Source organism: Phenylobacterium sp. Root1290, assembly GCF_001425305.1.
Lineage (GTDB): Bacteria > Pseudomonadota > Alphaproteobacteria > Caulobacterales > Caulobacteraceae > Phenylobacterium.
Map to the genome: position 1 here is coordinate 559,542 of NZ_LMEE01000001.1, position 111,325 is coordinate 670,866.

Annotated in this window: 110 protein-coding genes (2 of these 110 only partly in view); 40 read left to right on the forward strand and 70 right to left on the reverse strand. The window is 68.8% G+C overall.

From position 1 onward, the window contains the following. Positions 1-648, forward strand: the final stretch of a protein-coding gene (locus ASC79_RS02705; protein WP_235528726.1) for a TonB-dependent receptor. Its footprint begins 1,596 nt before the window's first position; 648 of the gene's 2,244 nt are visible here — the last part of the coding sequence; its start codon lies beyond the left edge, outside the window; it ends in the stop codon at positions 646-648. 111 nt (positions 649-759) lie between these two features. After that, positions 760-1,458 carry a TetR/AcrR family transcriptional regulator gene (locus tag ASC79_RS02710; protein WP_056019296.1) on the forward strand — a complete coding sequence of 233 codons (699 nt, stop codon included), beginning with the start codon at positions 760-762 and terminating at the stop codon, positions 1,456-1,458. On the opposite strand, the gene ASC79_RS02715 is transcribed toward ASC79_RS02710, so the two are convergent. The 3 genes from ASC79_RS02715 to ASC79_RS02725 are packed head-to-tail and all read right to left on the reverse strand — an operon-like array spanning position 1,394 to position 4,172. After that, positions 1,394-2,578 carry an MFS transporter gene (locus tag ASC79_RS02715; protein WP_056019298.1) on the reverse strand — a complete coding sequence of 395 codons (1,185 nt, stop codon included), beginning with the start codon at positions 2,576-2,578 and terminating at the stop codon, positions 1,394-1,396. The genes ASC79_RS02710 and ASC79_RS02715 overlap by 65 nt on opposite strands. Further along, entirely contained in the window at positions 2,575-3,228 is a 654-nt protein-coding gene (locus ASC79_RS02720) for a class II aldolase/adducin family protein (RefSeq protein ID WP_056019301.1), read from the reverse strand. The genes ASC79_RS02715 and ASC79_RS02720 overlap by 4 nt, the downstream gene beginning before the upstream one ends. Further along, positions 3,228-4,172: a carbohydrate kinase family protein gene (locus ASC79_RS02725; RefSeq protein WP_056019303.1), complete on the reverse strand. Its 945-nt coding sequence runs from the start codon at positions 4,170-4,172 to the stop codon at positions 3,228-3,230. Before ASC79_RS02725 ends, ASC79_RS02720 begins: the two co-directional genes overlap by 1 nt. A gap of 74 nt (positions 4,173-4,246) precedes the next feature. Here ASC79_RS02725 and ASC79_RS02730 point away from each other — a divergent pair, with 74 nt between their 5' ends. Continuing rightward, positions 4,247-5,527, forward strand: a complete 1,281-nt coding sequence (locus ASC79_RS02730) for an aminotransferase class III-fold pyridoxal phosphate-dependent enzyme (RefSeq protein ID WP_056019307.1) — start codon at positions 4,247-4,249, stop codon at positions 5,525-5,527. 96 nt (positions 5,528-5,623) lie between these two features. After that, on the forward strand, positions 5,624-6,280 hold the full coding sequence (locus ASC79_RS02735; RefSeq protein ID WP_162244250.1) for an AAA family ATPase: 657 nt from the start codon (positions 5,624-5,626) through the stop codon (positions 6,278-6,280). Here ASC79_RS02735 and ASC79_RS02740 read toward each other — a convergent pair. Together ASC79_RS02740 and ASC79_RS02745 are read right to left on the reverse strand one after the other, a co-directional pair. Next, positions 6,277-6,657: a hypothetical protein gene (locus tag ASC79_RS02740; protein ID WP_156378308.1), complete on the reverse strand. Its 381-nt coding sequence runs from the start codon at positions 6,655-6,657 to the stop codon at positions 6,277-6,279. The two genes, ASC79_RS02735 and ASC79_RS02740, sit on opposite strands and share 4 nt — an antisense overlap. 46 nt (positions 6,658-6,703) lie before the next feature. Continuing rightward, on the reverse strand, positions 6,704-8,803 hold the full coding sequence (locus tag ASC79_RS02745) for a TonB-dependent siderophore receptor (protein ID WP_056019315.1): 2,100 nt from the start codon (positions 8,801-8,803) through the stop codon (positions 6,704-6,706). A 125-nt stretch (positions 8,804-8,928) separates the two neighbouring features. Between ASC79_RS02745 and ASC79_RS02750 the strand changes: the two genes are divergently transcribed. The 4 genes from ASC79_RS02750 to ASC79_RS02765 all read left to right on the forward strand — a co-directional run bounded on the left by ASC79_RS02750 (position 8,929) and on the right by ASC79_RS02765 (position 16,958). Beyond that, entirely contained in the window at positions 8,929-9,576 is a 648-nt protein-coding gene (locus ASC79_RS02750; RefSeq protein WP_056019318.1) for a DUF4198 domain-containing protein, read from the forward strand. A 67-nt stretch (positions 9,577-9,643) separates the two neighbouring features. Beyond that, positions 9,644-10,807 (forward strand): efflux RND transporter periplasmic adaptor subunit, encoded by a 1,164-nt coding sequence (locus ASC79_RS02755; RefSeq protein WP_200937068.1) that lies wholly within the window; start codon positions 9,644-9,646, stop codon positions 10,805-10,807. After that, on the forward strand, positions 10,804-13,872 hold the full coding sequence (locus ASC79_RS02760) for an efflux RND transporter permease subunit (protein WP_056019321.1): 3,069 nt from the start codon (positions 10,804-10,806) through the stop codon (positions 13,870-13,872). The genes ASC79_RS02755 and ASC79_RS02760 overlap by 4 nt, the downstream gene beginning before the upstream one ends. After that, on the forward strand, positions 13,869-16,958 hold the full coding sequence (locus ASC79_RS02765; protein ID WP_156378309.1) for an efflux RND transporter permease subunit: 3,090 nt from the start codon (positions 13,869-13,871) through the stop codon (positions 16,956-16,958). The genes ASC79_RS02760 and ASC79_RS02765 overlap by 4 nt, the downstream gene beginning before the upstream one ends. 5 nt (positions 16,959-16,963) lie before the next feature. Here the strand turns inward: ASC79_RS02765 and ASC79_RS02770 are convergent, their stop codons facing one another. After that, the gene (locus ASC79_RS02770) at positions 16,964-17,830 is read right to left on the reverse strand and encodes a bile acid:sodium symporter family protein (RefSeq protein WP_056019323.1); all 867 of its coding nucleotides are present in this window, start codon (positions 17,828-17,830) and stop codon (positions 16,964-16,966) included. Between the two features lie 188 nt (positions 17,831-18,018). Here ASC79_RS02770 and ASC79_RS02775 point away from each other — a divergent pair, with 188 nt between their 5' ends. Beyond that, the gene (locus ASC79_RS02775) at positions 18,019-18,948 is read left to right on the forward strand and encodes a formylglycine-generating enzyme family protein (RefSeq protein ID WP_200937069.1); all 930 of its coding nucleotides are present in this window, start codon (positions 18,019-18,021) and stop codon (positions 18,946-18,948) included. Here ASC79_RS02775 and ASC79_RS02780 read toward each other — a convergent pair. The 14 genes from ASC79_RS02780 to ASC79_RS02845 form a co-directional block, all read right to left on the reverse strand. Beyond that, positions 18,945-19,619 carry an alpha/beta family hydrolase gene (locus ASC79_RS02780; RefSeq protein WP_056019326.1) on the reverse strand — a complete coding sequence of 225 codons (675 nt, stop codon included), beginning with the start codon at positions 19,617-19,619 and terminating at the stop codon, positions 18,945-18,947. The two genes, ASC79_RS02775 and ASC79_RS02780, sit on opposite strands and share 4 nt — an antisense overlap. Further along, the gene (gene corA, locus ASC79_RS02785) at positions 19,610-20,578 is read right to left on the reverse strand and encodes a magnesium/cobalt transporter CorA (protein WP_056019329.1); all 969 of its coding nucleotides are present in this window, start codon (positions 20,576-20,578) and stop codon (positions 19,610-19,612) included. The genes ASC79_RS02780 and corA overlap by 10 nt, the downstream gene beginning before the upstream one ends. 68 nt (positions 20,579-20,646) lie before the next feature. Then, complete coding sequence (gene cobA, locus ASC79_RS02790; RefSeq protein WP_056019331.1) at positions 20,647-21,414, reverse strand: uroporphyrinogen-III C-methyltransferase; 768 nt, start codon at positions 21,412-21,414, stop codon at positions 20,647-20,649. Further along, positions 21,404-24,064 carry a nitrate reductase gene (locus ASC79_RS02795; RefSeq protein WP_056019334.1) on the reverse strand — a complete coding sequence of 887 codons (2,661 nt, stop codon included), beginning with the start codon at positions 24,062-24,064 and terminating at the stop codon, positions 21,404-21,406. Before ASC79_RS02795 ends, cobA begins: the two co-directional genes overlap by 11 nt. A gap of 4 nt (positions 24,065-24,068) precedes the next feature. Next, positions 24,069-24,407 (reverse strand): nitrite reductase small subunit NirD, encoded by a 339-nt coding sequence (gene nirD, locus ASC79_RS02800; protein WP_056019336.1) that lies wholly within the window; start codon positions 24,405-24,407, stop codon positions 24,069-24,071. After that, entirely contained in the window at positions 24,404-26,860 is a 2,457-nt protein-coding gene (nirB, locus tag ASC79_RS02805) for a nitrite reductase large subunit NirB (RefSeq protein ID WP_056019341.1), read from the reverse strand. Before nirB ends, nirD begins: the two co-directional genes overlap by 4 nt. Positions 26,861-26,886: 26 nt before the next feature. Next, positions 26,887-28,104 carry a NarK/NasA family nitrate transporter gene (locus ASC79_RS02810; protein WP_056019344.1) on the reverse strand — a complete coding sequence of 406 codons (1,218 nt, stop codon included), beginning with the start codon at positions 28,102-28,104 and terminating at the stop codon, positions 26,887-26,889. 222 nt (positions 28,105-28,326) lie between these two features. Continuing rightward, complete coding sequence (locus ASC79_RS02815) at positions 28,327-29,313, reverse strand: CmpA/NrtA family ABC transporter substrate-binding protein (RefSeq protein WP_056019347.1); 987 nt, start codon at positions 29,311-29,313, stop codon at positions 28,327-28,329. Next, complete coding sequence (locus ASC79_RS02820) at positions 29,310-29,888, reverse strand: ANTAR domain-containing response regulator (RefSeq protein WP_056019350.1); 579 nt, start codon at positions 29,886-29,888, stop codon at positions 29,310-29,312. Before ASC79_RS02820 ends, ASC79_RS02815 begins: the two co-directional genes overlap by 4 nt. An 87-nt stretch (positions 29,889-29,975) precedes the next feature. Then, entirely contained in the window at positions 29,976-30,551 is a 576-nt protein-coding gene (locus ASC79_RS02825; protein WP_056019353.1) for a molybdenum cofactor guanylyltransferase, read from the reverse strand. Positions 30,552-30,561: 10 nt separating this feature from the next. After that, positions 30,562-30,882, reverse strand: a complete 321-nt coding sequence (locus ASC79_RS02830; RefSeq protein ID WP_056019356.1) for a peptidase inhibitor I78 — start codon at positions 30,880-30,882, stop codon at positions 30,562-30,564. Next, positions 30,879-31,337 carry a DNA polymerase III subunit chi gene (locus ASC79_RS02835; protein WP_056019360.1) on the reverse strand — a complete coding sequence of 153 codons (459 nt, stop codon included), beginning with the start codon at positions 31,335-31,337 and terminating at the stop codon, positions 30,879-30,881. Before ASC79_RS02835 ends, ASC79_RS02830 begins: the two co-directional genes overlap by 4 nt. Next, positions 31,334-32,038, reverse strand: coding sequence for an alpha/beta hydrolase (locus ASC79_RS02840; RefSeq protein WP_056019363.1), 705 nt, complete (start codon positions 32,036-32,038; stop codon positions 31,334-31,336). Before ASC79_RS02840 ends, ASC79_RS02835 begins: the two co-directional genes overlap by 4 nt. Positions 32,039-32,177: 139 nt before the next feature. Next, complete coding sequence (locus tag ASC79_RS02845) at positions 32,178-33,653, reverse strand: leucyl aminopeptidase (RefSeq protein WP_056019366.1); 1,476 nt, start codon at positions 33,651-33,653, stop codon at positions 32,178-32,180. Between the two features lie 153 nt (positions 33,654-33,806). Here ASC79_RS02845 and lptF point away from each other — a divergent pair, with 153 nt between their 5' ends. The 8 genes from lptF to greA all read left to right on the forward strand — a co-directional run bounded on the left by lptF (position 33,807) and on the right by greA (position 43,862). Further along, positions 33,807-34,952: an LPS export ABC transporter permease LptF gene (lptF, locus tag ASC79_RS02850; protein WP_056019370.1), complete on the forward strand. Its 1,146-nt coding sequence runs from the start codon at positions 33,807-33,809 to the stop codon at positions 34,950-34,952. Beyond that, the gene (locus ASC79_RS02855) at positions 34,949-36,052 is read left to right on the forward strand and encodes an LptF/LptG family permease (RefSeq protein ID WP_056019373.1); all 1,104 of its coding nucleotides are present in this window, start codon (positions 34,949-34,951) and stop codon (positions 36,050-36,052) included. Before lptF ends, ASC79_RS02855 begins: the two co-directional genes overlap by 4 nt. A 55-nt stretch (positions 36,053-36,107) precedes the next feature. Next, a complete protein-coding gene (locus ASC79_RS02860) occupies positions 36,108-38,417 on the forward strand; it encodes an LPS-assembly protein LptD (protein WP_056019376.1) in 2,310 nt (769 codons plus the stop codon). A gap of 58 nt (positions 38,418-38,475) precedes the next feature. After that, positions 38,476-39,840, forward strand: a complete 1,365-nt coding sequence (locus tag ASC79_RS02865) for a peptidylprolyl isomerase (protein WP_056019379.1) — start codon at positions 38,476-38,478, stop codon at positions 39,838-39,840. Beyond that, positions 39,840-40,850 (forward strand): 4-hydroxythreonine-4-phosphate dehydrogenase PdxA, encoded by a 1,011-nt coding sequence (gene pdxA, locus ASC79_RS02870; RefSeq protein ID WP_056020951.1) that lies wholly within the window; start codon positions 39,840-39,842, stop codon positions 40,848-40,850. Before ASC79_RS02865 ends, pdxA begins: the two co-directional genes overlap by 1 nt. Before the next feature lie 82 nt (positions 40,851-40,932). Then, complete coding sequence (locus ASC79_RS02875) at positions 40,933-42,756, forward strand: DUF885 family protein (protein WP_056019382.1); 1,824 nt, start codon at positions 40,933-40,935, stop codon at positions 42,754-42,756. Continuing rightward, entirely contained in the window at positions 42,756-43,370 is a 615-nt protein-coding gene (locus tag ASC79_RS02880) for a class I SAM-dependent methyltransferase (RefSeq protein WP_056019385.1), read from the forward strand. The genes ASC79_RS02875 and ASC79_RS02880 overlap by 1 nt, the downstream gene beginning before the upstream one ends. A 12-nt stretch (positions 43,371-43,382) precedes the next feature. Beyond that, positions 43,383-43,862, forward strand: a complete 480-nt coding sequence (greA, locus tag ASC79_RS02885) for a transcription elongation factor GreA (protein ID WP_056019388.1) — start codon at positions 43,383-43,385, stop codon at positions 43,860-43,862. On the opposite strand, the gene mtnN is transcribed toward greA, so the two are convergent. From mtnN to ASC79_RS02900, 3 genes are read right to left on the reverse strand one after another with little or no spacing between them, the layout of a single operon-like run. After that, positions 43,846-44,574 (reverse strand): 5'-methylthioadenosine/S-adenosylhomocysteine nucleosidase, encoded by a 729-nt coding sequence (gene mtnN, locus ASC79_RS02890; RefSeq protein ID WP_056826574.1) that lies wholly within the window; start codon positions 44,572-44,574, stop codon positions 43,846-43,848. The genes greA and mtnN overlap by 17 nt on opposite strands. Positions 44,575-44,594: 20 nt before the next feature. Continuing rightward, the gene (locus ASC79_RS02895; protein WP_056019394.1) at positions 44,595-44,867 is read right to left on the reverse strand and encodes an EscU/YscU/HrcU family type III secretion system export apparatus switch protein; all 273 of its coding nucleotides are present in this window, start codon (positions 44,865-44,867) and stop codon (positions 44,595-44,597) included. After that, positions 44,864-45,901 (reverse strand): flagellar hook-length control protein FliK, encoded by a 1,038-nt coding sequence (locus ASC79_RS02900; protein ID WP_056019396.1) that lies wholly within the window; start codon positions 45,899-45,901, stop codon positions 44,864-44,866. Before ASC79_RS02900 ends, ASC79_RS02895 begins: the two co-directional genes overlap by 4 nt. Before the next feature lie 108 nt (positions 45,902-46,009). On the opposite strand from ASC79_RS02900, the gene ASC79_RS02905 reads away from it, so the two are divergent. After that, positions 46,010-46,810: a hypothetical protein gene (locus ASC79_RS02905; RefSeq protein ID WP_056019398.1), complete on the forward strand. Its 801-nt coding sequence runs from the start codon at positions 46,010-46,012 to the stop codon at positions 46,808-46,810. A gap of 49 nt (positions 46,811-46,859) precedes the next feature. Next, positions 46,860-47,684, forward strand: coding sequence for a 16S rRNA (adenine(1518)-N(6)/adenine(1519)-N(6))-dimethyltransferase RsmA (rsmA, locus tag ASC79_RS02910; RefSeq protein WP_056019401.1), 825 nt, complete (start codon positions 46,860-46,862; stop codon positions 47,682-47,684). Here rsmA and ASC79_RS02915 read toward each other — a convergent pair. Continuing rightward, entirely contained in the window at positions 47,681-48,466 is a 786-nt protein-coding gene (locus tag ASC79_RS02915; protein WP_056019404.1) for an SDR family oxidoreductase, read from the reverse strand. The genes rsmA and ASC79_RS02915 overlap by 4 nt on opposite strands. A gap of 18 nt (positions 48,467-48,484) precedes the next feature. Continuing rightward, complete coding sequence (locus tag ASC79_RS02920) at positions 48,485-49,405, reverse strand: hypothetical protein (protein WP_056019407.1); 921 nt, start codon at positions 49,403-49,405, stop codon at positions 48,485-48,487. 180 nt (positions 49,406-49,585) lie between these two features. Between ASC79_RS02920 and ASC79_RS21735 the strand changes: the two genes are divergently transcribed. After that, positions 49,586-50,179, forward strand: coding sequence for an HNH endonuclease (locus ASC79_RS21735; RefSeq protein WP_369817290.1), 594 nt, complete (start codon positions 49,586-49,588; stop codon positions 50,177-50,179). Here the strand turns inward: ASC79_RS21735 and ASC79_RS02925 are convergent. The 6 genes from ASC79_RS02925 to ASC79_RS02950 all read right to left on the reverse strand — a co-directional run bounded on the left by ASC79_RS02925 (position 50,098) and on the right by ASC79_RS02950 (position 53,597). Continuing rightward, on the reverse strand, positions 50,098-50,919 hold the full coding sequence (locus tag ASC79_RS02925; RefSeq protein ID WP_056019409.1) for an alpha/beta fold hydrolase: 822 nt from the start codon (positions 50,917-50,919) through the stop codon (positions 50,098-50,100). The two genes, ASC79_RS21735 and ASC79_RS02925, sit on opposite strands and share 82 nt — an antisense overlap. Before the next feature lie 264 nt (positions 50,920-51,183). After that, on the reverse strand, positions 51,184-51,678 hold the full coding sequence (locus ASC79_RS02930; protein WP_156378310.1) for a hypothetical protein: 495 nt from the start codon (positions 51,676-51,678) through the stop codon (positions 51,184-51,186). A 60-nt stretch (positions 51,679-51,738) separates the two neighbouring features. Continuing rightward, a complete protein-coding gene (locus ASC79_RS02935; RefSeq protein ID WP_056019415.1) occupies positions 51,739-52,506 on the reverse strand; it encodes a sulfite exporter TauE/SafE family protein in 768 nt (255 codons plus the stop codon). Between the two features lie 7 nt (positions 52,507-52,513). After that, a complete protein-coding gene (locus ASC79_RS02940; protein ID WP_056019418.1) occupies positions 52,514-52,696 on the reverse strand; it encodes a DUF3606 domain-containing protein in 183 nt (60 codons plus the stop codon). A 53-nt stretch (positions 52,697-52,749) separates the two neighbouring features. Beyond that, positions 52,750-53,115, reverse strand: a complete 366-nt coding sequence (locus ASC79_RS02945; protein ID WP_056019420.1) for a YbaN family protein — start codon at positions 53,113-53,115, stop codon at positions 52,750-52,752. A gap of 44 nt (positions 53,116-53,159) precedes the next feature. Then, on the reverse strand, positions 53,160-53,597 hold the full coding sequence (locus ASC79_RS02950) for an SRPBCC domain-containing protein (protein WP_056019423.1): 438 nt from the start codon (positions 53,595-53,597) through the stop codon (positions 53,160-53,162). Between the two features lie 47 nt (positions 53,598-53,644). Between ASC79_RS02950 and pncB the strand changes: the two genes are divergently transcribed. Continuing rightward, positions 53,645-54,949 carry a nicotinate phosphoribosyltransferase gene (pncB, locus tag ASC79_RS02955; RefSeq protein WP_056019426.1) on the forward strand — a complete coding sequence of 435 codons (1,305 nt, stop codon included), beginning with the start codon at positions 53,645-53,647 and terminating at the stop codon, positions 54,947-54,949. A gap of 325 nt (positions 54,950-55,274) precedes the next feature. Then, a complete protein-coding gene (locus tag ASC79_RS02960; RefSeq protein WP_056019434.1) occupies positions 55,275-55,613 on the forward strand; it encodes a hypothetical protein in 339 nt (112 codons plus the stop codon). Between the two features lie 108 nt (positions 55,614-55,721). Here the strand turns inward: ASC79_RS02960 and ASC79_RS02965 are convergent, their stop codons facing one another. From ASC79_RS02965 to fabD, 10 genes are all read right to left on the reverse strand, one after another. Further along, positions 55,722-56,432, reverse strand: a complete 711-nt coding sequence (locus tag ASC79_RS02965) for a hypothetical protein (protein WP_156378311.1) — start codon at positions 56,430-56,432, stop codon at positions 55,722-55,724. Between the two features lie 103 nt (positions 56,433-56,535). Next, positions 56,536-56,811: a hypothetical protein gene (locus ASC79_RS02970; RefSeq protein ID WP_056019440.1), complete on the reverse strand. Its 276-nt coding sequence runs from the start codon at positions 56,809-56,811 to the stop codon at positions 56,536-56,538. A 203-nt stretch (positions 56,812-57,014) separates the two neighbouring features. Continuing rightward, positions 57,015-57,671 (reverse strand): guanylate kinase, encoded by a 657-nt coding sequence (gene gmk, locus ASC79_RS02975; RefSeq protein WP_056019443.1) that lies wholly within the window; start codon positions 57,669-57,671, stop codon positions 57,015-57,017. 40 nt (positions 57,672-57,711) lie between these two features. Further along, positions 57,712-58,593, reverse strand: a complete 882-nt coding sequence (locus ASC79_RS02980; protein ID WP_056019445.1) for a YicC/YloC family endoribonuclease — start codon at positions 58,591-58,593, stop codon at positions 57,712-57,714. Positions 58,594-58,752: 159 nt separating this feature from the next. Next, on the reverse strand, positions 58,753-59,835 hold the full coding sequence (locus ASC79_RS20660; protein ID WP_082531908.1) for a DUF2853 family protein: 1,083 nt from the start codon (positions 59,833-59,835) through the stop codon (positions 58,753-58,755). A 230-nt stretch (positions 59,836-60,065) separates the two neighbouring features. Next, positions 60,066-61,178 (reverse strand): endolytic transglycosylase MltG, encoded by a 1,113-nt coding sequence (gene mltG, locus ASC79_RS02990; protein ID WP_056019448.1) that lies wholly within the window; start codon positions 61,176-61,178, stop codon positions 60,066-60,068. Next, positions 61,175-62,458 carry a beta-ketoacyl-ACP synthase II gene (gene fabF, locus ASC79_RS02995; RefSeq protein ID WP_056019450.1) on the reverse strand — a complete coding sequence of 428 codons (1,284 nt, stop codon included), beginning with the start codon at positions 62,456-62,458 and terminating at the stop codon, positions 61,175-61,177. Before fabF ends, mltG begins: the two co-directional genes overlap by 4 nt. 83 nt (positions 62,459-62,541) lie before the next feature. Then, positions 62,542-62,781, reverse strand: a complete 240-nt coding sequence (locus ASC79_RS03000; RefSeq protein WP_056019455.1) for an acyl carrier protein — start codon at positions 62,779-62,781, stop codon at positions 62,542-62,544. A 140-nt stretch (positions 62,782-62,921) separates the two neighbouring features. Next, positions 62,922-63,662 (reverse strand): 3-oxoacyl-[acyl-carrier-protein] reductase, encoded by a 741-nt coding sequence (fabG, locus tag ASC79_RS03005; RefSeq protein ID WP_056019458.1) that lies wholly within the window; start codon positions 63,660-63,662, stop codon positions 62,922-62,924. A 1-nt stretch (position 63,663) separates the two neighbouring features. Beyond that, on the reverse strand, positions 63,664-64,608 hold the full coding sequence (gene fabD / locus ASC79_RS03010; RefSeq protein WP_056019461.1) for an ACP S-malonyltransferase: 945 nt from the start codon (positions 64,606-64,608) through the stop codon (positions 63,664-63,666). 93 nt (positions 64,609-64,701) lie between these two features. On the opposite strand from fabD, the gene ASC79_RS03015 reads away from it, so the two are divergent. Beyond that, positions 64,702-65,778, forward strand: a complete 1,077-nt coding sequence (locus ASC79_RS03015; protein ID WP_056019464.1) for a zinc-binding dehydrogenase — start codon at positions 64,702-64,704, stop codon at positions 65,776-65,778. On the opposite strand, the gene ASC79_RS03020 is transcribed toward ASC79_RS03015, so the two are convergent. From ASC79_RS03020 to ASC79_RS03035, 4 genes are read right to left on the reverse strand one after another with little or no spacing between them, the layout of a single operon-like run. Then, positions 65,775-66,848 (reverse strand): lipocalin-like domain-containing protein, encoded by a 1,074-nt coding sequence (locus tag ASC79_RS03020; protein WP_056019467.1) that lies wholly within the window; start codon positions 66,846-66,848, stop codon positions 65,775-65,777. The two genes, ASC79_RS03015 and ASC79_RS03020, sit on opposite strands and share 4 nt — an antisense overlap. Next, entirely contained in the window at positions 66,848-69,412 is a 2,565-nt protein-coding gene (locus ASC79_RS03025) for an FtsX-like permease family protein (RefSeq protein WP_200937070.1), read from the reverse strand. The genes ASC79_RS03020 and ASC79_RS03025 overlap by 1 nt, the downstream gene beginning before the upstream one ends. Beyond that, the gene (locus ASC79_RS03030) at positions 69,393-70,070 is read right to left on the reverse strand and encodes an ABC transporter ATP-binding protein (protein ID WP_200937071.1); all 678 of its coding nucleotides are present in this window, start codon (positions 70,068-70,070) and stop codon (positions 69,393-69,395) included. The genes ASC79_RS03025 and ASC79_RS03030 overlap by 20 nt, the downstream gene beginning before the upstream one ends. 36 nt (positions 70,071-70,106) lie before the next feature. Beyond that, the gene (locus ASC79_RS03035) at positions 70,107-70,781 is read right to left on the reverse strand and encodes an acyl-CoA thioesterase domain-containing protein (protein ID WP_235528728.1); all 675 of its coding nucleotides are present in this window, start codon (positions 70,779-70,781) and stop codon (positions 70,107-70,109) included. A 348-nt stretch (positions 70,782-71,129) separates the two neighbouring features. Here ASC79_RS03035 and ASC79_RS03040 point away from each other — a divergent pair, with 348 nt between their 5' ends. Continuing rightward, entirely contained in the window at positions 71,130-73,193 is a 2,064-nt protein-coding gene (locus tag ASC79_RS03040; protein ID WP_235528730.1) for a prolyl oligopeptidase family protein, read from the forward strand. Here the strand turns inward: ASC79_RS03040 and ASC79_RS03045 are convergent. Continuing rightward, on the reverse strand, positions 73,171-73,638 hold the full coding sequence (locus ASC79_RS03045) for a helix-turn-helix domain-containing protein (RefSeq protein ID WP_056019479.1): 468 nt from the start codon (positions 73,636-73,638) through the stop codon (positions 73,171-73,173). The two genes, ASC79_RS03040 and ASC79_RS03045, sit on opposite strands and share 23 nt — an antisense overlap. An 80-nt stretch (positions 73,639-73,718) precedes the next feature. Between ASC79_RS03045 and ASC79_RS03050 the strand changes: the two genes are divergently transcribed. From ASC79_RS03050 to ASC79_RS03060, 3 genes are read left to right on the forward strand one after another with little or no spacing between them, the layout of a single operon-like run. Beyond that, the gene (locus ASC79_RS03050; RefSeq protein ID WP_056019482.1) at positions 73,719-74,444 is read left to right on the forward strand and encodes an SDR family NAD(P)-dependent oxidoreductase; all 726 of its coding nucleotides are present in this window, start codon (positions 73,719-73,721) and stop codon (positions 74,442-74,444) included. Between the two features lie 10 nt (positions 74,445-74,454). Then, positions 74,455-75,057: a 2-hydroxychromene-2-carboxylate isomerase gene (locus ASC79_RS03055; protein WP_056019484.1), complete on the forward strand. Its 603-nt coding sequence runs from the start codon at positions 74,455-74,457 to the stop codon at positions 75,055-75,057. Between the two features lie 54 nt (positions 75,058-75,111). Beyond that, positions 75,112-76,248, forward strand: a complete 1,137-nt coding sequence (locus ASC79_RS03060; RefSeq protein WP_056019487.1) for a DUF3667 domain-containing protein — start codon at positions 75,112-75,114, stop codon at positions 76,246-76,248. Here ASC79_RS03060 and ASC79_RS03065 read toward each other — a convergent pair. The 7 genes from ASC79_RS03065 to cpaB all read right to left on the reverse strand — a co-directional run bounded on the left by ASC79_RS03065 (position 76,245) and on the right by cpaB (position 83,975). Continuing rightward, positions 76,245-77,216, reverse strand: coding sequence for a phosphoribosylaminoimidazolesuccinocarboxamide synthase (locus ASC79_RS03065; RefSeq protein ID WP_056019492.1), 972 nt, complete (start codon positions 77,214-77,216; stop codon positions 76,245-76,247). The genes ASC79_RS03060 and ASC79_RS03065 overlap by 4 nt on opposite strands. Positions 77,217-77,287: 71 nt before the next feature. Next, positions 77,288-78,202: a type II secretion system F family protein gene (locus tag ASC79_RS03070; protein WP_056020957.1), complete on the reverse strand. Its 915-nt coding sequence runs from the start codon at positions 78,200-78,202 to the stop codon at positions 77,288-77,290. A gap of 37 nt (positions 78,203-78,239) precedes the next feature. Continuing rightward, entirely contained in the window at positions 78,240-79,202 is a 963-nt protein-coding gene (locus ASC79_RS03075) for a type II secretion system F family protein (protein ID WP_056019496.1), read from the reverse strand. Beyond that, complete coding sequence (locus tag ASC79_RS03080; protein WP_056019499.1) at positions 79,202-80,569, reverse strand: CpaF family protein; 1,368 nt, start codon at positions 80,567-80,569, stop codon at positions 79,202-79,204. The genes ASC79_RS03075 and ASC79_RS03080 overlap by 1 nt, the downstream gene beginning before the upstream one ends. Next, entirely contained in the window at positions 80,569-81,753 is a 1,185-nt protein-coding gene (locus ASC79_RS03085) for a hypothetical protein (RefSeq protein WP_056019502.1), read from the reverse strand. The genes ASC79_RS03080 and ASC79_RS03085 overlap by 1 nt, the downstream gene beginning before the upstream one ends. 24 nt (positions 81,754-81,777) lie before the next feature. Continuing rightward, complete coding sequence (locus ASC79_RS03090) at positions 81,778-83,109, reverse strand: type II and III secretion system protein family protein (RefSeq protein ID WP_056826577.1); 1,332 nt, start codon at positions 83,107-83,109, stop codon at positions 81,778-81,780. A gap of 5 nt (positions 83,110-83,114) precedes the next feature. Beyond that, positions 83,115-83,975, reverse strand: coding sequence for a Flp pilus assembly protein CpaB (gene cpaB, locus ASC79_RS03095; protein ID WP_082531910.1), 861 nt, complete (start codon positions 83,973-83,975; stop codon positions 83,115-83,117). 199 nt (positions 83,976-84,174) lie between these two features. Here cpaB and ASC79_RS03100 point away from each other — a divergent pair, with 199 nt between their 5' ends. From ASC79_RS03100 to ASC79_RS03120, 5 genes are all read left to right on the forward strand, one after another. After that, entirely contained in the window at positions 84,175-84,720 is a 546-nt protein-coding gene (locus tag ASC79_RS03100) for a peroxiredoxin (protein ID WP_056019512.1), read from the forward strand. A 226-nt stretch (positions 84,721-84,946) separates the two neighbouring features. Next, positions 84,947-85,309: a 30S ribosomal protein S6 gene (rpsF, locus tag ASC79_RS03105; protein ID WP_056019515.1), complete on the forward strand. Its 363-nt coding sequence runs from the start codon at positions 84,947-84,949 to the stop codon at positions 85,307-85,309. A 17-nt stretch (positions 85,310-85,326) separates the two neighbouring features. Beyond that, positions 85,327-85,599, forward strand: coding sequence for a 30S ribosomal protein S18 (rpsR, locus tag ASC79_RS03110; RefSeq protein ID WP_056019518.1), 273 nt, complete (start codon positions 85,327-85,329; stop codon positions 85,597-85,599). Positions 85,600-85,612: 13 nt separating this feature from the next. Next, positions 85,613-86,197, forward strand: coding sequence for a 50S ribosomal protein L9 (rplI, locus tag ASC79_RS03115; RefSeq protein WP_056019521.1), 585 nt, complete (start codon positions 85,613-85,615; stop codon positions 86,195-86,197). 156 nt (positions 86,198-86,353) lie between these two features. After that, complete coding sequence (locus ASC79_RS03120; RefSeq protein ID WP_056019524.1) at positions 86,354-87,139, forward strand: hypothetical protein; 786 nt, start codon at positions 86,354-86,356, stop codon at positions 87,137-87,139. A gap of 6 nt (positions 87,140-87,145) precedes the next feature. On the opposite strand, the gene ASC79_RS03125 is transcribed toward ASC79_RS03120, so the two are convergent. From ASC79_RS03125 to ASC79_RS03150, 6 genes are read right to left on the reverse strand one after another with little or no spacing between them, the layout of a single operon-like run. Further along, positions 87,146-88,006, reverse strand: coding sequence for an RDD family protein (locus tag ASC79_RS03125; protein WP_056019527.1), 861 nt, complete (start codon positions 88,004-88,006; stop codon positions 87,146-87,148). Further along, complete coding sequence (locus ASC79_RS03130; protein ID WP_056019530.1) at positions 88,003-89,007, reverse strand: stage II sporulation protein M; 1,005 nt, start codon at positions 89,005-89,007, stop codon at positions 88,003-88,005. The genes ASC79_RS03125 and ASC79_RS03130 overlap by 4 nt, the downstream gene beginning before the upstream one ends. Next, positions 89,004-90,314, reverse strand: a complete 1,311-nt coding sequence (locus ASC79_RS03135) for a DUF58 domain-containing protein (protein ID WP_056019534.1) — start codon at positions 90,312-90,314, stop codon at positions 89,004-89,006. The genes ASC79_RS03130 and ASC79_RS03135 overlap by 4 nt, the downstream gene beginning before the upstream one ends. Next, the gene (locus tag ASC79_RS03140; RefSeq protein WP_056019537.1) at positions 90,311-91,267 is read right to left on the reverse strand and encodes a MoxR family ATPase; all 957 of its coding nucleotides are present in this window, start codon (positions 91,265-91,267) and stop codon (positions 90,311-90,313) included. Before ASC79_RS03140 ends, ASC79_RS03135 begins: the two co-directional genes overlap by 4 nt. Continuing rightward, a complete protein-coding gene (locus ASC79_RS03145; RefSeq protein WP_156378313.1) occupies positions 91,254-92,471 on the reverse strand; it encodes a DUF4350 domain-containing protein in 1,218 nt (405 codons plus the stop codon). The genes ASC79_RS03140 and ASC79_RS03145 overlap by 14 nt, the downstream gene beginning before the upstream one ends. After that, the gene (locus ASC79_RS03150) at positions 92,468-93,100 is read right to left on the reverse strand and encodes a DUF4129 domain-containing protein (protein WP_056019543.1); all 633 of its coding nucleotides are present in this window, start codon (positions 93,098-93,100) and stop codon (positions 92,468-92,470) included. Before ASC79_RS03150 ends, ASC79_RS03145 begins: the two co-directional genes overlap by 4 nt. Before the next feature lie 263 nt (positions 93,101-93,363). Here ASC79_RS03150 and ASC79_RS03155 point away from each other — a divergent pair, with 263 nt between their 5' ends. Both ASC79_RS03155 and alr read left to right on the forward strand, forming a co-directional pair. Next, positions 93,364-94,854: a replicative DNA helicase gene (locus tag ASC79_RS03155; RefSeq protein WP_056019546.1), complete on the forward strand. Its 1,491-nt coding sequence runs from the start codon at positions 93,364-93,366 to the stop codon at positions 94,852-94,854. A gap of 41 nt (positions 94,855-94,895) precedes the next feature. After that, the gene (gene alr, locus ASC79_RS03160) at positions 94,896-95,984 is read left to right on the forward strand and encodes an alanine racemase (protein ID WP_056019548.1); all 1,089 of its coding nucleotides are present in this window, start codon (positions 94,896-94,898) and stop codon (positions 95,982-95,984) included. Here alr and ASC79_RS03165 read toward each other — a convergent pair. Next, positions 95,981-97,150 carry a Yip1 family protein gene (locus ASC79_RS03165; RefSeq protein WP_056019552.1) on the reverse strand — a complete coding sequence of 390 codons (1,170 nt, stop codon included), beginning with the start codon at positions 97,148-97,150 and terminating at the stop codon, positions 95,981-95,983. The genes alr and ASC79_RS03165 overlap by 4 nt on opposite strands. A gap of 147 nt (positions 97,151-97,297) precedes the next feature. Here ASC79_RS03165 and radA point away from each other — a divergent pair, with 147 nt between their 5' ends. From radA to ASC79_RS03190, 5 genes are read left to right on the forward strand one after another with little or no spacing between them, the layout of a single operon-like run. Beyond that, positions 97,298-98,662: a DNA repair protein RadA gene (gene radA / locus ASC79_RS03170; protein WP_056019555.1), complete on the forward strand. Its 1,365-nt coding sequence runs from the start codon at positions 97,298-97,300 to the stop codon at positions 98,660-98,662. Between the two features lie 5 nt (positions 98,663-98,667). Continuing rightward, the gene (locus tag ASC79_RS03175) at positions 98,668-99,291 is read left to right on the forward strand and encodes a CvpA family protein (protein ID WP_056019558.1); all 624 of its coding nucleotides are present in this window, start codon (positions 98,668-98,670) and stop codon (positions 99,289-99,291) included. Further along, complete coding sequence (purF, locus tag ASC79_RS03180; RefSeq protein ID WP_056019561.1) at positions 99,288-100,781, forward strand: amidophosphoribosyltransferase; 1,494 nt, start codon at positions 99,288-99,290, stop codon at positions 100,779-100,781. Before ASC79_RS03175 ends, purF begins: the two co-directional genes overlap by 4 nt. 40 nt (positions 100,782-100,821) lie before the next feature. Next, the gene (locus tag ASC79_RS03185; protein ID WP_056019564.1) at positions 100,822-101,844 is read left to right on the forward strand and encodes a bile acid:sodium symporter family protein; all 1,023 of its coding nucleotides are present in this window, start codon (positions 100,822-100,824) and stop codon (positions 101,842-101,844) included. Beyond that, entirely contained in the window at positions 101,837-102,586 is a 750-nt protein-coding gene (locus ASC79_RS03190) for an SDR family NAD(P)-dependent oxidoreductase (protein ID WP_056019566.1), read from the forward strand. Before ASC79_RS03185 ends, ASC79_RS03190 begins: the two co-directional genes overlap by 8 nt. On the opposite strand, the gene der is transcribed toward ASC79_RS03190, so the two are convergent. The 5 genes from der to ASC79_RS03215 form a co-directional block, all read right to left on the reverse strand. Next, complete coding sequence (gene der, locus ASC79_RS03195) at positions 102,534-104,177, reverse strand: ribosome biogenesis GTPase Der (RefSeq protein ID WP_056019568.1); 1,644 nt, start codon at positions 104,175-104,177, stop codon at positions 102,534-102,536. The genes ASC79_RS03190 and der overlap by 53 nt on opposite strands. A 16-nt stretch (positions 104,178-104,193) precedes the next feature. Then, complete coding sequence (locus tag ASC79_RS03200; RefSeq protein WP_056019570.1) at positions 104,194-105,585, reverse strand: PQQ-like beta-propeller repeat protein; 1,392 nt, start codon at positions 105,583-105,585, stop codon at positions 104,194-104,196. After that, the gene (locus tag ASC79_RS03205) at positions 105,582-106,358 is read right to left on the reverse strand and encodes a tetratricopeptide repeat protein (protein WP_056019573.1); all 777 of its coding nucleotides are present in this window, start codon (positions 106,356-106,358) and stop codon (positions 105,582-105,584) included. Before ASC79_RS03205 ends, ASC79_RS03200 begins: the two co-directional genes overlap by 4 nt. Before the next feature lie 112 nt (positions 106,359-106,470). Further along, the gene (locus tag ASC79_RS03210) at positions 106,471-107,157 is read right to left on the reverse strand and encodes a TetR/AcrR family transcriptional regulator (RefSeq protein ID WP_056019576.1); all 687 of its coding nucleotides are present in this window, start codon (positions 107,155-107,157) and stop codon (positions 106,471-106,473) included. Then, positions 107,154-108,416 carry a dicarboxylate/amino acid:cation symporter gene (locus ASC79_RS03215; RefSeq protein ID WP_056019579.1) on the reverse strand — a complete coding sequence of 421 codons (1,263 nt, stop codon included), beginning with the start codon at positions 108,414-108,416 and terminating at the stop codon, positions 107,154-107,156. Before ASC79_RS03215 ends, ASC79_RS03210 begins: the two co-directional genes overlap by 4 nt. A 202-nt stretch (positions 108,417-108,618) precedes the next feature. Here ASC79_RS03215 and ASC79_RS03220 point away from each other — a divergent pair, with 202 nt between their 5' ends. Beyond that, a complete protein-coding gene (locus tag ASC79_RS03220) occupies positions 108,619-108,879 on the forward strand; it encodes a helix-turn-helix domain-containing protein (protein ID WP_056019582.1) in 261 nt (86 codons plus the stop codon). Here ASC79_RS03220 and panB read toward each other — a convergent pair. From panB to ASC79_RS03245, 5 genes are all read right to left on the reverse strand, one after another. Continuing rightward, positions 108,876-109,703 carry a 3-methyl-2-oxobutanoate hydroxymethyltransferase gene (gene panB, locus ASC79_RS03225; RefSeq protein ID WP_056019585.1) on the reverse strand — a complete coding sequence of 276 codons (828 nt, stop codon included), beginning with the start codon at positions 109,701-109,703 and terminating at the stop codon, positions 108,876-108,878. The genes ASC79_RS03220 and panB overlap by 4 nt on opposite strands. Positions 109,704-109,705: 2 nt before the next feature. Then, complete coding sequence (locus ASC79_RS03230; protein ID WP_056019589.1) at positions 109,706-110,086, reverse strand: hypothetical protein; 381 nt, start codon at positions 110,084-110,086, stop codon at positions 109,706-109,708. Beyond that, positions 110,079-110,663, reverse strand: a complete 585-nt coding sequence (locus ASC79_RS03235) for an RNA polymerase sigma factor (protein ID WP_056019592.1) — start codon at positions 110,661-110,663, stop codon at positions 110,079-110,081. Before ASC79_RS03235 ends, ASC79_RS03230 begins: the two co-directional genes overlap by 8 nt. Positions 110,664-110,690: 27 nt before the next feature. Continuing rightward, positions 110,691-111,059 carry a DUF6249 domain-containing protein gene (locus ASC79_RS03240; RefSeq protein WP_056019596.1) on the reverse strand — a complete coding sequence of 123 codons (369 nt, stop codon included), beginning with the start codon at positions 111,057-111,059 and terminating at the stop codon, positions 110,691-110,693. Between the two features lie 141 nt (positions 111,060-111,200). Continuing rightward, a protein-coding gene (locus ASC79_RS03245; RefSeq protein WP_056019599.1) for an ArsC family reductase crosses the window boundary here: on the reverse strand, positions 111,201-111,325 show its final stretch. It continues 223 nt past the right edge of the window; 125 of the gene's 348 nt are visible here — the last part of the coding sequence; its start codon lies beyond the right edge, outside the window; it ends in the stop codon at positions 111,201-111,203.

Here is a 111,325-nt window from a genome sequence, read left to right on the forward strand (position 1 = left end):
TACGACAACGAGACGCTCGACGCCTACGAAGTCGGCGTGAAGTCCGAGTTGTTCGACCGCCGCGTGCGCCTGAACATGTCGGCCTTCTATTACGACTACCAGAACCAGCAGGTCTTCGCCCAAGCCGTGCGCAACGGCCTGACCGTGCTGGTGCTCGACAACGCCGCCAGCTCCAAGGTCTACGGGGCCGAAGCCGACCTGACCGCGCGTCCGACCGAGAACCTCTCGATCACCGCCGGCCTGTCGCTGCTGAACGCCAAGTACGGCGAGTACGAGTCGGACGGTGACGACTTCACCGACAATCGCCTGCCCCAGTCGCCGAAAGTCACCTTCAACGCCGCGGTCAACTACACCTTCCCGCTGGCCTCTGGCGCCTCGATCGTGGCCAACGCTGACGCGGCCTACTCTTCGAAGATCTACTTCGACAACTCCAACGCCGACCGCCTGTCGCAGGACGGCGTCTGGATCGCCGGCGCTCAGGCCAGCTGGCGCTCGCCCGACACCTCGATCGAAGCCGGCGTCTTCGCGCGCAACGTCTTCAACGAGGACTACTTCGTGTCGATCTCCAACATCGACAGCCTGGGCCAGGATCTGTTGACCTACAACCGCCCCCGCAGCCTCGGGGTCTTCCTGCGCTACCACTACTAGGACCTGCGAGCCCTGGCGCCCCGCGCGCCAGGGCTTCGCCGCCGTTTCGCCTCGCAACCTAGCCCTGCTATAGAACTCGCTATCGTCGATCCGGCGAGATCTTGGAACCCAATGGCGAAACGCGCATCAGCTTCTGCCGCCACTGGCGCGGCCCCCTCGCTCGACGCCAAGTCCCTGCCCTCGCGGCCGCGTGGCAAGAACACCTATGAGGTGGTGCTGGCGACCGCCGGCGAAGTGCTGGCCGAGGTCGGCTTCGAGCGGCTGACGACCAACCTGGTCTGCGAGCGCGCGGGTCTGACCCCGCCGGCGCTCTACCGCTACTTCCCGAACAAGTACGCCCTGATCTCCGAACTGGCCCGCCGGCTCATGGAAGCCCAGGACGAGGCCGTGTTCCAGTGGCTCGACGAGGGCGGCGCGGGAGACGGCTCCCTCAACGAAGCGGTCGCCCAGAACCTGCGCTTGCAGAAGCGGCTGATCGAAATCACCCGCGGCCAGCCGGGCGGCCTGTGGCTGCTGCGCGCGATCCGCGCCGTGCCGGCCTTCCAGGAAGTGCGTACGACCTCGCGCAACACCGTGCTCGAGCGGATGTTCGAGTACCTGCGCCGCGCCTATCCGAACGTCAGCGACGATCATCTGCGCACGGCCATGCGGCTCACCGAGCAGATGACCTACGCCGCCGTCGAGATGATCATCGAAGACCCTAGCCTCGACGACGACAAGGTCGCCGAGGAGGTCAGCTGGATGGTCAGCCTATACTACCACCAGCTGCCGACGCGCGGCTCCGGCCCGACGCCGTCAGCAGCGCGATAGCGACCAGGGCCAGCACCAGGAACACCGCCGACAGACCGATGGCGCGGGTCACGTCGCCGTCACCCAGCACCAGCGAGGCGATCAGCGGCCCAAAGCTGCTGCCCAGCAGCTGGGCCGTGCCCAATTGCATGGCAGCGCGGCGGGTCGGGTCGAGCTGGATCAGCAGCAGGGTCTGGAACGGCAGGGCGAACAGCCACAGGAAGCCGAACACCGCCACCGCGCCCATGAACAGCGCGGCGTGCGGCGCGCCCGACAAGACGGCCAGGATGCCGCCGTTCAACGCGCCGACAACCATCAGCACCAGGCCAGGCCTGCGCCAGCGCCGAGCGGCCAGGGTGGCCGTCGCGCCGCCCGCCACCTGCATGCCAAGCGCCACGGCGACCGCGAACCCGGCCTGCTTCGACGACATCCCCGAGAGCTCCGCCAGCGGCTCGAGATAGACCCACAGCGCCACGATGAAGGCCATGAACAGGAAGCAGGCCGCCAGGCCCAGCAGCGGGCGCAGGCCGATGCCGCCCCCGCCCTTCTCGGCCTTGGGCAGCGGCGTGTAGCGGTTGGCGCCCGCCAGCGCGGCCAGCGCTGTCAGCAGCGAGATCACCCCCAGCGCCTCCAGAGCGCCGTTGATCCCCAGCCAGGGCACGACCGTCGCCGGCAGCACCGCGGCCAGCAGCAGTTGCGCCAGGGTCTGCACGGTCACGAACACGCCCGACAGCCGCTCGGGCCGCTCGGCGCGGGTGATCGTGCTGATCGCGGCCCACAGCATCAGCCCGGCGAACACGCCCGACAGGGCGCGCATGGCGATCACCTCGCCCCCGGTCGCGAAGCAGGTGCCGAACATCGTCCCGGCGTGCGCCAGGCAGGCCAGAGCCAGTTTCAGCCGTACCCGATCGGGCTTCAGGAACGCCGCGGCCAGACCGCAGGTCAGGCCCAGCGCCAGCAGTTCGACCGTCGCGGCCAGGCCGATCTGCGCGGCCGTCAGCCGCCCCTCCGACTCCAGCCCGCCCAGGATCACCGGCTGCAGGCCGGCGATCAGCAGGGCGACGACGCCGATGGTCAGCGCGATCGTGGTGTCCCGCCGGCTGGCGGCGGGCGCGCCCGCCACGCTGAGAGCGGCGGTCACGACTTCTGGCCGTAGGATTTGAAGCGCTGGAGGATGGTCGCCATCTCGTCGGCGTCCAACAGCTTGGGGCCGCCGATGGCCAGGGTTCCCCAATAGACGGCCGACTGCTCCTCCACCTCCTCGGCGATGGCCAGGGCTGCGTCGAGGTTGCGGGCCACCACGATTTGACCGTGGTTGGCCATCAGCGCCGCGGCGCGCCCGTCCAGGGCCTCGACCACGGACTGCGCCAACTCGGTCGATCCGAAGGTCGCATAGGGCGCCACCGGCACGCTCGCCCCGCCGCCGACCGCGACCATGTAGTGCATCGGCGGGATCTCCAGCCCAGCGCAGGCCAGGATCGTGGCGTGCCGCGAGTGGCAATGGACGACGGCGTTGGCGTCGGGCCGCCTATCCAGCAGCCCCCAGTGCATCTGCCATTCGCTGGACGGCTTCAGGCTGCCCTCCGGCGTCGAGCCGTCGGGGGCCACATAGACCATCTGCTCCGCGCTCAGGAGCGAAGGGACCACGCCGCTCGGCGTCACCAGCATGCCCTCGCCGAAGCGAGCCGAGACGTTGCCGGAGGTGCCGCGGTTGAGCCCGCGGGCGTCCATCGCCCGCATCACATAGGCCATGCGCTCGCGCAGCTGACCTTCGTCCATCTTCTGAGCCATCAGGCGCTCTCCGCCGTGCGCGCCGCGTTCATCGCCGCCTCGGTCGCTTCGAAACTCTCAAGCTTGCCCAGGGTCGCCAGGCCTTGCGCCACCTGCGCCGCTGTCGCCGTCGCGAACCGGCAGGCCTCCAGCGGCTCCCAGCCGCGGTTCAGCGCGGCGATGAAGCCTGCGCAGTACGAATCCCCGCAGCTCGTGGTGTCTATCGGCGTGATCCTGTGGGCCGGCAGCGTAAACCTGCCGCTCGGCAGCACGATGTAAGACCCCTGTCCGCCGTTCTTGATGATGCAGGCCTTGGCGCCCAGCGCCAGGAAGGCGTCCGCCGCGGCGTCCAGATCCTCGGTTCCGGTCAGGGCCAGCGCCTCGGCCGCGCTCGGCATGAAGTAGTCGACATAGGGCAACAGCCGCTCCAGCTCCTTCAGCGCCGAGGGCTGCGGCGAGATCAGGTCGCAGGTGATCGTCGCCCCGGCTTCGTGCGCCACGCGCAGCAACTCGGCGCCCGCACCCCGGTCCAGCTTCGGACCGCCGACGCCGGCGTAGTGCAGGAAGCGGGTCTCGCGCGCGGCGGCCAGGATGTCATCGTTGACGGAGGCGAACATGCCCGCGCCCAGAGCGTGGAAGTTCGGCCGGCGGCCTTGCGAATCCACGGCCAGCACGGTCGTCGAGGTCGACGCCCCGGCCATGGTCTCCAGCAGGGAGGTGTCGACCCCGGCCTCGTCCAGCGCCATCCGCACGAAGCGTCCGACCAAGTCGCTCCCGACCGCCGAGGCCAGCTTTACAGGCACGCCCAGTGTGGCCGCGACCATCGCCGCGCCTGCCGCGGTCCCGGCCGGGGCGCAGGCGATGCCCTCGACGAGCGTGGTCCCCTCCCCGCTGGGCAGGCTGTCGATCGGCCGCGCGACGACGTCCAGCGTGGTCAATCCAATGGTCAGCAGTCCGGACTTCATCGGTTCTCTCCCCTACGCCTTGATTAGTAAGCCCGGCTCGCTAGGATAGTCAAAACTATCTTAGAGGGGCCGACATGGTTTGGACGAACAGCAAGGACAGCGCGCTGCGTGAACGGGCGCAGGCGGTCATCCCGAACGGCATGTATGGCCACCAGTCGGTCATGCTCCTCCCCGACGACTATCCGCAGTTCTTCGACCGCGCCCAGGGCGCCCATCTCTGGGACGTGGACGGCAACCGCTACCTGGATTTCCTGTGCGGCTATGGTCCCAACCTCTTCGGCTACGCCCATGCGGGGATCGACCAGGCCTACTTCGACCGCGCCAAGCTCGGCGACACCATGACCGGTCCCGGCGAAGCCATGGTGCTGCTGGCCGAGGCGATGACCGCCCAGGTCAGTCACGCAGACTGGGCGATGTTCTGCAAGAACGGCACTGACGCCACGACCATGGCGATGATGATCGCCCGCAACCACACCAAGAAGAACACCATCGTCCTGGCCAAGGGCGCCTATCACGGCGCCGCCCCCTGGTGCACGCCGGTCAAGAACGGCGTCGCCCCCTCCGATCGCGCCAACCAAGTGTTCTACGAGTACAACGACGTCGAGAGCCTTGAGGCCGCCGTTCGCGAAGCCGGCTCGGACCTGGCCGCGATCTTCGCCTCGCCGATCAAGCACGACACCTTCGTCGACCAGGAACTGCCCAATCCCGAATACGCCCGCCGCGCGCGCGAGCTTTGCGACGAACATGGCGCTCTGCTCATCGTCGACGACGTCCGCGCCGGCTTCCGCCTGGCCCGCGACTGCAGCTGGGCGCTGGTGGACGTGAAGCCCGACCTTTCGACCTGGGGCAAGGCGATCGCCAACGGCCATCCGATCTCGGCCCTGCTGGGCGCCGACGTCTGCCGATTCGCCGCGGCGACGATCTACGCCACCGGCTCCTACTGGTTCTCGGCCGCACCGATGGCCGCAGCCCTCGCCACCCTGAAGCTGATCGCGCAGACCGATTACCTGGAGCACACCGTCGCCCTGGGCGAGCGCCTGCGCAGCGGCCTGGACGAATCGGCCGCCCGCCACGGCTTCGCCCTGCGCCAGACCGGCCCGGCCCAGCTGCCGCTCATCATGTTCGACGACGACCCGACCTCGGCCAAGGGCTACCTCTGGAACAACGCCCTGCTGAAGCGCGGCGTATACTTCCACCCCTGGCACAACATGTTCATCTGCGCGGCGATGACCCAGGCCGATATCGACGAGACGCTCAACGCCGCCGACGACGCCTTCAAGGTGGTCAAGCAGGCCGGCCCGCTGGAGCCGGTCGCCAAGCTGGCCTTCCTGCACCAGATGGTCGACGGCCACTAGCCTGGCGCACGCGGAGTCGCCTTTGCGGCGGCTCCGCCCTGCACCTGCCCAATTTCAGGGCCAGAACCACATCCGGACGGGACGGAGCGTGGCGACTTGAAGACATTGGCGGTCATCGCCCTGAAGGGGGGCTCGGGCAAGACCACGGTGGCGACCCACTTCGCCCTGGGCGCCCATCTGCGCGGCGTCGACACCTTGCTGGTCGACATAGATCCCCAGCATTCCGCCGCCGACATCCTCAGCGCCCGAGAGGCGCCGGGCCCCGCCTATGTCACCTCCACTGGCCGCAATGTGCTCGCCGCCCAGTTCGGCGCGCTGTCCCAGCGCAAGGATCTGATGATCATCGACACCCCGGCCGGGGCGGTCGAGGCGGTGAGCGAGGCTGTGGTCCTCGCCGACCTCGCGGTCCTAATCGTCCGCCCGACGCTGATCGATCTTTCCGGTCTCGCCCGCTCGCTGATGCTGGTCCGCCGCCTGGGCAAACCGTCGGTCGTGGTGGTCAACCAGGCCCCGCCCGCCCGTGAGACTGTCGAAGCTCCGCTCGTGAAGCGGGCGCTCAAGGGCCTGGACTACATGCAGGCCGCCGTCGCCCCGGTGATCGTTCGTTCGCGCTCGGTCTATCAGACGGCGCTCGAACGCGGCCGCTCCGCCGAGGAGATGAGCGACCGGGCCGCCGCCGCTGAGATCGCCGCTCTTTGGGACTTCGTCGACGCCACCTTGGCCGCGCCCACGCAGGACGCAGCCACCGGCTAGTGGCCGCCCTCGACCCAGGGCACGCCTGCGGCCGTGAACGCCTCCGCCAGGGCCGCCTCCAGCTCCAGCGCCTCCCAGGGTCGCATCGGATTCAGATGCTCCACCAGATCGGGCAGCAGCCGCACCCCGAACCGCCGGGCCGGTCCGCTGGCCTTGTAGCCGGCCTTATGCTGGTCGAAGCGCAGGTCCGGGTCGCGTGAGGTCTGGCCGACATAGACGCCCCACGGCTCGGATCGCCGCGGATCGTGCAACAGGATCACATAGACCGACTGCTTGGCGCCCGACGCGCGGAACGTCGTCGCCCGCAGGCTGAGCGCCGCGCGCCGCGCCTTGCCCATCCAGGCCGGTTGGGATTGCTGTCGCAACATCACCGGCAAGGTAGAGGCTCGCCCCGTGCTCCGCCACCGGAGCGAGCCCTCCGTTCTAGAAGCGGCGGCGTACACTCAGGCGCCAGTTGCGCGGTTCGCCGGGGGTGATCCGGTCAAGGCAGCAGGCGTCGGGGAAGTAGCGCTCGTCGGTGATGTTGTTGATGTTCAGCTGCGCCTTCCATTCCCCGAACGGATAGGACAGGCCGAAGTCCAGCAGCGTGTACGACGGCAACGTGTAGAGCACGCTTTCGTAGAAGTGCTTGTCGCTGTTGTAGAGCAGCCCCAGGCTGATCCCCAGCTGGTCGAACAGCCCGCCCTGCACTGTGTATTTGCCCCAGAGGTTCAGGGCGTGCTCAGGGAAGTTGGCCAGCGGCAGCCCGACGGGCAGGTTGTTGTCTTGGGTCACCTCGGCCTTGGTGTAGGCATAGGCCGCCGTCACCTCGAGCGCCACGTTCGGCCGCCACGATCCCTCGACCTCTACGCCGCGGCTTCGCTGCTCGCCGGTCACCACGAAGAAGAACGGATTGGCCGGGTCCTCGGTGGCGACGTTCTGTCGGGTCAGCTGGTAGATGGAGGCCATGCCTGCCAGCGTGCCGTCCTCGGTCTGCACCTTGACGCCGCCTTCGATGTTCTCGCCCGTCTCGGGCGGCAGCAGTGAGCCGTCGACCGCCGTCTGCCAGCTGGGCGTTGGGGTGAACGATTTCGAGTAGGCGAAGTAGAGCGACGCTCCCGGCGTGAACCCCCAGGTCAGACCGGCATGCGGGCTGAACTTGCTGTCTTCCTGATCGCCGGACTTGGCGGTGTCCCAACGCCCGCCGAAGGTCAGGGCCACGCCGTTACCCAGAGTGACGTGGTCGTGCAGGTAGAAGCCGAGCTGGCTGGTCTTGCCCGATCCCGAATAGGGGCTCGTGGGATCGCTGACGAACGGCGCGTCAAAATCGGGGTTCAGGATGTCGAGCGGGTTGTCGGCCGGATTGAAATTGCTCAGACCGCCGCTGTGCTCCTCGCGGGTGCGGCGGTAGTCGATCCCGGCCAGCACCTTGTGCCCGATAGAGCCGGTGGCGAAGTCCCAGGTCAGTCGGCTGTCGGCCCCGAAGTCCTTGTCGTGCTGCGAGAAGTCGCCGTACAGGTAACGCCCCAGGATGTGGCCCTGCTGCACGCCGTTCACGACGTTGTCGTCGAGGAAGCCGGCGACGAACATCCAGCGGTCCCAATAGGTCTCGCGATCCTCGTAGCGGACGGTCTGTTCGAACCGCAGGCTGTCGCTGAAACGGTGCTCGAAGACGTAGCCGATCTGCTTGGCGTTGGTGTTGTTGACGACCTCTTCGTCGCCGCGATTGTTGATCGAGAACGACAGGGGCAATTCGCCGAAGGCGGCGGGAAGAATGGTCCCCCAGGCGCTCACGGGCGACCATGGGCTGTCGTAATCACGCTGATAGCGGCCCAGCAGCGTCAGGCGGGTGTCTTCGCCAATCCTCCAGGTCACCGCCGGGGCGATGTAGATCCGCTGGGAGTGGGCGTAGTCCACGAAGTCGTCGCTGTCTCGATACACGAGGTTGAGCCGCCCCAGCAGCGCGCCGTCGCCCAGCAGCGGGCTGTTCGCGTCGATGGTCGTCTCCAGCAGGCCGTACGATCCCGTCGCGACCCCGACCTCCAGGAAGCGGTCGGCCTGCGGCCGCTTGCTAACCAGGTTGATCACGCCGCCCAGCGGCGAGGCGCCGAATAGGGCCGAGGCCGGCCCCTTGATCACCTCGACCTGATTGAGGCCGGCCATCTCGTTGACCGCGCCGGCGACGCTGGCCGTCGTCAGGCCGTCCAGGAAAATGCTGCCATAGGCCGCGTCATAGCCGCGGATCTGATAGGAGTCGTAATATCCGTAGGTGCTGGATCGGCTGACGCCCGCCACGTTGCGCAGCGCGTCGGCCAGACGTGTCACCCCCTGCTCCTGCATGCGTTCGGCGGTAATCACCGACACCGCCTGTGGAACCTCCAGCAACGGCGTGTCCGATTTGATGGCCAGAGGCTCGCCGATCCGGGCCCCCGTGACCACGACGCCTTCGACATCGCTCGCCGTGCTCGCTTCGTCGGACCACGCCGGGCCGGCAGCTGCAATCAATGCGGCTCCAGCCGCCCCCGCAAACCAGAACTGCTTCACAACGCTTTTCCCCACGCGCTATTGCGATTAATTCGCAGTCGCTATAGGGCGCACCACTGAGTTTTGCAATTGACTTGCAAGAGCGAGTTGCTGACCGTGACTGAACGTCGACAGGAAGGACCCCCATGCTGAAGATCACCACCCTCGCGCTGAGCAGCGCCCTGCTGCTGGGCAGCGCCGCGCACGCCCACGAGGTTTGGCTGGAACGCGACGGCGCGGGTCCGGCCCGCGTCTACCTTGGCGAACCCGCCGAGCCGGCGCCGCCCAATGGCGATCCGGAGTTCCCGAAGCTGAAGGCGCCGGTCGTCTTCACGACCGATAGCGCCGCGCCCGCCGCGCTGACCCGCAAGGCCGACCATATCGAAGCGGCGATCAAGACCCCGGGCGACGTCCGCGCTCAGGACAGCAACGTCTTCGACCCCTGGACGGGCGAAGGCGACAAGCTGGAAGGGGCGGCCTACTACGCCCGCGCCGGCCGCACCGAGACCGCCACCAAGCTGGATCTCGAAATCGCCCCTGTCGCTGCGGGCAGCGACACCTTCGTGGTCGTCTGGAAGGGCCAGCCGCTCGCCGACGCCTCAGTCAACATCGTCAACCCGGACCGTTGGCAGAAGTCCTTCAAGACCGATGCTTCCGGCAAGGTCGCCGTGCCGACGACCTTGAGCGGCCGCTACCTGCTCGCAGTCAGCCATCCCGTCGAGGGCGAGGCCACCGTGGCCGGCAAGGCCGTCACCAAGGTCTACCACACCTCGACCCTGACCTTTGTGAAGTAACCCGCCGTCCCCGGGGTCCCGCATGGGACGCCGGGGACGGTCCGAAATGCTAGTATTGGAGTACCGTGTGCCTGAACTACGGGGGCGTGGCCTGATCATCGCGGCGGTCGCCGCGACGTGCGTCGCAGCCGGCGGTGGGTATTTCGCCTGGAAGACCCTCGGGGCGTCCGCCGAAGCTGAGTCAGGACCGCAACCGGTTCCTGTCCGCGTCGCCGAGGCCGCCGTACGTCCGCTGGCGATCCATGTGAAGGCCCTCGGCTCCGTCGCCCCGCTGAACACCGTCAACGTCCGCAGCCAGGTGGCCGGCGAACTGACCCATGTGAGCTTCGCCGAAGGCCAGATGGTCCAGCGTGGCCAACTTCTCGCGCGCATCGACCCGCGTCCCTTCGAAGCCCAGGTCGCCGAGGCGCATGGCCAGAGCCGCCAGAACGAAGCCCAGCTGCGTTACGCCCAGCAGCAGCTGCAGATCTATCGCGGCCTCGCCGACAAGCAGATCGTCGCCCAGACGAGGCTCGATCAGCAGCTGGCCCTGGTGGAACAGCACGGCGGCGCCGTCGCCGCCGACCGCGGCCGCTTGGCCAACGCCCGTATTCAGCTCGACCGCACCCGGATCACCGCCCCCATCGCCGGCCGCATCGGGCTGCGCCGCGCCGATCCGGGCAACATCCTCTCGGACGGCGCCGACGAGATCATCGCCGTCATCACCCAGACCCGGCCAATATCGGTGCTGTTCTCCGCCCCGGAAGCCCGGTTGCCTGAGATCCGCAACGCGCTGGCCAAGGGCGGCGGCCTGGAGGTCAGCCTCTGGGACCGCGCCGAGCGCGCCGAGCTCGCCCGCGGCAAGCTCTCGACCCTGGACAACCAGATCGACCCGCAAACCGGCGCCGTGCGCCTGCGCGCCACCTTCGCCAATGATGACGAGAGCCTGTTCCCGAACCAGTTCGTGAACGTCCGGCTGACGGTCGGGAGGCTCGACAACGCCGTCACCGCCCCTGATGCGGCCATTCAGCAAGGCTCTACCGGCCCCTATGCCTGGGTCGTCGACAAGACCGGAGCCGCGCGCCTGCGCAAGCTGACGACCGGTCCCTCCAGCGAGGGCGTCACCGCCGTCCATTCCGGCCTGGCCGCCGGCGACCGCGTGGTGATCGAGGGCCTCGACCGTCTGAGCGAGGGCCGCAAGGTCCAGATCATCGCCCAGCCCGACGCGCAGGCCGTCCCCGCCAAGTCATGAACCCCTCGCGGATCTTTATCCTGCGGCCGGTCGCCACCGGTCTGCTGATGGCTGCGCTGCTGCTGGCCGGGCTGATCGCTTATCGCCTGCTGCCAGTCGCCGCCCTGCCCCAGGCCGACTATCCGGTCATCCAGGTGTTCACTTTCCAGCCGGGCGCCAGCGCCAAGGTCACCGCCGACACCATCACCGCCCCGCTGGAGCGGCGCCTCGGCCAGATCCCCGGACTGGAGCAGATTTCCTCGTCCAGTTCGGGCGGGGCCTCGATGATCACCCTGCAGTTCTCGCTCGAGCTGCCGATGAGCATCGCCGAGCAGGAGGTGCAGGCCGCCATCGCCTCGGCCTCGGGCCTGCTGCCCGACGGCCTGCCGACGCCGCCGATCTATCGCAAGGTCAATCCCGCCGACGCGCCGATCCTGACGCTCGCCGTGACCTCCCAGGCCACGCCCCTGCACCAGGTCCACGACATGGTGGACACGCGCATCGCCCAGAAACTGTCTCAGGTCTCCGGGGTCGGCCACATCGCCCTGGCCGGCGGCCAGCGCCCAGCCGTGCGCATCCAGGCCAATCCCCGCGCGCTCGCGGCCCACGGCCTCACCTTCGACGACATCCGCACCGCCGTCGCCGCCGGCAGCGTCAACCAGCCCAAGGGCGGCTTCGACGGCCCGCACCGCTCGGTGATGATGGACGCCAACGACCAGCTGCGGTCGATCGAGGACTACCGCGCCCTGATCCTGGCCTGGCGCGAAGGCGCGCCGATCCGGCTCGATCAGGTCGCCGAGGTGGTGGACGGGGTTGAGGACCGCCGCCTGGCCGCCTGGTCCGGTCCCGCGCCCGCCGTCCTCGTCAACATCCAGCGCCAGCCCGGCGCCAACGTCATCGGCGTGGTCGACCGCGTTCGCGATCTGCTGCCCGAGCTGACCGCCACCCTGCCCGCCGACGTCAAGGTCGAGGTCCTCAGCGACCGCACCCGCGCCATCCGCTCATCGATCACCCACGTGCAGATCGAGCTGCTGTTCGCCGTCGGCCTCGTGGTCGCCGTGACCTTCCTGTTCCTGCGCAGCGCCCGGGCCACGATCATCCCAGCCGTGGTCGTGCCGCTGTCGCTGATCGGCACGTTCGGGGCCATGCACCTGCTTGGCTACAGCGTGAACAACCTCACCTTGATGGCTCTGACCATCGCAGCCGGCTTCGTGGTCGACGACGCCATCGTCATGCTCGAGAACATCGCTCGCTATCTGGAGAAGGGCGAAGCGCCGCTGCAGGCCGCGCTGAAGGGCGCCAAGGAGATCGGCTTCACCCTGGTCTCCCTGACCATCTCCCTGATCGCCGTGCTGATCCCGCTGCTGTTCATGGGCGAGGTTGTCGGCCGGCTGTTCCGCGAGTTCGCCGTCACCCTGGCGGTGGCGATCCTGATCTCGCTGGTCGTCTCCCTGACGCTGACGCCGGCCATGTGCGCGCGGATGCTGCGTCCGCACGGCGCTCAGGCCCCCGGCATCCTCGACGGCGTCATCGCCGGCTATGGCCGCGCCCTCGACTGGGTGCTGGAACGCCGGACGCTGTTCCTGGGCGTGACCGCAGCCACCATCGCCCTGACAGCCGCACTCTACGCCGTCGCGCCGAAGGGCTTCTTCCCGGTCCAGGACGGCGGCGCGATCCAGGTCGTCACCCGCGCCGCGCCTGACGTGTCGTTCCAGAAGATGGCGCGCCAGCAGCAGGCCGCGGTCCAGGCCATCCTCGAAGATCCCGCCGTCGAAAGCGTCTCCTCGTTCATCGGCGTCGACGGCCAGAACGCCACGCCCAACGCCGGCCGCATGCAGATCAACCTGCATCCGCACGGCCGGCGCCCGCCGGTCGCCCAGGTGATCGCGGACCTCGAACGACGCACCGCCGGCCTGCCTGGCCTGCGCCTCTATATGCAGCCGACCCAGGAACTGAACGTCGACGACCAGGTCGCCCGCAGCCAGTACCGCTTCAGCCTCTCCAGCCCTGACGGCGCACGTCTCGCCGACTGGACCGGCCGCCTGGTCGAGGCGCTGTCCGCCGCGCCGCAGCTGCGCAACGTCTCCAGCGACCTGGAGCCCGGAGGCCTCGGCGCGCGCATCGTCATCGACCGCCAGGCCGCCGCCCGTCTCGGCGTGACCGCCGCCGACGTCGACTCCGCGCTCTACAGCGCCTTCGGCCAGCGCCAGATCGCCACCCTGTTCACCCAGGCCAACCAGTACCGCGTGGTGCTGGAGGTCGCGCCCGACCAGCAGTTCGGCCCGCAGACCCTGGAGCATGTTCACCTGAAAGCGGCCGGCGGCGGCCTCGTGCCGCTATCCAGCTTCGCCAGCGTCGAGCTCGAGCCGACCGCGCTCTCCCACGCGCGCCTTGGCCAGTTCCCGGCCACGACCGTCGCCTTCGACCTCGCGCCCGGCGTAGCGCTTGGGGAGGCCGCCTCCGCCATCGACGCGGCAGCAAAGGAGATCGGCCTGCCGGCCTCGGTGGAGCTGAAATTCCAGGGCGCGGCGCGGGCCTTCGACGCTTCGCTCTCCGGAACGCTGTGGCTGATCATCGCTGCGGTGGTGGTGATGTATATCGTCCTGGGCGTGCTCTACGAGAGCCTGATCCACCCGGTCACCATCCTCTCGACCCTGCCGTCCGCGGCCATCGGCGCGCTCCTGGCCCTGCTGCTGGCGGGCCGCCCGCTCGACCTGATCGCGGTGATCGGGATCATCCTGCTGATCGGGCTGGTCAAGAAGAACGGCATCATGATGGTCGACTTCGCGCTCGCCGCCGAGCGGGAGGAAGGCCTCACCCCGCGCGAGGCGATCCATCGCGCCGCCCTCCAGCGGTTCCGGCCGATCCTGATGACCACCCTGGCGGCCCTCGTCGGGGCGCTGCCGCTGATGTTCGCCACCGGCCCAGGCGCCGAGCTGCGCCAGCCTCTGGGCCTGGTCATGGTCGGAGGTCTGGCGGTCAGCCAGGTGCTGACCCTGTTCACGACGCCGGTCATCTACCTCGCCTTCGACTCGCTCGCGCGCCGCCGTCGCCGAGCGCCGATCCTGGCCGCCGAGACGCCGTGAAGCGTCCGTTCAACCCGGCCGAGACGTTCCTGCGGCGTCCGGTGGCCGCGCTGCTGCTGGCCCTGGCGCTGGTGCTCGCGGGCGCCGGCGCCTACCAGGTCCTGCCGACCGCGCCCCTGCCCGAAGTCGACGTGCCGGTCATCGTCGTCGAGGCGAGTCTGCCCGGCGCCAATCCGCGCACCATGGCCGCCGCCGTCGCCACGCCGCTGGAACGGGCGATGGGCTCGATCGCCGGGATCACCGCCCTCGACTCCACCAGCGGCCAGGGCTCGACCTCGATCGAGCTGACCTTCGAGCTCGACCGCGACATCAACGACGCCGCCCGCGAGGTCCAGGCCGCGATCAACGCCTCGCGCCCGATGCTTCCCGCCGGCATGCCGAGCGAACCGACCTATCGCAAGGTGAACCCTTCCCAGGCGCCGATTATGGTGCTGGCCCTGGCCTCGCCGAACCTGCCGCCCGGCGAACTCTACGACGCGGCCGCCACCATCCTGGCGCAGAAGCTCTCCCAGGCCCCCGGCGTCGGCGAGGTCAGCGTCGGCGGCGCCGCCCTGCCCGCCGTGCGCGTGCAGATGAACCCCCACGCCCTCAACAGCTACGGCCTGGCGCTGGACGAGGTGCGCAAGGCGATTGACGCCGCCAATCCGTCCGGTCCGGTCGGCAGCGTCGAGAACGGCGACCGGTTCTGGACCATCGTCTCCAGCGGCCAGCTGCGGACCCCGGCCGACTATGCCGGCCTGGTGGTCGCTTGGCGCAACGACGCCCCGATCCGCCTGGGCGACGTCGCCCAGATCGTGGACGCCACCGAAAACCGCTACAGCCTGGGCTTCCACAACGACAAGCCGGCGGTTCTGGTCACCATCCGCCGCCAGCCGGGGGCGAACATCCTGGCGACGACCCAGGCGATCCACGACTCGCTGCCGGGCCTGCGCGAGCTGATGCCCGCGGACTCAAGCCTGACCGTTGTGCTGGACCGCAGCCCGGGCGTGCGCGCCACCTTGGCCGAGGCCCAGAAGACGCTGCTGATCTCCATCGTCCTCGTTGTGGCGGTGACGGCGCTCTTCCTAGGCCGCCTGCGCGCGGCCCTTGTGCCCAGCCTTGCCGTACCGGTGACGCTGATCGGCGCCTTCGCGGCCATGGCGCTGATGGGCTTCTCGCTGAACAATCTGTCGGTCACGGCGCTCATCATCGCGGCGGGGCTGGTGGTCGACGACGCCATCGTCGTGCTCGAGAACATCACCCGCCACATGGACCAGGGTCTGTCGCCGCTGCGCGCGGCCAGGCGCGGCGCCGCAGAGGTCGGGTTCACCCTGATCGCCATGAACATCGCCCTGGTGGTCGTGTTCGTCGCCATCCTGTTCATGGGCGGCGTCGTCGAGAAGCTGTTCCGCGAGTTCTCGCTGACCCTGGCGGCCACTGTCGTCCTCTCGCTGATCGTCTCCCTCACCCTGACCCCGACGCTCTGCGCGCGCCTGGCGTCGAGCGCCAAGGACCGTCCGCCCGCGGGCCCCCACCGCGCGCTCGAAGCCCTGCGCGACGCCTATGGCCGCTCCCTCGACCGGACGCTGCGCCATCCGCTCGCCGCCGTCGGCGTGCTGGCGCTGGCGACCACCCTGACGGTCGCGCTCTACATCTGGATTCCCAAGGGCATGCTGCCCGAACAGGACACCGGCCAGGTCAGCGGCTTTGCGCGCGGCGACGACGGCATCTCGTTCGCCGTGATGCAGCCGAAGATCGAAGCCTATCGCCGCCTGCTGCTGGCCGAGCCGGCGGTGGCCGACGTCGTCGGCTCGGCCGGCGGCGACAACGGCATCAACAACTCCTCGCTGATGATCCGCCTCAAGCCGGTCTCCGAGCGCGGCGAAACTTCGCAGCAGGTAATCGACCGCCTTCGCGCGGCGACGCCGAAGATTCCCGGCGGCGCCCTCTGGCTCAACCTCGACCAGGACATCGAGTTGGAGGCGCCCAGCCAGACCGGCGAGTTCGAAGTCGTCCTGCGCGCCGACGACCTTCACCAGCTCAACCAATGGACTCCGAAGATCTCCCGCGCCCTCGCCGCAGTCCCTGAACTGACCGACGTCGAGGAGGTCAGCGAAACCGGCAACCTGCAGGTCAATCTCGACATCGACCGCGACGCCGCCGCACGTCTCGGCGTCGACGTCGAAACCGTCACCTCGGTGCTCAACAACGCCTTCAGCCAGCGCCAGGTCGCCACCCTCTACGACGCCCTCAACCAGTATCGCGTCATCCTGGAGCTGGAGCCCGACCAGACGCGCGGTCCCGAGGCGCTGGAGATGGTCCACGTCATCGCCGCCGACGGCCGCAAGGTCCCGCTGTCGGCCTTCACGACCTGGAACTACAGCGTCAACTCCGACTGGGTCTGGCGCGAGCAGCTGTTCGCCGCCCGCTCGCTCGGCTTCTCCCTCGCCCCTGACGTCACCCCCCGACAGGCTGAGCGGGCCATTAGGCAGGCCATGGCCGCGGCCTTCGTCCCCAACGACATCCAGGTCCGCATCGGCGGCGGCATGGATCTGACCAACAAGACCCTGGCCAACCAGCCTCTGCTGATCGGCGGGGTCATCATCGCCGTCTACATCGTGCTGGGCGTGCTTTACGAGAGCCTGCGCCACCCGCTGACCATCCTCTCGACCCTGCCGCCGGCCGGGCTCGGGGCGCTGTTGGCCCTGGCCGCGACCGGCAAGCCGCTGACCCTGCTGGCCTTGCTCGGCCTCTTCCTGCTGGTCGGCATGGTGATGAAGAACGCCATCCTGATGGTCGACTTCGCCTTGCGGGAACAGCGCCGCAACGGCCTGGCCCCAGCCCAGGCCATCGGCGCCGCGGCCCGGACCCGCCTGCGCCCGATCCTGATGACAAATTGCGCCGCGATCCTCGGCGCCCTGCCGCTCGCGCTCGGCGCCGGCGAGGGCTCGGAGATGCGCACCCCGCTGGGCGTCACCATCATCGGCGGCCTGCTGATCAGCCAGCTGCTGACGCTCTACATCGTCCCGGCGGTCTATGTTTGCCTGGAGGGTCGCGGCCTGCGTCGCGCCGCCATCCCGGCGGAGGCCGCGGTCGCCCTGCCCTGATCTCCCTACACGCTCAGCGCCACGGTCCCGCCCGAGCGCTTACGCCACATCATGTAAGGCAGCCCCAGCAGGGCCGAGAGGATCAGGTAGAGCAGCACCACGGCGACGACCGCCTTTTCACCCGGGAAGTTCAGCGCCGCGAGCGACATCGCGATACCCGGATGGCGGGACGACGAGGCCAGCGCCAACACCGTCCGGTCGTCAGGATCGGGGCCGCCCAACAATTGTCCCACGACCAGGCCGATGACGATGAAGACGGCCAGGGCGGCCAGTGTGCCGCCGCCGATCTGGGCGATGACTGGCCGCCAGGTCTGAAAGAGGATCGGGACCGCCGCCGTCAGCAGCAAAAGGCTGCCGACCCGCGCGAACGCCGGTTGAATCCAGGCCGCAAACCGGGGCGCCAGTCGCGCAAGCACCGCGCCGGCGGCCAGCGGCGCCAGGATCATCGTGCCGACGACTCCAGCGAGGTGGCTGATCCCGGCCTGCAAGGGCATGTGATAGCTGCTGCTCAAGAAGTGCATCGCCAGGGGTATCCAGACCAGCGCGAAAATCGACGCCGCCACCAGCAGCCCGATGGAATACGAAGCGTCGCCCCCGGCCTTCGCCTGCTTGCCGGGCAGCAGCGGTGGGATCGGCGCCAGCGCCAGGGCCACCAGCACGATCTCGACAGGTCGCGGAAGGTCGAAGAGCCTTGTGATGGCGACCGCCGCCGCCAGCATCACCACGAACATCGACAAGAACGACAGCGCCAGTTTGCCAGGGGTCTGCGCCAACGAAATCACATCGTGCAGCCTGGCCGTCAGCCCCAGGGCGAACACCATGGTGATGATGCTGGCCTTGAGCACGAGCGGCACGAGTTCGGCGAGCGACATCTTATGGCCTAGCCTCTTGTGGCCGTCTCACGGCGATGATTGGCGGACAGCCAACCACCCCCGACCGATCAAGACCATTGGCGCGAACCCTGACGATCCTAGGAGTTTCTCCTGATGAGCAGGCCTGGGCTTTCGCCACGACCTCGCATACTCAGAAGGCGCCGCCAGCCGAGGGAGATCGCCGCGCCATGACCGACGCCACCAATCTCCGCGGCATGCGCCGTCTCGACGGCGGCGCGTTCGTCATGGGCTCCGACGTCTTCTATCCGGAGGAGCGTCCGGCTCGACCGGTCAGCGTCGATCCGTTCTGGATCGACCAGGCGCCGGTGACCAACCGCCAGTTCGCCGCCTTCATCCGCGCCACGGGTCATCGGACCCTGGCCGAGATCGCCCCCGATCCGAAGGACTATCCCGGCATGCCGCCGGACATGGCCCGCGCAGGGTCCCTGGTCTTCCGCCCGACGGCCGAACCTGTCTGGCTCGGCGATCACAATCAGTGGTGGGAGTTCAAGTTCGGAGCCTTCTGGCGCCGGCCGCTGGGCCGGCCCGGCCCGATGGCGCTCGACGATCACCCCGTCGTTCACGTCGCCTACGAGGACGCCCAGGCCTACGCCGACTGGGCCGGCAAATCCCTGCCCACAGAGGCCGAATGGGAGTTCGCCGCCCGTGGCGGGTCGGCGACCGAGTTCGCCTGGGGCGATGAACTGGCCCCCGGCGGCGCCATGCTCGCCAACTACTTCCAGGGCGAATTCCCCTGGCGCAATCTCCAGCTCGACGGCTGGGAGCGCACGTCTCCGGTCGGCAGCTTCCCGCCCAACGGCTTTGGCCTCTCCGACATGATCGGCAATGTCTGGGAGTGGACAAGCGACTGGTACGCGGACGCCGGCGCCCTCGCCAGTCCCTGCTGCGCGCCGTCCAACCCCAAGGGCGGGGTCCTGGAACAGAGCTACGACCCGGCCACGCCGCAGGTCAGTATCCCCCGCAAGGTGATCAAAGGCGGCTCGCACCTCTGCGCCGAATCCTACTGCCAGCGCTATCGCCCGGCCGCTCGCCACCCGCAGGCCATCGACTCCTCGACCAGCCACATCGGCTTCCGCTGCGTCGTCCGCGCCGCCTAGTTGGACGCCACCCAGGCCGCGCAAGCGTCCAGGATTTCGGCCATCACCTCGGGATCCTTGCGCCCGCTCTTGGCCGGCGCGTGGAACGAGTGATCCGCGAATTGCGCCAAGGTCAGGCTGGCTCGCGGACCAAGACCCGTCACGGTCTCTTGCAGCAGGTCCAACCGGGCGAACTCGTCGTTCGTCCCCTGCAGAAACAGCATCGGGACCTTCACGTCCGCCAGGTGCGCGCCCCGTTCGACACCTAGCTTGCCGGGCGGATGCAGGGGGAAGGCGAAGAAAACCAGGCCGCGAACGCCCGGCAGCGCCCGCTCGGCCTGGGCCTGCGACGTCATCCGTCCGCCGAACGAGCGGCCGCCGGCGAACAGCGGCAGGTCCGGCGCCAGGTCGGCCGCCTTGGCGACCGCCGCCCGCACCGTCTCGTGCGCCAGCGCCGGCGAGTCCGGCCGCTTCGAGCCGCGCTCCATATAGAGGAAGTTGTAGCGCAGGGTCGCGATCCCCCGCTCCCCCAGGCCCTCGGCGGTGGCGGTCATCGCCTTGTGCGCCATGCCGGCTCCCGCCCCATGCGCCAGCACAAGCACGGCCTTCGCGCCGGTCGGCCGGTTCCAGAGCCCCGAGACAGCGCGCTCGGCGTCCAGTGGGATGACGACAGGTTCCACGGCTACAACCATTTCGACCGCTTGAAGCGAACATAGAGGACCATGCAGATGGCCACGATGGCGACCACGACGATCAGATAGCCGTAACGCCACTTCAGTTCCGGCATGACTTCGAAGTTCATGCCGTAGATGCCGGCGATGGCCGTCGGCACCGCCAGGATCGCCGCCCAGGCCGCCAGCCGCCGGGTGATTGCGCCTTGCCGCTGCTGTTCCATGAGGCTGCTGGCCTCGAAAACCGACGAGAGCACATCCCGTAGGGACTCCACCAGCGAAGCCACCCGCCGCACATGGTCGGAGACATCGCGGAAGTACGGCCGCACATCCAGGTCGACGCAGGGCAGCTCATGATGCTCCAGCCGGCTCGCGACCTCCTCCATCGGGCCCAGCACCCGCTTGAACCGCATCAGCTCGCGGCGCAGTCCGAAGATCCGCAGCACTTCCGCGCGGCTGAGGAACGCATCGAGCGCGTAGCGCTCCATCGCCAGGACCTCTTCCTCGATCGCATCGACGATGGGGAAATAGCCGTCGACGATGAAGTCGAGCACCGCATGCAGGATGTAGTCGACGCCATGCCTCAACTGGGCTGGGGTCGCCTCTAGGTGCTCGCGCAGTTCAAGGTGCGCCCGCGCCGAGCCGTGGCGGACCGTGATGATGTGGCTTTGGCCGACGAAGATGTCGGTCTCGCCGTAGCCGATCTTCTCGCCCTCCAGGTGCGCGGTCCGCGCCACCACGAAAAGCTGATCGCCATAGACATCGACCTTCGGCAGCTGGTCGGACTTCAGTGCATCCTCGACGGCCAGCGGGTGCAGGTCGAAGCGCCGCCTCAGGATATCGAGCTCGTCCTCGGTCGGCTCGAACAGGCCGATCCAGGCGAATTGTCCCGGCTCGAATTGCAGGCTGTCGGGATCGTGCAGGTCGATCGCTCGCACCCGCCGGCCCTCGCCATAGACATAGGCGGCAATGACGCTCATCGGGGCTCACCACGGACAACGGGAATCGGCCACAGTCTGCGCCTCCTCCGCCGCCCAGGCCAAGCCGGCTAGCTTGCGAGCTCCGTCAGCATCTCTGGCCGCTTCGTCGCGGCCTGCGCCGCGACCTCTCCGACGACGATCAACACCGGACCGTCGAGATCGCTCGGCGCCATCTCAGCCAGGCTTGCGAGCACGCCCGTGAACAGCCGCGCGTTGGGCCGCCCCGCGTTCTCCACCGCCAGGACCGGCGTCGTCGCTGGGCGACCCGCCGCCAGCAGCCGGTCGCGGATCGCACCGGCCGCCGCGCCGCCCATATAGATCGCCAAGGTCGCCTCGGGATCGGCCGCCGCCCGCCAGTCCTCGGCCAGGCTTCCCTGGTCCAGCCGCGCCGTCGTCAGCACCACGCGCCGGGCCTGACCCCGGTGGGTCAGCGGAAAGCCGAACTGCGCCGCCGCCGCCGCGGCCGCCGTGACGCCGGGAATGACTTGCGCCTCGATCCCGGCCGCCTGCAGTGCGGCCATCTCCTCGCCGACCCGACCGAACACCGACGGATCGCCACCTTTCAGCCGGACCACGTCCAGCCCCCGCCGCGCCAGCCGCACCATCAGCCGGTTGATCGTCGTCTGCGCCATGCTTGTCCGCCCGGCCCGCTTGCCGGTCTGGATCTTCAGGCAATTGGCCGGCGCCAGATCCAGGATCTCCTGAGGGATCAGCGCGTCGTAGAGCAGCGCCTGCGCCTGCTCGACCGCGCGCGCCGCGCGGACCGTCAGCAGATCGGCGGCGCCGGGACCGGCTCCGACGAGCAGAACGCGGCCAAGTCGGGGGTCATGCGGCATGGCGCACCTCCTTGCTTTGGGTCTGGGCGATGATGCGAGCGATCTCGGGTCGGCAGGACCCGCACGACGAGCCGGCCCCCGTCACGTCGCTGACGGCGTCGACCGTGCCGGCGCCGGCCTCGATCGCAGCGCCGATCTTGTCGGCCCGCACGCCGCGGCAGGCGCAGACCAGCGGCGCGCTCTCGACCGCGCGGCCGGGCGCCCGGCCGATCAATAGCGCGGCGCGGTCCAGGGCGGTCAACGCATCGCGGGCGAACAACTCGGCCAGCCAGTCGCGGGGCGGCAGGGCGCCGCTCGTGGCGGTGAACAGCACACGCTCCAGGGCTTCGCCGGCCAGATAGGCCTCGCGCAGGCTTCCCGCGGAAACATCTTCGAAACGCAGCGGCTCTCCGGAGGCGCCCTTGCTCAAGGCACGCCGCAGGGTTTCGCGTTCGGTCTCGTCGCCACGCCCGGCGAACTCGTGCAACTGACAGCCGTGCTGCGGGATGCGCCGCCACACCAGATCCAGCCCGGCGGGGACGGACCAGCTCTCGCGCGCGATGAAGAAACCGCGCCAGGTCTCACGATAGGCCCGCACCCGCGCCGGCGTGTGCTTGAACTCGGGCTGGCCCGACTGTGGGTCGACCGCTGCGGCCACTAGCGGGTTGGCCCGGCCGCTCGGCGCGAAGGCCTGCGTCCAGTGCATCGGCATGAAGATCGCGCCCGGCCGCTGGCGATCGGTGACCTTGGCCAGTGCGACAGCCTCGCCCTGCGCGGTCTGCACCCGCGCCAACGCGCCGTCGACCACGCCCAGATGCTCGGCGTCGGCCGGATGCATCTCGACATAGGGCTCGGGGGTATGGCGGCAAAGATCGGGAGCCAGCCCCGTCCGCGTCAAGGTGTGCCAGTGGTCCCGCACCCGGCCGGTGTTGAGCGCCAGCGGGAACGATGGGTCGGTGGCCTGCGCCGGCCCTTTCGCCTGCGTGACCACCATTCGCGCCCGGCCGTCAGGGGTCTGGAAGACGCCGTCCTCGAACAGCCGCGCCGTGCCGCCCGTAGCGGTCACCGGCCATTGCACCGGCTCCAGCGCCTCGTAGGCCTCAGGCGTCAGCGCCGCCAGCGGTCCCAGCGACAGCATCCGGTCCTGGTTCTCGTAGTTCGTCAGCCGCGCCCATTCACGGAACACCTGGGCGGGCGTGCGCCAGTCGAAGGCCTCGCGGTGCCCCATGGCGCCGGCGACGTCGGCGATGATCCGCCAATCTGCCCGCGCCTCGCCCGGCGGGTCGAACAGCCGCCGCTGGCGCGAGATCCGCCGCTCGGAATTGGTCACCGTGCCGTCCTTCTCGCCCCAGGCCAGGGCTGGCAGCTTCACGTGGGCGAAGGCCATGGTGTCGGTCTGCGCCATGCAGTCGGAGACCACCACGAACGGACACGCGGCCAGCGCCGCGCGCACTTTCGTCGCGTTGGGCAGGCTGACCGCCGGATTGGTCGCCATCACCCACAGGGCCTTGATCTTGCCCTCGGCGATGGCGTCGAACATGTCGATGGCCTTCAGCCCCGGCCGCGGCGCCACATCCTGCGCGCCCCAGAACCGGGCCACGCGAGCGCGCGAAACCTCGTCGAAGTCCATGTGTCCGGCCAGGGTCGTCGCCATGCCCCCGGTCTCGCGCCCGCCCATGGCGTTGGGCTGGCCGGTGATCGAGAACGGACAGGCCCCCGGCTTGCCGATCCGGCCAGTCGCCAGATGGACGTTGAGGATCGCCAGCCCCTTGGCCACGCCCTGGGCCGACTGGTTGGCGCCCATCGAGAACAGGCTGACGCTCCGCGGCGTCTGCGCGAACCAGTCGAAGAACTGCTGCAGGTCGGCCAGCGGCACCCCGCAGTCGGCCGCCACGGCCGCCGGCGACTGGTCGTCCTGCGCCAGCGCCGCCTTCACCTCGGCGAAGCCCGCCACGTGCGCGGCGATATAGTCTGCGTCCAGCGCCCCGCGCCGGTCGAGCTCGGCCAGCAGCCCGTTCCACAGCCGCACGTCGGTCTGCGGGGCCAGCGGCAGGTGCAGATCGGCGACCTCGGCGGTGTCGGTGCGCCGCGGGTCGATGACCACGTGCCGCTGCCCGCGCGCCCGCGCCTGCTCCATCCGCCGGAACAGCACCGGGTGGGTCCAGGCCGCGTTGTGCCCCGAGAACACCACCAGATCGGCCAGGTCCAGGTCCTCATAGCAGCCCGGCACCAGGTCGGCCCCGAACGCCTGCTTGTGGGCCACAACCGCCGAGGCCATGCAGAGCCGCGAATTGGTGTCGATGTTCCCCGAGCCGATGAAGCCCTTCATCAGCTTGTTGGCCGCGTAGTAGTCCTCGGTCAGCAACTGGCCCGAGACGTAGAACGCCACCGAATCCGGCCCATGCCGCGCGATCGTCTCGCGAAAGCGCCGGGCGACCAGGGCCGTGGCCTCGTCCCAGCTGGCGGCCCGCCTGCCGATCACCGGCGTCAGCAGCCGCCCATCCAGCCCGACCGTCGCGCCCAGCGCCGAGCCCTTGGAGCACAGCCGCCCGAAGTTCGACGGATGAGCCTCATCGCCCGCGACCTCCAGCGCCCGCCCCTCCGGCCGGCCGGCGACGCCGCAGCCGACGCCGCAATAGGGGCAAGCCGTGCGAACCACGCCCCCGCTCATGGCCTCAGCTCCGCCCCAGCAGCAGGCGCCCGTCGCGGACCTCGAGCGGTATGACCGGCGTGCAGCCCTTGCCGCGGTCCGCGCCCATCGGCTCGCCGCTGGCCAGGTCGATCGACCAGTTGTGCAACGGGCACGCCACCGCATGGCCGTGGACGATCCCCTGGCTCAGCGGCCCGCCCTTGTGCGGGCAGGCGTCCTTCAGCGCGAACACCTTGCCGTCTCCGGTCCGGAAGATGGCGATGTCGCCGTCCGGGGTCGGCACCCGGCGCGCGCCGCGCAGCGGAATGTCGGTCACCGCCCCGACGTCGGTCCAGGCGATCGGGTCTTTCACCAGCACGTTCATGACGGCGCGAACTCCATACGGCGGCTAAGCGGGGTGAACTCTTCGGCGTGACGCCCGGCGACGCGCTCGGCCCAGGGGTCGATCCGCGAGAAGCGCTGCGAGTAGGAGAACCGGTCGTAGAGCGCCTTGCGGGCCTCGGGATCCTCGACCTGGGCCTTGATGCTCTCCAGGCCGACGCGCGCCATCCATTTGTAGATCCGCTCGAGGTACCAGCCATTCTCGCGGTAGAGCTGCGTGATCGCGCAGATGGTCCAGACGGCCTCGTCCTCGCTGGCGACCTTGGTCAGGATCTCGGTGCCCTGGATGTGCAGGCCGGCCGCGCCGCCGACATGGATCTCATAGCCGCTGTCGACGCAGATCACCCCGATGTCCTTGCAGGTCGCCTCGGCGCAGTTGCGCGGGCAGCCGGAGACGGCGAGCTTGACCTTGGCCGGCGCCCACGAGCCCCACATGAACTTCTCCAGCCGCACGCCCAGGCCGGTGGAATCCTGGGTCCCGAACCGGCACCAGTCCGATCCGACGCAGGTCTTCACCGTCCGCAGGCCCTTGGCGTAGGCGTGGCCGCTGACCATCCCGGCGGCGTTCAGGTCCGCCCACACCGCCGGCAGGTCGTCCTTCTTGACCCCCAGCAGGTCGATCCGCTGGCCGCCGGTGACCTTCACCGCAGGCACGTCGAACTTCTCCACCACGTCGGCGATGGCGCGCAGTTCTGCGGCGCTGGTCATGCCGCCCCACATCCGCGGCACGACCGAATAGGTCCCGTCCTTCTGGATGTTGGCGTGGGCGCGCTCGTTGATGAACCGCGACTGCTTGTCGTCGCGGTACTCTCCCGGCCAGGCGCACAGCAGATAGTAGTTCAGCGCCGGCCGGCACGAGGCGCAGCCGTCCGGCGTCGTCCATTCCAGCCCCTGCATCGCGGCCGGGATCGACTTCAGCCCTTCGGCGACGATCCGCCGGCGCACCTCGTCGTGGCCCTTGGGCGTGCAGCCGCACACCGGCTTGGGACCGGTCTGCACCTGGAAGCCGTCGCCCAGGGTCAGCTTCAGCAGCTTCTCGACCAGCGGCGTGCAGGACCCGCAGGACGCCGACGCCTTGGTGACCGCGCGCACCGAGTCCAGGGTCGAGAGCCCCTGCCCCGTGATCGCGCCGGTGATCTCGCCCTTGCAGACGCCGTTGCAGCCGCAGACCTCGGCCTCGTCGGCCATGGCGGCAACGGCGGCGCTAGGGTCCAGACCTCGAAGGCCCTCCGTCACGGTCTGCCCGAAGATCAGCGTCTCGCGGATGTCGGCCACCTCGGCGCCCGACTTCATCAGGTCGAAGTACCAGGGCCCGTCCACGGCGTCGCCGAACAGCACCGCACCGGCGACCTTGCCGTTCTCCAGCACCACGCGCTTGTAGACCCCGCGGCCGGCGTCGCGGAACACGATGTCCTCGCACTCCGTCCCGCCGCCGAACTTCCCGGCCGAGAACACGTCCACGCCGGACACCTTCAGCCGCGTCGAGAGCACCGAACCCTCGTACGCGCCCTCGCCCTGGGTCAGGGTCTGCCCCAGCGCCTTGCACATCTCCCAGATCGGCGCGACCAGGCCGTAGCACTGGCCCCGGTGCTCGGCGCACTCGCCGACCGCCAGGATCGCCGGGTCGGAGGTGCGCATCGCGTCATCGACGATCACGCCCCGGCCGATCTCCAGCCCGCTGTCGCGCGCCAACGCCACGTTCGGACGAATCCCGACCGCCATCACCAGGATGTCGCACGGCAGCACCCGGCCGTCCTTGAGCCTCAGGCCCACGACCTTGCCGCCCTCGCCGACGATCTCCTCGGACTGGGCGCCCAGCACCGTGTCGACCCCGCGCTGGGCCATCGCCTCGACCAGCAGGAAGCCGGCGGAGGCGTCCAGCTGGCGCTCCATCAGCACGTCCATCAGGTGGATGACCGTGGCGCCCATGCCGCGCCGGACCAGCCCATAGGCGGCTTCGATGCCCAGCAGCCCGCCGCCGATCACCACGGCCTTCGCGCCCGGCTTGGCGGCCGCCGCGACCATCGCCTCCACATCGTCCAGGTCGCGGAAGGTGACCACGCCCGTGAGGTCCGCCCCCGGCAGCGGCAGCCGCACCGGATCGGACCCCATGGCCAGCAGCAGCCGGTCATAGGGCTCGGCCAGCCCGGACGCGGTGCGGACCACCTTCGCCTCGCGGTCGATCTGCGTCACCGCATGACCGGCGTGCAGCGCGATGCCGTTGTCGCGGTACCAGGCCTCGTCGTTGAGGACGATGTCCTCGAACGCCTTCTCCCCGGCCAGCACCGGCGAGAGCATGATCCGGTCGTAGTTCACCCGCGGCTCGGCGCCGAAGATGGTGATCTCGTAGCGGTCGGGGTCGCGCTTGAGCACTTCCTGGACCGCCCGGCAGCCGGCCATGCCGTTGCCGATGACGACGAGCTTTTCCTTGGGCATCGTAACGCTCCGGGTCACAGAGGAAGTCACAGGCGGATCTCGGCGCCGGCGGCCTGCGCGCCCCAGGTCTGGCGCCAGCGCGCCTTCACCCCGGTCAGGCAGGCCAGGGCCAGCAGGGCGAGCCCCGCAAAGGCCAGCAGGCCGGGCTGGTAGCTGCCGGTCGCCTGCTTGGCCCAGCCGAGGCTGGCGGCCAGGTAGAAGCCGCCGATCCCGCCGGTCATGCCGACCAGGCCGGTGACGACGCCGATCTCCTTGCCGAACCGCTGCGGCGCCAGCTGGAACACCGCGCCGTTGCCGGCCCCCAGCGCCATCATGCTGAACATCAGCACGCCCAGCGCCACATAGGGGTTGGCCGCTTCGAAGCTGGCCAGGGTCAGGCCGACCGCGGCCAGCATGTAGACGACCGTCAGGGTGCGCACCCCGCCGAACCGGTCGGCCAGGGCCCCGCCGACCGGGCGGATGAACGAGCCGGCGAACACGCAGGCCGCGGTGAAGAAGCCGGCGGTCACGGCCGACAGTCCGTATTCGGAGTTGAAGTAGATGGTCAGCGACGACGACAGGCCGACGAACCCGCCGAAGGTCACGCCGTAGAGCAGCATCAGCCACCAGGCGTCGGCGGTGCGCAGCACGCCCAGGTACTCCGACATCTGCTTCGGCGGCGGACGGTTCGGCGCGTCCTTGGCGAAGATCAGATAGACCACGAAGGCGACCGCCAGCGGCAGCACGGCCAGGCCGATGACGTTGCTCCAGCCGAAGGTCTGGGCCAGGCCAGGGGCGAACAGCGCCGCCAGGGCGGTGCCGGAGTTGCCGGCGCCGGCGATGCCCAGCGCCAGGCCTTGATGCTCCGGCGGATACCAGCGCGAGGCGAGCGGCAGGGCGACGGCGAACGATGCCCCCGCCACGCCCAGCACCACCCCCAGCATCAGCACCTGATTGTAGCTGTTGATGCCCATGAACCAGGCCAAGCCCAGCCCCGCCATTACGATGACCTGACCGATCAGGCCGGTCTTCTTGGGACCGATGTGGTCGACCATCACCCCGGCCACCAGGCGCAGGATCGCGCCCGACAGCACGGGGATGGCGACCATCAGACCTTTCTGGCCGGGATCGAGTTGCAGGCTCTTGGAGATGGCGACGCCCAGCGGGCCCAGGATCACCCAGACCATGAAGCTAAGGTCGAAATAGAGGAACGCCGAGAGCAGGGTCGGCGTGTGGCCCGACTTGAGGAAAGAACGACTCAGCATGGCTGGTTGGCCCCGTGCAGGAATGAACGGAAGCGGCGGCGTCGCCGAAGGCGGATCCACCCGTCATCGGGCGTTATCCAGGGGCCGCGAACGCCGTTGTCCTGAGGCCGAGACCAGGAGACCCCGCGCCGGCCGGGGCGTCATCTGCAAATCAAGGGGGGACGGCTGGGCGAATGCTGCAGCGCAAAAACGCGGCGCCTGAAAATCAGCAGTGACCGGATTTTAGGCGTTCTGGCCCGCCCAGGCCGCCTCATAGAGGTCCAGGCGATAGACTTGGCCCGCCACCGACGAGGTCTCGGCGTCGGCCGCGACCTGACCCCAGCGCGCCATCTGGCCCAGCAGCCAGGCGGCCTGCGGCGGCCTGGGCGCGTTCGCCCCGTCGCGGTGGAAGATCACGTCGTCCAGGCTCGCGGCGATCGCCGCCCTCGGCGCATCCACATAGGGCGCGGCCGCCAGCAGCCCCGAAAGCTCTGCCCGATGTTCCGGGGCGTCGCACCAGGCGGCCGCCGCGATCAGCGAACGCAGCAGCCTGCCGAGAACCTCGCCGTTCTCCTCGGCCCACTCCTGCGTGACGCCCAGCACCTTGTCCGGCGCCTTGCCCCACAACTGCGAGGCGCGCACCGCCACCCGTCCGGCTCCGGACGCGACGGCCACGCTGCTCCACGGCTCGCCGGCGCAGAAGCCCTCGATCACGCCGTCGGCCAGCAGCTCGGCCATGCGCGACGGCGCGGCCACGGTCAGCCGGATGTCACGGTCGGGATCGACACCCGCCGCCGCCAGCCAGTCGCGCAGCAGGTAGTTGTGCACCGAGTACGGATAGACGACCGCAAAGGTCAGCGGACTCGCCCCCTCCTTGCGTCGCCGCGTGATCAGCTTGGAGAGCGCCTGCGCCTCGCCATTCTCGCCGGGGGCGACGCTCAGCCGGGTCGACAGCGTCACCGCCGCCCCGTTCAGGTTCAGCGCCATCGGCGCGATCATCGGCGTCGGCTCGCTCCCCGCGCCCAGGGTCGCGGCCAGCGCCAGCGGCGCCAGCATGTGCGCGCCGTCGAGAGCCCCCACGGCGACCTTGTCGCGAATCGTGGCCCACGACACCTCGCGGCTGAGTTCGACCCGCAGGCCTTCCGCTTCAAAGAAGCCGCGCTCCTTGGCGATCACCAGCGGCGCGCTGTCGGTCAGGGGCACGAAGCCCAGTCGCAGGACCTCGCTCATGCCCCGTCTCCCTTCAGCACGCCCGCAAAGGCCAGCAGGTCCGCCGCGACCGCCCCAAGCGGCCGGCCGGTGTCCATCGAGAGCTTTCTCAGCAGCCGGTAGGCGGCGTCTTCCTCCAGCCCCCGCTCCTTCATCAGCAGCGCCTTGGCGCGCTCGACCGTCTTGCGTGAGGCCAGGTCGGCCTTCGCGCGCTCCAGGTCCTGGCGCAGTTGGCTCATCAGCTGAAACCGGGTCATCGCCACTTCCAGGATCGCCCGCACCCGACCGACGGCCAGGCCATCGACGATGTAGGCGGCGACGCCGGCCCGAACCGCCTCCTCCGCCAGGCCCGGTTCCGAGCGGTCGACGAACATCACCACGGGCCGCGGATTGGCCAGGCTGGTCTCGCGCAGGCTCTCCAGAGTGTCCCGATCGGGGCTGTCGGCGGCCACCACCACCACGTCCGGCCCGAAGCGCGCGGCCTCGGCTTCGTCGAACACCGCCGCGCGCCGAACCTCCAGCGGTTCGACGCCGGCCAGGCCCTCGGCGACGAGGGCGGCCCGGGCCGGATCAGGATCGATGACGAGCACGCGCATGCCGCTCGACTAAGAGCGCCCGTGCGCCCTTGCGCAGGGGCCAGTCGCCGCGCTCGCCCCCACGACGTCAAAACGCCCGGCGATCAGTCAGTCGGCGCCCGATTTGTCGGCATTTTCATCCCGTGGCATGCACGCCAGCAGCGCAGCGCGCTCGTCTAACGTGTTCGCTCCACGGATTCGCGTCGCGACCTCCAGCCGGCAGACCGGCCGCGCCAGCCCGGCCCGCTCGACCAGCCGCGCCAGGGGCCAGCTCGCTGCGGCGTCCGCGGGAATGGCTCCCAGCTCCAGCACCATCGGCAGGTGCAGGCCTTCATAGGCCGCGCCGGGGGACAGAGCCTCCAGCAGCGGCGCCAGATCCTCGGCATGAAGCGTCGGGGCGTCGACCGCCAGCACCAGCGCCTGCGTGCAGCCAGCTTGCTTGAGCGCCGCAGCCCCGGCCAGCACCCCGCCGACAGGCCCGCCCAGCGGCGGCTCGTCGCGTACGGACGGCAGGCCGTGATCGCCTGCGCCGACGGTGATCACCGGGTCTGCGCCGGCCGCAGCCGCCAGCGCCGCCACCCGTTCGACAGCGGTTCGGCCCTGCCAGACCTGGGTGGCCTTGTCCGCACCCATGCGCGACGAGGCGCCGCCGGTCAGGATCATGGCGCCCAGGCGCTGGGTCATCGGCTCGGCGTCAGCCGCACCTGACCTCTTTCACGACGCCGGTGGCGGCGTCGTAGAAGAAGTTCAGCCGGCGCTCGTTGAAGTCCATCGTCACCGGGCAAGTCGTGCAGGCGACCCGCTGCAGGTTCGGCAGCACCGGCACCGGAATTTCGGTGCGCGGCCGTCCGACATACTTCTGGGCGTCGGCCGCCCCGCATTTGTCGGGTTCAGGCGGCGGCGGCGCCGGCGGCGCGGGCGCAGGTTTCGGCGGCGCCGGGGGCGGAACGGGCGGACTGTCGGCGCAAGCCGAGAGCGCGATCAGCGCCGCACCGAGGATGACGATCTTCTTCATGCCTGCTTCTCCCATCCCCTCTCCTGCTGCTTCCAGTAGACGGCAGGATGGCCCTTGGCCTTCACGACCTTCCACTGACTGCGCGCCACGGCGAGTTGAGCCTCATCGCGACCGTCGAACACGATCATGCATCGGGCGTATCCGGCAAGGTCTCCCGGATCGGCGCCATCGACCACGAAAAGAACGTCTGCGGCGTTCGGATTGTCCATCGCCGTCGTCAGCAGGATCGGCTGGCGCGCCGTCTGCGGCTCGTCCGCGGTCCCGTGCGGCAGGAAACTGTCGTCACGATAGGCCCACAGCCACCCATCCAAATGCTCGATCCGCTCCGCCTCGCGGGCGCGGACGATCGCCTTCCAGCCACGTCCCAGCGTCCGCTCCAGCAGGTCGGGCAGCACCTGGTCCAGCCCAGACCGCTCCAGGTGGTAGAACCAGACCTCGCAAGGCGCTTCGCTCAAGCCGCCACCTTCAATCCCAACAGCCGCGTCAGGGCCAGCATGGCGCTCGCCACTTCCCCAGGATGCGTGGCCATCGAAAGGTGGTGCAGGTCCCGCCGCAGCGTCGGCCATCCCAGCCGCCGCGCCTCGCCCGCCTCACGCTCATAGGCCTTCGACAACCGCAGGAAGCCCCAGCCCACGTCCTTGGGCAAGTCGATCTGCGGCGCGGCCTCCTCGAACCAGCTCATCGGCGTGGGGGCGAGCTCTCCGACGAACCGGTCGCGGAGCGGGCCTTCGGGGATCAGGCTTTCCAACGCGCCGGCCGGAAACCACTGGTCCCAGGCCGGGATCATGCCGTCCTCAGCCTTGGATTTCAGGCTCGCCACCAGGCCGTCGCCCGCCGTCTCGAACCAGCAGCGGCCCGGATGCGGGGGGATGGCGTCGACATAGAGCACGCCGCGCACCTGCCCGTTGCTCGCGGCGACGATCGACGGCGCGAGCCCCCCGGCCGCCGAATGGACAGCCAGAATGAACGGCCCGCCCTGGCTGAGCACCTGGGCCGCGACCGCGCGCGCGGCGCTGTCGTAGTAGGGCGCCGCGAGCGCGGCCATCGGCGGGATCACCGGCCGCGTCGCCTCGATCCCCCGCGCCGCGAACTCGGCCGCGACCGGCCCCCAGGCCGCGGGCCCGGTCAGCGGACTATGAAGCAGGATGAATCGCATGGGACCTTTCTCTCCCTCCCCCGGGCAGGGAGGGTGGATCGCCGCGCAGCGACGAGACGGGTGGGGCCCGCGGGCTCGGGCCTCCACCCTGGTCGCTACGCGACCTGTCCCTCCCCGTGAAGGAGAGGGAAATTCACGCTCAGCCTTCGTACTTGTCCTGAACCATGCGGTTCAGCAGCCGCACGCCATAGCCGGTCGCACCGTCCGGGATCGTCGGGATGGTGGACGGCTTCTTCCAGGCGGTGGAGGCGATATCCAGGTGCGCCCACGGCACGTTGTTGACGAAGCGTTGGATGAACAGCGCCGCGGTGATCGAACCGCCCGGCCGGCCGCCGGTGTTCTTCATGTCGGCGATCATCGAGTCGATGTTCTTGTCGTACTGCGCCGGCAGCGGCATGCGCCACAGCGGCTCGCCCTCGACGCCCGAGGCCGCCAGCAGGTTGCCCGACAGCTCGTCGTTGTTCGAGAACAGGCCGGCGTAGTCGTTGCCCAGGCTGATGATGATGGCGCCGGTCAGGGTGGCCAGATCGACCATGAACTTCGGCTTGAAGCGGTCCTGGCAGTACCAGATGGCGTCGGCCAGAACGAGGCGGCCTTCGGCGTCGGTGTTGATGATCTCGATGGTCTGGCCCGACATCGAGGTGACCACGTCGCCGGGACGCTGGGCGTTGCCGTCAGGCATGTTCTCGACCAGGCCGAGGATGCCGATGGCGTTCACCTTGGCCTTGCGGCCGGCCAGCACGTGCATGAGGCCGGCGACCGCGCCTGCGCCGCCCATGTCCCACTTCATGTCTTCCATGCCGTCGGCCGGCTTGATCGAGATGCCGCCGGTGTCGAAAGTCACGCCCTTGCCGACGAAGGCGATCGGTTGGGCCGACTTGTCGGCCGCGCCGTACCACTTGATCACCGCCAGCTGGCTCTCGCGCGTGCTGCCTTGGCCGACCCCAAGCAGCGAGCCCATGCCAAGCTTCTCCATCTCGGCTTCGCCCAGGATCTCGACCTCGAGGCCGAGGCTCTCCAGGGCCTTCACCCGGCGTGCGAATTCGGCCGGATAGAGCACGTTCGGCGGCTCGGAGACCAGGTCGCGCGAAAAGGCGATGGCGTCGGCAAGGGCGGCCAGCGGCGTAAAGTCGGCCAGCGCCTTGTCGGCGTCGGCCGCAACGACCTGCGCCTTCACGATCGAGGGCTTCTTGTCCGCCGGCTCCTTGGTCCGGTAACGGTCGAACCGGTAGGAGGCCAGCCGCACGCCCAGCGCCGCGCGCGCCGCCGAACCGCCTTGCGGCAGCTCGATGCGCAGCGTCGTCAGGCCGGAGGTCTTCACCGCATTGTAGGCGCTCGCCGCTGCGTGCTCGGCGCCCACGTCGTCGAAGCCGTCCTTCTTGCCGGCGCCGACCAGCAGGATGCGCCCGGCCGCGCCCGGCGCGCCGATGACGTCCAGGACCTGGCCCTTGGCGCCGGTGAAGCGCTGCGCGCTCGCCGCCCGCGCCAGCGCGCCGCCGGCCTGGGCGTCGGCCTGGCCGGCCGCGCCGTCCAGCAGGGCGCCTTCGAACACCACCAGGGCCAGTGCGCTTTTCTCAGAAAGCGCGGCGCCGGCCGCGATGAACTCGATCTCCATCAGTCTCGAACTCCGATAAGAATTGGGCCCGCGCCCGTCCTGCCAGCAAGCTTCGCCGTACCTGCGGCGGTTGTATGACGCGGCGACGCATGATTTAGAGCAGGTTCACGCCCAGGGCGCGCAAAATCCCCGGCCGAACCTTACTTTTCTGTCATGCTGCTGATCGATCGATATCTGCTCCGCCAGCTCCTCGGACCGACCGTGCTCGCCACGGCGGCCCTGGCGGCTGTCGCCCTGCTCTCGCAGAGCCTTTCGGCCCTCGATCTCATCGTCGGCCAGCGGCAGAGCGCGCTCGTCTTCGCCAAGGTGACCCTGCTGGCCATGCCCCAGCTGGTGAACATGGTGCTGCCGATCGCGGTGTTCGTCGCCGCCCTCGTCTCGCTCAATCGCCTGCACACCGAGCAGGAGATCGTGGTCTGTTTCGCCGGCGGCATGAGCCGCTGGCGGGTCATCGCCCCAGCCCTGCGGCTGGCGACGATGATCACGCTCGTGGCCATGGTCATGAACTTCTGGGTCCAGCCGCTGGCTGCGCGCGAAATGCGCGAGACGCTGTTCGAAGTCCGCACCGACCTGGCCTCGACCCTCATCCGCGAGGGCGAGTTCACCAATCCGGCGCCCGGCCTGACCGTCTACGCCCAGTCGGTGGACGCCACCGGCCTGATCCACAACCTCTTCATCCACCAGGAGAAGGATGGCGGCGGCGCGACCACCTACACCGCCGAGGAAGGCCGCCTGGAGAAGCGCAACGGCAAGCCGGTCCTGGCCATGCATCGCGGCTCCATGCAGGAGTTCGACAAGGCCGACGTCCTCAACTACCTGACCTTCGACGACTACCCATACGACCTGTCGCCGTTCATGCGCACCGACGAGCTGATCCACTTCAAGCCGTCCGACCGCTATCTGCATGAACTGCTGTTCCCGGACCTCACGCAGGACTGGGAAAAGCGCAACGAGCTGAAGCTGCTGGCCGAGGGGCACAACCGCATCGCCAGCCCGCTCTACAACATCGCCCTGATGGCCCTGGCCTTCGCCGCGATCATCGGCGGCGGCTTCAGCCGCATGGGCTACGGGCGGCGCATCGCGATCCTCAGCGCGGTCGCGGTCGGCTTCCGCATCCTCGGCTTCGTCGTTCAGGCGGCGTCCGAGGAAGCAGCCTGGCTCAACATCCTGCAGTATGTCGTACCGATCGTGGCGACCTATGTCGGCCTGCGCAGCGTGTTCCGCGAAAAGGTGTCCCGTTTCATCGACATGCGGCTGAAACCTCACAGGATCAGCCGGCACGGGGAGGCCGCGGCATGATCGGCGCCGGCAAGCTCGAGCGCTATGTGATGGGCCGCACCCTGAGCGGGGTCGGCGCCGCCCTGGCGGTCATCGCGGCGGTGATCATCCTGGTCTCGTTCGTCAACCTGTCGCGGGAAGTGGCGGTGCGCGCCGACGTCGGCGTCGCCCAGCTCTTCGGCCTCACCCTGCTCCAGGCGCCCTCGGTCGTGCTGCTGCTGCTGCCGTTCGTGTTCCTGTTCGGCGGCATCGCCGCCTATGTCGGCCTCAACCGGCGCTCGGAGCTGGTCGCCATGCGCGCCGCCGGCGTCTCGGCCTGGCGCTTCATCCTGCCGTCGGCCGCCGTCGCCTTCCTGATCGGCGTGGCGGTGGTGCTGGTCTTCAATCCCCTCGCCGCGGCCTTCAGCGCCCGCTACGAGTCCGACCGCGCCAACCTGATGGAAAACTATCTGACCGACGCGCCCAAGGAGGTCTGGCTGCGCCAGGGCGACGACCGAACCCAGATGGTCATCCACGCCAAGCAGCGCGACACCGAGCAGGGCCGCGTGCGCCTGAAGGCGGTTTCGGTCTTCGTCTACCAGAAGGACCGCGCCGGCCGCCCCGAGTTCAAGCGCCGCCTGGAAGCGGCCGAGGCCCAGCTCTATCCCGGCTACTGGAAGCTCTGGGACGTGCGCGAGGCCAGCGCCGGCGAAAGCTCGGTGCGCTCGGAATCGCTGTCGATCCGCTCGACCCTCGACGCCGAGTCGGCGATGGAGCGGTTCGCCGCGCCGCAGTCGGTCGCCTTCTGGCGGCTCCCCGACGCGATCCGCCTGACCGAACAGGCCGGCTTCTCGGCGAGCGGCTACCGCCTTCGCTTCCAGCAGTTGCTCGCCACGCCGGTGTTGTTCGCGGCCATGTCGATCCTCGCCGCCGCCTTCTCGCTGCGCCTGGCGCGGCTTGGCGGTTTGGCGGGCCTGGCCGGCGCCGGGGTCGGGCTCGGTTTCATCGTATTTTTCTTCAACGAGTTCTCGGGCGCGCTCGCCGGCGCCGACATCATCCCGCTGTTCGCGGCGGCCTGGGCGCCCCCGATCGTAGCGCTGCTGTCCGGCCTCGCGCTGCTCTGTTACACCGAAGACGGTTGAATCGCCGGTCTGACCGGCTATGCATCAAGCGTCAGGATCCGCGCGAGGGGAGTTCATGAGTCTCGGCAGGCGTTCAGCCTCAGCCAAGCGCGGCCTGCTTGCGGGCGTGGCGCTGATGGTGTTCTGCGGCGCGGCCCAGGCGCAGGAAGCCGCGCGAGTCGCGCCGCCCTCGCCCGACGGCCTGGCCCCCGGTCAGCTCTACATGGAAGCCGACCTCGTCATTCGCGACGACAAGAACAAGATCACGACCGCCAAGGGCGAAGTCGAGGTCCGCTACCAGGGCCGCACCCTCCACGCCCAGGAACTGGTCTACGACGAAGTGAAGGGCCTGATGCGGGCCCGCGGCGACACCTCGATCATCAACGCCGACGGCTCGGTCCAGTACGCCGACGAGATCGTGCTCGACGACGAGATGAAGGCCGGGGTCGCCACCGGCTTCGCCGCCCGCCTGCAACAGAACGTCAAGATGGCCTCGGCGAGCGCCGTCCATCGCTCCGACACGATCAACGAGCTCAACCGCGCGATCTATACGCCCTGCGATATCTGCGCGCCCGACGGCACGACGGCCAAGGCGCCGACCTGGTCGATCAAGGCCGACAAGGTCGTGCAGGATAAGGAACGCCAGCTCGTCTACTACCGGAACGCCGTGATCCAGGTGAAGGGCGTGCCCCTGATCTACCTGCCGATCTTCTGGCACCCGGACCCGCAGGCGCAGCGCAAGTCGGGCCTGTTGCCCCCGGAAATCTCGTTCTCCGATCGCCGGGGCTTCTCCTACGAGCAGCCCTATCTTTTCGTGCTCTCGCCGTCTGCAGATTTGACGCTAAGCCCTCAAATCAACACGAAAGTTAACCCGCTGCTCAATGGAAAACTGCGCAAGCGGTTCTACTCCGGCGGGCTCGAGGCGCGGTTCGGCTACACCTATGACGACGACATCGCCGCGCCCGACGGCCAGAGCGGCGACGAGACCTCGCACAGCTACATTCTCGCTGCGGGCGCCTTCGCCATCAACGACAACTGGCGCTGGGGTTTCACGGCGGAGCGCACGTCCGACGACCTTCTGTTCGACAAGTACGACATCGGCGGCGTCTACGAGGCGCGCGGCCCCTACGTGGCCGACGACCGCCGCCTGATCAGCCAGCTTTATACGATCCGCGAGGGCCAGCGGTCCTACTTCTCCGCCGCGGCCTTCACGATCCAGGGCCTGCGCCCCGACGACAACGACCGGACCTTCCCGATCGTCGCCCCGCTTATCGAGTCGCGCTGGGAAGCGGCGCCGGAAGTTCTCGGCGGCCGCCTGCGCGTTCGGGCCAGCGCCGTCGCCCTGACCCGGGACCAGTCGCCGCTGAACGCCCCGCCGGAGCGTCTCGACGGCCTCGACAGCCGCCGCGCCACCGGCGAGGTCGATTGGCGCACGACGTTCGTTTCGAAGTCGGGCGTCGTGGTGTCGCCCTACGTCCAGGCCCGCATCGACGCCTACTCGATCGACGACAATCTCCAGGGCGTGCTGTCGAACGGCTCGCGCTCGGACGACCTGATCCGCGGGCTCGGGGTCGCCGGGGCTGATGTCAGCTATCCTTTCTTCAAGCGTTACAGCAACTTCACGGCAGTTCTTGAACCGATTGTTCAAGTTGCGTTGTCGCCCGACGTCAAGCAGGTCGTCCTCGGCCGCGACGCCGCCGGCGCGCCGATCTACCTGAACGAGGACAGCCTCGCCTTCGAGTTCGACGAAACCAATCTGTTCCGCCCGAACAAGTTCCCCGGCTACGACCTCTATGAGGACGGCCTGCGCGCCAATGTCGGCGGACGCGCCTCGATCCTCTGGGACGACGGCCGCCGGGCCAGCCTGCTGGTCGGCCGCTCGCTGCGCACCAAGACCAATGACGTTTTCACCGAGGCCAGCGGCCTTCGGCCCAAGGAATCGGACTGGATCGTCGCGGCCTCGGCCGAGCCGGTCCGCGGCCTCTCGCTGTTCACTCGCGCCCGGCTCGATTCGGAAGATTTCGACATCGCCCGCGCCGAAGCCGGGGCCAACGTCTCGTCGAAGTGGGGCTTTGGCTACGTCCGTTACCTGCGCGACCGCTCCAACCCCATCGCGCTCGACACCAACGGCCGGGTCGAGAACGTCGACCTGGGCGGCGAGGTGTTCATCACCAAGAACTGGTCCTTCACGGCCTACGGCAATCGCGATCTGGCCGCCGACGCCTGGGTCGTTCGCGATATCGGCGTAGCTTACCGGGACGAGTGTCTGCGGCTGGACGTCTACTATCGCCGCGAGGACGCGATCGCCAATCGTCTGGGCGCGACCGAGTCTATCGGGTTCCGCCTAACCCTCGCCACATTGGGCGAACCGATATATGGCAACTGACAACCGCGGCCGCCCCGGGGCGCCGCCTGCTACGGCTACGCTAAGGAAGACCTCATCCATGAACCGCGCGCGTAAAGTCACGGGCCTTGCGGCGCGCGGCGTCGCTTTGGCCGCCGCCTTCGCCGCCGCCGCGGCCCCTCAGTACGCGTTTGCCCAAGCGCCTGCCGCCGCTCCCGCCGCCGCTGCGCCTGCGCCGACCGCGCCGGCTGCGCCGGCTGCGCCCCGCGGCCTGTCGGAATCCGTCGCCGCCGTGGTCAACGACGACATCATCTCGACCTACGACCTGGCCCAGCGGATGCGTCTGCTGATCGCCACCTCGGGCATCCAGCCGACCCAGCAGAACATCGCCCAGTTCCAGCGCGAGGCGCTGGTCTCCCTGGTCGACGAGCGCCTGCAGATCCAGGAGCTCCGCCGTCAGGAAAAGGAGCAGAAGATCTCCCTCATCGCCGACCCCGCCGAGGTCGACGAAGAGCTGACGGACATGGCCCGCAACAACAACATGTCGCTCGAGCAGTTCACCAACTCGCTCGCCGGCCAAGGCATCAGCGTCAGCACCCTGCGCGACCAGGTCCGCGCCCAGATCAGCTGGCAGCGCTGGATCCGCGGCCGGTACGGCTCGCGCCTGCGGGTCGGCGAAGATCAGGTCAAGGCCGTGCGCCAGCGCATGGAAGCCGCCGCCGCCAAGCCGCAGTTCCAGATCAGCGAGGTCTTCATCGACGCCAACCGCGTCGGCGGCATGGAGACCGCCATGAGCGGGGCGACCCAACTGGTCGGCCAGATGCAGCAGGGCGCGCCCTTCCCGGCCGTCGCCCGCCAGTTCTCGGCCTCGGCCACGGCCGCCAACGGCGGCGACGCCGGCTGGGTCACCGCCGGTGAAATGGCGCCTGAGATCGACGCTGCCCTCGAGCAGATGCGCCCGGGTCAGCTGTCCCAGCCGATCCCCGTCCGCGACGGCGTCTACATCATCTTCCTGCGCGACAAGCGCACGGGCGCCAGCGCCTCGGTCGTCCACCTGAAGCAGGCCGCGGTGGCCCTGCCGCAGACAGCCACCGAAGCCCAGATCGCCGCCGCCACGGCGACGCTGGAGACGCTTCGCGGTCAGGTCACCAGCTGCAGCGACATCGAAGCCAAGGCCGCCACGGTCAATGGCGTCGTCGCCGGCGACCTCGGCGAGGCCGACATCAAGGACCTGGCCCCTGCCTTCCGTCAGGCCATCGAAACCCTTCAGCCCGGCCAGGTGTCGGCGCCGATCCGCACCAACGCCGGCCTCCATATCCTGGCGGTCTGCGACAAGCGCGCCGGCGGGGCCGAGAGCCTCACCGCCGAGCAGATCGAAAGCCGCCTCTATGGTCAGCAGCTCAGCATGATCGCCCGCCGCTACATGCGTGACCTCCGGACCTCGGCGACGATCGAGACCCGGTGATCGCGCCCGACCAGCCGCCTCTTGCCCTGACCCTCGGCGATCCGGCCGGGGTCGGCCCCGAAATCATCGTCAAGGCCTGGAACCTGCTGCGGGCCAGCGGACCAGCCTTCGTGGTGGTCGGCGACTTCCAGGCGCTGGCCTCGGCCTCAGGCTCCAGCATGCGCACGGTGCGCCGGGTCACGACGACCAAGGAGGCGGTCGCGGTTTTCGCCGACGCCCTGCCTGTCCTCGACATCCCGCTGCGCAGCCCGGTCATCGCCGGCCAGCCGTCCTCGACCGCCGCGCCGGCCATCATCCGCTGGATCGAAACCGCGGTCGGTCTGGCGCTCTCGGGCGCGGTCAGCGGCCTGGTCACCGCTCCGATCGCCAAGGCCCCGCTGTACGAGGCGGGCTTCGGCTTCCCCGGCCATACCGAGTTCCTCGGCGAGCTGACCGCCGCCGCCAACTACCAGGGCGCCCGCGGCCCGATCATGATGCTGGCGGTCGAGGGACTGCGCACGACCCTGGTCACCGTGCATGAGCCCCTGTCCAAGGTCGGGGCTTCGCTCAGCGTCGACAAGATCGTCAACGCCGGCCTCGTCACGGCCCAGGCCCTGCGCCGTGACTTCGGGATCGCCGAACCTCGCCTCGCCGTCGCCGGCTTCAACCCGCACGCCGGGGAGGACGGCACGATCGGACGCGAAGACGCCGAGATCATCGCTCCTGCCGTCGCCGCGCTCCGCGCGCAAGGCGTCGCCGCCACCGGCCCGACCCCGGCGGACAGCCTCTTCCACGAAGCCGCCCGCGCCAGGTTCGACGCCGCGGTCTGCATGTATCACGACCAGGCGCTGATCCCGGTGAAGATGCTCGACTTCTGGGGCGGCGTGAACGTCACGCTTGGCCTGCCCATCGTCCGCACCTCGCCCGACCATGGCACAGCCTTCGACATCGCCGGCCGGGGGCTCGCGCGGCCCGACAGCCTGATCGCCGCCATCCGCATGGCCGGCGAGATCGCCGCACGACGCGTCTAGGGCCGGCCTCGTCGCCGGCGGCCTTGCCGACTCCGCCCACGCATGTCCTCTTGCCCGCTCTGATCCGGGGGAATTCCTGTCCATGCTTAATCGTCGCCACCTGCTTGCCGCCACCGCCGGCGTCACGAGCCTTGGAGCCCTGACGCCCGCTCGCGCCGAGAACACGGACGCGCAGGCGCAGGCTCTGAAGGTCTACGACCAGATCTTCGAAGGCATGCTGGCGGCCGACCCGCTCAACGCCTCCGGCCTGGGCCTCGACAAGGGCGCCCGCGCGCCGCTGAAGTCGCGCGTCGGCGACCGCTCCACCGCCGGCCGCATGGGTTCGTTCCAACCGCTGATCGACGCTCGCCCGGCGCTGCAGGCCATCGACCGCTCGGCCCTCAGCGGGCGCAGCGTCACCGAATACGACACCATCACCTGGTTCGCCGACCGCTGCGCCGAGGGCGCGCGCTTCGCCTTCGTCGGCGTCGACTCCTACGACTACCCCGTGCCCTACGTGCTCAGCCAGCTGACCGGCTGCTACCAGAAGGTCCCCGACGCCCTCGACACCAAGCACGTGATCGAGACCAAGGCCGACGCCGACGCCTACCTCGCGCGCCTCACCGACTTCGCCAAGGCGATGAACGACGAGACCGCCCGCGCCAAGGAGAACGCGACCCAGGGCCTCGTGCCGCCGGACTTCATCCTCGACAAGGCCCTGGCCCAAATGAACGCCTTGGCCGCGCAGAACGGCGAGACCTCCGGCCTCGCCGCGTCCGTGGGCCGGCGCGCCGCCGCCAAGGGTCTGGGGACCGACTGGGCCGCCAAGGCCGCCGTCATTGTCGATGGTCCGGTCGCCCAGGCGCTGGCGCAGCAGATCGACCTGCTGACCGCCCAGCGCCGCACCGCCGTCCACGACGCCACCGTCTCGCGCCAGCAGATCACCGCCGCCTACTACGAGTATGCGCTGCGCTTCCACACCACGACCAACCTGACGCCCGACGCGGCGCACAAGATCGGCCTGGAGCAGGTCGCCGACCTCACCGCCCGCCTCGATCCGCTGCTGAAGGCCCAGGGCCTGACCCAGGGCTCGGTCGCCGCGCGCCTCGACGCCTTCGCCAAGGACCCGGCCCAGTTCTACCCGAACACCGACGCGGGCCGTGAAGCGCTGCTGGCCGAGCTGAACCGTCAGATGGCGGCCGTGAAAGCCGCCGCGCCGAAGATGTTCAACACCATCCCCAAGGGCGGCATGGAAATCCGCCGCGTGCCCCCGGCCATCGAGATCGGCGCCCCCCGCGGCTATGCCGAAAGCGGTTCGCTCGACGGTTCGCGGCCCGGCACCTACTACATCAACCTGCGCGACACGACCGAGTGGGCCAAGTGGGCGCTGCCCACCCTCACCTATCACGAGGCGGTCCCCGGCCACCTGTTCCACGGCGCGCTCGTCCAGGAAGCCGGCGCCTCGCCGATGCTGTTCAAGAACATCGGCTTCACCGCCTACGGCGAGGGCTGGGGCCTCTATGCCGAGCAGCTCGGCGACGAGCTTGGCATGTACGACGCCTACCCGGCCGGCCGGATCGGCTGGCTGCAGTCGTTCCTCTACCGCGCCGCCCGGATCGTTCTGGACACCGGCATCCACGGCAAGGGCTGGAGCCGCGAGCAGGCCATCGCCTATATGCGCGAGACGGTGGGTCTGCCGCTGGGCGCGGCCGAGAACGAGATCGACCGCTACGTCGTCTGGCCGGGCCAGGCCTGCGGCTACAAGATCGGCCATACCGAGATCGATCGCCTGCGCACCAGGGCCAAGGCCGCCCTCGGCCCGAAGTTCGACGTCAAGGGCTTCCACGACGCGGTCCTGCTCGGCGGCTCCCTGCCGCTGGCGGTGCTGGAGCGCGTGGTCGACCAGTGGACGGTGTCCCAACGCTGATGAGCGACCCGGCCGACCTCGCCCGCGAGCTGACCATCGACTTCGTCGGCGGCGCGGTCGGACACCGCCATCGTTTCGGCGGCGGCCGCGGCCAGGATCTGCCCCGCGCGGCCGGCTTCGTGAAGGGCGTCACGCCGACCATCGTCGACGCCACCGCCGGCCTGGGCCGCGACGCCTTCCTGCTGGCCTCGCTGGGTGCGCAGGTGACGCTGATCGAGCGCTCGCCCCACGTCCACGCCCGCCTCGCCGCCGGCCTGGCCGCCGCCGCGGCCGATCCGCAGACCGCGCAGGTCGTCGCCCGCATGACCCTGCTGCACGGCGACGCCCGCCTGCTGCTGCCGACCCTGTCGCCGGACGTGGTCATCGTCGATCCCATGCACCCGGAGCGAACCTCCACCGCCCTGGTGAAGAAGGACATGCGCCTGCTCCGCGACCTCGTCGGGACCGACCCCGACCAGCTCGAACTGATGCAGGCGGCGCTGGCCTGCGCCCGCAAACGCGTGGTCCTGAAATGGCCGCGCAAGGGGCCGCCGATGCCGGGGCTGCGGCCGCCCTCTCACCAGATCGTGGGCAAGACCCTGCGCTACGACGTTTTCATGACCGCAGCTTCCTGAGACAATGCCCCTATGAGCGTCGCCTTCACCAAGGAGGGGGACAGCGAGTCGGCCGCCGCCGACCTGCCTGATCGTCCGATCTCCCCGCACCCCAACCTGGTCACCGCCAAGGGCCTGGCCCAGATCGAGGACGAACTCGCCAAGGCGCGCGCCGCCTACAGCGCGGCCCAGACCGGCGGCGACGTGAACGCCGACCGCACGGCGATGGCCAGGGCGACCCGCGACCTGCGCTACTACGGCGCCCGCCGCGCCAGCGCCCAGCTGGTCGAGCCGGACCTCGCCCTGGACACCGTCCAGTTCGGCCGCACCGTCACCTTCGAGCGCGAGGACGGCCGCCGCCAGACCTACGCCATCGTTGGCGAGGACGAAGCCGATCCGGCCGGCGGTTCGGTGTCCTACATCTCGCCCCTGGCCCGCGCCCTGCTCGGCAAGCGCGTCGGCGACCTGGCCGACGTCAACGGCGCCGAAGTCGAGATCACGGCGCTCGCCTGAGCATCTCCAGCAGCGTCTCCACGCAGGCGGCGGAGTTCCCGGCCGCGGCCTCGACCATCTCGTCATAGGTCAGGTGGCTGTCGCCGCCGGCCAGGTCCGACAGCGTCCGGATCACGTAGAGCGGCACGCCCCAGGCCCGCGCCACGACCGCGACCGCGCCCGACTCCATGTCGATGGCGTCGGCGCCCAGCCGCGCGTGCAGCTCATCGCGCGTCGCCGCGCAGTTCAGGAAGTAGTCCGCCGTCACCACCCCGCCGAGCCGCGCGTCCAGTCGGCCGCTCACCGCCTGCGCCAGCCTGGCCAGCACCGCCCGCACTGCCTCATCGACCGGCTCCGGCGCGCTCAGCACCGGCGCCCCGACCGGGATCACCCCATAGGCCGTCGGCGTGAACGCGCCCGCGGTGACGATCCCGTAGTCGTGCACCGCCAACCGCTCGGCCAGCAGCACCGAGCCCACCGCAAGCGCCGGGTTCAGCCCGCCGGCCACGCCAGAGAAGATCAGCGTCCGCGCGCCGAACATCGACAGCAGCAGCGTGGCGGCGGCGGCGGCGTTGACCTTGCCGATCCCGGCCTGCGCCAGCACGACCGCCTCGCCCGCATGCCGGGCGCGCCAGACCCTGGTCGGCCCGTGAATCTCCGGCTGCGGATCGGCGTGCAGGACCCCGCGCAGGGCGTCCATCTCTTCAGGGGTGGCGCAAAGGATCGCGTGCATGCGCCCCGCTTAGCACGGCCTCAGCGGCGCTGCCCGTCTTCGGCGGCGCGCAGCACGAAGGCCAGGATCTCGGCCACCGCCACATACAGCCGCTCCGGAATCTCGGTTTCCAGCTCGATGCTCGACAGCGCCTCGGCCAGCACCGCGTTCTTCTGGATCGGCACGCCGTGCGCCTGCGCGGCCTCGATGATCCTCTGCCCGACCAGCCCCCGTCCGCTCGCCACCACGCGCGGCGCCTGCGGGGCGTCATAGGTCAGGGCCACGGCCAGGGTCTTGCGCGCGTCCTCGCTCATGACGTCTGGTCCACCAGCCGCCCAGCCTCGGGCTGCGCCAACCGCGGCGCGCCGGCGTGCACGGCGATCTCGGCGCGGAAATCGGCCCGCGCCAGCGCGGCGCCCAGCAGTTCGCGGCCTTCCTCCAGCCGCGCAAGCCCGCTCTCGCGCTCGGCCCACAGCCCGACGATCGCCTGCCCGCCCGCCAGCGAGACCCGCGCGTGAATCGGTCCCAGCGGCTCGATGTCCAGCGAGAACGCCGCCCGCCAGGTCGGCTCCGCCTCCCCGCCCTTGCCGCGTCCATCGCGGCTGATTTCGAACTGCGCCACCGCCGCCCCCTGCGGCGTCGTGAACGGCATCTCGAACATCCAGCGGGTCACCTGCGCGGCGACCGGCTCCTCGGCGCCGGCCGGCAGCGAGGCGATCTGCAACAGCTCCTGGCGCGCCACCGCGCTCTCGGTCTCCGCCAACAGCCTCTGCCCGATCGTGCTGGGCGAGGCGTCGAGCGGCAGACTGGGCGTCGCCGAGGGCTGGGCCCGTGGCCCGCCCGCGCGATAGGGCGGCGGCGGCGTCTTCGCCGGCGCGCGGGCGTCCGGCGAGCGCGGCGCCCCGGCCAGCCACGCGCTCAGCGCCTGGCGCAGCACCAGCAACCCGGCCTTCAAATCCTGGCCCATCGGCGAGACCTGCGGCGCGGCGGCGAGCCTCGCTTCCAAGAACAGCCCCGATTGCGACAGCGCCTTGGCCACGTCGCCGCCGCCGACCCGCGCGTCGAAGGGCGTCGCCTGGGCCAGCACCTGCGCCGCGGCCGAGCGCACCGGCCCCGGCAGCGCCGGATTGCCCGCCGCCTGGGTCAGGTCCGCCATCAGCGGGGCCAGCCCGCCCTGGCGCGTGGCCGCCTGCTGCGCAGTCTGCGCCAGCATCTGCGCCCCGACCTGGCCGGGATCGATGTCGATGGAAGGCGCGGCGGGCGGCGTCACCGGAATCACCGGCCGCACCGGCGTCACCGGTATGACCACCTGGGGCGTCAGCGGGCCTTGGATCGGCGTGATCGACACGGGCGACTCATCTGCCAAAAGTTGCCGAGACCTTACCGCGCAGGAGTGAAGGCGGGCTTAAGGAGGGATCGCCTACCACCTCGGTCTGGTCGACAGGAGGAGCAGCGCATGGCGGAATTCGAGATCGCAGGCATCGAGGTGGTCAGGTGGCTGGAGAGCCCGGCCGCCGACGTGACGCTATTGCTCGGCTGCGGGTTCGATGACGGAGAAAGCGAGGACCTCCTGGTGATCTCGGCCGTCGATCTGGCCGCCCGGCGCGTCAGCTTCACCGCCGCCCGAACTCTGCCCATGGTTCGCTTCGGCGCTGGAACCGTGGTGTCCGGCGAGGCCCTGCGTGACGCGGTGCTCGCCGCCACGCCCGCCGACCAGCGCGCAGAGAATGCGGCCTACGAGGAAATCCGCGGCCTCGTGCCGCTCCGGCCGCCCTCGCGTGAGGATCTCGACACCATCGTGCAGGCCTACCGCAGCCATCAGGCCGGCGAACTGCCGAACGTCGAGACACGCCACGACCAGGCCCGCGCGCTCAAGCGCAGCCAGGCCTGGCGCGCCGGCGTCGTGATCGCTGGCGGTTGGCGGCGCATCGTTCTGCAGCGTGGCGGACCGCCCGAAATCGACGTTTCGATCCACCTCGCCCGGTTCCAGCGCGAGGCTGGCGACGCCCGCGGCGCATTGGCGACCATCAAGGAGCTTCGGGCCGCACGCCTCCAGATGGCCGACCGTGAACGCGCTATCGTCGCCACCATGGAGGGCGCGGTTCACGCCGACCTCTTCGAGGCCCAGCGCCGCAACGTCGATCACTTCGAACAGGCCTATGTCTGCGCCCGCCGCGCGTTCGCCGCCGATCCGAACGGCGAGGAAGTGAAGGCTCTCTATCGGCGCCTGGACAGCTTGGCGCCGAAGCGCCCATGACCGCGATCGCCCTGCCCTTCGGCGGCCGCGCCTGCTATTGCGGGCGGCGATGACCCTCGACCAGCTCCCGCCCCTGCGTGAAACCCTCGCCGAGCACGACCTGCTGGCCAAGAAGAGCTTCGGCCAGCACTTCCTGCTCGACCTCAACATCACCCGCAAGATCGCCCGGCTGGCCGAGGTCGGCGAAGGCGATCACGTGATCGAGGTCGGGCCTGGTCCGGGCGGCCTCACCCGCGCCTTGCTGGAAACCGGCGCCAAGGTCACCGCCGTCGAGGCCGACCCGCGTTTCGCGCCGCTGCTCGAAGAGCTCTCCGTCGCCTCCGGCGGCGCGCTCACCCTGCGCCTGGAAGACGCGCTGAAGACCAACGAGGCCGAAGTCGCCGCCGGCGCGCCGGCCCACATCGTCTCCAACCTGCCCTACAACGTCGGCACGCCGCTGCTGATCAAGTGGCTGACGGGCGCCTTCACGCCCGCCTCCATGACCTTGATGTTCCAGAAGGAAGTGGCCGACCGCATCGCCGCCGAGCCGGGATCCGACGCCTATGGCCGTCTCTCGGTCATCGCCCAGGCGACCAGCCACACCGCCGTGGTCATGGACGTTCCGGCCCGCGCCTTCACCCCGCCGCCCAAGGTCGCGTCTGCGGTGGCGCGGCTGACCCCGCGCGAGGGGCGCCCGTCGCCCGAGCGCCTCGACGCCCTCCAGCGCGTCACCGCCGCCGCCTTCGGCCAGCGCCGCAAGATGCTGCGCTCCAGCCTCAAGGTCCTCGGCGGCGCCGAACTCTGCGAGGCCGCCGGCATCGCGCCGGAAGCCCGCGCCGAAACCATCGACATCCCGGGCTTCCTGGCGCTCGCCGACGCCCTGCGTCGGCGCTAGCCGAACATCTTGGCCCGCAGCCGGCGCATGCCGCCGATCCAGCGGTCATAGTCCGCGGTCTTGCGCTGCATGTAGGTCAGCACGACCGGGTGCGGCAGGATCAGGAAGCTCTCCGCCGCCAGGCCCTGCACCACGCTCTCGGCCACCTCGTCGGGGCTCAGCACGCCGTCCAGGTTCTGCGGCTGCGAAGCGCTGTCGCCCTGCCGCAGCATGGCGGTGTCGACGCCTTGCGGGCACAGGATCGAGACCTTGATGCCCTGGTCGCCATGGGTGATGGCCAGCGACTCGGCGAAGCCCACCGCCGCGTGCTTGGTGGTCGAATAGACCGCCCCGCCGATCTGCGACAGCAGCCCCGCCGCGGAAATCGTGTTCAGCAGATAGCCGCCGCCGCGCGCCTGCATGCCCGGGATCGCCGCCCGCGCCGCATGCACGTGGGCCATGACATTGACGTTCCAGGCCCGGTTCCAGACCGCGTCCGGGGACGAGGCCGCGTTCTGCTTGTCGGGATCGCCGTCGCCGACCCCGGCGTTGGAGCAAAATAGGTCGATGCCGCCATGGCGCGCCTCGATGTCCGCGACCATCGCCGCCACCGCCGCGCCCTCGCTGACGTCCAGCGTCACCGCCTCGCCGCCGATCTCCTTGGCCACCGCCGCCGCGCCCTCGCCGTTGCGATCGGCCACGATCACCGCCTTGGCGCCCTCGCGCGCGAAGCGCCGGGCCAGTCCGGCCCCGATCCCCTCGGCGCCGCCGGTGACGACGACGACCTTGCCCTTAACGTCCATGGAAATACGTCCTTTTGATCAGGCTTGAGCCGCGTCGGCATAGCCGGCGTACGAGTTCTTCATGCTGGCGTGGTTCAGCAGCATCTCGGCGACCTGTTTCTCGCCCTTGGCGTCGAACACCCGCGTCCGCACCCAATAGGATTCCGTGCGCTTGCTCTCTGCCAGGGCGGCGATCTCGCGGCGCAGCACGTACTCCTCGCCGACGAACAACGGCCCGTCGATGACCTTGATCTCCTGGTCGGCGAACAGCCCCACGGCCGGTCCCTTCACGGGGAACTCCGCCTCGCGGCTGGAGTACTCGAACAGCACGCTCAGCATTTCGAACGGGATGATCGCCCGGCCCCAGGGCGAGGCCGCAGCGTCGGAGTACCAGGGCGAGTTTTCAGTGATCCCGTCCAGCTTCTGGTTCAGGCTGAACGGATAGAGCGCGCCCATGTTCTGGTCGGCGTCCATCCGCACGCGCTCTTCCTTGGCCCCGGTCATGCCGACCTTCAGGTCCTCCAGGATCAGCAGCTTGCCGGGCGGACGCAGGGCCGCCATGCGCGCCTCCAGCAGGCTCGGCGTCGTCTGTGGGCCGACGCTGGCGCTGGCCTCCAGCACCGGGGTCCCATCGGCCTTCTCGGCCCAGACCCGCGTCGTCGTCGCGCCCTCGGCGGGGATCTCGGCGAAGGCGCGGACCTCCTCGCCCTCCACCACCATGTTCAGGAAGTGGGACGAGATGCAGCCGCTCTCATACCAGCGCTGCCCCCAGATCCTGGCCAGCAGCGGCTGGAACTGGCTGAAGTGCGTCGGCCCCTCGATCGGCCCGGCCCGGAAACCGAGCTTCTCGGCCATGGCGTCGTCATGGATCGACGAATGGCCGCCATACTCCTGATCGGCCAGCATCTGACGCGGCTTGCGCAGCGGTCCGGCGAGGCTGATGGGCGTGTCGAAGCTCATGGGTGTCTCCTGGCAGGGACGCGCCGGCGGCGGCGCGTCGCCTCGTATAGAGCCACGCACATCAGTTTCGAACAACCGTTTGAATATCAGCGACCCTCCTTCGGATAAGGGGTGAGCGCCCGCCAGCGACCGAAACTGTCGCATCAGCGCCATACCTGAAGTTCGCGCTGGTGAAGGTCAGTGGTTGGGGGATCGGAGTTGGCGAAGAGTCACAGCAAACATCGCCTAAGATTGGCGGAGGCACAGAATTGGCGATGCGCCTACTGTTCGGGCCGTCTGCACATGGACGGTACACGGCGAGACGGTGCCACCGTTGAACACGTCACACCCCGTATGTTGGGCGGCTCAAACAGCAAGGATAATCTCGTCGCAGCGTGCCGCGCCTGCAATATTTCGCGCTCGGGGTTCTACAGCGCTAAGGTTTTCCATCGGATACGGCGGTGGCAACTGCGAAAGGGCTACTGGCCTCAATGCACTCAACCACGCCGACGGGTGCGCGAATTGTTGCAGCGTATATTCCGAGAAGCTGAGGCTGTCAGAGATGCCGAGTTCGACATCTTCATGGCACAGCTCGCTTCCGCCCCCTGGGACGGTCAGGATTTTGGACAGCAGGCCGCAACCTCAGCTACTCAACAATCAGCTGAGGTCATCGCCTTCAATGCTCTTGGGGGCCCATACGCCGCCCCGCCCCCTCACCCCTTGATGAACGCCAGCAGGTCGGCGTTGAACTCATCCTGGTGGGTGGTCGCCAGGCCGTGCGGCGCGCCTGGATAGACCTTGAGCTGGGCGCCCGGGACGATCTTCGCCGACTTCAGCCCCGCCGCGCCGATCGGCACGATCTGGTCGTCGTCGCCGTGGGCGATCAGGGTCGGCTTGTCGATCTTCTTGAGGTCCTCGGTGTAGTCGACCTCCGAGAACTCGTGGATGCAGTCGTACTGCCCCTTGATCCCGCCCATCATGCCCTGCAGCCAGAAGCTCTCGCGCACGCCTTCCGAGATCTTCGCCCCCGGCCGGTTGTAGCCGTAGAACGGCATGGTCAGGTCCTTGTAGAACTGGCTGCGGTCGTCGAACACGCCCTTGCGGATGCCGTCGAACGCCTCGATCGGCGTGCCTTCCGGATTGGCCTCGGTCTTCAGCATCAACGGCGGCACCGCGCCCAGCAGAACGACCTTGGCCACCCGCTTGGTGCCATGCCGGCCCAGATAGTGCGCCACCTCGCCGCCGCCGGTGGAATGCCCCACCATCACCAGGTCCTTCAGGTCCAGGAACTCGATCAGTTCGGACAGGTCGTCGGCGTACTGATCCATGTGGTTGCCGTCCCAGGTCTGGTCCGAGCGGCCATGGCTGCGCCGGTCGTGGGCGATGACCCGATAGCCCTGCGAGCCCAGGAACTGCATCTGGCCGTCCCAGGCGTCGCCGGTCAGCGGCCAACCATGCGAGAACAGCACCGGCTGCCCCTTGCCCCAGTCCTTGTAGAAGATCTTCGTGCCGTCCTTGGTGGTGATGAAGGCCATGGTCGTCTCCCTGGTGCTGCTGGCGCCCGCGCGAGCCGTCGCATGACAGCCCATGGGCATGAAACGCGAACTGGCGCAGTCCTGCCGCGATCTGGCCGACTGCTCGTCTTTGGGGCGCGCACGTCGACGCCCTGCCGCAGATCGGCGCGGCGCAGGCTAGGCGACGAAAATGACAATCATCCCGGGTCGCTAACGCACGAGGCATGATCTCGTGCCCTTCAGGCCGCTACGGTCAAGCCTCGCCGGCGCTGATCGAACGTCGGGTCAGTACGGATAGCCGGGATAGCCGGGATAGCCGTACTCATACGGACCGCCAAACGGCGGGCGTCCGCCGCCCCAGTACTGGCGATAGCCGTTCTTCTCCTGGCCGAAGGTCAGGGCCAGCGTTCCGTTCTCGCCCAGGGGCATGACGCTGGTGATGTAGCCGCTGCGATAGCCGCCGGTGCCGACCGCCACCCCGACTTCGCCGTGGATCCTGCGCTCGCGCGGCAGGCGCACGCCTTCGCCGAACGCCTCTTCCGGCGTCGTCGTCGCGGCTGGCGACTCCGCCAACCAGCGCTCGATCTGTTGCGCGGTGTCCAGGGTCTCGGCCGGCGGCGCGGCCCGGGTTGCGACGGGGGCCGGTTCGGCGGCGGCGAGATCGATCTCGGAGGGCGCGACGCCGGTGGCGCCGGCGGTGCTCATCGCTTCCTGGGCATGAGCCGCCCCGGTGGTCAGGGCCAACACGGCGGCAGCCGCCAAAATCGAACGCGTACGCATGCTAGGGGCGCCTCCAAGCGCGCTACAGCTTAAGCAGCCGATATGGGCGCTGGTAAGGCGCTATCCAAGCAGCGAGGCCGCGCCGTCCCAGGCGAGCTTCGATCCGACCGCGATCAGCAGCACATAGATGATGCGGTAGAAGTTCCCGGCCGGAACGCGCCGAACCAGCCAGACCCCCGCCCAGGTCGAGGCGATGGCCAGCGGCAGCAGCACCAGGGCCGTCATCATCGCCTCGCGCGTGAACTGCCCCAGCGCCCAATAGGCCGGGACCTTCATCCAGTTCACCACGGCGAAGAAGATCGCGCTGGTGCCGATGAACACGTCGCGCGGCAGGTTCTTGGGCATCACGTAGATCTGGAACGGCGGCCCGCCGGCATGGGCGATCTGGCTGGTGAAGCCCGCGGCCACGCCCGCCAGCACTCCGCGCCAGGGCAGCTTCTCGGCCTTGGCCGGCTTCAGCGGGGCCGAGCCGCGCTCCGCCCACAGCCGCATCAGCGCAAAGACGATCGAGACCGCCCCGACCGCCAGTTCGACCGCCCCGGGCTTGACGAACGCCGCCAGCGAATAGCCCAGGGCGATGCCCCCGGCCGCGCTCGGCAGCATGATCGCCAGCACGCTCTTGTCCCAGGTCTTGCGGAACGACCAGACGCTGACGACGTCCTGCACGATCAGGATGGGCAGGGTGATGGAGGCGGCCAGCACCGGCGAGACCGCCAGCGCCATCATCGGCACGGCGATCACCCCGATCCCGGAGAACCCGCCCTTGGCCAGGCCCAGCAGGATCACCGCCGGAATCGCGATGGCGTAGAAGAAGGGATCGGTCAGCAGGGGGACGTTACTTCCGCTTGCCGAGCTCGGCGGCGATGTCCTTGACGTTGTGGCCGACCTTGCGGTGCGCGGCGATCACCTGGTCGGGCTTCACGCCCCAGCGCTTGGCCCAGAACGCCACCTCGTGGCGCTCGCGGATGTCCAGCCGCACGTTGTCGCGAAAGTCCCGCTTGCCCTTGGGTTCGGCCATGATCGCCTCCGTGATCGGCCCTGGCCTACCAAGTCCGCCCGGCGGCGCCTACCCTATTGCGGCGCGCTCGGCCGGCTGACCACGAACGCCGCGCAGAGGCCCAGCGCCCCGGCCACCGCCAGCCCCAGCCATAGCCCGGGATGCACCGACAGCAGGAAGATCGCGAATCCCGCCGCCATGCCGGTGCAGGCCAGCACCTTCGCCCGCCGGGGAATCGCGCCGTGGGCGCGCCAGTCGCGGACCAGCGGCCCGAACTGCTTGTGGTTCAGGATCCAGGCTTCCATGCGCGGCGACGACTTGGCGAAGCAGGCCGCGGCGAGGATCAGGAACACCGTGGTCGGCAGCAGCGGCAGGAACGCGCCGGCTATGCCCAACGCGGTGAACCCCAAGCCCAAAACCAGATAAAGCGCGCGCGTCATGCCAATTGAGAGTCTCTCTCAAAAGCCTTCGCGGCGATAGGGGGTCAGGCGGCCAAATCTGCGAGGCGCCTGGCCAACGCGACATTGACCGCCTCGTAGGCGGGGACGAAGTCGCGCGCGATCTTGCCCTTGCTCCAGGTCGCCGGCAGCAGCCCGCCCAGCAGTTCGGTGTGCAGCACGTGCGCGCCCTGCGCGTGCGGGGTCAGCAGGAACCCGTGCCGGCCGGCGAACAGCAGCGGCACGTGGCCCGACCAGGCCAGCTCCCGTCCGGGTTCGGCGGCCACGATCCGCACGGTCTGGCGCACGACGCCCCGCCCCGCCAGGTTCCGGAACACCATCTTGGCCCGCGTCCCCAGCCTCGCCTCGCCGCGGACCTCGAGGTTCAGCGGGTTCCACTCCCCATAGCGGGCGAAGTCGGCCAGCACGGCCCAGACCTGGTCCGGCGTGGCCGGGATGATCGCCTCGGTGCGGATCTGATGCATGGCGCGACTATATTCGCAAATCCCGCCTCGGCTGCCATTGTCGAGCCATGGCCAACACCGACCTCGCGACGCGGACCTACAATCACGGCTGGCGGCTGGACCCGATCATCCGCAGCCTGCTCGACACCGATTTCTACAAGCTGCTGATGCTGCAGCTGATCTGGAGCCTGCACCCCGACGTCCAGGCCACCTTCTCTCTGATCAACCGCACCCGCCACGTCCGCCTGGCCGACATCGTCGACGAGGGCGAACTGCGCGCCCAGCTCGACCACGCCCGCACCCTGTCGTTCTCCAGGAAGGAGCTGATCTGGCTGGCCGGCAACACCTTCTATGGCGAGACCCAGATGTTCAAACCGGGCTTCATCGGCTGGCTCGCCGACTTCCGCCTGCCGTCCTACGAGCTGACGAGGCGCGAGGGCCAGTACGAGCTCAGCTTCCACGGCCCCTGGACCCACACCAGCATGTGGGAAATCCCGGCCCTGGCCATCATCAACGAGCTGCGCACCCGCACCGTCCTGCGCGGCCAGGGCCGGTTCGCGCTCGACATCACCTACGCCCGCGCCAAGGCCAAGCTCTGGGAGAAGGTCGAGCGACTGCGCAGGCTGGACGGCCTGCTGATCTCCGACTTCGGCACGCGGCGGCGCCACTCCTTCCTCTGGCAGCGCTGGTGCGTGGAGGCGCTGAAGGAGGGCCTGGGCGAGGCCGTGCTCGGCACCTCCAACGTCCTGCTGGCCATGGACGGCGACCTCGAGGCGATCGGCACCAACGCCCACGAACTGCCGATGGTCGCCGCCGCCCTGGCCGACACCGACGCCGAGCTGCGCGCCGCCCCCTACCGCGTGCTCGACGAGTGGCGGCGCACCTATGGCGGCAACCTGCTGGTCGCCCTCCCCGACGCCTTCGGCACCCGCGCCTTCCTGGCCGACGCCCCCGACTGGGTCGCCGACTGGACCGGCTTTCGCCCTGACAGCGCCCCACCGATCGAGGGCGGCGAGGAGATCGTGGCCTGGTGGAAGGCCAAGGGCCGCGACCCGCGCGAGAAGCTGCTGGTGTTCTCCGACGGCATGGACATCGACTCGATCGAGGAAACCCACCGCCACTTCGCCGGCCGCGTGCGCATGAGCTTCGGCTGGGGCACCAACCTGACCAACGACTTCAAGGGCTGCCTGCCCGACGGCGGCGACGCCCTCGACCCGATTTCGCTGGTCTGCAAGGTCACGCAGGCCAACGGCCGCCCCGCCGTAAAGCTGTCTGACAACCCCGAAAAGGCTACCGGCGACCCGGCTGAAATCGCCCGCTACCTCCGCGTCTTCGGCCAGGCCGGCCGCCACGCCCATGCGGTCAGCGTCTGACGCTGCGCCAAATCGTCTCACTCAAAGCGCTGCAACCAAACCGCGCCAAGCGCACTTCTCTCACGGCTTGCGGGGTTGTCCTACGCGCCTCAGTGCGCGTCCAGGCTGTACGGTCAAGTTCAGCATCGATCGAGCCGGCCCCCGTGGGGCTCGGCTCTCGAATCATACCCAATGATATAATTTTTGACTCAATCCCATATTGGGCAAGGGATATGAATCATACCCGCGCCACGATATTGCCTTATCACGGTCCTTTGACCGCCGAAATGAGCCGTCAGCTTGGAGATGCCTCGGGGGAGGCCTCACAGTTTTACGGGAGACCCTCATGCGTTCCATTCTCACCTTCGGGGCTGCGGCCCTCGCCCTCGCCGTCGCTGCTCCGGCCTTCGCTCAGGACACTGCGGCCAAGCCCGCCGCGCCGCCGGCTAGCGACGCCAGCGCCACTGCCGCAACCCTGGCCGCGGGCGCCGCGGTGAAGGACAAGACCGGCGCCAACATCGGTACCGTGACCGAAGTCAAGCCGGACGCCACCGGCCAGCAAGTCGCGACCATCAAGATGGGCGCCGACACCTTCGCGGTCGAAACCAGCAAGCTGCAGATCGCCGACGGCTCGGCGACGATCAACGCCACGGCCGACGAACTGAAGGCCATGCTGAAGAAGTAAACTCCCTGCAAGGCGCGCCCTGGTCCTCCAGCCGGGGCGCGCCTTTCTTTTTGCCCCGGCGTCAGGTTTCGGTTTCGAGGCCCCCGGGCCTAGCGAAACCGCTCAGACTCAGTCTTCCAGCCGCTCGGGCTGGTCCAGATAGATCCCGTCGCGGCAGATCACGCGATCCGAGCTCTCGTCTCCGACGCCCGTCTCCAGGCAGAAATTGCGCAGGATGATCGTCAGCCCCTCCGCCGGTTCGCCGCTGGGCCGGGCGCCGTACTTCAACGGGGCCAGCTTGCCGACCTGCCAGCGGATCGTGTCGATCAGCAGCTTGTCGCGCCGCCAGCTCTTGCCCGTGGCGCCCTGCGCGATGGCGCGCGCGGCGTCGAACAGCCGATCGGCCTGCACCTGCCTCGCCCGCCGATAGGCGGCCGCGAACGCGTCGTGCCGCGCCAGCCATTTGTAGACCGTCGCCTGGCTCGGCATCCCCGGCTCGGCGCAGATCTCCTCTAGTCCGGCGGCCTCGGCGATTCTCCCGCACACCGCCTCGCCCAACGCCTGCGTGTAGCGCAGCGGCCGGCCAGGCGGCGACCACCAGCGCCTGGCGTTCTCGCGCCGCGCCAGCCGATAGGCCCGGCCCAGCTCAGGCTCGCGCTTCATCCAGGCCAGGAACTGCGTGCGGCCGGGCATGCCATCGCGGGCGGTCAGGATGTCGGCGAGCCGCTCGCCCAGCGCTACGCGCGCCGCCACATGGGCGGTGATCTGCGCCCGCTCAGCCGGCGTATAGACGCAAGGCCGCCCGCGCCGCCGTCGCGGCGCGTCGTCAATATCTGTCATGTCGGAAAGGTCCCAAGGGGCCACGCCCCATCAGACCTCAAATCCTACCGCAAACGCCCCGAAAGTCCAGAACATTTGAAGAACGCGGCCACGTCCGCGCGTCTCAGCGGAAGACGTAGACGTCCCCGCCCGTCCGCTCCGGCAACGGTCCCGACGCCACCGTCAGCTCGGCCCGCCGGCCGCCGCACACACACCGCATCCGCTCCGTGAACGCCCGCAGCGGCAAGCCGCCCAGCCCCTGCGCCACCCAATGGGTCGGGTCGCACGGCGCTTCCCTTTGACAGCCCGGCGAGGCGCAATGCGCCACCAGGTGCCGATCGCTTCCCACGCACGCCAGCAGCGGCTCGCGCTGCATATCGCCTCGGTCGTTGTTCTTCATGTTCGCCTCCAGCGGCAGAACAAAAGCAGAACATGAGGACATGCGCGACTCCGTCTGGGTTGTTTGTCAGCCGCCATTCCAACCCATGGAAGAGCGACCACACGCCAGCATCGGAAGAGTCGCGGCTTCTCAAAACAACAGAGGCGTCCACAGGCCGCGAATTCCTGTGAACGCCTTGATCCGATGGCTCCGGGGCTGAGCCCCTACTCCGCCAGCAGCCCGTCGACGAACTCCGGCAGCCACGGATTGCGGCCCGGCTTCATCCGCTCCGAGCGATAGATGTGGCCGAGGTCGGCATAGGCGCGGTCGAAATTCTTGTTCACGATGACGTAGTCATAGAGCCGCCAGTGCTCGATCTCGTCCTTGCCCTTGATCAGGCGCTTCTGGATGACGTCCTCGCTGTCCTGCGCCCGCGCATGCAGCCGCCGCGACAGGTCCTCCCATGACGGCGGCAGGATGAACACCCGCACGCTGTCCTGCGGCGCGGCGTCCGCCACCTGCTTGGCGCCCTGCCAGTCGATGTCGAACAGAACGTCCTTGCCCGCCTCCAGGGCGGCCATCACCGGCGCCTTGGGCGTGCCGTACCGATTGTCGTGCACATCGGCCCATTCCAGGAACTCGCCGCGCTCGATCATCGCATCGAAGGTCGGGCGGTCGACGAAGTAGTACTCGCGCCCCTCTTCCTCGCCGGGCCTAGGCGCACGCGTCGTGCACGAGATCGACAGCATCAGGTCGCTATGGTCGGCCACCAGCCGTCGCGACAGCGAAGTCTTGCCTGCCCCCGACGGCGAGGACACCAGCAGCATCACGCCCCGGCGGGTGGTTTCCCAGGGCCTGGGATGGTCGTGTCCGTCAGTCATTCTCTATTCCCTTCCCTCCGCGTTGCGGGGAGGGAAACGCCTATTCCACGTTCTGCACTTGCTCGCGGAACTGTTCGATCGTCGCCTTAAGCTCAAGACCGACCGTGGTCAAAGCCCCCAGCGCCGATTTCGAGCACAGGGTGTTGGCCTCGCGCATGAACTCCTGGGTCAGGAAGTCCAGCCGCCGCCCCTGGGGCCCCTCGGCCACGATATGCGCGCGCGCCGCATCGACGTGGGCGCGCAGCCGGTCCAGTTCCTCGCGGACGTCGGCCTTCACCGCCATGGCCGCCGCCTCGGTGACGATCTTGTCGTCGCTGACGGCTTCCCCCACCAGCTCGGCCATGCGCCGGGCGAACCGCTCCTTGATCGCCGCCGGCTGCCCGTCGGCCAGGTTTTGGGCCTCGCCGACCAGTGCCTCGATCTTGTCGACCAGGCCGATCAGCACCGCGGTCAGCGCCAGACCTTCTTCGCGCCGCGACGCCGCCAGCGCCTCCAGCGCAGCACCGATGGACAGCGCGATCGCCGCCTGCAATGCCGACTGCGCCTCGGGGTCGTCGTCGCTCTCGGCCGCCTCGATCACGCCGCGCAACGCCAGCAGGCCGTCCAGGCTCGGCGGCCCGGCCTTGCCGGCCTCGATCAGCGGCGCGCCCATGGCGAGGTAGCGCGCCAGCACCTCTTCATTGATGCGAACCTCGACGCCGCTGTCGGTGCGCTTGGCCTGGACGCCGACATTCACCTGACCACGGGCGAACCGCGCCTGGGCGCCGTCACGCGCGGCCCGGTCCAGCTGATCGAACCCGGGCGGTCCGCGAAACCGGATCTCCAGATTACGGCCGTTGACCGACCGCGCCTCGACGGCCCAGGTCCAGTCTCCCGCCGCGCCTTCCGCCCGGCCAAACCCCGTCATTCCAGATAGTGGCATTGGAACCCCCGCTCGGGACCCACGCCCCTCGAAGCCGCATCATTGTCGCGCCAGTTTACACGCCGGCGAAACGGCGTGGCTATGGCGCCGATGCATTGGGCTCCGGCCTCCGATCGCCACGGTCCGCGCCCGTGGGGACGCGGACCGCAGGCAGATCGCTTAGCGCCGGGTGATCTCGACCCTGCGGGCTTCAAAGTCCGGGGTCGCTGCAGGACCGTTCTCGACGGCCGCGGGCGCGACCATCTCGATATTCGCCGCAGGAACGCCGGCCGCGATGAGCCGATCGCGAACCGACTCGGCCCGTTGCTGCGCCAGGCGCTGGTTCAGCGTCAGGTTGCCTGTGCGATCGGTATAGCCGGTGATGGCGACGCGCAGGTCTTCGCGCTGGATCGCGGCGGCCGCCTGGTCGATCAGGCGACTGTCGTCTCCGCCGACCGCTGCAGAACCGAGCGAAAAGTGCACGGCCGCCGGTAACCCGACGACGACTGCGGGTGGCGTGACCGCCGGGGCCGCCGTGGCTGGCGCGACCGGTGTCGTCGCCACGGTCGGAGCCGGAACGCTCTGCACCGGCGGCGCGACGACCGCGGGCGCGGTCGGCCTCACCTCGGCGACAGGCGTCGTGGCCGGTTGCCGTCCCAGGAAGAACCAGGCCAGCAGCGCCAGCGCCGCCAGACCGAGCAGCCATGGCAGCATGCGGGCCATCCCACCGCTCGCCGCGGGCGCAGCCGCTGCGGTCGAACGGGCCGCATAGACCGGGGCCGCGGGCGGCGGACGGTCCTCCGTCCGATGCGCGCGGTCGCCGAAGTCGGCGACTGTGGCCGAGGCGTCGGTGGCCGCGCTGGCGACGGACGCTGCCGCAGCCCCGGCGCCCAAGGCGCCGGCCGCAAGCGTCGCCTTGCCGATCCCGCCGACGACGTCGGCGCCGCCGAACACCGAGAGCTTCCGGAAATGTTCGGCCAGCAGATAGTAGACCGTCACCCGGTTCTTCGTGCGGTCGCCGGCCATGCGCTCGCCGACCCCGGCGATCGCGCTGTCGAGTTCGGCGTTGCTGTGGGTAAGGCCCAGCTTCTTTTTCAGATAGTTCTCGCGGACCCGGTTGAGCTCCTCGGGTTCCGTAAATGAGACGAGCGATGAATCGCGGTTGTGCAGGGCGATGCCGCAGTATCGGACGATCGCATCGATGACCTTTGAATCGGCGCTCGGAACGTACTTCCTGACGTCGATGGCCCAATCTTCCGCCATAAGCTTGTCCTCCGATCCGTTCTGACGGGATGTCGAGCGCGGCCGCCAGCAGGCGCACCGCAGATCGACTCCACACGGATAGGGCTATGGCGCGGCCCACGCGCTAGGGCCGTTTGCGGAGTGCGCCGAGGGATTTACCTTAGGAGATTGCGGCGCCGCTGAAGCGTGGCAGCTTCACTTGGAAGCCGCGTCCCTCGCGATCCAGACTTTTGAGAATGGCCGCTTTTGGCCTAGCGCCCAGCCTGATCGGCCGCTTTCTCCTGAAGCGCTCCGGCCTTGTCCTGCAGCGCTTCGGCGGCGCGCTGGCGTTCAACCGCGCGCCACTTGGCGACGTTCTTCAGGTGCTCGTCATAGGTCGCGGCGAAGACATGGCCGCCGGTGCCGTCGGCGACGAAGAACAGGTGCTCGCTGGTCGGCGGATCCAGCACCGCGGCCAGGGCGGCGCGGCCCGGATTGGCGATCGGCGTCGGCGGCAGGCCGTCGATCTGATAGGTGTTGTAGGGGTTCGGCTTGGCCATTTCCGAGGCGCGCAGCCCCCGTCCCAGCGGCTTGCCGCCGTTCAGGCCGTAGATGATCGTCGGATCGCTCTCCAGCCGCATGCCCTTGCGCAGCCGGTTGACGAACACCGCGGCGACCTGCGGCCGCTCGCTGGCGATGCCGGTCTCCTTCTCGACGACCGAGGCCAGGATCACCGCCTCTTCAGGCGTCGCGATCGGCAGGCCCGGCTGGCGCTTCTCCCAGAGCAGCGCCAGCAGTTCGTCGCGCGCATCCATCATCCGCTTCAGCACGGCCGAGCGGTCTTCGCCGCGCTCATACTGATAGGTTTCCGGCAGGATCGAACCCTCGGGCGGCGCCGCCGCCACGCCGGTCAGATCGGGGCGGGCCATCAGCGCCGCCACCGCCGCCTCCGAGGTCATGCCCTCGGGGATGGTCACCTGGTGGATAACGATCTTGCCCTCGCGGATGTCGCGCAGGATCGAGGCCAGCGACGCGCGGCTCTTGAACTCGTACTCGCCGGCCTTCAGCGACTTGGCCGCGCCGGTGACCTGCGCCGCCGCCGCGAACACGGCCTTGGAGCGGATCGCGCCCGAGCGCTCCAGCGTCGAGGCGATTTCGGTCAGGCCGGCGCCCTTGCGCAGCATGACCACCCGCATCTCGCCGCCGTCCGTTGACGGGCCAGGCCCTTGGTAGGACCAGAGCGCCCAGGCCAGCGCCAGGGCCAGCACCACGCCAAGCGTCGCCGCGGCGCTGCCCAGGATGATCCCCAGGCGGCGAAGCGGCGGCAGGGCTCCGCCAGACTTGCGGCGCCCCTTGCCCGTCGACTTGCGCGGTCGGCGGCTCACGAGACCTTCTTGAAGACCACGGAGGCGTTGGTGCCGCCGAACCCGAAGCTGTTGGACAGGGCGATGTCGATCTTCATCGGCTTGGCCTTGTTCGGGACCAGGTCGATCTCGGTCTCCACCGACGGATTGTCGAGATTGATGGTCGGCGGCGCGATCTGGTCGCGAATCGCCAGCACCGTGAACGCCGACTCGATGGCGCCGGCGGCGCCCAGCAGGTGGCCGGTGGCCGACTTGGTCGACGACATCGTCATGCCCTTGGCGGCGTCGCCCAGCAGACGGGTGACGGCGCCCAGTTCGATCTCGTCGCCCAGCGGCGTCGAGGTGCCGTGCGCGTTGACGTAGTCGATGTCGGCCGGATCGATGCCGGCGTCCTTGATCGCCGCCTTCATGGCGCGGAAGCCGCCGTCGCCGTCCTCGGCCGGAGCCGTGATGTGATAGGCGTCGCCGGCCAGGCCGTAGCCCGCGACTTCGGCGTAGATCTTCGCGCCGCGCGCCTTGGCGTGTTCGTACTCTTCCAGCACCAGCACGCCGGCGCCTTCGCCCATCACGAAGCCGTCGCGGTCCTTGTCATAAGGGCGGCTGGCCTTCTGCGGATTGTCGTTGAAGCCGGTCGACATGGCGCGGCAGGCGATGAAGCCCGCAACGCCCACCGGGCAGATGGCCGCTTCGGCCCCGCCGGCCACCATCACGTCGGCGTCGCCGTACTTGATCAGCCGGGCGGCGTCGCCGATCGCGTGCGCGCCGGTGGCGCAGGCGGTGACGACCGAATGGTTCGGGCCCTTGAAGCCGTGGCGGATCGAAACCTGGCCCGAGGCCAGGTTGATCAGGGCCGAGGGGATGAAGAACGGGCTGACGCGGCGCGGGCCCTTCTCGAACAGCTCGACGCTGGTCCGCTCGATGGTGGCGAGGCCGCCGATGCCCGAGCCGATGATGACCCCGGTGCGTTCCTTGTCCTCGTCGCTTTCCGGGACCCAGCCCGAATCCTTCACGGCCTCGTCGGCCGCGGCGATCGCGTAGAGGATGAAATCGTCGACCCGGCGCTGATCCTTCGGCGCCAGGGTGTCGTCGGGATTAAACGAACCGGGCACACCTTCGCCGCCGCCGCCGCGACCATCGACCCGCGGCACTTCGCAGGCGACCTGGCAGGCATAGTCGGTGGGATCGAAGGTGGTGATGCGCCCTGCCCCGGACTTGCCTTCCAGAATGGCTTTCCAGGTGAGTTCGGCGCCTTGGCCGAGGGGGGTCAGCAAACCGATGCCGGTGACGACGACACGACGCATGCGCGGGCCTCCAAACGCAGACCGCCGCGAACTCCGAAGAGCTTCGCGGCGGCCGAATATTCAATGAATTCCGTGGGTTCGCCTTAGGCGCCCAGGCGCTCACCGATGAACTTCACCGCATCGCCAACGGTCTGGATGTGCTCGGCGGCGTCATCCGGGATCTCGATGTCGAACTCTTCTTCGAAGGCCATGACCAGCTCGACATTGTCGAGGCTGTCAGCGCCCAGGTCGTCGATGAAGCTCGCCTTTTCGGTGACCTTCTCGGGGTCGGCGTCCAGATGTTCGATGACGATCTTACGCACGCGCTCGAGGATGTCGGACATTCGCTTAAGTCCCTTTGTTTCGCTAAATCCATCCGCGACGGCCGACGGGATGTCAACCATTGCGGACATATGGGTAGAGACCTTCGCCTCGCCGGTTCGCGCGGCGACGTAGCATGTTCGCCACGGCCACGCCAGCGGGCTCAGATCATGGCCATGCCGCCATTCACATGCAGGGTTTGGCCCGTCATGTAACCGGCTTCGTCGCTGGCGAGGTAGACGCAGGCGGCGGCCACTTCGCCGCCCGTTCCCAGCCGCCCAGCGGGGATCGTGCCCATGATCTGGGCCTTCTGTTGTTCGTTCAGGGCGTCGGTCATCGGGCTCTCGATGAAGCCCGGCGCCACGCAATTCACCGTGATGCCGCGGGTCGCGACTTCCTGCGCCAGCGCCTTCGAGAAGCCGATCATGCCGGCCTTCGAGGCGGCGTAGTTCGCCTGGCCCGGATTGCCCATGACGCCGACGACGGAAGTGATGCCGATGATTCGGCCAAACCGCCGCTTCATCATGCCCCGCATCGCCGCACGGCTGAGTCGGAAGTAGCTCTCAAGGTTGACCTTGAGGACAGCGTCCCAGTCCTCATCCTTCATCCGCATCAGCAAGCCGTCGCGGGTGATTCCGGCGTTCGCGACCAAGACGTCGATCCCGCTCCCCGTCACCTCTTCCGCGCGGCTGATCAGCGTATCGACTGATGCCGGGTCGGACAGATTGGCAGGCACGGCCGACGTCCGCTCGCCCAGTTGCTGGGCAAGGTCCTGCAGCACGGCCTCGCGAGTGCCCGACAGCACCACGTGCGCGCCGGCGGCGTGCAGCGCCTTGGCGATCTCGCCGCCAATGCCGCCGGTCGCCCCGGTGACCAGGGCGGTCTTTCCCGTCAGGTCGAACATCTCAGAGTCCCTTCGCGAAGGCTTCAAGGTCGGCGGGCGCGTTCAGCGGGGTCGCCTCGGCGTCCGGGGCGATGCGCTTGGCCATGCCCGACAGCACCTTGCCGGCGCCGGCTTCGGCGAAGCGGGTCACCCCGCCCTCGCCGGCCAGCCAGATCATGCTCTCGCGCCAGCGCACGCGGCCGGTGACTTGTTCCACCAGCAGGCGGCGAATCTCTTCGGGATCGAGCGTCGGCCGCGCAGTGACATTGGCCACGACCGGCGCGCGCGGCGCGAGGATCGTCGCGCTCGCCAGCGCTTGCGCCATCTCGTCGGCCGCCGGCTGCATCAGCGGACAGTGGAAGGGCGCCGAGACGTTCAGTGGGATCGCTCGCGCGCCCAACTCCTTGGCTTTCTCGATGGCCAGGTCGACCGCGGCCTTGTCGCCCGAGATCACCACGTTGCCGTTGTTGTTGTCGTTGGCGACGACGCAGACCCCGACCTTCGAACCGGCTTCTGCGGCGGCCTCGGCCAGCGCCACGTCAGTCTTCGGTCCGATCAGCGAGGCCATCGCGCCCGCGCCCACCGGCACCGCGCGCTGCATGGCCTGGCCGCGCAGTTTCAGCAGCCGTGCCGTGTCGGCCAGGCTGATCGCGCCCGCGGCCGCCAGAGCCGAGTACTCGCCCAGCGAGTGACCGGCGACGAAGGCGGCCTTCTCGATCCCGACGCCGAATTCCTTCTCCAGGGTCCGGGTCACAGCCAACGAGACCGCCATCAGGGCGGGCTGAGCGTTCTCCGTCAGGGTCAGGTCGCCTTCTGGCCCCTCGCGCATCAGCGCGAACAGCTTTTGGCCCAGGGCGTCGTCAACTTCCTGAAAGACCTCACGGGCCGAGGCGAACGCCTCGGCGAGGTCCGCGCCCATCCCGACAGCTTGGCTGCCCTGGCCAGGAAAAATGAAGGCGAGGCTCATTGCGCGTCTCCCACGCACTTACGATTCCGAGCCGGGAGGGTTAGGGGATAAGCCAAGCCCCGGCAAGGCGGCGATCAATAACGGGAGGATGCGATGCGCGCGGTGATCCGGCGGAACAAGCAACTTGTCTGCGACGACATCGCGGAGCTCAAGCCTGACCAAGGGCAGGTGCTGGTGCGTACTCTGGCCTGCGGAATTTGCGGCTCGGACCTGCACGCCCTCCATCACATGGAGCACATGATCGACCTCACGCGTCGCGCGGGCGGCATGGGCGACGGGTTCGATCCCACGGCCGACACCGTCTTCGGCCACGAGTTCTGCGCGGAGATCCTGGAGCATGGGCCCGGCACGACCGGCCTCCTGAAGGCCGGCACGCGAGTCGTCTCGATTCCCGCCACCCTCACCCCGGTAGGCGGCGTCGAGATGCTCGGCTTCTCGAACAACCTGCCCGGAGGCTTTTCCGAGCGCATGATCCTCTCCGAGGCCCTTCTGTTGCCGGTCCCCAACGGCCTGCCCACCGACAAGGCCGCCCTCACCGAGCCCTTCGCGGTCGGCGCCCACGCCGTCGCCAAGGCGCGGCTCGACCCCAACAGCGTCGCGCTGGTAGTCGGTTGCGGTCCCGTCGGCCTTGCGGTCATCGCCGGCCTCAAGGCGCGCGGTCATGGCCCGGTCATCGCCGCGGACTTCTCGCCTCGCCGCCGCGCCGCCGCCGAGATGCTGGGCGCCGACGTGGTGATCGACCCCGCAGTCGAGAGCCCCCACGATCGCTGGGAGAGCTTCGGTGTCCCCAAGGCCCGTGCGGCCCAGAACATGATCCGCATGATGGGCGGCAGCTTCGGTCGTCCTGTCGTCTTCGAGTGCGTCGGCTCCCCCGGCGTTGTTCAGAGCCTGATCGAGGCCTCGCCGGCAGGATCCCAGATCGTCGTCGCCGGGGTCTGCATGGAGACCGATCGAATCGAACCGGCCATCGCCATCACCAAGGAGATCGAGCTTACCTTCGTGTTCGGCTACACGCCTGAGGAGTTCGCCGCGACCCTGCACGACATCGCCGAAGGCCGTATCGACGTCAGCAACGTCGTCACCGGCACGGTCAGCCTCGACGGCGTCGCCCAGGCCTTCAGGGACCTCGGCGATCCGGAGGCCCACGTGAAAATCCTGGTCCAGCCCTAGAGTTTCATGGGGCTGGCGTAGCCGGTCAGCTCCAAATAGCCCCGACCGCCTTCGGTGCGAACGGCGCCCTCCCAGTAAACGGGACCCCCGGAGGCGCGGCTGTCGAGTTCCTGGTCGTCGAACAACGGCTTCAAGGTCCAGCGTCGCTCGCCCTGCGGGGTCCGCACCGCTACCGTCCGTTCGATCGGATAGACGGCGCCGGTCCGGGGAGAACGCCAGCTTCGCAGGGAGCCGAACTTCACCTCGGATGGCGCAAATCTGGCGACCGTCCCGTCGCGGCTGCGCAACGAACCTCCGGCCCAAAGCGCACGCCCGGCCGTGTCACGGACCTGGAAGGCCATCAGCGCTCCGCCGTCGTCCAAGTTGAGGCCAACCCAGTCCCATCCGACCGCCGCCGGATCCAGCAGCGTCGAGGACCATTCCCGATCCAGCCAGGCCGCGCCAGTCACCTTCACCGCCTTGCCGTTCCGGATGACCGAGCCGGACGCCTTCAGCTGGGGAACGCTGTAGTAGTGGCTGGCCTGGCCCGGCAGCGGCCCCTTGCGGCTGAAGCCGCCCTCGCCCTGCAGCAGAACCGGTTGGGTCGGTGCGAACACGAGGTCGAGCAGGAACCCGTCGCCAGCCACTTTCGTGACGTAGCGACCCTCAGGGGTGCGCCGCAGCCGCCAGTCGTCGATCGACAGGTCCATATCGCCGGTCGCCGCCTCGGCGAGCCCGAAGCCGGCGCGCGCGATCCGCTGGCCATGCATGAGCCTACCCAGTGCGGGGTCCGAGATAGCTGCATGGGCGAACAGGATCTGCTTCGGCGCGAACGCACTGGGGTTGGCTGGCTCCACCGGCGGCCGCGAGCGGAAGAACGTCACCTGGAACCCGAGTTCTTCGCCGCCCTCCGCCCTCAGCCAGCCAGTGACGTACCACCACTCGGTCCGAAAGTCCGGGTGGGCTCCGTGGTCGGCAGGGAACCGCAGCGCCACGCCTGGCCGCACCGTGGGATAGGTGGGAGCCTGAGCCGCCGCGGGCGCCGCAGACACCAGCAGCAAGACCAGTACGCCGGCAAGCCATCGCCCCATCACCAGTCCTCCCGAACAGCGCGTACCGCGTCAGCCGACACCGCGCGGCGCCCCGCCACCAGTGCGGTTCCTGCCGCCGAGACCACCAAGGCGACGCCAACGCTGAAGAGCAGCCCCCACGGCGGCTTCGTCTCCATCGTCCAATGGAAGGACTGTGGGTTCACCACGTGGATGAGAACCTGACTCATCGCGAGGCCAAGACCGATTCCCGCCAAGCCGCCGACCGCGCCGAGCAGAGCGCCCTCCGTCGCCAGCATTGCGACGATCTGGCCCTTGGTGACGCCCAGGTGCCTGAGCATTCCGAACTCCTTCGTGCGCGCGAGCGTCTGGGCCGAGATGGTCGCCGCGACGCCCGCCAAGCCCACCACGATGGCGATGGCCTCAAGACCGTACGTCACAGCGAAACTGCGATCGAAGAGGCGCAGGGCCATGTCCCGGAGAGTAGCCGGCTCAGCCACGGACACGCGGCCCGCAAGCCGCTCGGGGACGTTCGCTTCGAGCGCTTCCGCTACGTCCTGACGGTCTGCGCCGGCCTCGAGGGTTACCGAGGCCTCGCTACGCCAGCGGTCGCCGGTCAACGCCGTATAGTCATGGCTCTCCAATGTCACAGCCCCATGCTGGCGCGCGTAGTCCCGCCAGATCCCGGTGACGAAGAAGGCTCCAGGCGGGGTCCCTCCAATCGGCAGATCGATCCGCTGCCCCACCTTCCAGCCGTACAGCCAGGCCGCAGGCTCGGACACGTAGACTGCGATCGCGCCGGGAGGCGCCGGCTCCGTTCGGCCGATCATTGGCGGCGCACCAGCGTCGAGACCGCCCTCGGGCCGCGCGATCAGCGCCAGGGGCGGCGCGTCGGCGCTCATCCGCAGCATCGTCGTGCGCATGAACGCGATCCCGGCGACGCCAGGCGTCGAGGCCAGCCGCGCCTGCTCCTCCGGGTCGAACCCACCGCCTGTCCCGACCGACTCGATGCGGACATAGAGATCGGCAGGCAGGACCTGGGCCAGCCAGTCTTCCACCGATCCCCGGAAGCTCGACACCATGACGGCCATGGCCACCATCAGACTGGTGCTCGCCACGACGCCGCACAGCGCCACCGCGGCCTGGGACGGCGCGCCCCACAGTCGCTTGATCGCCAGGTCCGGCGCCACATGCCCGAAAGAACGCCCCTTCAGTCCCGACAGCAGGACCCTCGCCAGCCGCGGCATCGCCGCCACGCCGCCTGCCAGCAGCAGGGCCATCGAGGCGTAGCCGAGCAACGGCACGCCTGCGACCGCAGGAGCGAAGGCGGCCGCCGCGCCGGCTCCCAGCAACAGCGCCGCCGGCCAGATCGCCGGCGTGACACGTGGGTCGACAGAGTCACCGGCGTTCTTGAGCGCCACGGCGGGCTGTGCGCGCGCGGCCTCGCGCGCCGGCGCCAAGCTCCCCACGACCGCGGTGACCAAGCCTAGGCCAAGGAACACCAGGGCGGGACCTGGCGTCAGCACGAGCTGGGGCTTCGCGCCAGCGAAGTAACCTCCGCCCAGATCACCGCCCAACAGGCGCAACGCGCCGTCCGCCAGTCCGAACCCCAAGGCGATGCCGACGCCGCCGCCCGCCACACCGACACCGATGCCTTCGGCCATCACCTGGGCCAGCAACGCCCTGCGCCGCACCCCCAGCACCCGCAGCAATGCGAACTGCGGACGTCGCCTCGCCACCGACAGCGACTGCGCCGAATAGACGAGAAATCCTCCGGTCAAGAGCGCCATCAACGCCAGCATGTCGAGATTGACCCGGTAGGCGCGGCTGAGGCTGTCGCTGCGCCGCTCCTCGCTCTCCGGGCTGACCAGTTGGGCGTCGGAGGGAAGCGTCTGTTGCAGAACTCCAGCCACCCGAGCCGCGTCCACGCCCGGCGAAAGCTTGAGGTCCAGGCGCTGCAGGCGACCCAGCGTCCCCAGCCGCCACTGAGCAGCGGCGATGTCCAGCACCGCCAGGCGCCTCTCTTCACCCACTCCAGGAAGCACGCCGGCGATCCGGAACGTCGCCCTGCGGCCGCCCGCGATGAGCTCGATCGGTTGGCCCACGGCCCGGCCGACCAGCGCCGCCGGCGAGAGGAACACCGCCGACTCGTCGAAGGCGGCCTCCATGGTCGGCCCGCGCGCGTCTCCGCCTTCAGCCGCCAACGGACGGCCGATCAGGCTGGGCGTGACGACCACGGCTCGCAGAACGTCCAGACCCAGAACCGTGACGGTTTCACCCGGACGATCCGTGCCGGCCTCAAGCTCGACCACGGGGCTGACCGCCGCCACGCCCGATGTCCGCGCGAGCTTCGGATAAAGCCCCTCATCGAAGCCGAGCGACGTCGTCGAGCGCACCTGCAGCTCGGCGTCCCCGTTCACGGCGCTGACGGCCTTGGAAAATTCGCTGAGCGCCGAGGCGTTCACCAGATGAACGGCCAGTCCCAGGGCGACGCCGATGGCGATGGCGGCCGCTGCAGTCAGCACACGCATCGGATGCGCCCGCCACTCTCCCAGGATCATCCAGCGCGCGGCCAGGCCCCGCTGCTCAGGCGGCGCGTTCGACAAGGCCGTTCCGTCCGAGGATGAGAATGCGATCGGCCGCCGCCGCCGCAACCTCCGAATGGGTGACGAGCACCGCTGAAGCGCCCGAACCCCGGATCTGCCGGGCGAACACTTCCAGCACGCGGTTGGCGGTCTCCGGATCGAGATTGCCTGTGGGTTCGTCGGCGAGCACCAGGCCCGGTTGATGGATCAAGGCGCGGGCGATGGCCACGCGCTGCATCTCGCCCCCCGACAGTTGGCGCGGATAGTCGTTGGCGCGCCCGGCCAGACCGACCGCGGCCAGCATCTGTTCGGCGCGCTCCAAGGCGCGGTCGCCGCGTTGACCCTGCAGCGCCAGCGGCAGCGCCACGTTCTGCCCGAGCGTCAGGTGCGGCAGCACGTGGAAAGCCTGGAACACGAAACCGACGCGGTCGCGGCGCAGCAACGTACGCCGGTCGTCGTCAAGCCCGGCGAGATCAGCGCCGTCGATGGAGATCGCGCCCTGATCGGCCTGATCCAGCCCAGCAATCAGGTTCAGCAGGGTCGACTTGCCGACGCCCGATTCGCCCATGATCGCGACGAACTCGCCGGCCGCCAGACGCAGGTCCAGCCCCTCGAACAGGACGCGACCGCCGGGAACCGACTTGGTGAGATCCGTGATCTGCAAAATGGGCGCGGTCATCGGCGTCATCCTAGCCTGAACCGCGCCCAGGCGAAGCTAGGACGGTTTGGGCGGCGGCGGCGCCAAGCGCCGCTGGGCCAGGGCCGTGCAGGATGCGATACCGATCGGGCCGCTCTCGTCGTAGACGCGGGCGTCGCCCACCGCCACGCCGTCATCGGCCCCATGATAGACGCTCTCGAAGCCCACCCACTCGGTGTCGGGCAGCTTGTGCAGGTACAGCGTCACATCCGAATTGATGTAGCCCAGGCCCTGGTCGCCCACATGGGTCAGCGGGCTGACGAAGTCGGCGGCGACCGCCACACGCTGGAACGGGGTCAGCGGCTCGCCCTCGACGACCTCGCGCACTTCGCTCATCCAGGTGCGGCGCTGCTCGGCCGTAGCGAATCCGCCGCTGATCGGACGCGAGGCCCACATGCCGCCCATGCCGCCGCGGTTCTCGGGCTCGGGGATGTCGACCGGCGACGGCACATCCCAAGTACCGGGCTTCCACACGGCGCCTTCCGAGTTCTCGGTGCGCTTGAGAAACTGGCAGGTGGCGCGGGCCATGCTGACGCCGCCGGAAATGAACTCAGCGTCGATGACACGTATCCGGCCGCTTTCGCGCACGACCGTCGTGGTGACCTCGATCGGGTCGAAGCCCGGCAGCTTGTACATGTCGACCGTCAGACGGGCTGGGATGAAATCCGGATCGCCGTGCTTGTTTTCGAGCACGAAGCCGAGAAGACCAATGATGACCCGACCGTGGAGCGACTTGGGATTCCAGGGGCCGCGGCAGGAAGGGGTTGGGACGTAAAATTGACCGTCCCGTTTGAAAAAAGGTTCGTTTGCCATGGCGCGGGACCATGACGGATTCCCCTGGCCTAGCCTAGGTTGCGCGCTCGATCGGATGGCCATTCCCCGCGCCGGGGCCGCCGCACGAAATTCGTTTCGCCGCCGAGCATTTGCGCGCGCCGTTCCAGCTGCCCTAAGCTCGGCATTGGCAAGATCGTTCCGAGAGGCAGTTCGTCGATGCGTTTCCCTTTCCTTGGAAAATTGGCGGCCGGCGCCATGTTGAGCGGCATGACCGCATTTCCCGCCGCCGCCCTGCCCGATCCCAGCGATCCTTACGCCTACATGGAGGAGATCGAGGGCGACCGCGCCATGGCCTTCGCCAAGGCCGAGAACGACCGCTCGCTGCCGCAGCTTCAGAACGATCCGCGATACGCCAAGCTCTACGACCAGGCGCTGGCCATCGCCACGGCCAAGGACCGCATCACCCCCGTCGGATTCGCCGGCGACGGCACGCTGCGCAACTTCTGGCAGGACGCCGAGCACGTCCGTGGCGTGCTGCGCTCCACCACCCTGGCCAGCTACCGCACCGGCAATCCGGAATGGCGGACCATCCTGGACGTCGACGCCTTGGCCAAGACCGAAGGCAAGAACTGGGTCTACAAGGGCGCCCACTGCCTGGCCCCGGACGACCGCATCTGCCTGATCGATCTATCTGACGGCGGCAAGGACGCCGTCGAGGTTCGCGAGTTCGATATCAAGACTGGCCAGTTCGTGAAGGACGGCTTCTTCCTTCCGTATGGCAAGCACCGCTACGCCTGGATCGACGCCGACACCCTTGCCGTGGCGACCGAGTGGACCAAGGGCGAACTGACCACCTCCGGCTATCCGTTCGTGATCAAGATCCTCAAGCGCGGCCAGCCGCTGGCCCAGGCGAGCGAGGTGTTCCGCGGCAAGCCCGACGATGGCGGCTACGGGGTCAGCCCGATCGCCCTGCGCGACGCGGACGGCAAGCTGCAGGCGCTGATCGCTCATCGTCCGCTCGACACCTTCAACGCCGAGCATCACCTGATCGGTGACGCTGGCGCGACCAGGCTGCCGTTGCCGTTGCGCTCCTCAATTCAGGGCCTGCTCGACGGCCAGATGCTGCTGACCCTTGAAGAAGACTGGGCCGCCCAGTCTGGCAAGTCGGGCGACCTCATGGCTCTGGACCTTGCGGTCCTCAAGGCCGACGCCACGAACGCCAAGGCGACGCTGGTCCTTCGACCTACCGACAGCCAATCGGTCGAACAGGTGGCGACGACCCGCAACCGGCTCGTCGTGGCGCTCTATGACAACGTGAAGGGCGGGGTGCTCAGCTTCCGACACGACGCCAAGGACTGGACCTCGACCAAGCTCGACCTTCCGGCTGATATCTCGGTCGGCATCGCCTCGGCCTCCGACCGCGACGACCAGCTGATCCTGCAGGTGGCCGGGTTCCTGACGCCCTCCACTCAATTGCTGGCCGACGCCGCCATCGGATCTCACGAGACACTGCGCAGCCTGCCTGCCCGCTTCGACGCCTCCAAGCAGATGGTGGAGCAGAACTGGGCGGTCTCCAAGGATGGGACCAAAGTCCCGTACTTCCTGGTCCGCGCGAAGGACATGAAGTTCGACGGCTCCACGCCGACCCTGCTCTACGCCTATGGCGGCTTCCAGGTTTCGCAGACGCCCGGCTACGCCGCCACGGTCGGCAAGCTGTGGCTGGAGCGCGGCGGGGCCTATGCGATCGCCAACATCCGGGGCGGCGGCGAGTTCGGCCCGCGCTGGCATGAGGCCGGCCTAAAGCTCAACCGCCAGCGGGTCTATGACGACTTCTTCGCCGTCTCCGAGGACCTGATCGCCCGCAAGGTCACCAGCCCGACGAAGCTCGGCATCATGGGGGGCTCAAACGGCGGGTTGCTGATGGGCGTGGCCCTTACCCAACGGCCTGAGCTCTACAAGGCGGTGGTCATCCAGGTGCCGCTGTTCGACATGATCGGCTACACCCACATCGGCGCCGGCGCCTCATGGGTCGGCGAATATGGCGACCCGGCCAATCCGGAGGAGCGGAAGGTGATCGACACCTATTCGCCCTATCAGAAGCTGGCCAAGGGCAAGCCCTACCCGCGCGTCTTTCTGGAGACCTCGACCAAGGACGACCGCGTCCATCCGGCCCACGCCCGCAAGGCTGCCGCCCGGCTCAAGGAGCTGGGCTATGACTACCTCTACTACGAGAACATCGACGGCGGTCACGCCGCCGCCGCCAACCTCAACGAGACCGCCAAGCGCCAGGCGCTTGAATACACCTATCTCAGCCAGCAGCTGATGGACTGAAGGCGGCGCCCGGGCGGGCTTCCACCCCTCGGGCGTCAACTTCGTCGCCGCATTCGGAGCAGGTCATCACCGGCTGGAAGTCGCAGCCGCAGGACTTGTGGCGACGCAAAATCGGCGGTCCGCGCCCATCGTCATAGTGGCGGTCGCCCCAGCTGACGATCGCCAGGATCACCGGATAGAGGTCCAGCCCCTTCTCGGTCAGCCGGTACTCGTGGCGGGCCGGCCGCGCCTGGTAGGCCACCTTCTGCAGCACGCCCTCGTCGGTCAGCACCTTCAGCCGGTCGGCGATGATAGTGCGCGAGATGCCCAGGCGCTCCTGGAACGCCTCGAACCGCCGCACGCCCAGAAAGCAGTCGCGAAGGATCAGCAACGTCCAGCGGTCGCCGATCACCGCCACCGATCGTGCCAACGAGCAGGGCTCACGGCTCAATTCGTCCCATTTCATCGCCGGCTCCATCCGCCATTGACCAAGTCCAGATTCGATACCATGGTCCGTCCAGAAAATAAACTTATGGGAGACGAGCCATGGCGGCCTGTCTGGTGGTCGGCGCCGGCGACGGTGTGGGCGGAGCGATCGCACGCGCCTTCGCAGCGGAAGGCATGGAGGTCTGCATCACGCGGCGGGCCCGCAACCTCGAGCAGTTGGAAGAACTCGCCCAATCGATCCGTGACGGCGGCGGCAAGGCTCGCGCCTACGGGGTCGACGCCCGCTCCGAAGAGGAAATGATCGCTCTCGTCGACAAGATCGAGGCCGAGGTGGGCCCATTGGAGGTCGTCGTCTTCAACATCGGCGCGAACGTCCGCTTCAGCCTGACCGAGACCACCTCGCGCGTCTTCCACAAGGTCTGGGAAATGGCCTGCTTCGCCGGGTTCCTGACCGGTCGCGAGGCGGCGCGCGTGATGATCCCCCGGGGCCGCGGCACGATCCTCTTCACCGGCGCCTCGGCGTCCGTGCGGGGCCGGCAAGGATTTGCCGCTTTCGCCTCGGCCAAGCACGGCCTCAGGGCCTTGGCTCAGTCGGCCGCCCGCGAGCTCGGCCCGCAAGGGATCCACGTCGCCCATGTGGTCGTAGATGGATCGATCGACGGAGTGTTCTCCCGCACCAACATCCCCGACGTCGAGGCGCGGCTTGAAGGCGACAGAATCCTCAAGCCCGAAGAGATCGCCAGCAACTATGTCTGGCTGCACAAGCAACAACGCTCGGCCTGGACGCACGAACTCGATCTGCGGCCCTGGACCGAGACCTGGTGAGGAAAGACCCATGGGAAAGACCGTCGAGTTCATCTTCGATTTCGCCAGCCCCAACGCCTATCTGGCCCATTGCGTCCTGCCCGACATCGCACAGCGGACCAGCGCCGAGATCGTCATCACGCCCAGCCTGCTCGGCGGGCTCTTCAAGATCACCGGCAACCAGGCGCCGATGACGGCCTTCGGCGGCATTCAGGGCAAGCTGGCCTACGAGGCGCTCGAGACCAAGCGCTTCATCGCCAAGCATGGCCTCAGCCAGTACCAGTTCAACCCGCACTTTCCGATCAACACGCTGCTGATCATGCGCGGCCTGGTCGCCGCCCGCCGCATGGGGGTCGAGAGCCCCTACACTCAGGCGGTCTTCGCCGGGATGTGGGAGCGCGGCCTGAAGATGGATGATCCGGCCGTCGTGGCGAGCGTCCTCACCGAGGCCGGGCTCGACGCCAAGGCGATCCTGGAGGCCACCCAGGATCCCGAAGTCAAAGCCGAGCTGCTGGCCAACACCGAATCCGCCGCCGCGCGGGGCGCCTTCGGGATTCCCACCTTTTTCGTCGGCGACGAGATGTTCTTCGGCAAGGAACGCCTTGGCCAGGTCGAGGAGGAACTGGCGGCCTAGCGTCGCCGGCTCAAACCGGTCTACCACTCCGTTTCTGGGGAGCTGGAGCCGGCCATGGACGTGGATTCAACTGGCGGGGCGGTCACCGGGGCCATGGTGGCCGCGGCGATCGAAAAGCCGACCGGCCTAGCCGGCGCGCATAGCCATCACTGCGACGACTGCGGCGCGGAAGTCACCGGCCGCTTCTGCGCCGATTGCGGCCAGACGGCGCATACGCACCGCACGCTGCTGCACCTGGGCGAAGAGATCCTGCATGGGGTCATGCACTTCGACAGCCGGATCTGGCGGACCCTGCCGCTGCTGGTGGGCGACCCGGGCAGGCTGACCCGCGAGTGGGTCGCCGGCAAGCGGACACGCTACGTTTCCCCGCTCGCCATGTATCTGTTCACCGTCTTCGTGATGTTCATGATCCTGAGCTTCATGCCGGTGAACACTCAGATTCAGACCGCGGAAAACGCGGTTCGAGATGCTGCCAGCGGCCCCGCATCCACCGGCACCGCCTACATGATGGCGACAAACGAGGTCGTGCAGGCCGAGCTGGCGCTGACGGAAGCGCCGCAGGGCGAGGATCCTGCCTCGATCGCCAAGCGTGCTGAATTGACAACGCGCTTGGCCGTTGCACGCGAGGCCGAGAGGGCCGCCGACGCGGCGATGCAGGAGGCGCCGACTGCCCCCAACGTTGCAGTCATGGGCGCCAACCTGGCCGACAATCTGCGTGACGCCGTCGCCAACGGCGACCTCAAGGTCAACACCGGCGACAAGGCGCTCGACAAGAAGCTTTTGAAGAAACTGCAGAATCCCGAGCTCACGCTCTACAAGCTGCAGCAGACCTTCTACAAATTCTCGTTCCTGCTGATCCCGATCTCGATCCCCTTCGTGGCCCTGCTCTTCCTATGGAAGCGTGGGTTCACGCTCTACGACCACGGCGTCTTCGTGCTCTACTCCCTGACCTTCATGGCCATGCTGATCATGCTCACGGCCGGGGTCATGCGGTTCGGCGGCGTAGTCGCGGCCTTGGCGGCCCTCGCTGCAAGCATCGCCGCGCCAGTGCACATGTTCGCCCAGGTGAAAGGCGCCTACGGCCTGTCCACCTTCTCGGCGCTATGGCGCACGGTGATGCTGCTCTTGTTCTGCAGCCTGGCCCTGGCGCTGTTCCTGGCGGCGGTCGTGATGCTCGGCGTCGCCGGCTAGAAGAACTGCGCGAGATTGCGGCGGACCCGGTCCAGAACCGGTTCGTCGTCCCCGTCGATCTCGAACACCTGGCCGGTTATCGTCTCGAACGCCTGAATGTAGACCTCCGCCGTATCGACCAGCATCTGCGCCGGGATCTCCGGAATCGGGTCCTTGTAGGGGTCGCAACGCTCGGCCACCCACGCGCGGACAAAATCCTTGTCGAAGCTGTCGGGGCGCTTTCCCTCGGCAAAGCGCTGCGGATAGCTCTCGGCGAACCAGTAGCGGCTGGAATCGGGCGTGTGGATCTCGTCGGCCAGGATGATCTGGCCTTCAGCATCGACGCCGAACTCGTACTTGGTGTCGACCAGGATCAGGCCACGCTCGGCGGCGATCTCCTGTCCGCGCGCGAACAGGGCCAAGGCGTACTTTGACAGGGTTTGCCACTGCTCGGTGGTCAGCAGCCCCTGCTCCACGATCTGCGCGGGGGTCAGCGGTTCGTCGTGGCCGCCGTCGAACGCCTTCGAGGTCGGGGTGATGATCGGGTGCGGCAGCTTCTGATTGTCGGTCATGCCGTCGGGCAGCACATGGCCATACATTTCCCGCTCGCCCTTCTTGTAGAGCGTCAGGATCGAGGTGCCCGTGGTCCCGGCCAGATAGTCCCGCACGACGATCTCGACCGGCAGGATGTCCAGGCGGCGGCCGATCACCACGTTCGGATCGGGATAGGCCAACACATGATTGGGGCAGATGTCGCCGGTCTTCTCGAACCAGAAACGCGCGGTCTGGGTCAGGACCTGCCCCTTGAACGGGATCGCCGCCAGAATGCGGTCAAAGGCGCTGATCCGGTCGCTCGCGATGATGATCCGACGGCCATCGGGCAGGTCGTAATTGTCCCGCACCTTGCCGTAGTAGGGATTGGGCAATTCCGGAATGATCGCGTCGCGCAGAACGCGGTGAGCGTTGCGAGCCAGGGCCGTCTTGTCCATGGGGTGATCCGCGCCGAAAACGTTAAGCGGCTCTCTAGCCTATTGCGCGCGTAAGGCCACCCCGGAACGGCCTACTGACCGCCCATCGTCTGCACGATCCGCGCGATCGCCGGCAACATCAGCACGCCGATCAGGCAGGGGAAGATGAAGAGGATCAGCGGCACGGTCAGCTTGACCGGCAGGGCCAGCGCCTTTTCTTCAGCGCGCAGCATCCGCTTGGCCCGCATGTCCAGCGAGAACACCGACAGCGTCTCCCCCAGGCTGGTGCCCATCTCTTCGGCCTGCCGCAGCATTGTGGCCAGCGCCCGCGCATCGTCGATTCCCAACCGGTCGGCGAAGGCGAGCCAGGCGTCCTTGCGCGACTTGCCCGCCCGTAGTTCCAGGGTCAGGATCCGCAGATGGACCGTCAGTCGCGGATAGCGCCGCGCCAGCTCGTCTGAAACACGCGAGACGGCCGCATCGAGGCTCAGCCCCGCCTCGACCGACGCGACCAACAGATCCAGCAGGTCCGGAAAGCCGTCGGCGTACTCCAGCTCCCGGCTCTTCTGGCGCGCCTTCAAAAACTGGTCCGGGCCGATCAGGGCGGCGCCGGCGAACACGCACGCGACCGCGATGGCCGCGCCCCCTCCCCCTTTCATGGCGAAAGGCAGCACGGTGATCACCGCGAGGGTTGCGACGGCGAGCGCAGCCGCGCGCGCGCCGAGATAGTAGATCGCGGCCTCTCGATTGAAGAAGCCTGCTCGGGTCAGCCGCATGCGCAGATCAGAGATCTTGGACGGATCGCGTATGGCCGCCTGCTGTCCCAGCCGCCTTACGCCGTCCGCCACCTGGCCCAGCACCCGGCTCTCGCCTCGCGGAGCGATGCCCGGCGCCGTAGCGCCCGGCGACTGGAACCGTGCACGGCGCTGCGCGCGCAGCCGCATCTCGCCGGCCAGCACCGCCGCGCCACCCAGCGCGGCGAACGCGAGCAACGCGAAGGCGGCCATGGTGATCAGGTTCTGGAGTTGAACGACGTCCATCGGGCTAGATCCGCATGTCGATCATCTTGCGCATGACCAGATTGCCGATGAGCATCCACACGCCGATCACGACGAGCCCGATCCTCACCATCGGCACGTGCATCACATCGCCATAGAACTCGGGCGACAGGACCACGATCGCGCCAGCGGCCAGGAATGGAGCGGCGGTCAGGATCATGGCCGAGGCCCGTCCCTCGGCGGTCGCGGCCTTGACCTTCAGGCGCATCCGCAGCCGATCGCGCACCGTCGCGGCGTTCAGCTTGAGCAGTCCCGTCAGGTTTCCGCCCGCACGTTCCTGCAACCTGACGGTCGCGGCGAAGAGGTCCACGTCCGGATGCTGGCACCGCAGAGACATCCGATTGACCGCTTGCTCCAGGGTCGCGCCATAGGCGATCTCGTCGGCCGCCATGCCGAACTCCGAACCGATCGGGTCGGGCATCTCCCGGCCGACAAGAGCCACGGCGGTCGGCACGGGATGCCCGGCCTCCAGACTTCGCACGATGACGTCCAGCGCCTGGGGCAATTGCTGACCGAGCGCGACCGCACGCCGGCCCGCCTTGAACTTCAGAAAGACGATAGGTCCCAGCAGCCCGAACAGCACCGCGCCGATCGGAATGGCCAGAATCTGCCGCGTCGCCGCGAAGCCGACGACGGCCCCCGCCAGCGTCACGCCGCCAATCATCATCAGCCACCGCCGGCCGTTGTAGGGGACGCCGGAACGGACGATCAGCTCGCTCAGCCACGCCCAGCCGCCCTTGGCGTCGCCCGAAGCATTCAGGCCGCGCTGCTTGCGCAGTTCGACCACCAGTTCCGCGATAGATCCCCCAGTGCGTTCGGCGACGAGCAGCCGGCGGTTGACCTGCCGCTTGACCTTCGCCGTTCTGAACAGCCCAACAGCCGCCTGGACCGCGGAGAAAGCCGCGGCGAACACCAGCACCAGATAGACCGACGAGACGTCGAACGGCATCAGGCCAGAACCCGGTTCGGATCGAAGTAGGCCGTGTCGTAGGCGATCCCGCGCCGCATCATCTCGTCCAGGCAACGCGGACGAAGGCCGGAGGCCCTGAACTCGCCGTGCACGACCCCATCGGCCGTCGTGTGGCTGCGATGGAAGGCGAAGATCTCCTGCATCTGGACCACCTGGCCCTCCATGCCGACGATCTCGCTGACGCTCATCATCTTCCGCTTGCCGTCGGACATGCGCATGATCTGGATGATCATCCCGACCGCCGAGGCGATCTGGCCGCGCACGGCCTCGGGCGACAGCTTCATCCCCGACATCGCCACCATCTGCTCCAGGCGGGTGATCGCATCGCGCGGGGTGTTGGCGTGGATCGTCGCCATCGAGCCCTCGTGGCCCGTGTTCATGGCCTGCAGCATGTCGAAGGCTTCTTCGCCGCGCACTTCCCCCAGGATCACCCGGTCGGGGCGCATCCGCAGCGCGTTCTTGACCAGCTCGCGCTGGCGGATTTCGCCCTTGCCTTCGATGTTCGGCGGCCGGGTCTCCATCCGCACCACGTGAGGCTGCTGCAACTGAAGCTCAGCGGCGTCCTCGATGGTGATCAGGCGTTCCTTGATGCTGATGGCCGACGACAGCGCGTTGAGCAGAGTCGTCTTGCCCGACCCGGTCCCGCCGGAGATCACCGTCGACACCCGCGCCTTCACTGCCCCGTGCAGGAACTCGGCGACGCAGGCCGGCATGGCGCCGACCTCGACCAGCTTCTCGAGCGTGTAGGGCTTCTTTGAGAACTTCCGGATCGAGACGCAGGCGCCGTCGATGGCGATCGGCGCGATCGCCGCGTTGACGCGGCTGCCATCGGGCAGGCGAGCGTCGACCATCGGCTGGCTCTCATCGATCCGGCGCCCCACGCCGGCGACGATCCGATTGACGATCCGCAGCAGGTGATCGTTGTCGCGGAACCGAACAGGCGTCGGCTCCAGCTCGCCCCGCCGCTCCACGTACACCTGGTAGGGACCGTTGATCAGGATGTCGTTGATGCTGTCGTCCTTGAGCAGCGGCTCGATCGGCCCCAGCCCGACCATTTCGTCATGAACAGAGGCGCCCAGCTCTTCCAGCTCGGTGGTGTTCAAGACGAGCCGCTCGGCGCGGGCGAAGTCCCCGACCAGCGCCATGACCTGCCGCCGCAGTTCGCCTTCGGCCAGGCTCTCAAGCTTGGAAAGATCGAGCTCTTCGATCAAGCGCGCGTGCAGCTTGAGCTTGATGTCCAGCAGCTGGTTGCTGGGCGTTGGCGGCGGCGGCGGGGGCGCAGCTACTGCCTCCACAGCCCTGACATCAGCGGGCGAGGGCTTCGCGGCGATCGTAAAGCGTCCCATCAGGCAGCCTTTCTTGGCCAGCCGCTGCGGCGCGGTGGCGCCGCCTGCACGCCCAGCAGACGGTCGATCAGGACAGCGACGTCCTTGACGATCTTGGATTTCGGTCGGTGCTGGCTGATCGGGCCGCCCAGGTTCACAGAGGCGGCCGCGGCCTCCCAGTCCGAACTGATCCCCGCCTCCGCCTTGCGCTCCAGGGCCCGCTCGGCTTCCGCCACCGAGGGCGCGGGACCGAACATCCGGCTCGCCAGGCGATTGAGCACCACACGGGTGCGTGCGCCCACCGGCAGGGTCGCCTCGACTTCCGTCGCCAGCGCCCGGGCTGCGAGCAGCGCGGGAACCGTCAGCTCCGATACGATGAAGATGTCGTCCGATCCGGCCAACACCTCCAGCGTCCATGGCCTGCGGTGGCGCGGCATGTCGACGATCACGAAGTCATAGGCCTCGCACGCGATCTCCAAGATCCGCAGAACTGCTTCCTTGGAGATCTGCTCGAACGCCAGCGGGTCGCGCGGACAGGCCAGCAGATCCAGGCCCTTGGCGACCGGCGTGGTGAAGGCGGCCAACAGAGCGGCGTCCATGCGTTCGGCGGCGGGTCCGAACTCGGCCAACCCCATCGCCGCGGTCGCGCCCAGATAGCCGGCGGCCGCCCCGTCGGCGAGGTGCAGGTCGATCAGGCAGACGGCATGCTCGCGGTTGGCGCGCGCGGCCAGGGCGCTGGCGAACTCGATCGCCAGGGTGGTCGCGCCGGCCCCGCCGACGGCGCCGAGGATCGACCAGCACCGCGAGGTGCTGATGCTGGGCGGCGCGGGTTGCGCGCCGGCCGCATCTAGCAGGCCGAAAACCGCCTCTCGAACCTGTTCGTCGGTGTGCGGCGGCTCCAGCACGTCCGACTGCGGCAAGCGCATCGCCACGCGCACCAGGCTCGCCGGCAGCCGCGTGCCGACCAACAGCACCGGCGGCGCGGCGCCGGAAGCCGCCAGGATCTCCAGCGCCGCAGTCAGCGCCGCCGGCTCCAGGCTGTCGACATCGACCAAAACCACATCGAGCGTGGAGGTCCTCGCCTCCGCCAGCCGTTCCAGGCCGGCCATCTCAAGCGCCGCGCCGAACAGCGGCCCGCGAGCCAGCGGGGCGAGGCTGGGGCCGACCGCCAGGACGCGCCGACCAAGGAGGCTCCAATGGGTCATGACTGCGACCTCGAACTCACGCTGTTACTGACCTGCCGGCCCGGTTCCGACCGGGGCCGACAACGGCTTGTCCAGCGACATGCCCATCAGGATCAGGTCGATCGGATTGGTCTCCCGGCCCGCCATGATCTGGGTGTCGCCGGTCAAGTCGGCGGCGGTCGCCATTCGCGGGGTGATGATGATCACCAGTTCGCTTTCCTGGCGCTTCCAGCGCGATGAGCGGAACAGGGCGCCGATCACCGGCACATTGCCCACTCCAGGCAACTGGCGAACGGCGTTGTTGTAGTCCTGCTGGAAGAGACCGGCGACCGCGAAGCTCTCGCCTGACTTCAACTCGACGGTCGTCGAGGCGCGCCGGACCGTGAGCGAGGGCACATCCATGCCGTTGAGACGCAGGCTCGTGCGAGAGTCGAGCTGGCTCACCTCAGGTGCGACCAGCAGTCGGATCATGCCGTTGTCCTGCACCGAGGGTTCGAAATCGAGCTTCACGCCAAATGGCCGAAACTCGATGGCCACGGTGTCAGGCCCATTGGGGATCGGGAACGGGAACTCGCCGCCGGCCAGGAAGCTGGCTTTCTGTCCCGACAGCGCCACCAGGTTGGGCCGCGCCAAGGTGCGGATCACGCCCTTTTCCTCCAACGCCCGCAGCGTCACGTCGATATCGACCGAGCCGATCGATCCGCGGACCTGCAGCGCGCCTTGCGGCGCAGAGGGTCCGAGCAATCCTGTGCCGCTGGCCAATGCGAAGTTCACACCGTCGGTGGCGGCCAGATTGAAGCCGACGTCCTTCAGGTCTGAGCGCCCTGCCTCCAGCACCCTCACCTCCAGGATCACCTGCTGCGAGGCGCGGACGGTCAGGGCGCTGGTGACGTTCTCGGGGGCGAACTTGTCGGCCAGCGTCTTGGCCCTGGCCGCGACCGCGGTGGTCGAGACCTCGCCCGTCAGCAGCAGGCCCTCGCCCAGGTTGCGGACCTTGATCCCCTCGCCGGGGATGGCGGCGGCCAGGTCGGACTGCAGGGCCTCGGCGTCGTATCCGACCCTGATGTCCACCACTTCCTGCAGCGCCCCGCCTTGGCCGTAGATCAGCAGGTTCGTGGCGCCCAACGCCTTGCCGCGCACATAGAAGCTGCGATCCGTGGTGGCCACGATCTGCGCGGTTTCGGGTTGGGCGACCACGATCTTGGAGGCTGGTCCATCCAGCCGGAACGACAGCGACTTGTTCTTCGGCACGTTGATCGTGCGGCTGCGGACAGCCTCGCTCACAAAGGTCTCGGCGCCGGCGGGGACGGCCGCTGCGAAGACCGCGCAGACCATCAGGGCGGCAGGGATACGCGACATCATCTTCACGCTTTTCATGGGGGTCATTCGCCGGGCGACTTCGCCCCGCCCTCCCCCTCGACAATGGTGATCGTGGAGCGACCGGCGGTGCTCGGCGTGCGCCGGCGCACCGCGCCGGCCGCGGCCTGAGCTGGGGCCTGGCCGCCGACGACTTCCCGAGCGCCGACCGGCGCGGCGGATTCGACCTCCGCCTGGCCCAGTGCGCGCAACGCCAGGGACAGTGATCCGAGGTCGGCCGCGACGGCCAGCTTCTGGGCGTCCCGGACGCTGACTTCCAGGGTCGCGGTGCTGGGCGCCTCCGGCTTGTTGGAGGTCGGGTCGGCGTTGAGATCGACCCCCAGCACGCGGACGTTCTGGATCACCACCTCGGCTTGCAGCACCTTGCGGGTGTTGTCGTCAGAGAGATTTCGCATCAGCACCACGTCGACGCGGTCGCCCGGCAGGGCATGGCCGCCGACGCCGGAGATGTCGGAGACGCCGATGGTGTAGGCCCGCATGCCCGGCCCGATCTCGGCGGCCACCGAGGGCCGCGCGCCGGGTCCGCTGAGTTTGGTCGGCAGCAGCGCCTCTCGCGCCAGGATCGGCATCAGCGCGACCGGCGCGCCGCCGTTGTCCTGGGCCAGCACCTGCTCGACCGATGCGAAGGCGCCGGCCGGCGCGGCGTCGCGCGGGACCTGGACGCGCTTGAGATGGCTGGCGTCCAGGCGCTCGCCGTACTTGATGTCTTTGGAAGCAACGATGACCGAGACGCCGCTGACCACGGCCGCGGGCGCCGCGGCGACGGCGACGTTGCTGCGCGCCGGCAGGGCCACCTTGGCTACAAACAAAGCCCCAAGCCCAAGCGCGGCGGACGCACCCAAGCTAACGATAGTCCCAACTCGCATCGCCCCACCCCTGGATGCTACGCTACTTCAATGAGTTAGCGGGACCGCTGTTGCGATAACCGTAACAAAGAAGGTCAACGGGACGTCAACCAAGGCCAAGCTTTCCGGGGGCGGCGAAACAGGGCGCGCCAAGGGCGTCTGGCGCGAAGACAAGCCGTTCTCGACTCCCTATAGTGCAAGGGATTCCGGAGGATCCCACATGCGCCGTCTCGCCCTCGCCGCCGCCGTCGCGGCCCTTGCCGCCACCCCCGCTTTCGCCGCACTGAAGGAAGGCGCAAAGGCCCCCGATTTCACCGCCCAGGGGTATCAGGCGGGCAAGCCGATAACCTTCTCGATGGCGCAGGCGCGCAAGAGCGGTCCGGTGGTGCTCTACTTCTTCCCCGCCGCCGAAACCGCGGGCTGCAATCTCGAAGCGCGTCTGTTCGCCGAATCCATCGACCAGTTCAAAGCCCAGGGCGCCACAGTGATCGGCGTCACTTCCGGCAATCTCGACAAGCTGGCGTCGTTCTCGGCCGACACCGAGAAGTGCTCGGGCAAGTTCCCGGTGGCCGCCGACCCCAGCGCCAAGATCGCGGCGACCTATGACGCCAGCCTCGCGGTCAAGCCGGGCTGGTCCAACCGCACGTCCTACGTGATCTCCCCGTCTGGCGAGGTGATCCACGCCTATTCCGACATGAAGGCGAACGACCATGTCGCCGAGACGCTCACCGCGGTGAAGACCTGGCGCGCCAAGCACCCGAAGTAGGATTGCGATCGTCGCGGCTTCAGCAGGCAAGCCGCGACGCCCCGCAACGGCGAAAAGCCTTGCTCTGACAGCTATTTTCCCGTACTAGCGCGCCTCTTCACGGAAGGCGGTCTTGGGCCGGAACGCGAAAGGATCGGGAAACTCCCGATCGCCGCGCCGCAAGAGCCATCGTTTCCGACACTTACCCGGTGTCGGGCGCGCCGCCTTCCAAATGGGAAAAGGAAATATGGCGCTCTACGAGCACGTTGTTATTTCGCGGCAGGATATCTCGCCGCAGCAGGCTGAAGCCCTGAACGACCAAATCAAGACTCTGATCGAAGAAGGTGGCGGGTCCGTCGCGAAGATCGAGTATTGGGGTCTTCGGAACCTCACCTACCGCATCAAGAAGAACCGCAAGGGGCACTACTCCCTGCTCGCCATCGACGCCCCCCCGGCGGCGGTGAAGGAGATGGAGCGTCAGCTGGGCCTGAACGAAGACGTTCTGCGCACCCTGACCGTCCGCGTCGAGGAACTCGACCTCGAGCTGTCCCCGGTTCTGGCTCGCCGCGATCGCGAACGCGAACCGCGCCGTGAAGAATTCCAAAGCTAAGAAAGGGAGGGATCACAATGACTGACGAAACCTCCGCGGCTCCGGCTGCTCCCGCCGCTGGCGGCGCCCGCCGCCCGTTCTTCCGCCGCCGCAAGGTGTGCCCGTTCTCCGGCGCCAACGCTCCGAAGATCGACTACAAGGACGTGAAGCTGCTTCAGCGCTACGTCTCCGAGCGCGGCAAGATCGTGCCCTCGCGCATCACCGCGGTGTCGGCCAAGAAGCAACGCGAACTGGCCAAGGCCATCAAGCGCGCTCGCTTCCTCGCCCTCCTGCCCTACGTCGTGAAGTAAGGGGGACCGACACATGAAAGTTGTTCTGCTCGAACGCGTCGAAGGCCGTGGCGGCCTGGGCGACGTGGTCACCGTCAAGGACGGCTACGCCCGCAACTACCTTCTGCCCCGTCAGAAGGCCCTGCGCGCGACCGCCGCGAACCTGAAGGTCTTCGACGCCCAGCGCGCCGAGATCGAAGCCCGTAACCAGAAGACCAAGGACGCCGCCGGCAAGGCTGGCGAAGCCCTGGACGGCACGTCGTACATCCTGATCCGTCAGGCTGGCGAAACCGGTCAGCTCTACGGTTCGGTGACGGGTCGCGATGTGGCCGACATGGTCAATGCCGAAGGCGGCAAGATCGACCGCGCCATGGTCGTTCTCGACAAGCCGATCAAGACGCTCGGCGTTCACGCCGTGAAGGTTCGCCTGCACGCTGAAGTGACCGTCAACGTCAACATCAACATCGCCCGCAGCCAGGACGAGGCCGAGCGCCAAGCCCGCGGTGAAAACGTGATCGCCTCGCAGTTCGAGGAAGATCGCGCCGCCGACGAGCAAGCCGCCCAGGACATGCTGGAAGGCGGAGCGGGTCAGCAGGACGGCGACTTCGGCGACCACTAATCGTCGGACGCAGTCCTAGGACTTCAGGAGCGGCGCGGGTCTTGTGACCCGCGCCGCTTTCTTTTTGCGCGACGCGGCTGATGTACTTCAGATTGCGTTTTGATCTCGTCACGACCCATGATGATCTCACCCCGCGTCCAGGATGGAGACACGGGGATGACTACAGCGCCGGCAACCAGCGCGAGCTTCGATTTCGGCAGAGTGGTGTCGAACACCTTCCGCGTCGTCGGGGCCAACTTCCGCGAACTGGCGATCCTGGCCGTGCTGTTGGCGGGCCTACCGGCCGCGCTCCTGGGCTGGGGCCAAGTCATGTTGACCGCGCCCGTCGAAGGGGGCCCCGCCTCCATCGGCCCAGGTCTGCTCCTGCTGTTCGTCGGCTACATCTTCAGCCTGATCGGTTCCGTCCTGCTCCAGGCGACGACCGTCCGCGCCACCGTCGCAACCCTCAACGGCGACCAGACCTCCGCGTTCAGCGAACTGGGCCGATCCATGTCCTCCATCCTTCCGCTCATCGGCCTGGCGATCGTCATCGGGCTGTCGGTCGCGCTCGGGTTCCTGTTCCTGATCGTGCCCGGCGTCATCCTCGCCGTGGTCTGGATCGTCGCCACCCCGGCCTACGTGATCGAGCGGCCAGGCGTGTTCGGCAGCCTGGGGCGCAGCCGCAAGCTGACCAGCGGACATCGCTGGCCGATCTTCGGCCTGCTGGTCGTCTACATCGTGGCCTACATGGTCATCTCGATGGTGGTCGGCGGCCTGATCGGCGCCGCCGCGGTGATCGGCGGCGGCATCGGCGGGATCATGATCGCCTCCACCGCCTCCAACGCGATCCTGGGCGCCATCAGCGGCGTGCTCCTGTCGGCTGGCGTCGCCTCCATCTACTATGAGCTGCGGGTCATCAAGGAGGGCGTCGGCGCCGCTCAGCTGGCCGCCGTGTTCGACTGACCCCGATCAGGCGGCGTGCTTGTCCCGCCGCCTGCGTCCCAGCAGCAGCCGTCCCTCCAGGCGGCCACGCAGCGCGGCGTAGTAGGCGCTGAGGAAGTCGTAGTCGTCTTGGTCGGGCGCGGCGACCCAACCGATCTTGCCGCTGATCCGCTCGGCCACCGCCCTGACCGTCCGTCGGTCCCGCCGCCGCACGACGTCTTCCAGGACGTGCAGCTCCTTCTCGCCATAGGCGTCGAGCTGCTGCGGCGTGAAGGCGTAGCGCACCAGGCGCTCGCTCCCCTCTTCCGCCATGTCCCGCGCCAAGGCCTGCCGCGGCGCGCGCACCACCCAGGTCCCGCCGACCAGGTCCCCGATCCGCAAGCGGTCGCGGTTGAACAACGGGAACAGCGCGAAGACGCCGGCCCAGACCATGGCGAGCAAGTACATCCAGGCCGCGCCGCCGCCCTCCTGGGCCCTGAAGCCGATGACCGACAGCGGCATGAAGATCTCCAGCTCGCGCATGGCGTTGCGCACCAGCACGGACTCCGCCCGCAGCCGTCCGCCATCGCGCGCAGCGACCCGCAGGCCCAGCAGGCGCTTGCCCGGCGTCGCCGCCGCGGCGCTGAGCTCGAAACCGGTGAAGTAGAAGTTGCGCAGCAAGAAGGCGATCAGCAGCCAGATGATCGCGGCGACCTCCATCCCCGCCGCGCCGCCGCTCGTCAGGCCCGTAGCCACCGCCAGCAGGGTCAGCGCGAACAGCGTCAGCAGGATGATCACCGTGTCGATGAAGAAGGCCGCCGCGCGCTGGCCGCCGTCACCGATGTGCAGGCGCAGGTCCACGCCTTCAGGCGTTACGAAGGACCGGACTGTCTTGTCGGTCTCGCTCATGGCGCCTGCTCCCGGCGCGGCCCATAGAAGTAACCGAGCCATAGCAGGGCCGTCGCCCCGGCGACGGCGTAACGCACCAGGTCGATGTTGATCAGTTGCCGTCCAAAGCCTTCCAGCAGGCCCGCGAAGAACAGCATCACCACCACGCCGCCGACGACCGCGCCCGCCGTGCGTCCGGCCGCGGCCAGAGCGTCGAGCCGAGACTGCGCGCCGGGAAAAGCGAGCGACCAGCCCACCCTGATCCCAGCCGCGCCGGCCAGGACCACGGCGAACAGCTCGGTGACGCCGTGGATCAGCAGCCATCCGCCCAGTTCGAACCCAAGGCCGCGGCTGAAGTAGAGCGCGAGGAAGGCGCCCAGCGTCGCGCCGTTATAGACCAGCAGCAGTATGCTCGGGATGCAGAAGGCGAACCCCAGCGCGAACGCCAGCAGCGCCACCTGGGCGTTGTGGGTGAACAGGAAGGTCGCGAACACCGACAGTCCGTCCCCCGCCTTGCCGTCATAGAGCATCGCCCGCAGGCTCTCGGTCGAAGCCGCCGGATCCCGGCCGCTGGCCAGGGCCTCGGGCACGAAGACATGGTACCATTGCGGGTCGTGGGCGATCAGGATCGCGGCCGCCACGGCCCCCAGCGCGGTCAACAGCGCGGCCACGATGGTCTCGCGCCAGACGCTGCGTACCGCCGCCGGCCAGTCGCTGCGGAAGAACCCGCCGAGCCGCTCCAGCAGCGTCGAACGCGAGCCGTAGACGAAGAAGTAGGCGCGCGCCGAAAGCACCTCGAGATAGTCGATCAAGCCGCGATCCAGGGAGGTCCCTCGCGCGACGCTCAGCGCCGAGAGGGTCGATCGATAGAGCACCGGAATGGCGAGGATCTCCTCGTCGGTGAGGCTCGCGGCCGAGCGCTTCTCGGCGCGGTCCATCAGCCGCTCCAGGCGCTTCCAATCCGCCTCCCGCTCTTCGCGGAAACGCTGGCTCTTCAGGCGTAGGTCCGGCCCGGGGATCACAGCAGGTCCCTCCGCTTCAGGTCCAGATAGGCGTTGATCACCGCCGGCCCGATCCGCTCGGCGCGGGCCTCGACGATGTGGACGCCGAGCCGCCGCAGCCGCGAGATCACCAGATCGCGCTCGCGCAGCAGGCTGGCGGCGAACACCGCGCGCGACACGTCTTCCGCCGCCTTCGGCTCGGCGCCGACCATCTCTTCCAGCTCCTCGTCACGCAGCACGACGAACATGATCAGGTGCCGGCGGACCAGGCGCCCCACCGACTCGATCATCAACTGCGCCGCGGTCTGGTCGGTGAAGTCGGTGAACACCACGATCAGCGAGCGCCGCTGCAGCTCCGCCGAGAGCACCGAGAGTCCGAGCGTGTAGTTGGTTTCCTCGGCGGAGTAATCGATGCGCCCAGCCATCTGCTGCAGCACCCCGAACGCGCTTGGCCCGCCCACAGCCCCCGTCGACAGGCGCGGCGCGGCGTCGAAAGCGAACAGCCCGGCCCGGTCGCCAGAGCGCAGGCAGGCATGGGCCAGCAGCAAGGCGCCATTGATCGCCCGGTCGATACGCGGCGCCCCGTCCACCGGCTCGCTCATCGCCCGCCCGCAATCGAGGGCCATCACCACGTTATGGTTTCGCTCCGTGCGAAACTCCTTGGCCAGCAGCAGCGCGTGGCGCGCCGACTGCTTCCAGTCGACGGCCCTGCGATCCATGCCGGGCTGGAAGTCGCGCAGGGCGTGGAACTCCGAACCCTCGCCCACCTCGATCTGGGCCTTGGCGCCGAAAAGAGCGTTGCGGGCGAAGAGGCGCACCGCCTCCTCGCGCACCCATTGCAGGTCGGTGGTGACCGCCAGGTTGTAGTCCAGCGCGAAGGTCTTCTGCTTCCAGACCAGGCCCAGCGGCCCACGCCAGCGCAGCCACAACGCCTCCAGTTGCACCATGCCCCGCCGCTTGGGGGTGAACGGCGCGGTGATCTGGGCGACGCCGTCGCGCACCTCGGCGATGACGCGTTCCCGCTCCAGGCCCAGTCGCGCGCCGGCGGCCAGCGCAGCTTCCACCGCGCCCGGCGCCTTGCCGCCGAACCGCGCCGTAAAGACAGCTTCGCCTGGACGCGCCACTGCGGCGCTCAGTTGCGGCAGGGCGTCGAGCGTCAGGCGATCGCGCGCCGCGCCGAGCATGGCGTCCAGCGCCATCAGGAAGAGCAGGCCGGCCGCCCACAATGCGCCGATGACCCATAGCTGCGCCGCCACGCTCCCTGCGATCAGCGCAAGGGGCGCTCCGGCCGCGACGGCCAATGCAGCTCGCCGCGTCGGATAGATCACCGTGGCGCCGCCACCTGGTCGATCAGCGAGCCCAGCACCTGGTCGACCCTACGGCCCTCGATCTCGGCGGCAGGCGACAGGATCACCCGGTGCCGCAGCGCCGGCAGCGCCAGGACCTTCACGTCGTCCGGAATGACATAGTCCCGCCCGTCCAGCGCTGCGCGCGCACGGGCTGCGAGCGCCAACATCGCCGCCGCCCGCGGCGAGGCGCCGATCTCGGTGTCGGCGGAGTCGCGGGTGGCGCGGACCAGGTCAACGACATAGGCGGCCACGTCTTCGGTCAGTCGCACCTGCGACACGGCGGAAACGGCCGCCTCGACCCCGGCCCTATCGACGACCGTGCGGACGCCCAGGTCGGCTGGGGCCGGCAGCCCTGCGCGCGATCCGTGCCCGATGACGATCGCCAGCTCGTCCGTCCGACCTGGGTAATCCAGAACGTGCTTGAACAGGAACCGGTCAAGCTGCGCCTCGGGGAGCGGATAAGTGCCCTGCTGCTCGATCGGGTTCTGCGTCGCCACGACCGTGAACCTGGGGCTTAGTTCGTGCGACTGCCCGTCTATGGTGATCCGACGCTCCTGCATCGCCTCCAGCAGCGCCGCCTGGGTCTTGGGCGGCGTGCGGTTGATCTCGTCCGCCAGCAGCAGTTCGCAGAACACCGGCCCCCGGGTCAGCGTGAAGGTGCTGGTCTGGAAGTTGAACAGGTTGGCGCCGATGATGTCCCCTGGCATCAGGTCCGGGGTGAACTGGATGCGCCCGTAGTCCAGACCCAGGCTGGCTGCGAACGCCTGCGCGAGCAAGGTCTTGGCCGTACCCGGCGGCCCTTCCAGCAGCACGTGTCCCCCGGCGAACAGAGCTGTCAGCAACAAGTCGACCGCCTGCTCCTGGCCGATAACCGCCTTGGCGATCTCGGCCCGTATCCCTTCGGCCAGCGCCTTCACCTCAGCGACGTTCACGGGTCATCTCCAGTCTCCAGCGATAGAGGTCGCGGGCGACCTCCATGAGGTCCCCCTTGGTTCGCGCCGCAGCGGCGCGTTCGATCAGGGCGGATATCCGCAGCGGCGAGCCGCCCGACGTTCCCATCCGGTCCAGCAGGCCGTCGAGTTCCGCCCCCTCAAGCCCCTTGGGCGCCCCGACGGCATGCGCGACTTCGGCCCGCACAAGCTCGGCATAGGGCGCGGCCATCCGGTGTTCCCGGCGCGCCAGTCGAACCAGACCCGCGGTATTGTCCGCCAGCGCGCGTTTACCCAACGCCACCGTGCGTGCGTTCGCCCGTGCGGGGCCGAACCGCACCGCCGCCTGCACGCCGACCAGCACCAGCGCGCACAGCAGGCACAGTGTGGCGCCCAGCAGCGGCGGCTCCAGCATCAGCCGCAACGGGTTCAGCGAGCGCTCGAAGCCATGCAGCGTCAAATCGAATACGACCGGCGTGTCCTCGGCGCGGATCAGCGCCAGCATGTCGACCGCCGCCCGAGCCCCCGACAAGGTCTTCATCCCGGCGGTGTCGAGGAAGTCTGGGTCGGCCAGCACATACACCCCGCTAGTCTGGTGCATGACCAGCACTCCGCGCCCGGCTTCGTCCACCACCACGGGGATCCATCCTGGACCCGACAGCGTCCGCAGGTCCTCGACGCTCGGCTGCACGCCAACCAGCGCCCCGCTCGGGCGAGATAGCCGCACCTCGGCCGCCCCGGCGCGGCGTTGCATCCTTACCCCTTCGCGCCAGTCGCTGGGCAGCACGCCCATGGAGGCGGCATCGCTCAGCTCCCCGTCCGTGCGCACCCAGCCCCGCTTCAGCGGGTTGGGCATCGCCGTCCACTTGGGAAGCACCACCAGCACCGGCCCACCATGCTCGAACTCGGCGATGCGGCTGGACCGCGTGCCTGGCGACGGGGTCAGGACCAGAAGGCCCTCCTCCGCAGCCGCCGACAGCGCGCCGCGCCGCAGGACGACCGGCGTTCCCGACTTCTCCAGCAGCTTGGCGAGCGCCGAAAAGCCGACCGCCGAGCGCGAGAGCGCGTGCTCCTGGCCATTGTCGCCGGAGCGCAGCTCCGGTTCGTAGGCCGCCAGCAGTCCCAGCCCGGCCAGCGAGACGCAGCCGACCAGCACCAGCACCAGCATGATCAGGGGCGAGAACGCCCCGCTGCGATCGCTCGTCATGCCGCCCACCCCGCAGGCAGGGCGAACGCCTCGTAGTCCCGCCGGCATTCGGCGAAGTCCTCGGCGTCGACGAGCGCGCCGCCGAACAGGCTGCGCTCCACGACCCGGCCGATCTTGGCGAAGGCTGGCCTCGCCGCCTCCGGCAGCGCCGACAGTCCGGCGATCTCGCGCGTGGTCAGGGCCGGGCCGACCGCCTTCGGACGCCGGCTCACGATGTCATCGACGCTGCGCAACAGGATCAGGTGCGCGGCCTCCGCATAGCGGCCTTCGCCGGCCAGCCGATCGGCGGCGGCGAGCAGGTCCCGCGCCGCGGCCGCGTCAGGACGCCATTCCGGCTCGGCTTCCAGCTGGAGGGCCTTTGGCTTGGCCGCCGGCATCCTCAGCCGCAGGACCTCACGCACCAGCGCGTAGAGGACCAACCCCGCGATGATCGCCACGCCGATCCAGAAGAACCACTTCAACAGCGGCGCTATCGCCTCGAAGGCCTCGCCCAGCCACTTCAGCCACTCGGGCGGCTTGGGTGGGTTGAAGACGGCGCGGTCGAACTGAAAGCCACGATCCTTCAGCAGCTCGGCATGGGCCGTCGCGAGAGGATCGCCCGCCTTGCCGACAGGGGCGCCTGAATCCACGCCTCGTTGCATCGCCACCCCGGAACAACCCGACGCGCGATTAGTATGGCCAGGAACGTGCCCCGTCGACCCCGAAGCGCACGCCTTCCGGCCGTCCCGCCGCCCTTGGCCCTTCCAAAGCCGCACGACCGGATCTGACGCGGCGCGGCGCTATCTGGTCCCGCGCCGCTGTCCTCCCGAGCTGTCCACAGGGCCGCCAAGTTCCTGTGGGTTCCCGACATCGGCGCAGGCCCCAGCCGCTCGGGTTAGGTATCTGTAAATCGATGTCCATAGTCCCTGCCCTCGACCTCCGCCCCGCCCAGAACGACGTCGCCATCCCGCACGCGCCGGCGAACATCGAGGCCGAGCAAGCGCTGCTGGGCGTCCTGCTCTACGACAACGCCGCCTTCGAACGACTCGGCGACTTCCTGCAGGCGCGCCACTTCTACGAACCCTTCCATCAGCGGCTATTCACCTCGATCGAATCCGCGGTCCGCAAAGGCCAGTTGGCCGAACCCATCCTCCTGGCCGAGCAGTTCAACCGCGATCCCGCGTTCGATGAACTGGGCGGCATCCGCTACCTCGCCGACCTGGTGGACCGCGCCCCGCCGGCCGCCAACGCACCCGATTATTCCCGCGCAATCTACGATCTCGCCCTGCGCCGCGACCTGATCCGGATCGGCGGCGAGATCGCCCTGACCGCCCAACAGAGCGACGCCGATCGCTCAGCCCGCGACCAGATCGAGGCGGCCGAAGCCCAGCTGTTCACCCTGGCAGAGGCCGGCGGCAACAATCAGGGCTTTGTGCCGTTCTCTGAGGCGGTGCACGGCGCCGTGACCCTGGCGGCCGAAGCCCACGCCCGTGACGGCGGCCTGGCCGGCATTTCGACCGGCCTGCTCGACCTCGACCGCAAGATCGGCGGCCTGCACCCCTCCGACCTGCTGATCCTCGCGGCCCGCCCTTCGATGGGTAAGACCTCGTTGGCCTGTAACGTCGCCTTCGACGTCGCGCGCAACTACGCCTGGGAACCGCAACCGGACGGCACCAAAAAGACTGTCTCGGGCGGCGTCGTGGCGTTCTTCTCGCTCGAAATGTCCGCCGACCAGTTGGCCATGCGTCTGCTGGCCGAAGTCTCCGGCGTCTCCGGCGACAAGCTGCGGAAGGGCGAGATCGACGCCCTGGAGTTCGGGCGGATCCGCGACGCCGCGCTGGAGATCCAGGACGCGCCGCTGTTCATCGACGCCACCGGCGGCATCACCATCGCCAAGCTCGCCGCCCGCGCGCGGCGCCTGAAGCGGACCCACGGCCTCGACTTGATCGTCATCGACTACCTGCAGCTGGTCACAGGCGGCGACGGCAAGAGCGACAACCGGGTGCAGGAAGTCTCGATGATCACCCAGTCGATGAAGGCCCTGGCCAAGGAGCTCGCGGTGCCGGTCATCGCGCTCTCGCAGCTCTCGCGTCAGGTGGAAAACCGGGAGGACAAGCGTCCTCAGCTCTCCGACCTGCGGGAATCGGGCTCGATCGAACAGGACGCCGACATGGTCATGTTCATCTACCGCGAGAGCTACTACCTGGGCCGCTCCGAGCCGCGCGAAGGCACGCCCGAGCACCTGACCTGGCAGGAAGAGATGGACAAGGTCCGCGGCACCGCCGACGTGATCATCGCCAAGCAGCGCCACGGCCCCATCGGCACGGTGAAGCTGTCCTTCAACGAAGACATCACCAAGTTCGGCAACCTCGCGCACAGCCACTTCTACACCTCGGACGAGTAGGCCATCGCGCGAGCCGGCGGCCTCCGCTAAGGGAGCAGGCGATGTCTTCCTCCACGCCCGCGCGCCTGACCATCGACCTCGATGCGCTCGCCCACAATTTCGCCGTCCTGCGCGCCGCCGCCCCTGGCGCCGACGCCGCTCCGGTCATCAAGGCCGACGGCTATGGACTGGGCGCCGGCCCGATCGCCAAACGCCTGTGGGCCGAGGGCGCCAGCGCCTTCTTCGTCGCCCGTCTGAGCGAGGGCCAGGCCCTCCGCGCGGCCCTCGACGTCCCCGCCCCGATCTATGTCCTCGACGGCTTCCTGCCCGGATACGGGCCGCGGCTCGCCGCCTGCGACCTCACGCCCGTCCTCGCCAGCCTGCCGCAGATCGAAGCGGCCAACGCCTATGCGGCCGCGACCGGTCAGCGCCTGCCGGTCGTGCTCCAGGTCGACACCGGCATGAATCGCCAAGGCCTGACGCTCGATGAGGCGAGAGCGCTCGCCGCAGCGCCCGACCGGCTGCGCAGTCTCGACGTTCAGATCCTGATGAGTCACCTCGGCTCGGCCACCGATCCGGACGATCCCCGCAACGCCCTGCAGCTCGAACGCTTCAACCAGGTGCGGCCGCTGTTCCCCAACGCCCGCACCAGCTTCGCAGCCTCGGCCGGGATCATGCTAGGACAAGACTACCGCGCCGATATCATCCGGCCGGGCATCAGCCTCTACGGCGGCGGGCCGGAAGAGCGACCGGACCCCCGCCTCAAGGCCGTGGCCAAGCTCGAGGCCCAGATCCTCTACATCCGAAACGTCCAGCCCGGCGAGACGATTGGCTATGGCTCTCGCGTGGTCGCCGACCGGCCGATCCGCATGGCTGTGGTCGGCGCCGGCTATGCCGATGGCCTGATCCGCGCCTCTCAGCGCGGCGGCTACGCCTGGGCCGGAGGCGCGCGGCGTGAAGTGCTGATCGTGACCATGGACCTGATTGGGGTCGATCTGGGCCAGTCCCCCGCCGCGATCGGCGAGTACGTGGAACTTCTGGGTCCCAACGTGCTGATTGACGACATCGCAGCGGCGGCGGGCACCGTGGCGCACGAATGCCTCGTGCGCCTCGGCGACCGCGCCGAGCGGATCTATCTCGGCGAAGCCTAGCCCTTCGCCAGGGCTTCCAGCTTGGCCGGACCGATCGCCGCCACCGCCGATTTCAGTTCATCGACGCTCGCGCCCTCGCCTTCGGCGGCGACCATGAAGCGGTCGCCGACCAGCACGCTGTACTGCCCATGCTTGCTGGCCTTGTCGTACGACTCCTGGGTCATCCGGCCGTCGACCTTGCCGATCTTCTCGTACTTGCCGTCGGTCTCGCTCGACGACTGCACATTGAAGGCGCCGGCCATCCCGGCCAGAGCGCCGGCTGCGCCCAGGTCGGTCACGCTGAGCCGGATCGTCGCATCGCCCTTGGTGTAGACGCCTTCGGCCTGCGAACCGGCCATGCCGGCCGCGCCGCCCGAGCCGGTCGTGACCTCGGTACGCGCATAGCCCGCGACACCTTCCGGCAGATACGCTTTCAGGACGTCCGGCTGCACGGCCTCGGGAGCCTCGCCGCTCTCCATCTGCTTGGCGGCCGCCTCCATCTTCTTGGAAGCTTCTTCCAGCTGGCCCAGGTCCACGGACTTGTCGCCGACCTGAATGGTGTTGGAGCTGAGCGCGCCGGCCGCACCCATACCGGCCATGCTCAAGCCACCGACGACACCTCCAATGGCGGCGATCACGATCGAGAGCACGATCGCGACGACGACGGTGACGGCGGTATAGGGAAACGCCTTCTCCGCAGGCGCCTTCATCAGTTTCGGAAGCCCGACATAGAGCAGGTAGAGGCCGTAGAGCGATCCCAGAACGGCCAACAGGCCCAGCATCGGGATCAGCGACAGAACGCCCGCGATCCAGCCAGCCGTGCTCGAATAGACGGCCACCTTCATCGCCTGCACTTGGTTCTTCTGGCCGTCAAACGTCGGCGCCAGACCGTCGATGATCATGCCCAGCACGAAGACCATCGCCAGGTTCAGGACATAGCCCACGACCGCGCCGATCAATCCGCCGATCAGCGGCGTCTTGAAACCGGCGATCCCAATGATCGTCCCGCCGATGAGGCCGCAGATCGCAGGGATAAGCGCCAGGATCGCCGCATAGTTCTTGAACAGGCCCGACGTGGTCGCCTGTTCAGTGTCGATCACATCCCAGGTGGCGCTCGGCCTCAGCAGGATAGACTTAACTCGCTCGACCAGCCCTGTTGTGGCGGCCCCCGGTTCTACTGCGCTCATTCACGCCTCCAGCCCTTGAAAACCCATCGCCCTAGTCGCGTAACGTGAGTCTATCTCACGGCATTCGACAGACGCCAACTTCGGCGCGACGGACTTGGACCGCCGCGCCCGCTAGACTGGGTCTTTCTTACGAATCACGGAGTTCGCATGGCCCGCGACGGCGCTGTCTATGTCTGCCAGTCCTGCGGGGCGTCGCAGAGCAAGTGGGCTGGCCAGTGCCCGGCCTGCAGCGCCTGGAACTCCCTGGTCGAGGAAGTGCAGAGCCGCCCGCCCGGCGCCCTCGCGCCCAGCAAGTCGGCCCGGACGCGTGGCATCAGCTTCCAGGGCCTGGAAGACGAAGTCCCCGCCCCGCCGCGCCTGTCCACCGGCGTCGACGAGTTCGACCGCGTCTGCGGCGGCGGCGTGGTGCCCGGCTCGGCCATCCTGGTCGGCGGCGACCCCGGCGTCGGCAAGTCGACATTGCTGCTGCAGGTCGCGGCCAACGCCGCCCGCCGCGGCGTCCGCTGCGCCTACATCTCCGGCGAAGAGGCGATCGAGCAGGTTCGCGGCCGCGCCCAGCGCATGGGCCTGGCCGACGCGCCGGTCCGCCTGGCGGCCGAAACCTCGCTGCGCGACATCCTCGACAGCCTGAAGCGCGAGAAGTTCGATCTCGTCGTCATCGATTCCATCCAGACCATGTGGAGCGACGCCCATGAGGCGGCGCCCGGTTCGGTCACGCAGGTGCGCGCCGCCGCCGGCGAGCTGGTGCGACTGGCCAAGAAGCATTCCATCGCCGTCATCCTGGTCGGTCACGTCACCAAGGACGGCGCCATCGCTGGCCCGCGGGTGGTCGAGCACATGGTCGACGCCGTCCTGACGTTTGAAGGCGAGCGCGGCTACCCCTTCCGGATCCTGCGCGGCACGAAGAACCGCTTCGGCGCCACCGACGAGATCGGCGTCTTCGAGATGGGCGACGCGGGCCTCGGCGAGGTGCGCAATCCCTCGGCCCTGTTCCTCGACACCTCCGGCGAGCGCGCCGCGGGCGCCGCGGTCTTCGCCGGCATCGAAGGCTCACGCCCGGTGCTGGTCGAGTTCCAGGCCCTGGTCGCGCCGTCGGCCTACGGCACGCCGCGCCGCGCGGTGGTGGGCTGGGACACCGGGCGCCTGGCCATGGTGTTGGCGGTGCTGGAGGCGCGCTGCGGCCTCTCCCTGGGCGACCGCGACGTCTATCTCAATGTCGCCGGCGGCTTGCGAGTGACGGAGCCGGCCGCCGACCTCGCCGCCGCCGCCGCCCTCGCCTCCTCCGCCCTCGACGAGGCGCTGCCGCAGGACTGCGTCGTGTTCGGCGAGATCAGCCTGTCGGGCGACATCCGTCCGGTCAGCCGCATGGAGTCGCGCATGAAGGAAGCCGCCAAGCTCGGCTTCAAGCAGGTGCTGGGCCCACAGGACCTCGACGGCGGCGCCATGAAGGTCACCGGCGTCACCCGTCTGGCGGACGCGATCCGCCGGATCGGCGAGCATCAGTGGGAGTAGCCGGTTTGCCCTGGTTCGACATCATCGTCCTGGCGGTGCTGCTGACGTCGGCGGCCCTCGGCTTCTTCAGCGGCGCCACGCGCGAGATGGTCCGCGCCCTGTCTTTCGTCCTGGCGGCCGTCGTCGCCGTCTTCGGCCTACGATGGACCGCCCCGATCGGGCGGAGCCTGGTCAGCGACCCCGAGTGGGCCGGCGCGGTGGTTGCGGGCCTGGCCGCCTTCATTGTCGTGTATGCGACATTGCGCATCACCGGCGGGGCCATGGTGCGGGGCGTGCACAGCACCCATGTATTGGGCGTACTCGACCGATCCATCGGTCTCGGATTCGGCTTGGTCCGCGCGCTTGTGGTCCTGGGCGCCCTGCATTTGGCGTTTCAGGCGGCCACCCCGCCCGACCGGGTTCCGAAATGGATGACGGGTGCGGCGTTTTATCCTCTGACGACCGCGGCGGCCAAAGCGTTAAAGGCCTTCGCGCCCAAGGGCTTAGACATGGCAGATAAACTAGCGCCCCAAATTGGGGACGCAGTTCGTGAAGGTTCGGCGACGGACCGGGGTGACTCTGCGGACGCCCAAGGCTATGACCCGCGCGAACGACGCAGGCTGGACGATCTGGTGGAGAAATCCCGATGACTCAGGATCAAGATCGATGGCGCCAGCCGACCTTCCGCGATCCTGACGACGATACTCCCCGGCTCGAGTGCGGGGTGTTCGGCGTCTATGACACCGCCGCCGCCGCGGCCGTCACCGCGCTGGGTCTGCACGCCCTCCAACACCGCGGCCAGGAGGCCTGCGGTATCGCGGTCTTTGACGGCCAGCGCTTTCATACCGAGCGCCACATGGGCCACGTCGGCGACGCCTTCGCCGGCCCCGACCTCGTGGACCGCCTTCCAGGCCACTCGGCCATCGGTCACACCCGCTACTCGACGGCTGGCGGCAGCTTCATCCGCAACGTCCAGCCGATGTTCGCCGACCTCGAGGCCGGCGGCGTCGCCATCGCCCACAACGGCAACCTCACCAACTTCCTGACCCTGCGCGAGCAGCTGGTCGCCGAAGGTGCGATCTTCCAGTCGACATCGGACTCCGAGGTGATCCTTCACCTCCTGGCCCGCTCGCGGAAGGCCAAGTTCGTCGAACGCTTCGTCGATGCGCTCTCCAAGATCGAAGGCGGCTACGCCCTCGTCGCCCTGACGAACAAGAAGCTGATCGGCGTCCGCGACCCGCTGGGCATCCGTCCGCTGGTGCTTGGCGATCTGGACGGCAAGCCGGTCCTGGCGTCGGAAACCTGCGCTCTCGACATGATCGGCGCCAAGTTCGTCCGCGACGTCGAACACGGCGAGATGGTGGTCATCGACCACAAGGGCATCCGCAGCATGAAGCCGTTCCCGGCGGCGCGCGCCCGGCCCTGCATCTTCGAGTACGTCTACTTCGCCCGCCCGGACTCGGTCGTGAACGGCCGCTCGGTCTACGACGTGCGCAAGCGCATGGGCCGCCGTCTGGCCCAGGAGAGCCACGTGCCGGTCGACGTCGTCGTCCCGGTGCCGGACTCCGGCGTTCCCGCCGCGCTCGGCTATTCTCAGGAAACCGGCGTGCCCTTCGAAATGGGCATCATCCGCAATCACTATGTCGGCCGGACCTTCATCCAGCCGACGCAAGGCGCCCGCGAACTGGGCGTGCGCATGAAGCTCTCGCCCAACCGCAATGTCCTGGCCGGCAAGCGCGTGATGCTGATCGACGACTCCATAGTCCGCGGCACCAACTCCGTCCGCGTCGTGCGCATGGTCCGCGAGGCCGGCGCCGCCGAGGTCCACCTGCGTTCGGCCTCCCCGCCGATCATGTGGCCCGACTACTACGGCATCGACATGCCCGACCGCGAGCACCTGCTCGCCGCCAACAAGTCGGTCGAGGAGATCGCCAAGATCCTCGACGTCGACTCGATGGGCTACCTCTCGGTCGACGGCCTCTACGCCGCGATGCAGGCCGACCCGCGCGATCCGGTCAATCCGCAGTTCACCGACCACTACTTCACTGGCGACTATCCGACCCGCCTGCTGGACCGGGAAATCGCCGAGGGCCGCAACGACGGCGCCGACCGCCAGCTGTCGTTCCTGGTCGACGCGTGAGGCTGGACGCCGGAAAGGCTCTCTCCGGCAGAGCCGCGGCGTGAGCGGTTCGGACGCCGATAGCCAGTCCCGGCCAACCCGCTCCTGGCTGAAAACGCTCGGCCTGGACTGGTACATCGCCGCGATCGTCGGGATGGTGGTGCTCGCCTCCATCCTGCCGGCCCGCGGGGCGGCCGCCCCCGTGGTCTCCGATCTCACCAAGGCCGGCATCGCCCTCGTCTTCTTCCTGCACGGCGCAAAGCTCAGCCAGGAAGCGGTGATCAAGGGGCTGCTGCACTGGCGGCTTCACGGCTTGGTCCTGGCCACGACCTTCATCCTGTGGCCCCTGCTCGGCCTCGGCGCCGCGGCGCTTCCGGGGTGGCTGGTTCCGGCCGCTCTGGCCCCGGGCCTGATCTATCTCGCCTGCCTGCCCTCGACGATCCAGTCGGCCATCGGGTTCACCGCGATCGGCAAGGGCAACGTCGCGGCCGCCGTCTGCGGAGCCTCGGTCTCCAACCTGCTCGGCATGTTCCTGACCCCGCTGCTGGTCGGGTTCCTGCTCGGAGCTGAAGGCGGCGGCCTGACGTTCTCGTCGTTCGAGGCGATCCTGCTGCAGCTCCTCGCCCCGTTCCTGGCCGGCCAGATCCTGCGCCGATGGATCGGAGGCTGGATCTCACGCCACGCCAAGCCGCTCGGCATGGTCGACAAGTTTTCGATCCTGCTGGTCGTCTACAACGCCTTCTCCGGCGCGGTCGTCGCCGGCATCTGGTCGAAGGTCTCGGCCTACGACCTTGGCCGCATCATCGTCATCTGCCTGGTGCTGCTGGCCCTCTCGCTCGGCTTCATGATCTGGGTCGCCCGGGTCCGCGGCTTTCCGAAGGAAGACGAGATCGCCATCGCCTTCGCCGGCTGCAACAAGAGCCTGGCGGCCGGCGTCCCGATGGCCGGCGTTCTATTCCCCGCCGCCACAGTAGGGTTCGTGCTTCTCCCGGTGATGCTCTATCACCAGTTCCAACTCATGGTCTGCGCCGCCCTGGCGCAGCGCTATGCCCAACGTCCGCTTCAAGAGCCAAGTCATGACTGAGTCCCTTCCCCTCGACGGCCGCATCGCTCTGGTGACCGGCGCGACCCGCGGCATCGGCCGCGAATGCGCCCTGGCCCTGGCGAAGGCCGGCGCTCACGTGGTCGCCGTCGGGCGCAACCAGGGCGCCCTTGAATCGCTCGACGACGAGATCAAGGAAGCCACCGGCCAGACCGCGACCCTCGTGCCGCTCGATCTGCTGAAGGGCGACGATATCGACGGCCTGGGCCTGGCGATTCATCAGCGCTTCCAGCGCCTGGACATCCTGGTCCACGCCGCCGCCATCCTCGGCGGCCTGACGCCCGTCTCGCACATCGATCCGCCGATGTGGGACCGGGTGGTGAGCGCCAACCTGACGGCGACCTATCGCCTGATCCGCTCCACCGAGCGCCTGCTGCGCGAGTCCGATGCTGGGCGCGGCATCTTCTTCACCTCGGGCCGGGTCGAGCGGCCCAAGGCCTTCTGGGGCGCCTACGGGGCCACCAAGGCCGCCGTCGAGCACCTGGTGCGCACCTGGGCCGACGAGCTCGAGAACACGACCGTGCGCGCGGCCCTGGTCGATCCGGGCGCCATGCGCACCAAGATGCGCGCCGAAGCCATGCCCGGCGAGGATCCCATGGACCTGCCGCATCCGTCGGAAATCGGCCCGCTCATCGTCGAGCTGGCCCAGGCCCAGCTGGGCCTGCCGACCTCTAACGTCCGCTTTTCCGATTGGCAGTCGGCCGGGAAGCTCGCTTCGGCTTGACGCCAGGACGGGCGAGCTTGGCGGCGCGGCCCTTCGGCGTGGGGCCCGCGCCGATCTTCTTGCCCGGCGCGATCTGCTTGGTCTTCGGCTTCACCTTCGGCTTGGGCTTCGGCTTTTCAACCACCTCGGCCTCGACGCCGGCGCCGGCGGACACCTTGGCGCGCACGGCGGCCACGCCCTTCGGCACGGCGACCTTCTTGCCCAGCTTCGGCGCGAAGTTCGGCACGGACGACCGCGGCGCCGGTCCGCCCTTTTCCTCGCCCTCGGCGTAGGGGTTCTTGTTCGACTTCACCGTCAGGCGCATCGGCACGCCCGGCATGTCGAAGCTCTCGCGCAGCGAGTTGATCAGATAGCGGCGATAGTGGTCCGGCAGCTGGTCGGCCCGGCTGGCGAACAGCACGAAGGTCGGCGGGCGCGCCTTGATCTGCGCCATGTACTTCGGCTTCACGCGACGGCCGCCAACGGCGGGCGGCGGGTGCCGTTCCATCGCCATCTTCAGCCAGTCGTTGAGGTCGCGGGTCTTCACCTTGGTGGACCAGTCGCCATGGACCTTGAACACTGAGGGCATCAGCCGGTCCAGGTGCCGACCGGTTTCCGCCGACAGGGCCACGACAGGCGAACCGCGCAGCTGCGGAAGCAGACGACCGGCTTCCTCGGTGATTTCCTTCAGCGTCGCGCCCTGGTTCTCGATCAGGTCCCATTTGGCCAGGCAGAAGACCAGAGCCCGGCCCTCGCGTTCGACCAGGTCGGCGATCTGCAGGTCCTGGATCTCGAACGGATGGGTGGCGTCCATCACCAGGATAACGACCTCGGCGAAAGTGATCGCGCGGATGGTGTCGCTGGTGGAGAGCTTCTCGAGCTTCTCCTGGACCCTCGCCTTGCGGCGCAGACCGGCGGTGTCGACCAGCCGCACCGGGCGGCCTTCCCATGTCCAGTCGACCGGAATGGCGTCGCGCGTGATGCCGGCCTCAGGCCCGGTCAGCAGGCGGTCCTCGCCGATCAGCTTGTTGACCAGGGTCGATTTGCCGGCGTTCGGACGCCCGACAATGGCGATGCGGATCGGCTTTTCGCCTTCGTCCTCTTCTTCCTCGTCCATGTCCGAGTAGACGCCGAGCAGCGCCTGGTAGAGGTCGGCCATGCCCTCGCCGTGCTCGGCGGAGATCGCGATCGGTTCGCCCAGGCCCAGGCCGAAGGCCTCGTTGACACCTATGTCGCTGGCCTTGGACTCGGCCTTGTTGGCCGCCAGGATCACCGGCTTGTCGTGCCGCCGCAGGATCTCGGCGAACACCTCGTCCATCGGGGTCACGCCGTCGCGGGCGTCCACGACGAAGAGCGCCACGTCGGCTTCTTCGATGGCCACGATGGTTTGCTGGCGCATGCGCGATTCGAGGCTGTCGTCGGTGACATCCTCGAAACCGGCGGTGTCGATGAGTTCTAGGTCCAGGTCGCCGATCCGGCCGGAGCCGAAGCGGCGGTCCCGGGTCACCCCAGGCTGGTCATCGACGATGGCGAGCTTTTTCCCCGCCAGCCGGTTGAACAAAGTCGACTTGCCGACATTGGGTCGTCCGACGATAGCAAGCCGCATAGGCATATTGAGTCAGATCCGCTTAGCGCAGCGCGATCAGTTGCGCCTTGTCGGTCGCAACATACACCGTCCCGCCAACGGCGATCGGGCTGATCAGGGTCGGCGAGCCGAGATTGATGGTCTTTTCGACGGCGCCGGTCTTGGCGTTCAGGGCCACGAGCTCGCCGCTCGACCCCGCCACGATCAGCCGGTTGGAGGCCAGCAGCGGGCTCGACCAGATCGGGCGCGTGCTGAACTTCTTCTTGCCGATGCCCATGAAGCCGCCGCCGTACGACTCGCGGTCCTTCCCCAGGTCGGTGATCCAGTAGATCTGGCCGCTCTCGCGCGCCACGCAGATCACTTCGCCAGCCTTGGAGACCACATAGACGACGTCGCCCGCGGGCCACGGCGAGGTGATGCCGGTGACAGGCAGGCTCCAGCGCGCCTGGCCGGTGCGCAGGTCGGTCGCCGCAAAGACGCCCGAGTGGCTCACCGCGAAGACGTCGCCTTGGTAGATGACCGGACGGCCCGGGATGTCCCGGATTTCCGAAAGGGCGTTGTTGCGGTTGGCGCGGCTCAGGGCCTCGTTCCACAGGTCGTTGCCGTTGCCGGCGCGCAGGGCGACCAGTTCGCCCGACCCGAACGACGCCACGACCGTGTCGCCCGAAACCGCCGGGCTGGAAGCGGCCAGGATGCGGGCCGATTCGGACAGCGCCTGATAGGTCCAGCCCTCCGCGCCAGTGCCGGCGTCGAAGGTCAGCAGGGTGTTGTCGATGGCGACCGCGAACACCCGTCCGCCCGACACCGTCGGAGCCGCATGGATCGGTTGTTCGGTCGAGGTCCGCCAGGTGACCGCGCCAGTGTCGGCGTTCAGCTGCGCGGCGAACCGGAAGCCGGAGGTCACGTAGAGCTTGCCGTCGGCCAGGGCGAGACCGCCGCCAAAGGCTTCCTTGTCGCGCTTAGAGTCCGGGCGCAGGTTCGTGCGCCACAGCTGCGAGCCCGATTGCGCGTCGAACGCCGAGACCGTGGCCTCGCCGTCCATCACATAGATCTTGCCGTTGGCCGCGACCGGCGTCGCCGTCACGTGCGCGCCGCGGTCGGAACCCGCGCCGAAACCACGCTTCCAGGCGATGCCCAGATTGCCGCCGGCCTCGACGTGGCCCATCGCCTGCTCGGGCGTGCCGCCCGGCAGCGACCAGCTGGCGTTCACTTCCGGAGTCGGCAGGAAGAAGTCGGCGCCCTTGAGCGCCTCGGCGACTTCCAGCGTCTGGTCGGCGGCGACAATGGCGATGCGTTCGCCTTCGGCGGCGGTTTCCTGCGGGCCTTCATCGCCCTTGTTGAACGGATTCAGCCGATTGACGGTCGAGCAGCCGGTCACGGCGACGCTCGCCGCCAGGAACAGAGCGAGGAGGCTTTTACGGCGCATTGACGTCATTGGGCTCCGGGGGCGGTCGGTTGCGGGGCGGCCTGGGGCGCGAGGCCCGGCGGAACGGCGCCGGGGGCCATTTGCACCGGCGGCGGCAGGGCCATGGCGGCCTTCACGGTCGCCGGAAGGGCCTTGGCCGAGCCGGAGTCGATCAGGGCCTTGGCGGCCTCGGCGCGCTGACGCGCGGCCTCGCCTGCGTCGGCCATCAGGCCGATGACCGCGAAGTCGCTGCGCGCGCCGGCCAGATCGCCGGCCATGAGCTTTGAAAAGGCGAGCGCCTCGCGCGCCTCGGCGCGGTAGGGACGGCCTTCCTCGGTGAGCGGCGTCAGGCGCGCCTCCATGTCCTTGAAGGGAGCCGTGTCGAGCAAGGCGAAGGCGGATTTGAGGCGGGCCGCATCGCCGATGATGTTGTTCGGCGCAGCTTCGGCGGCTTCATCGAACAGCTTCACCGCTTCGGCGGTCTTGTTGTCCGCCAGCTTCAGGCCGCCCAGGTGCTGCAGCGCCAGCGACTTGTAAGCCTTGGACGAACCTTGGCCGACCTCGCCCCACAGGCGGATGGCGTCGTCGCGCTTGCCGCTGTTGAAGGCCTCGATCGCCTGGGCGTACTTCTCGGACGCCTCGGCCGCCGCTTGGCTGCGGAAGTGCTGATAGCCCCACACGGCCAGCGCGGCGACCAGCGCCACGATCAGCACGCCGCCGACGATGGGCAGCACCCTCAGCGCAATCGACTTGTAGCGCTCGGAGCGAAGCTGCTCCTCGACTTCATCAAAGACATCGACCACGTCGGGGGACTCCGCACGAATAGGCGTTAGTGTTCAGAGCGGCGGAACCTATAGCGGTGGGCGCGCGGCTGCAACGCTGGACCGCTGGGCTAGACGCCGCGGACCGCCGGGTTCAGGGCGCGCGCCGCACGATCGCTTCGAATCCCGCCGCGCAATAGTCGAACAGCCGCGCCCGCACCGCCGCCAGGTCGGTCGAACGGCACAGCCCCTCCGACAGCTGATCGATGCGCCCGGTCTCCGACAGCGCCAGCATCATCGACCCGGTCAGGAACTGGTAGCCCCAGTAGAGATCGGGCAGTTCGGCGTCGGGCATCACCCGCCGCAGGGTGTCGATGAACTGGTGGACCACGGGATCGAAGTAGCGGTGCATCGTCTCCCCGCCCCAGGCCGGGGTGTTGTTCACCAGCGCGACCAGGCGGAAATAGTTCTTCCAGCCGGGCTCGCCGGTCAGCGACATCTCGATCAGCGGGTCGATGAAGGCGGCGACCACGCCCTGCGGGGTCATTTCGCCGCCGCTGGACTTTTCGTAGGCGGCCATGGCCTCCAGGCGCACCGTGTTCAGGATCTCGGCCCGCCGTGCGAACACGGCGTCGAACAGGTCGCGCTTGGCCCCGAAGTAATAGTGGATCAGAGCGGTGTCGACGCCGGCCTCGGCCGCGACCTGGCGGGTGGTGACCCCATAGAACCCGTGCCCCGCGAACATCAGCTCGGCGGCGTCCAGGATCGCCCGGCGCAGATCGGGCCCCTCCCCCTTCTTGCGCCGCCCGCGATTGGGCGGCGGCGGCGTGGCCTGGCTCACGACTGCGCCCCCGTCACGCGCTTGGCCAGGCACGTCACGCCCATGTCGGCGGTGACGTTGCCCACTGTGCGGAAGATGTCGGGGATGGTCTCGACCGCCAGCAGGATCGGCAGCAGCTCCAGCGGCACCCCCATGATCAGGCAGATCGGGCCTGTGGTCGTGAAGAAGGTGATCTGGCCCGGCAGCCCGACCGAGGCCAGGCTGATCACGGCGGCCACGCCGATCCCGGCCGCCAGCAGCGCGGCGTTGAGCGGCACGCCGTAGATGTGGGCGCAGTAGATGGCGACGCCGAGGTTCGCCGCCGGGCTGGTGATGCGGAACAGCGACACCGCCAGCGGCAGGACGACCCCGATCATCGATTCGGGCGCGCCCAACTGCCGCGTGCCGGCGATCATCGCCGGCAGGGAGGCGATCGAGGACTGGGTCGAGAACGCCACTGCCTGCGCTGGCGCTGCAGCCCTGGCGAAGGCCGGCAGCGGCACGCCCGCGGCCACGGCGAGCAGATAGGACAGCAGGCCGACCGCAATGCAGACGCCCGACAGGATCACGATGTAGTGGCCCAGCGCTCCGGCCGCGCCGAACCCCGCCTTGGCCCCGACGATCAGCGCCAGGGCGAACACGCCGATTGGGGCGACGAACAAGACCCACTGGACCAGCACCAGCATGGTGTCCATCACCGCCTGGAAGACCGAGACCAGCCCCGTGCGCAGGTCGGCGCGGATACGTGTGACCGCCAGTCCGAACAGCAGCGCGAACACCACCAGCGGCGCCATGCTGGTCTCTGCCGCCGCCTGGATCGGATTGGTCGGGATGAAGGCGCGCAGCCAGGCGCCCATCGTCGGGAAGTCCGGGACCTTCTGGATCGAATGCCCCGCCGCCTCGCGCAGCCCCGCGGCCGCGGCCTGCGGCGCCGGCCACGCCGCCAGCACGCCCGACACCGCCAGGGCCGAGAACAGCGCGCTGGCGACCAGCAGCACCCCGAACATCGCCAGCGCCCGCGCCGCTGTCCCGCCGGCCGCCGCCGTGCCCGCGGCCGACGAAACGCCGACCACCAGCAGCGAGAACACCAGCGGCACGATCGTCATGCGCAGCGCGTCCAGCCACAGTCCGCCGATCGGCTCGGCGACCGCGATGATCCTGTCGATCGCAGGGCTGTCGGCCAGGGCGGCGCCGACCACCAGCCCAGCCACCAGGGCGAGCAGGATACGCACGGTCGTCTGGGCGCCGGCCGCCGAGATCACATTGAGAAGCTTGGCCATCGCACTGAAACTAGTGCGCGTTCGGCCCGCCGCGAAACCGGTTTTCCGTCCTTCGGCGCAACGCCTTGGTCCACGCCCAACACACAGGCGCCGGCGCCGCCTGTCGCGCCCCCATCGGATCAATCTATCTATTCAATAGGATGGATCAATTTTGCAGCCCGCCGGAACGGGCCTAAGCTGCGCCTGCAAGGGAGGACCGGCGATGATCATATCGCTGCCCCCGGTCAGAGCGGACCTTGAAGCCGTCGGCCGGAGACTGAAAGCCGTACGCGAGGCGCGAGGCCTGGCGCTGGGCGAACTCGCCGATCAGTCCAGGATTTCGCAAGCGGAGCTGTCGATGGCCGAGCACGGCCGGCTGCGGCTGGACTCCGCCCAGCTCCACGCCCTGATCGCGGCGCTCCACGTCTCGCCCCGGATCCTGTTCGAACCGGGGCTGGACGTATCGGGCCTTAGGCGGCTCTAGCCGGCCTTGGCGAAGTAGATCTCGGCCGGGCCGGGGAAGCGGCGGGCGCGCACGTCGTCGGCATAGCCGGCGACCGCCTTGCTGATCTCGCCGCGCAGGTCGCCGTAGCGGCGCACGAACTTCGGCGTCCAGTCGAACAGGCCCAGCATGTCGTCGGTGACCAGGATCTGGCCGTCACAGCCGGCCGACGCGCCGATGCCGATGGTCGGAACCGTGATCGCCTCGGTGATCTCGCGCGCCAGTCCCTCGGCCACGCCCTCGACCACCACCGCAAAGGCCCCGGCCTCGGCGGTGGCCTTGGCCTCGGCCAGGATCCGGGCGCGCTCGTCGCCGCCCTTGCCCTTGGCCTTGAAGCCGCCGTCGACGTGAACCGCCTGCGGGCGCAGGCCGACATGGCCCATCACCGGGATCCCGCGCTTGACCAGATAATCGATGGTCTCCACCACCGTCGGCCCGCTCTCGACCTTGATCGCCTGGGCCCCGGTCTCCTTCATCACCCGCGCCGCATTGGCGTAGGCGACTTCGGGCGCACCTTCATAGGAACCGAACGGCATGTCGACCACGACCATCGCGCGCTTCGCCGTCCGCATGACCGCCTGGCCGTGCAGGATCATCATCTCCAGCGTCACGCCGACCGTGTTGGGCAGCCCGTGCACCACCATGCCGACCGAGTCGCCGACCAACAGCAGGTCGCAGTGCTCATCCAGCAGCTCGGCCATCGGGGCCGTGTAGGCCGTGAGGCACACCACCGGCACCCCGCCCTTACGCGCGGCGATATCCGGCGCCGCAAAGCGCCTGACCATTTCCTGACGCTGAGCCGACATGCCTAGAACTCCTCGAACACTCTGGTCACCACGAAGCCGATGGCGAGCACCGCCATTCCGCTGGCGATCCATACCACGGATGAGCCCGCCGGCAGCGCCGCAAGCAGATCCGACCTGGGCGCCAATTGCTGCACCCCCACCTGAAGCAGCCGCGTGGAGCCTTCCGAGGCGTTTTCCACCTGGGTGACGAAGTTCGACATGATCAGCTGACTGGCGCCGACCACCCCGCCGGCCAGGCCCGCGGCCCCGATCGTCCAGCGCCGGATGTTCCAGCCGCGATCCAGCTTGCGCTCTACAGACGTGGCGAAGGCCTTCTCGTCGGAGAAGGCCGGGGGCTCTGCGAAAAGGCGTTCAAGACGCCGCTCGAACTCGAGCTCAGCCATTCTCGCGCCTCCCTTCCAACTCGGCGCCGGCGACCGGCGCCAATCGCGCTCTGAGTTTCTCCAGACCACGTTTGACATGGGACTTGACCGTTCCAAGCGGCAGATTCAAGGCGTCGGCGGCCTCCGCGTGCGAAAGCCCCGCGCCGTAGCACATGGACACGCAGATCCGTTCCGCCGCGCCCAGCGTACGAAGCGCCTCGTCCAGGTCGATCCTGCCGGCTGCGTCCGGCGTCGGCGCGGTCTCGGCGCCGTCGTCGCTGGCGGCGGCCAGCGCTGCGATGCGGCGTTCGCGCTGCAGGCGGCGCAGATAGGCCCGCGCGCCGATCTTCCGGACCCAGGCGACGAAAGTCCCCTGCCCGCGGAACTCGCCGATCCGCTCGAACGCGGTCAGGAACGCATCCTGCGCCACATCGTCCGCCTCGGCCGGCGCCGCGCCCATGCGGCGCAGCAGCCCGCGCACGGCCGATCCGTGCCGGCGGACCAGCTCGCCGAAAGCCGCACGATCCCCCGCCGCCGCCAGGGCGGCCAGCTCCACATCGTGGGAATTCGTCAGCCTTGTGTTTTGAGAGCCCGACATCTGGGGCTTTCCCCTCCCCTTCGAGGGTTACTTGCCGCGGGAAATGAACGAGAGCGCGATCAGCGCCAGCCCGATGAAGCCGGGGAAGGCCGCGATCCCCAACAGCGGATAGAGCGCGTCGGGCTCCTCGAACTGGATCGCCATTCCCATGGCGGCGAAGCCGACCGCCACGCCCAGCCAGATGATCCCGGCCCGCATGTCGCGATAGGGCGAGGGCGCGGCCTTCACGTCGCTGGTCAACGCCTGGATGACCTCCGGCGGCAGCTCGGCGCCCTTCTCGATCGACGCGCGCAACGTCTCCTGAAGCTTCTGGCGCTCCTGGCTCTTCAGGTATCGCGGCACGATGACGATCGCGGCGATCATGGCGAAGAAGCCCAGCGGAATTAGGATTTCCATCCTGCTTATCCTTCTCTCAGTGCGGGTGGCTCATTCGGCCCCGTTCTGAAGGGAAGAGGCGCCGGGCTATGCGTATAGATGCAGATGGCGGCATGAAATGTTCTTCATGTTTCCTGGCGGGCGCCGCCGGCCCGCCGAAACTCAGCTGAACATCGCCCCATAGGCCTCGGGCTTGAAGCCCACCAGCAGCTTGCCGTCCACGTCCAGCACGGGCCGCTTGATCATCGACGGCTGGGCCAGCATCAGGGCGATGGCCTTGTCTTGGT

Coding starts and splice junctions, on each gene's coding strand:
- pncB (WP_056019426.1), top strand. CDS start 53,645: ATGGCCAACACCGACCTCGCGACGCGGACCTACAATCACGGCTGGCGG.
- ASC79_RS02830 (WP_056019356.1), bottom strand. CDS start 30,882: ATGAAGAAGATCGTCATCCTCGGTGCGGCGCTGATCGCGCTCTCGGCT.
- ASC79_RS02840 (WP_056019363.1), bottom strand. CDS start 32,038: ATGCGATTCATCCTGCTTCATAGTCCGCTGACCGGGCCCGCGGCCTGG.
- ASC79_RS02810 (WP_056019344.1), bottom strand. CDS start 28,104: ATGCTGAGTCGTTCTTTCCTCAAGTCGGGCCACACGCCGACCCTGCTC.
- ASC79_RS03030 (WP_200937071.1), bottom strand. CDS start 70,070: ATGACCGCGCCCATTTTGCAGATCACGGATCTCACCAAGTCGGTTCCC.
- ASC79_RS03165 (WP_056019552.1), bottom strand. CDS start 97,150: ATGAGCGCAGTAGAACCGGGGGCCGCCACAACAGGGCTGGTCGAGCGA.
- ASC79_RS02970 (WP_056019440.1), bottom strand. CDS start 56,811: ATGAAGAACAACGACCGAGGCGATATGCAGCGCGAGCCGCTGCTGGCG.
- ASC79_RS02905 (WP_056019398.1), top strand. CDS start 46,010: ATGGCGGAATTCGAGATCGCAGGCATCGAGGTGGTCAGGTGGCTGGAG.
- rpsR (WP_056019518.1), top strand. CDS start 85,327: ATGACTGACGAAACCTCCGCGGCTCCGGCTGCTCCCGCCGCTGGCGGC.
- alr (WP_056019548.1), top strand. CDS start 94,896: ATGTCTTCCTCCACGCCCGCGCGCCTGACCATCGACCTCGATGCGCTC.
- ASC79_RS03050 (WP_056019482.1), top strand. CDS start 73,719: ATGGCGGCCTGTCTGGTGGTCGGCGCCGGCGACGGTGTGGGCGGAGCG.
- ASC79_RS02930 (WP_156378310.1), bottom strand. CDS start 51,678: ATGCGTACGCGTTCGATTTTGGCGGCTGCCGCCGTGTTGGCCCTGACC.
- ASC79_RS02770 (WP_056019323.1), bottom strand. CDS start 17,830: ATGTCGCTCGCCGAACTCGTGCCGCTCGTGCTCAAGGCCAGCATCATC.
- ASC79_RS02945 (WP_056019420.1), bottom strand. CDS start 53,115: ATGACGCGCGCGCTTTATCTGGTTTTGGGCTTGGGGTTCACCGCGTTG.
- ASC79_RS03080 (WP_056019499.1), bottom strand. CDS start 80,569: ATGGGACGCTTTACGATCGCCGCGAAGCCCTCGCCCGCTGATGTCAGG.
- ASC79_RS02915 (WP_056019404.1), bottom strand. CDS start 48,466: ATGGACGTTAAGGGCAAGGTCGTCGTCGTCACCGGCGGCGCCGAGGGG.
- rsmA (WP_056019401.1), top strand. CDS start 46,860: ATGACCCTCGACCAGCTCCCGCCCCTGCGTGAAACCCTCGCCGAGCAC.
- nirB (WP_056019341.1), bottom strand. CDS start 26,860: ATGCCCAAGGAAAAGCTCGTCGTCATCGGCAACGGCATGGCCGGCTGC.
- ASC79_RS20660 (WP_082531908.1), bottom strand. CDS start 59,835: ATGGCGGAAGATTGGGCCATCGACGTCAGGAAGTACGTTCCGAGCGCC.
- ASC79_RS03060 (WP_056019487.1), top strand. CDS start 75,112: ATGGACGTGGATTCAACTGGCGGGGCGGTCACCGGGGCCATGGTGGCC.
- gmk (WP_056019443.1), bottom strand. CDS start 57,671: ATGACTGACGGACACGACCATCCCAGGCCCTGGGAAACCACCCGCCGG.
- ASC79_RS03090 (WP_056826577.1), bottom strand. CDS start 83,109: ATGAAAAGCGTGAAGATGATGTCGCGTATCCCTGCCGCCCTGATGGTC.
- fabF (WP_056019450.1), bottom strand. CDS start 62,458: ATGCGTCGTGTCGTCGTCACCGGCATCGGTTTGCTGACCCCCCTCGGC.
- rpsF (WP_056019515.1), top strand. CDS start 84,947: ATGGCGCTCTACGAGCACGTTGTTATTTCGCGGCAGGATATCTCGCCG.
- ASC79_RS03070 (WP_056020957.1), bottom strand. CDS start 78,202: ATGGCCGCCTTCGCGTTGCTCGCGTTCGCCGCGCTGGGTGGCGCGGCG.
- ASC79_RS02875 (WP_056019382.1), top strand. CDS start 40,933: ATGCTTAATCGTCGCCACCTGCTTGCCGCCACCGCCGGCGTCACGAGC.
- ASC79_RS02820 (WP_056019350.1), bottom strand. CDS start 29,888: ATGCGCGTGCTCGTCATCGATCCTGATCCGGCCCGGGCCGCCCTCGTC.
- fabD (WP_056019461.1), bottom strand. CDS start 64,608: ATGAGCCTCGCCTTCATTTTTCCTGGCCAGGGCAGCCAAGCTGTCGGG.
- ASC79_RS02775 (WP_200937069.1), top strand. CDS start 18,019: ATGACCGACGCCACCAATCTCCGCGGCATGCGCCGTCTCGACGGCGGC.
- panB (WP_056019585.1), bottom strand. CDS start 109,703: ATGTCGGCTCAGCGTCAGGAAATGGTCAGGCGCTTTGCGGCGCCGGAT.
- ASC79_RS03215 (WP_056019579.1), bottom strand. CDS start 108,416: ATGGCCAAGCTTCTCAATGTGATCTCGGCGGCCGGCGCCCAGACGACC.
- ASC79_RS02750 (WP_056019318.1), top strand. CDS start 8,929: ATGCTGAAGATCACCACCCTCGCGCTGAGCAGCGCCCTGCTGCTGGGC.
- ASC79_RS03000 (WP_056019455.1), bottom strand. CDS start 62,781: ATGTCCGACATCCTCGAGCGCGTGCGTAAGATCGTCATCGAACATCTG.
- lptF (WP_056019370.1), top strand. CDS start 33,807: ATGCTGCTGATCGATCGATATCTGCTCCGCCAGCTCCTCGGACCGACC.
- ASC79_RS03125 (WP_056019527.1), bottom strand. CDS start 88,006: ATGAGCGAGACCGACAAGACAGTCCGGTCCTTCGTAACGCCTGAAGGC.
- ASC79_RS02920 (WP_056019407.1), bottom strand. CDS start 49,405: ATGAGCTTCGACACGCCCATCAGCCTCGCCGGACCGCTGCGCAAGCCG.
- ASC79_RS03220 (WP_056019582.1), top strand. CDS start 108,619: ATGATCATATCGCTGCCCCCGGTCAGAGCGGACCTTGAAGCCGTCGGC.
- ASC79_RS02965 (WP_156378311.1), bottom strand. CDS start 56,432: ATGACAGATATTGACGACGCGCCGCGACGGCGGCGCGGGCGGCCTTGC.
- ASC79_RS02725 (WP_056019303.1), bottom strand. CDS start 4,172: ATGAAGTCCGGACTGCTGACCATTGGATTGACCACGCTGGACGTCGTC.
- nirD (WP_056019336.1), bottom strand. CDS start 24,407: ATGAACGTGCTGGTGAAAGACCCGATCGCCTGGACCGACGTCGGGGCG.
- ASC79_RS02950 (WP_056019423.1), bottom strand. CDS start 53,597: ATGCATCAGATCCGCACCGAGGCGATCATCCCGGCCACGCCGGACCAG.
- cpaB (WP_082531910.1), bottom strand. CDS start 83,975: ATGCGAGTTGGGACTATCGTTAGCTTGGGTGCGTCCGCCGCGCTTGGG.
- ASC79_RS03065 (WP_056019492.1), bottom strand. CDS start 77,216: ATGGACAAGACGGCCCTGGCTCGCAACGCTCACCGCGTTCTGCGCGAC.
- ASC79_RS02925 (WP_056019409.1), bottom strand. CDS start 50,919: ATGGCCTTCATCACCACCAAGGACGGCACGAAGATCTTCTACAAGGAC.
- ASC79_RS02860 (WP_056019376.1), top strand. CDS start 36,108: ATGAGTCTCGGCAGGCGTTCAGCCTCAGCCAAGCGCGGCCTGCTTGCG.
- purF (WP_056019561.1), top strand. CDS start 99,288: ATGACTCAGGATCAAGATCGATGGCGCCAGCCGACCTTCCGCGATCCT.
- ASC79_RS02855 (WP_056019373.1), top strand. CDS start 34,949: ATGATCGGCGCCGGCAAGCTCGAGCGCTATGTGATGGGCCGCACCCTG.
- ASC79_RS02760 (WP_056019321.1), top strand. CDS start 10,804: ATGAACCCCTCGCGGATCTTTATCCTGCGGCCGGTCGCCACCGGTCTG.
- der (WP_056019568.1), bottom strand. CDS start 104,177: ATGCCTATGCGGCTTGCTATCGTCGGACGACCCAATGTCGGCAAGTCG.
- ASC79_RS02940 (WP_056019418.1), bottom strand. CDS start 52,696: ATGGCCGAACCCAAGGGCAAGCGGGACTTTCGCGACAACGTGCGGCTG.
- ASC79_RS03190 (WP_056019566.1), top strand. CDS start 101,837: ATGACTGAGTCCCTTCCCCTCGACGGCCGCATCGCTCTGGTGACCGGC.
- ASC79_RS03055 (WP_056019484.1), top strand. CDS start 74,455: ATGGGAAAGACCGTCGAGTTCATCTTCGATTTCGCCAGCCCCAACGCC.
- ASC79_RS03235 (WP_056019592.1), bottom strand. CDS start 110,663: ATGTCGGGCTCTCAAAACACAAGGCTGACGAATTCCCACGATGTGGAG.
- ASC79_RS02710 (WP_056019296.1), top strand. CDS start 760: ATGGCGAAACGCGCATCAGCTTCTGCCGCCACTGGCGCGGCCCCCTCG.
- ASC79_RS03085 (WP_056019502.1), bottom strand. CDS start 81,753: ATGACCCATTGGAGCCTCCTTGGTCGGCGCGTCCTGGCGGTCGGCCCC.
- ASC79_RS03040 (WP_235528730.1), top strand. CDS start 71,130: ATGACCGCATTTCCCGCCGCCGCCCTGCCCGATCCCAGCGATCCTTAC.
- ASC79_RS02815 (WP_056019347.1), bottom strand. CDS start 29,313: ATGAGCGAGGTCCTGCGACTGGGCTTCGTGCCCCTGACCGACAGCGCG.
- ASC79_RS02865 (WP_056019379.1), top strand. CDS start 38,476: ATGAACCGCGCGCGTAAAGTCACGGGCCTTGCGGCGCGCGGCGTCGCT.
- ASC79_RS03240 (WP_056019596.1), bottom strand. CDS start 111,059: ATGGAAATCCTAATTCCGCTGGGCTTCTTCGCCATGATCGCCGCGATC.
- ASC79_RS03015 (WP_056019464.1), top strand. CDS start 64,702: ATGCGCGCGGTGATCCGGCGGAACAAGCAACTTGTCTGCGACGACATC.
- ASC79_RS03100 (WP_056019512.1), top strand. CDS start 84,175: ATGCGCCGTCTCGCCCTCGCCGCCGCCGTCGCGGCCCTTGCCGCCACC.
- radA (WP_056019555.1), top strand. CDS start 97,298: ATGGCCCGCGACGGCGCTGTCTATGTCTGCCAGTCCTGCGGGGCGTCG.
- ASC79_RS03145 (WP_156378313.1), bottom strand. CDS start 92,471: ATGACGAGCGATCGCAGCGGGGCGTTCTCGCCCCTGATCATGCTGGTG.
- ASC79_RS02845 (WP_056019366.1), bottom strand. CDS start 33,653: ATGGAGATCGAGTTCATCGCGGCCGGCGCCGCGCTTTCTGAGAAAAGC.
- ASC79_RS02730 (WP_056019307.1), top strand. CDS start 4,247: ATGGTTTGGACGAACAGCAAGGACAGCGCGCTGCGTGAACGGGCGCAG.
- mtnN (WP_056826574.1), bottom strand. CDS start 44,574: ATGCACGCGATCCTTTGCGCCACCCCTGAAGAGATGGACGCCCTGCGC.
- ASC79_RS02825 (WP_056019353.1), bottom strand. CDS start 30,551: ATGACCCAGCGCCTGGGCGCCATGATCCTGACCGGCGGCGCCTCGTCG.
- ASC79_RS02780 (WP_056019326.1), bottom strand. CDS start 19,619: ATGGTTGTAGCCGTGGAACCTGTCGTCATCCCACTGGACGCCGAGCGC.
- ASC79_RS02795 (WP_056019334.1), bottom strand. CDS start 24,064: ATGAGCGGGGGCGTGGTTCGCACGGCTTGCCCCTATTGCGGCGTCGGC.
- ASC79_RS03230 (WP_056019589.1), bottom strand. CDS start 110,086: ATGGCTGAGCTCGAGTTCGAGCGGCGTCTTGAACGCCTTTTCGCAGAG.
- fabG (WP_056019458.1), bottom strand. CDS start 63,662: ATGTTCGACCTGACGGGAAAGACCGCCCTGGTCACCGGGGCGACCGGC.
- ASC79_RS03045 (WP_056019479.1), bottom strand. CDS start 73,638: ATGAAATGGGACGAATTGAGCCGTGAGCCCTGCTCGTTGGCACGATCG.
- cobA (WP_056019331.1), bottom strand. CDS start 21,414: ATGCCGCATGACCCCCGACTTGGCCGCGTTCTGCTCGTCGGAGCCGGT.
- ASC79_RS03020 (WP_056019467.1), bottom strand. CDS start 66,848: ATGGGGCGATGGCTTGCCGGCGTACTGGTCTTGCTGCTGGTGTCTGCG.
- ASC79_RS03120 (WP_056019524.1), top strand. CDS start 86,354: ATGACTACAGCGCCGGCAACCAGCGCGAGCTTCGATTTCGGCAGAGTG.
- rplI (WP_056019521.1), top strand. CDS start 85,613: ATGAAAGTTGTTCTGCTCGAACGCGTCGAAGGCCGTGGCGGCCTGGGC.
- greA (WP_056019388.1), top strand. CDS start 43,383: ATGAGCGTCGCCTTCACCAAGGAGGGGGACAGCGAGTCGGCCGCCGCC.
- ASC79_RS02880 (WP_056019385.1), top strand. CDS start 42,756: ATGAGCGACCCGGCCGACCTCGCCCGCGAGCTGACCATCGACTTCGTC.
- ASC79_RS02720 (WP_056019301.1), bottom strand. CDS start 3,228: ATGGCTCAGAAGATGGACGAAGGTCAGCTGCGCGAGCGCATGGCCTAT.
- ASC79_RS02980 (WP_056019445.1), bottom strand. CDS start 58,593: ATGCCACTATCTGGAATGACGGGGTTTGGCCGGGCGGAAGGCGCGGCG.
- ASC79_RS02895 (WP_056019394.1), bottom strand. CDS start 44,867: ATGAGCGAGGACGCGCGCAAGACCCTGGCCGTGGCCCTGACCTATGAC.
- corA (WP_056019329.1), bottom strand. CDS start 20,578: ATGAGCGTCATTGCCGCCTATGTCTATGGCGAGGGCCGGCGGGTGCGA.
- ASC79_RS03200 (WP_056019570.1), bottom strand. CDS start 105,585: ATGACGTCAATGCGCCGTAAAAGCCTCCTCGCTCTGTTCCTGGCGGCG.
- ASC79_RS03075 (WP_056019496.1), bottom strand. CDS start 79,202: ATGCCGTTCGACGTCTCGTCGGTCTATCTGGTGCTGGTGTTCGCCGCG.
- ASC79_RS03155 (WP_056019546.1), top strand. CDS start 93,364: ATGTCCATAGTCCCTGCCCTCGACCTCCGCCCCGCCCAGAACGACGTC.
- ASC79_RS02960 (WP_056019434.1), top strand. CDS start 55,275: ATGCGTTCCATTCTCACCTTCGGGGCTGCGGCCCTCGCCCTCGCCGTC.